Source organism: Roseateles sp. GW821-FHT09H11 (assembly GCF_059415845.1).
In genome coordinates this window covers 338,623-453,006 of sequence record NZ_JBWKOA010000004.1, presented here as the reverse complement: position 1 = coordinate 453,006, position 114,384 = coordinate 338,623, and the positions used below count along the sequence as shown (strand labels likewise).

Sequence of the window (114,384 nt, the reverse complement as noted above, 5' to 3'; positions counted from 1 at the left end):
ACGCGCGCTTCTCCCTCCTCGTAGATAGTCTCGGACTCGAACCATGAGCAAGAACTTCGCAATCGTCTTTCCCGGCCAGGGCTCGCAGTCGGTCGGCATGCTGGACGCCTGGGGCGATCATCCGGAAGTCGCCCGCACCTTGGCGGAGGCCTCGGCCGCGCTGGGCGAAGACATCGGCGCATTGATCAAGAACGGTCCGAAGGAACAGCTGGATCTGACGACCAACACCCAGCCGGTGATGCTGACCGCCGGCATCGCCTGCTACCGCGCCTGGATGGCCGAGACCGGCCTGGTCCCCGCCGCCGCCGCCGGCCACTCGCTGGGCGAGTACACGGCGCTGGTCGCCGCGGGCGCGCTGAGCTTGGCCGACGCGCTGCCGCTGGTGCGCTTCCGCGCCCAGGCGATGCAGGAGGCCGTGCCCGTGGGGACCGGCGCCATGTCGGCCATCCTGGGCCTGGACGCCGCCGTGGTCCGCGAGGTCTGCCAGAAGATCGCCGCCGAATCGGGCGAGGTCGTCGAGGCCGTCAACTTCAACGACCCGAAGCAGACGGTGATCGCCGGCTCGAAGGCCGGCGTGGAGAAGGCCAACGAGGCCCTCAAGGCCGCCGGCGCGAAGCGCGCGCTGCCGCTGCCGGTGTCGGCGCCGTTCCATTCCAGCCTGATGAAGCCGGCCGCCGAGCGCCTGCGCGAGAAGCTCGCCGCGGTGCCGTTCCAGTCCGCCGCCTTCCCCGTGATCAACAACATCGACGTCGCCGTGACCGACGACGCCCAGGCGCTGCGCGACGCGCTGTTCCGCCAGGCCTTCGGTCCGGTGCGCTGGGTCGAGGTCGTGCAGGCGCTCAAGGCGCGCGGCCTGACGACCGTCATCGAATGCGGTCCCGGCAAGGTGCTGGCCGGCATGGCCAAGCGCATCGACGCCGACCTGGTCAGCGCCACGGTGCTGGACCCGGCTTCGCTGGCCGAAGCCAAGGCGCTGCTGGCCTGAGCCGGCGTCTTCTTCTTTCCGAATCCCTTCCGAGGTTTCCCATGTCCGACAACAAGCCCGACAACAAGCACGTGGCACTGGTGACCGGCGCCAGCCGTGGCATTGGCCGCGCGATCGCGCTGACGCTGGCCCAGAAGGGCTTCGTCGTGATCGGCACCGCGACCAGCGACTCCGGCGCCCAGGCCATCACTGAAGCGCTGGCGCCGCACGGCGGCCGTGGCGCGGTCCTGAACGTCAACGACGGCGCGGCCGTCGACGCGCTGATCGATTCGATCGTCAAGCAGGACGGCGGCATCCAGGTGCTGGTCAACAACGCCGGCATCACGAAGGACATGCTGTCCATGCGCATGAAGGACGAGGACTGGGACGCCGTCCTGGACACCAACCTGAAGGCCGTGTTCCGCGCCAGCCGCGCCGTGATGCGGCCGATGATGAAGCAGCGCTACGGCCGCATCATCAACATCACCTCGGTGGTGGGTGCGTCCGGCAATGCCGGCCAGGCCAACTACGCGGCGGCCAAGGCTGGCGTCGCGGGCATGACGCGTGCCCTGGCCCGTGAGCTCGGCAGCCGCTCGGTCACCGTCAACTGCGTGGCTCCCGGCTTCATCGCCACGGACATGACCGAGGTGCTGCCCGAGGCGCAGAAGACCGCGCTGCTGGCCCAGATCCCGGCCGGCCGCCTGGGTGATCCGGCCGAGATCGCCCATGCCGTGGCGTTCCTGGCTTCCCCGGAGGCCAGCTACATCACGGGCGTGGAGCTGCACGTCAACGGCGGCATGTACATGAATTGAGGTGGACGCCGCCCCCAGTGGGCGGGCCACCCACCGGATTCACCCGGCCGGTGTAGGGCTGATAGAGTGCGAGCGCGCGCCGTATCCATCGTGGAAGACGCGCCTCGGGAGGTCCGACTAGGGGCGCCACTCTAAGGCCTTAGAATCCCGGGTTGTTCTAGCAAACCACCCCCTCCTGGAGGAGTCATGAGCGATATCGAAGCACGTGTCAAGAAAATCATCGCCGAGCAGCTCGGCGTGCCCGAAGCCGATGTGACCAATGAAAAGGCCTTCGTCGCCGATCTGGGCGCTGATTCTCTGGACACCGTGGAACTGGTGATGGCCCTCGAAGACGAGTTCGGCATCGAGATCCCGGACGAAGAGGCCGAGAAGATCACCACCGTGCAGCTGGCCATCGACTACGCGGTCAAGCACCAGAAGGCGTAAGCAAGTAGCATGAGCCGTCGTCGCGTCGTCGTCACCGGACTCGGCCTGATCTCGCCCGTGGGCAACACGGTCGAGCAGGGCTGGGCCAACATCGTGGCCGGTCGGTCCGGCATCGACACCATCACCCGTTTCGATGCCAGCGTCTTGTCTTGCCACTTCGCGGGCGAGGTCAAGGACTTCAAGGTGGATGAATACATCCCCGCGAAGGAAGCCCGGCACATGGACACGTTCATCCATTACGGGCTGGCCGCCTCGCTGCAGGCGGTCCGCGACGCGGGTCTGCCCACCGGCGACGCGCTGAGCCCGGAACTGGCGGAGCGCATCGGCGTGCTCGTCGGCTCGGGCATCGGTGGTCTGCCGATGATCGAGGAGACCCACGCGGAACTGACCAATCGCGGCCCGCGCCGCATCAGTCCGTTCTTCGTGCCGGCCTCGATCATCAACATGATCTCGGGCCACGTCTCGATCCAGTGCGGCTTCAAGGGCCCGAACCTGGCCATCGTGACGGCGTGCACGACGGGTCTGCACAGCATCGGCACGGCCGGTCGCATGATCGAGGCGGGCGACGCCGACGTCATGGTCGCGGGCGGTTCGGAATCGACGGTGTCGCCGCTGGGCGTCGGCGGTTTCGCCGCGGCCCGCGCGCTGTCCACCCGCAACGACGACCCCAAGACCGCGTCCCGCCCCTGGGACAAGGATCGCGACGGCTTCGTGCTGGGTGAAGGTGCCGGCGTGCTGGTGCTCGAAGAGTACGAACACGCCAAGAAGCGCGGCGCCAAGATCTATGCGGAGCTGGTCGGCTTCGGCATGAGCGCGGACGCGTATCACATGACCGCCCCCGACGTGGACGGCCCGACGCGCTCGATGCGCAACGCGCTGCGCAACGCCGGGCTGAACGCGGACCAGATCCAGTACATGAACGCGCATGGCACGTCCACGCCGCTGGGCGACGCGAACGAGACCAACGCGATCAAGCAGGCCTTCGGCGCGCATGCGAAGGGCGGCCTGGTGGTGTCGTCGACGAAGTCGATGACCGGCCACCTGCTGGGCGGCGCGGGCGGCATCGAGTCCGTCTTCACCGTCAAGGCGCTGCACGATCAGGTCGCCCCGCCGACGATCAACATCTTCAACCAGGATCCCGAGTGCGACCTGGACTACTGTGCCAACGAGGCGCGGAAGATGCCGATCGAGTACGCCGCGAAGAACAACTTCGGTTTCGGCGGCACGAACGGGACGCTGATCTTCAAGCGGATCTGATCGCCTGAGCTGCTGATCAGCGAAGCACAAGCACGAGAAGGACGGCGATCCATGACGCCGGACCGATCGACATCACGCCGGGCCGCTGCCCGGCGTTTTTCATTGGCGGGCGATCCGCGCTGGGTGCGCGTGCAGCGCGCGACGCTATGCGGCGGCGTGGCCGCGGCGCTTGTCGCGGTGGCGCTTCACGCGGGCGTCGCCGATGGCATCGGGCCGTGGCTCGGGCTTGTGCTCGCGAGCCTGGCGGGCGCCGCGCTGCCGGTCCGCGAACCGGCACGGGCCGTGTTGCGATGGGACGGCGCGCAATGGTGGTGGCAACGCGCGGGAGAGCCGCTTGCCATCACGCCGGACGTCGTCATCGACCTCGAACAGTGGATGCTGCTGCGGCTGAATGCCGCGATCGACGCTGAAGGCGTTCGGGGTCGCAAGCCGCCGGAGCGCTGGATCGCCCTGTCGCGCAGCGCGCACGAAGCGCAATGGGCACCGCTGCGCCTCCACCTGTTCCTCGCTGCAGGCTGACACCATGTCCTTGTTGAAATCCGGGCATGATGTGGGCCTTTCGTTTTTGCATCGCCACCTGCGAGTGTTCATGCTCAATTCCGACCGCACCTGTTCCCCTCGACGTCTTGCCCTGGCGCTCGCCGGTGCCGCCCTCCTGAGCGCCTCGCTCGGCGCGGCCGCGCAGACGGCGGCCAAGCCCGCCGCGCCCGCGACGCCGGTGGCCCCTGTCGCCGGTTCGGTGCCGGTCGCCGCGCCCGAGCTGGCGCGTGCGCTGCCGGACTTCAGCGCCCTGGTCGAACAGGCCGGTCCCGCCGTCGTCAACATCCGGACGTCGGAGAAGGTCAAGGTCGCCAACGCGCAGATCGACGAGCAGATGCGCGAACTGCTGCGCCGCTTCGGGATCCCCGTGCCGCCGCAGCGTCGCACGCCGCCGGGAGCGGCCCCCGCGCCCGCGCCGACCCCGGACGACGATGATGATGACGACGCGCCGCAACGTCGCGGGCTGGGGTCCGGTTTCGTGATCGGCGCGGACGGCTTCGTGATGACCAACGCGCACGTCGTCGACGACGCCGACGAGGTGACGGTCACGCTGACGGACAAGCGCGAGTTCAAGGCCAAGGTGATCGGCCTGGACCGCCGCACGGACGTGGCCGTGCTCAAGATCGAGGCCAGCAACCTGCCGATGCTGCGCATGGGCGACGTCGGCAAGCTCAAGGTCGGCGAGTGGGTGATGGCCATCGGTTCACCGTTCGGCTTCGACAACACGGTGACGGCCGGCATCGTCAGCGCCAAGGCGCGCGACACCGGCGACCTGCTGCCGCTGATCCAGACCGACGTTGCGATCAACCCGGGCAACTCCGGCGGTCCGCTGCTGAACCTGCGCGGCGAGGTGGTGGGCATCAACTCGCAGATCTACAGCCAGTCGGGCGGATTCATGGGCATCTCGTTCGCGATCCCGATCGACGAGGCGATGCGCGTGGCCGACCAACTGCGCGCCGGCGGCCGCGTGACGCGCGGCATGCTGGGGGTCTATCCGGACGACGTCAGCAAGGAAGTCGCCGAGGCCATCGGCCTGGGCAAGCCGCAAGGCGCGTTGATCAGCCGCATCACGCCGGCGGGCCCTGGCGAGAAGGCCGGCCTCCAGCTCGGCGATGTGATCACGAAGTTCGACGGCAAGACCGTGGAGAAGGCGGTCGATCTGCGCCGTCTCGCCGCGGCGACCAAGCCGGGCACCAAGGTGCCGCTGCAGGTGTTCCGCCGAGGCGCCTACAAGGACCTGAGCGCGACGCTCGATGCGTTGCCCGACGATCGCGCGGCGCCGACCCCGGAAGCGGAGACGCCGGCCGCGACCGGCGCGTCGGCCTGGGGTCTGACGGTCAGCGAGTTGACCGACGCGCAGCGCAAGGAGCTCAAGGTCGATGGCGGCTTGCGCATCGACACCGTCGACGGTCCCGCCGCACGGGCAGGTCTGAAGACCGGCGACGTCATCCTCTCGGCCAACAACGCCGAGGTGAAGACGGTCAAGCAGTTCCAGGCGGCGTTGGCGAAGCTCGAGAAGGGCAAGTCGCTCCAGATGCTGGTGCGCCGGGGCGAGGTCGCCACCTACGTCGTGCTGAAGCCGGGCAAGGGCTGAGGCGGTTGCCGTCAACCCACCGCCGGCATGGGGCTTTCCACAATACGGAAAATCCAGCCGACGGCCGGTGAACCGGTGCACAACTGGACGTCGGTTGGTGCTTGCTAACGGATGTGACCAAGGCGGGGTATTGGTGCCCCGCTCCGCTACAATCGAGCCGCGTTCGGCCAGCTTTGTCGCTGTTCCGACGGTGAATCGGAAGGCATCATTTTGATGGGCTCAGCGATCCACAGGATGTCCTCAAGTTTTGTGGATAACCTGTGTACAAAATCGCTGTTGGCGAAGGGCAACGCGCGAGAAGCTCGCATCCATGCGGTTTCCAGGGCGGGGCTTTTGGCTACAATGAAAGCCCAACAAGCAGTTGCCATACGTTTTGTTGGAAGGCGCGTCACCGTTTAGACGTGCCTTTTTTTTATGTCCCGTTCAGGTCCTGCGAAGGGCCCTGCATCACCGCCTCGATCGACCGTCCCCAGCATGTTCAGCATGCATCAGCGTGCGCCGCTCGAGCGTCGCTGGAAGTGGCGGACGAACCGCGCGGTCTCCGTCCGAGTCCATGAACCACATCCGCAATTTCTCCATCATTGCCCACATCGACCACGGCAAGAGCACGTTGGCCGACCGGATCATCCAACGCTGCGGCGGGCTGTCGGATCGGGAGATGGAAGCGCAGGTGCTGGACTCGATGGACATCGAGCGCGAGCGCGGCATCACGATCAAGGCGCAGACCGCCGCGCTGCAATACAAGGCGCGCGACGGTCAGGTCTACAACCTGAACCTGATCGACACCCCGGGCCACGTCGACTTCTCGTATGAAGTGAGCAGATCGCTGTCGGCGTGCGAAGGCGCGCTGCTGGTGGTCGACGCCAGCCAGGGCGTCGAGGCGCAGACGGTGGCCAACTGCTACACCGCGCTGGAGCTCGGCGTCGAAGTCGTCCCGGTGCTCAACAAGATGGACCTGCCGTCGGCCAACCCGGACGGCGCGAAGGCGGAGATCGAGGAAGTCATCGGCATCGACGCCACCGATGCGATCCCGTGCTCGGCCAAGACCGGCATGGGCATCGACGAGATCCTGGAGGCGGTCATCACCCGCATGCCGCCGCCCCAGGGCACGGTCGAGGCGCCGCTGCGCGCGATGATCATCGACTCCTGGTTCGACAACTACGTCGGCGTGGTGATGCTGGTCCGCGTGGTGGACGGCACGCTGAAGAAGAACGAACGCATCCGCATGATGGCGACGAACGCCATCTATCCGGCCGAGCACCTGGGCGTGTTCACGCCCAAGTCGGAGAACCGCGACCAGCTCAACGCGGGCGAGGTCGGCTTCATCATCGCCGGCATCAAGGAGCTGTCCGCGGCGAAGGTGGGCGACACCATCACGCTGGAAAAGAAGCTCCCCAACAACCTGGGTCCGGCCACCGAGGCGCTGCCCGGTTTCAAGGAGATCCAGCCCCAGGTCTTCGCCGGCCTGTATCCGACCGAAGCGAGCGAGTACGACCAGCTGCGCGACGCGCTGGAGAAGCTCAAGCTCAACGACGCGTCGCTGCGCTTCGAGCCGGAAGTGTCCCAGGCGCTGGGCTTCGGCTTCCGCTGCGGCTTCCTCGGCCTGCTGCACATGGAGATCGTGCAGGAGCGCCTGGAGCGCGAGTTCGACCAGGACCTGATCACGACCGCGCCCAGCGTGGTGTACGAGGTCCAGCTGGGCGACGGCACGGTGATCGAGGTGGAGAACCCCTCGAAGATGCCGGAGCAGAGCAAGATCGCCGAGATCCGCGAGCCGATCGTGACGGTCCACCTGTACATGCCGCAGGAGTACGTCGGCGCGGTGATGACGCTGGCCAACCAGAAGCGCGGCGTGCAGCTGAACATGGCCTATCACGGCCGGCAGGTGATGCTGACCTACGAGATCCCGCTGGCGGAGATCGTGCTGGACTTCTTCGACAAGCTGAAGTCGGTCTCGCGCGGTTATGCGTCGATGGACTACGAGTTCAAGGAATACCGCGCGTCCGACGTCGTGAAGGTCGACATGCTGATCAACGGCGACCGCATCGACGCGCTGTCGCTGATCGTGCACCGGGCCCAGTCCCAGTACCGTGGCCGCCAGGTGGCGGCCAAGATGCGCGAGATCATCCCGCGCCAGATGTACGACGTGGCCATCCAGGCGGCCATCGGCGCCAACATCATCTCGCGCGAGAACATCAAGGCCTTGCGCAAGAACGTGCTGGCAAAATGCTATGGCGGTGACATCAGCCGCAAGCGCAAGCTGCTGGAGAAGCAGAAGGCCGGCAAGAAGCGCATGAAGCAAATCGGTTCGGTGGAGGTGCCGCAAGAAGCCTTCCTGGCCATCCTCCAAGTCGAAGAATAAGTCTCCGCATGAAAGCCATGAGCGCACTGACCGGGTTGCTGTACGTGACCCTGATCGCCTACCTGGGCGGCTGGTACCAGGGCTACTGGAACGGCAACTTCTCCCTGCTGCTGCTGATCCTGACCACGGTGACGCTGGCGTACTGGCTGGCCGAGCGCTTCCACTTCCAGCCCTCGCGGGAACGCGCGGCGGAGCGGCTGGCCAAGAACGACGAACAGCGCCGCGCCTCGCTGGCCGCGCAGGGCATCCAGCGCGTCGACGGCGACGTCGAGGGCGCTCGCGAGGAGATCCTGCGCCAGCCCTGGTGGCTGGACTGGACCGCCGGCCTGTTCCCGGTGATCCTGATCGTCTTCCTGCTGCGTTCGTTCATGTTCGAGCCGTTCAAGATCCCGTCCGGCTCGATGGTGCCGACGCTGCTGATCGGCGACCTGATCCTGGTGAACAAGTTCCACTACGGCGTGAGACTGCCGGTGATCAACAAGAAGATCATCAGCAACAACGACGTGAAGCGCGGCGACGTGGTCGTGTTCCGCTACCCGCAGAACCCCAGCATCGACTACATCAAGCGGGCGGTCGGCCTGCCGGGCGACGAGATCGCCTACCTGAACCAGAAGCTGTACGTGAACGGCAAGCAGGTCGAGACGGTCGCGCAGGGCGAGTTCTTCGACGAGGATCCGAACTCGATGCGCTTCCGTTCGCGCTATACCGAGAAGCTGGGCGAGGTCGAGCACCAGATCCTGGTGGACGCGCAGCCGCAGGGACGCATCGGGAAGCTGTACGACTTCCCCTACAACGAGAACTGCAAGTACACGCTGGAAGGCGTGACCTGCAAGGTGCCGGCCGGCCACTACTTCATGATGGGCGACAACCGCGACAACTCGCAGGATTCGCGCTTCTGGGGGTTCGTGCCGGATGAGAACATCGTGGGCCGCGCCTTCGTGGTCTGGATGAACTTCGGCAGCCTGAAGCGCATCGGCGGCATCCAGTAAGACCCGCCGACACACCGGCTGACACATCGATTCACGGATTGCCGGCCAACGATCGACTACGCTGTTCCAACAACAACCACCGGAGTGATACGTGATGAGGGCACGGAAGATTCAACGGGGCATCAGCCTGCTGGGACTGCTGTTCTGGGCGGTCATCATCGGCGGCGGGTCGGTGATCCTGCTGCGCGTCGTACCGACGGTGATGGAGTACTACACGATCCAGCGCGCGATCGACAAGATCGCCAAGGACGGCCCGTCGACCGTGCCGGCGGCGCGCGATTCGTTCGAACGCACCAAGCAGATCGAGTATTCCATCGTCAGCATCGAGCCCAAGGACCTGATCATCACCAAGGTCGACGACAAGGTGAAGATCAGCTTCGCCTACGACAAGGAAGTGCCCTTGTTCGGCCCGGTGTTCCTGGTGATCAAGTACAAAGGCGAGTCACACTGACCGCACCGACCACCGCTTCCCTGACCACCGTCCATGACACCGCAAGCGCTTGACGCCCTCCAGCAACGCCTCGGCTACCGCTTCAAGCAGCCGGGCCTGTTGCAGCGCGCGCTGACGCATCGCAGCTTCGGCCAGCAGCACAACGAGCGGCTGGAGTTCCTGGGCGATGCGGTGCTCAACCTGACGGTGTCGTCGCTGCTGTTCGACCGCTTCGCCGGTTCCGACGAGGGCGACCTGACCCGCATCCGCGCGCACCTCGTGCGCGAGGACAGCCTGCACCGGCTCGCGCTGCTGCTGCAGATGCCGGAAGCGCTGCGGATGAGCGAGGGCGAGGCCCGAGGCGGCGGCGGCCAGCGGCCGTCCATCCTGGCGGACGCGCTGGAGGCCGTGATCGGCGCCGCGTTCCTGGACGGCGGCTACGAGGCCGCGCGCGAGATCGTGCGCGGGCTGCTGGGCGAGACGATCGCCGCGAGCGGCATCGAGCAGTGGGCGAAGGATTCGAAGACGGCGCTGCAGGAATGGCTGCAGGCGCGCAAGCTGCCGGTACCGTCCTACCGCATCGCCGAGACGCGGGGCCAGGCTCACGCGCAGACTTTCACCGTCGAATGCGAAGTGGCCGCGCTGACGCTGTCGCGCCGCGGCGAGGGCCGCTCGCGCCGGATCGCCGAGCAGGAGGCCGCCCGTCAGGTGCTGGACGAACTGCTCGCCGGCGATCGGCCCGGCACCGGCCTGCGCGACTGACGCGGAGCCCGCGATGAACGCACCGACCACTCCGAGGACGCCGAAGCCGACGTCCTCGTCTGATTCCGTTTCTGCTTCTTCCCTTTCCGATTCCCCTGTTTCCGAGGACCCTGATCTGAACGCCCCGCACGACCCCGCCACGCCGCACGACCCCGAGACCTCGCTGGACCATGACGCCATCGCCCCCGACGACGAGGGCGACGTGCACGACGAGCACGAGGACGATGAAGGCGGCGAGCTGTCCCCGGTCCAGGGCGGCATCGGCGCGATGCCGTACGAGGGCGACCTGCGCTGCGGCCTGATCGCGATCGTCGGCCGGCCCAACGTCGGCAAGTCGACGCTGCTGAACGCGCTGGTCGGGCAGAAGGTCTCGATCACCTCGAAGAAGGCGCAGACCACCCGCCACCGCATCACCGGCGTGCGCACCGTCGACGAGGCGCAGTTCGTCTTCGTCGACACGCCCGGCTTCCAGACGAAACACAGCAGCGCGCTGAACCGCAACCTGAACCGCACGGTGCAGGGCGTGCTGGCGGACGTGGACCTGGTGCTGTTCGTCGTCGAGGCTGGCCGCTTCGGCCTGGACGATGCGAAGGTGTTGTCGCTGCTGCCGCAGAACAAGCCGGTCGTGCTGGTCGCCAACAAGCTGGACGCGGTGACGCGCCGCGCCGAGATGATGCCCTGGCTCAAGAGCATGCAGGAGCGCCGCAACTTCACCGAGTTCGTGCCGCTGTCGGCGAAGAAGGACTCGGACGTGCAGCGCCTGTTCCAGATCCTCAAGCCCTACCTGCCGAACCAGGAATGGTTCTACGAGGAAGACGCGCTGACCGACCGCAGCGAGAAGTTCATGGCCGCGGAGATGATCCGCGAGAAGCTCTTCCGCCTGACCGGCGACGAACTGCCCTACGAAGCGACGGTGATCATCGATCGCTGGGAAGAGGAGGGCAACCTGCGCCGCATCGCCGCGACCATCGTGGTCGAACGCGACGCCCAGAAGGGCATGATCATCGGCCAGGGCGGCGAGCGTCTGAAGCGCATCGGCTCCGAGACCCGTCAGGAACTCGAGAAGCTGTGGGATGCGCGCGTGTTCCTCGAGCTCTGGGTGAAGGTCCGGTCCGGCTGGGCCGATTCCGAAGAACACTTGAGAAGCTACGGCTACGAGTGAGGCCCATGGCCACCCGCGCCACCAAGCCGCCCGCGACGCAGGCGGCTTTTGTTTTGCACCATTACGACTGGAGCGAGACCAGCCTCGTGCTGGACCTGTTCAGCCGCGAGCACGGCCGGCTGGCGGTGGTCGCGAAAGGCGCGAAGCGGCCGTACTCGCAGCTGAGATCGGTGCTGCTGCCCTTCCTGCGGCTGCAGGTGACGCTGTCCAAGCCGTCGAAGATGAACGAGGACGGCGCGGCCGAGGTCCAGTCGCTGCGCGGCGCGGAGTGGGTCGGCGGGCAGACGCTGCCCAGCGGTGCCGCGTTGTTCAGCGGCTATTACGTGAACGAGCTGCTGATGAAGTTCCTGCCTCGGCAGGACGCGCAGCCGGAGCTGTTCGACGCCTACGCGGCGCTGCTGCCGCAATTGCGATCGGTGGACGATGCGCACGCGGCGCTGCGGGCCTTCGAGCTGAAGATGCTGTCGATCTGCGGCCTGCTGCCCGACCTGAGCGTGCTGTCCACGACGCAGGCGCCGCTCGATCCGGAGCGGCTCTACATGCTCGCGCCGGAGTCCGGCGTGATCGTGCCGACACACGACGCGCCACAGCTGACGGGACAGGCCTTCATCCAGCTCCAGGCGGCGCTGCTGCACGGCAGCCAGGCGGCGCTGCAGCAGGCCTGCGAACTCGCGGGTCCGGCGCTGAAGCCGTTGTCGCGCGCATTGCTTCACTATCATCTCGGGCATCGTCCATTGCGGACGCGGCAAGTGCTGCTCGACGTCCAGAAGCTGCTCACATGAATCCGCTGATCGCTCCCGAATCCGGCCGCCACGACGCGCGATGCGCGCTGTCGGTCAACGTCAACAAGGTCGCGCTGCTGCGCAACACCCGCCACCTGGGCATCCCCAGCGTGACGCGCGCGGCGCAGCTGTGCCTGGAGGCCGGCGCGCAGGGCATCACCGTGCATCCGCGACCCGACGCGCGGCACATCCGCGCCGAGGACGTGCGCGAGCTCGCCGCGCTGATGAAGGCCTGGCCGCAGGCCGAGTACAACATCGAGGGCAACCCGACGCAGAACCTGATGGACTTCATCCGGGAGCTGAGGCCGCATCAGGCGACCTTCGTGCCGGACAGCGAGGACCAGTTCACCTCGGACCACGGCTGGAACCTGCCGGCCGACGCCGAACGCCTGCGTCCGATGATCGCGGAATGCAAGTCGCTGGGCGTGCGGGTGAGCCTGTTCATGGACCCGTTGCCGGAGGCGATGGCGCACGTGGCCGCGCTGGGCGCGGACCGCATCGAGCTCTATACCGAGACCTGGGCGAGCGCCTTCGGCACGCCACGCGAGGCCGAGGTGGTCGCGGCCTTCGCCGCCGCGGCGCGCGCGGCGCTGGCGCAAGGGGTGGGCATCAACGCCGGCCATGACCTGAACCGCGACAACCTGACGCGCTTCCTGCGCGAGGTGCCGGGCGTGGCGGAGGTCTCGATCGGCCACGCGCTGATCGCGGACGCGCTGGAGCTCGGCTACACCGAGGCGGTGCGCGACTACCAGCGCTGCATCCAGCGCGCGTACGTCTAATTGCACTTCCGCACGTTATGCCCACACGGCGGGCACCAAGCGCGCACGCGCTGCGCATGAAAGGGCCGCGATGATCTACGGCATCGGCACGGACGTCTGCGACATCCGGCGCATCCGGGAGACCTTCCAAAGGCGCGGCGTGCGCTTCGCCGAGAAGGTGCTGGGTCCGCACGAGATCGAGGTGTTCCGCGAGCGGTACGCCAAGGTCGAGGCGCGGGGCATCGCCTACCTGGCGACGCGGTTCTCGGCCAAGGAGGCGTTCTCGAAGGCGATCGGCATGGGCATGCGGATGCCGATGACGTGGCGCGCCTGCGAGATCGTCAAGGCGCGCAGCGGCAAGCCGGGCATCCAGCTGCACGGCGCGCTGGCCGAGTGGTTCGAGGCCAAGGGGCTGAGCGCGCACGTCAGCGTGAGCGACGAGACCGACTATGCGACGGCGTTCGTCGTCGTCGAGACACGCGATGGCACCGAGGCGCGATCCGGACGCGCAACCTGACAACGACAGCTGAAAGCGCGATGACGCGCGACCAACGAAAGAGACACAGTCAATGACCGAGCATCTTCATTCGCCCGTGATCCTGGACATCGCCGGCACGACGCTGACCGCGGACGACCGACGCCGGCTGGCCCATCCGCTGACGGGCGGGATGATCCTGTTCGCGCGCCACTTCGAGAACCGCGCGCAGCTGACCGCGCTGTGCGCGGAGGCGAAGGCGATCCGCCCCGATCTGCTGATCGCGGTGGACCAGGAGGGCGGTCGCGTCCAGCGTTTCCGCACGGACGGCTTCACGGCGCTGCCGGCGATGCGCGCGCTCGGCGAGCTGTGGATGGACGACGCGATGCGCGCGGTGCAGGCGGCGACGGCGACCGGCCTGGTGCTGGCACTGGAACTGCGGGCCTGCGGCGTCGACATGAGCTTCGCGCCGGTGCTGGACCTGGACCATCAGGACGCGGGCCGGCAGTCGATCAGCCCGGTGATCGGATCGCGCAGCTTCCACAGCGATCCGCGCGTGGTGAGCCTGCTGGCGCAGAGCCTGATGCAAGGCCTGGCACTGGCGGGCATGGCGAGCTGCGGCAAGCACTTCCCGGGACATGGGGCGGTGAGCGTCGATTCACACGTGGGCGTGCCGGTGGACACGCGGTCGCTGAAGGCGATCCTGGCGGAGGACGTGCGGCCCTTCGAATGGCTGAGCCTGAGCCTGTCGGCGGTGATGCCGGCGCACGTGATCTACCGCAAGGTGGACAGCCGGCCGGCGGGTTTCAGCCAGCGCTGGCTGCAGGACATCCTGCGCGACCGCCTGGGCTTCGCCGGCGCGGTGTTCAGCGACGACCTCGGCATGGCCGCGGCGCGCGTGATCGAAGGCCGCCCGGTGGGTTACGCGGAGGCGGCGCTCGCGGCGCTGGGCGCGGGCTGCGACCTGGTGCTGCTGTGCAACCAGAGCCTGGAGCAGGGCGGCCGCGCGATCGACGAGTTGCTCGACGGCCTGACCGACGCGCAGGCGAAGGGCACGTGGACGCCCGCGATCGACAGCGAAGCCCGCCGCGCGGCGCTGGTGCCGCAATCGGCCCCGCTGACGTGGGATGAGTTGATGCTGGCGCCGAGGTATCTGGAAGCGCTGGCGCGCTTGCCGTAAAACAGGAGAGCCCATGACGACAGTCTTCCGCTTCGACCGCGCCATCGCGCGACGCCTCGCCCTCGCGGCACTGGTGATGTCCGCCGTCTCGTCCGCGCACGCGCTCGACTGCGCCAACGCCGTGAGCACGGTGGACATGAACGACTGCGCCGCGCAGGAGCAGCAGCAGGTCGAGAAGCAGCTCAATGACGTCTATCGCCGCATGCTGGCGGAGACGCCGGCCAAGGTCGGCGGCGCCAAGCCGGCGAAGCCGAAGGAGAGCCTGGTCGCCGCGCAGCGCCTGTGGGTGAAGTTCCGCGAGGCCGACTGCAAGGCGGTGCTCGACTTGTGGTCCGAAGGTTCGATCCGCAACCTCCAGTACCTCGGCTGCATGCGCGATCACGCGCAGTTGCGAATCAAGCAGCTCGAGGCGTTCAAGACGCAGCCTTGAGCCACCGCGGCAACGCAGCAACGCGTCGCATTGTTTCGACGTCTGAACCAGTCATTCACTGCAGCTAGACTCGCCTCCAACTCACCCACAACGATTCGACCAGGGAGCGGGCCAGCATGTCGCTGACCATGGAGGGCGTGCTGGCGCTGGCGCCGGACGAGGCATCGGCGAAGGCCGCGCGGGGACTGACCTCGCCGGCCAAATGGCCGTTGCTCGGCGCCGATGACGCCGCCGTCTGGGGCGAGTGCCAGGGCAGCGGCTCCAAGCCGTATCAGACGCAGGTCGACCTCAACGGCCCCGCCTTCCGTTGCTCCTGCCCCAGCCGCAAGTTCCCCTGCAAGCACGGCCTCGCGCTGCTGATGCTGCGGGCGCAGGACGCCTCCCGCTTCACCCCTGCCGCGCCACCCGCCTGGGTCGCCGAATGGATCGCCTCCCGCGGCGAGCGCGCGCAGAAGAAGGAAGAACGCGACCAGCAGGCCGTCGAACGCGCCGCCGAACGCGCCGCGCAGATCGCCGACGGCGTCGATCCCGCGCAGGCGGCGTCGGCGCTCGCCGATCCCGACACCGCACTCCAGCGAGAGGCCCAACGCTGGCGCCGCATCGAGGACGCAGCAGCCGAACTGCAACGCTGGCTCGGCGACCAGATCGGTCGCGGCCTCGGCGCGCTCGACGATGCCGCGATCCGCGGCTGGCGCACGATGGCGGCGCGGATGGTGGATGCCCAGGCGCCGGGTCTCGGCCAGCGCGTCGTCGCTGCCGCGGAGGGCTGGCGCGTCGGCGCCGACTGGCCCGAACGCATGCTCGCCCGGCTCGGGCTGCTGCAGCTCGCCTGTGCGGGCATTGCGCGTCGCGGGGCGTTGCCCGAGCCCGTTCAGGCCGACCTGCGCACGGTCTGCGGCTGGCCGATCGAACAGGCGGAGGTTCTCGCCACCGGGGAACGCGTCACCGACCGTTGGACCGTGCTCGGCGTGATCGTGGAGGAGCGCGACGCGCGTCTGAACGAGCGCCGCGTCTGGCTGCGCGGCGACCGCTCGGGCCGGCGCGCGTGGCTGCTCGATCACACGCACGGCGGTCGCGGTTTCGACGGCATGTGGGTGGCCGGCATCGCCGCCGACCTGACGCTCGCCTTCTATCCCGGCAGTGCGCCGCTGCGAGCGCTGATCGCCGAGGCTTCACCGCCGCCCGAGCCGAAAGAAACGATCGGCACGGCCGGCACGGCCGGCACGATGGATCTCGACGGCTCGGAGGTCTGGCAGAACGAACGGCAGAACGAATGGCAGAACGAATGGCAGAACGAATGGCAGAACGAATGGCAGAACGAATGGCGACGCGTCGCCGAACGCGTGGCCGCCAATCCCTTCGCGCTGCTGCATCCCGTCGTGCTCGGGCATGCGACGCCGGTCGCGTCCGAGGCGGGCCCGCATCTCATCGCTGACGGCCGCGCCGTGCCGCTGCAGGTCGGCGATGCCGACTGGTGGTCGTTGATGGCCGTCGCCGGCGGGCACCCGATCGCGGTGATGGGCGAATGGGATGGCCGCGGGCTGCGTCCGCTGACCGCGTGGCGGTCGGGAGCGATGGGCCCTGCGTGGACGAGGAGCGCCGCATGAGCGCCTGGACGCCGCTGCTGCCCGTCGCGATGGTCGGCACCGATCGACAGCCGGGACCCTTGCCCGAATGGCCGGGTGAGATCGGCGCGCTCGTGGCGCTCGCGGCTCAGGCGGCCGATGTCGCCGGCCATCCGGCGGGCCAGGTCTTGCGCACGATGGCCGTCATCGCTCCGTGCGAGGCGGCCGGCATGCAGGATCGCGTCTGGACCGCGCCGTTGCCCGAGGCCGCCGCGGACGATCGCCTGGGCGTCGTGCCGGCGCGCGTCGACGGCGCCGCCGGCTCGCTGCACGCGCTACTGCGCTGGGTCCTGACCGAGGCGCCCGGGCGCCTTCAGCAGCAGGCGTTCATGGATCTGGCCGCGGCAGGCTTGCGCCTGCCCGAGAGCCTGCTGCCGTTGGCGCTCGACGTTGGACGCCGCGCGGTCGCCTTGCGAGCCCCGCTGCTGCCGGTGCTCGGCGAGCGCGGGCTGTGGCTGGCCCGGCAGCGCGAGGACTGGCACTACGCCGCGGGCGCCGGTGGCGACGCGCCCGGCGAGACGCACTGGACCGAAGGCACGCTGGAACAGCGCCGCGCGTTCCTGGCGCGCGAGCGCGCCGTCGATGCCGCCGCGGCCCGGAGCCGCCTGGAATCCGCGCTGACGGAACTCTCCGCGAAGGAGCGCGCCGACCTGGTGGCGCAACTGGCAGTCGGGCTCGGCATGGGGGACGAGGCGCTGCTCGATCGGCTGCGCGCCGACCGCAGCCGCGAGGTGCGCGACGTCGCGCTCGATCTGCTGCTGCGCCTGCCCGACGCCGCGCATCCGCGACGCGCGATCGAGCGGCTCGCGCCGCTCGTGCGCCGCGAGCGTGCGCTGCTGCGCCAGCACTGGGTCATCGACGCACCGCAAGCCGCGGCCGCCGACTGGCCGTCCGATCAGATCGTCGTCGCTCGTCCGTCCACCGAGAAGCTCGGCGAGCGCGCCTGGTGGCTCTATCAACTGGTGCGCCAGGTGCCGCTGGGCTGGTGGACCACGACGACCTCGATGACGCCCGCCGAATTGCTCGGCTGGGCCGCCAAGACCGATTGGAGCGAAGCGCTGATGCGCGGCTGGTTCGACGCACTGGCCGCGACGCGCGAGGTCGAGTGGTGCGAAGCCTTCCTCGATGCCTTGCAGGCGTCCGTCGGCAGTGCGGCTCAGGCGAACGTCCCGCTGCAGATGCATCAGACAGCGCAGGCGCTCAACTGGCTGCCGCAGGCCCGTCGCGAGCGCCACTGGCTGCGACATGTGCAGCAGGGCTCCTTGCCGCTGTCGGCACTGATCGCGGCGGCGAGCGGCGGAGAGACGCTCGGCACCGACCTCTCGCGCGCGCTGACCGGACAACTGCTGACGCGCGCCCGCGCCGGCACGCTGAAGGACGATTACGCCGTCCGCGCGATGCTGGTCGACTTCGGCGCGGTCGTTCATGCCGACAGCCTGTCCGCGTACGCGTCGCTGGCCGACATCCGCGCCGCCGACGAGACCGCCGCCCACGCGGAGCAGCTGCAGGCCGTCGCGCAGACGGCCGCGCTGCGCCGTGCCTTGCTCGCCCTGCCGAACGCCCTGTCTGACGCCCTGTCTGACGCCCACCAGCGCGCTCCCCAACCCGATTCGATCCCGAGGACCTCATGACGACTTCCACCGAGACCTCCGCCGCCTCGCAGCTCCTGCGCCGTCATGCGGAGCACCAGTTCGCCGAAGAGCTCGCCGAGCTGAAGCGCCAGGACACCCGCACGCGTCCGGAGAACTGGGCGATGTCGCCGTGGGCCGTCCTGCGCTACCTGATGGGCGGGAGGCTGGAGAACGGCTTCGAGGTCAGCGCCAAGTACATCGGCGACGAGCGGCTGATGGAGATCGCCATCGCCACGCTCGCGACCGATCGTGCGCTGCTGCTGTACGGCGTGCCGGGCACGGCGAAGTCGTGGGTGTCGGAGCACCTGTCGGCGGCGGTCAGCGGCGATTCGACGCTGCTGATCCAGGGCACCGCCGGCACCGGCGAGGAACAGCTGCGCTACGGCTGGAACTACGCGCAGCTGCTGGCCAACGGACCCAGCGAGGCGGCGCTGGTGCCCAGCCCGATGATGAAGGCGATGCGCGCCGGCAAGATCGCGCGCATCGAGGAACTGACGCGCATCCCCGCCGACGTGCAGGACAGCCTGATCACCGTGCTGTCCGAGAAGACGCTGCCGGTGCCGGAGCTGGGATCCGAGGTGCAGGCCACGCGCGGCTTCAGCGTGATCGCCACGGCCAACAACCGCGACAAGGGCGTCAACGAGCTGTCCGCCGCGCTGAAGCGCCGCTTCAACACCGTCGTGCTGCCGGTGCCGGCGAGCGAGGAGGCCGAGGTGTCCATCGTCGTCAAGCGCGTGGCCGAACTGGGCGTCGCGCTGCAGCTGCCCGCCGAGCCGCCGGCGCTCAAGGAAGTGCGGCGCATCGTGCAGATCTTCCGCGAGCTGCGCAACGGCCGCACCGAGGACGGCAAGACGCAGCTGAAGTCGCCCAGCGGCACGCTGTCGACGGCGGAGGCGATCTCCGTGATCAACAGCGGCATGGCGCTGGCCGGGCACTTCGGCGACGGCGTGCTGCGTCCGCGCGACGTCGCGTCGGGCCTGCTCGGCGCGGTCGTCAAGGATCCCGTGCAGGACCAGGTCGTCTGGAACGAATACCTCGAGACGGTCGTCAAGGAACGCACCGAGTGGAAGGACCTGTACCGCGCCTGCCGCGAGCAGTCCTGAGCCGGCGAGTCTCCCGAGATGTCCTGAGCGGTCATGAGCGATCCGGTCCATTACTTCGGCGTGCGGCACCACGGCCCCGGCTGCGCGCGCAGCCTGCTCGCCGCGTTCGAGGCGCTGAAGCCCGACTGCGTGCTGATCGAGGGTCCGCCCGAGGCGGACGGCCTCGTCGCTGCCGTGCTCGACCCCGCGATGGCGCCGCCGGTGGCGCTGCTGACGCACGGCGTGGAGGAATCCGGCCGCGCCGTCTATCACCCGTTCGCGAGCTTCTCGCCGGAGTGGCAGGCCTTGCGCTGGGCGGGCGTCGCCGGCGTGCCGGTGCGGTTCATCGATCTGCCGGTCGGTGTCTCGCTCGCTCTGGAGAAGGCGAGGGAAGAAGCGACGGCCGACACGCCCGATGCGGACGAGGCCCAGGCGGGCGCCGCGACGGAAGAGCCCATCGAACGCTCGACGCGCCGCGGCGATCCGCTGGACTGGCTCGCGCGCGCGGCCGGGTACGCCGACGGCGAGACCTGGTGGAACCACATGGTCGAGGAGCGCGGCGACGGCGAGGACCTGTTCGCCGCAATCTCGGAGGCGATGACGACCTTGCGCGCCGAGTCCGGCGACGACGAGACGCTCGATCCCCGGACGCCGCACGCGCATCGCGAGGAGCTGCGCGAGGCCCACATGCGGCAGTGCATCCGCGCGGCGCGCAAGGAGGGCTTCGCGCGCATCGCGGTCGTCTGCGGCGCGTGGCACCTGGGGGGCTTGCGGGCCGAGGTCACCGCGAAGGCCGACCAGGCGCTGCTCAAGGGCCAGCCCAAGCTCAAGGTCACGAGCACCTGGGTGCCGTGGACCTACCGGCACCTCGCGCGGGAAAGCGGCTACGGCGCCGGCATCCACTCGCCCGGCTGGTACGAACACCTGTGGCTCAGCGGACTCGACGGCGAGCGCCGTCCCCGTGCGATCGGCTGGCTGGCGCGCGTGGCGCGGCTGATGCGCGAGCGTGATCTCGATTGCTCCTCCGCCCATCTGATCGAGGCGGCCCGGCTCGCCGACACGCTGGCCGCGTTGCGGCAGCGGCCCGCGCCGGGCCTGGACGAATTGCACGAGGCGACGCGCACCGTCATGACGCTGGGCGACGAGGCGGTGCTCGGTTTCATCCGCGACGAGCTGGTCATCGGCGATCGCCTCGGGAGCGTGCCGTCCGACGTGCCCACCGTACCGCTGCAGCGCGATCTGGAGCAGCTGCAGAAGTCGCTGCGCATGAAGCCCGAGGCGACGCAGAAGACGCTGGACCTCGACCTGCGCCAGCCCAACGACCTCGCGCGCAGCCACCTGCTGCACCGGTTGCGGCTGATCGATCTGCCGTGGGGCGAGATCGCGCGCACGGGCAAGTCCTCGCGCGGCACCTTCCACGAGATCTGGACGCTGCAGTGGCAGCCGGAGTTCGCGCTGCGCGTGATCGAGGCGAGCCGCTGGGGACAGTCCGTCGCGTGGGCGGCCACGACCGCGGTGGCCGAGCGCTGCGGGCGTGGTGCGACGTTCGGAAATGCCAACCGGGCGAACGGCGCCAACGGCAGCGGTGGTGCCGGTGGTGCCGGCAGTGCGGTGAGCGCGCTGAGTGCCGGCAAGGGCCCCACGCTCGCCGCGTTGGCCGAGCTGGTCGATCGCGTGCTGCTGGCCGACCTGCCGGAGGCGGTGACGATCGCGTCCCGCGCGCTGCAGGACCATGCCGCCGTCACCGGCGATGCCGACCAGTTGCTGGGCGCGTTGCCGCCGCTGGCCAACGTCTTCCGCTACGGCAACGTGCGGCAGACCGATGCGGCGATGGTGGGGCAGGTCTTCGACGGCCTCGTGACGCGCGCGGCGATCAGCCTGCCGCTGATGGGCGACTCGCTGGACGAGGCCGCGGCGGAACAGGTCCGCGATCGGCTTCTTGGCGCGCAGGCGGCGGTGCGGCTGCGCGATCCGGGTCGCCAGTCCGAGCCGTCGACGCAGTGGCGGGCCGCCATCGCGCAACTGGCCGGCCGCGAGGGCGCACACGCGCTGCTGCGCGGCCTCTGCACGCGACTGCTGCTGGACGACGGCCTGATCACGGCGGACGACGCCGGCACGGCGATGTCCTTGCAGCTGTCGCGCGCGGCGGAGCCGGCCAGGGCCGCTGCGTGGCTCGATGGATTCCTCAATCGCAATGCCGTCGTGCTGCTGCATCACGACGGCGTCTGGCCGCTGGTCGACGCGTGGCTGAGCGGGCTCGACGACGAGCACTTCATCCGCGTGCTGCCGCTGGTGCGTCGCACCTTCGCGCATTTCGACGCGGGCGAGCGACGCGACCTCGGTCAGCGCGCGGCACGCAAGGGCGGCGGTGCCGGCGCCGTGATGGCAGCGGCGGAGTGGGACGAAGCGCGCGCGGCGCTGCCCCTGCCGTTGCTGCGAGTGATGCTGGGAGTGGATGCATGAGCGCGCCTGACGACTTGAAGGACCCGACGCCCGTCGTGACCGGCTCCGCGACGACGACCGATGCGGATCGCCTGCGCCGATGGCGCCTGGTGCTCGGCGGCGAAGCCGAGGACAGCTGCGGCGGCCTGAACGGCGACGCGGTGGAGATGGACCAGGCGCTGAGCGCGCTCTACGGCGACGGCGGCGGCCTGGGCGACGACCGCCGCGGCGGTCGCGGCAACTCGGCGCCGCGCGTGGCGCGCTGGCTCGGCGATATCCGCAAGTACTTCCCCAGCACGGTGGTGCAGGTGATGCAGAAGGACGCGCTGGAGCGTCTGCACCTGCGCGACATGCTGCTGCAGCCGGAGATGCTGCAAGGCGTGCAGCCGGACGTGCACCTGGTCGCGAACCTGATGGCCCTGTCGCGGGTGATCCCGGCGGGAACGAAGGAGACGGCGCGTCGTGTCGTGCGTCAGGTCGTCGACGAGCTGATGAAGCGGCTCGAGGAGCCGATGCGGGCGGCGGTGACCGGTGCGCTCGACCGCAGCCAGCGCAACCGCCGGCCGCGGCTGTCGGAGATCGACTGGCACCGCACGATCCGCGCCAACCTGCGGCACTGGCAGCCGGAGCTGCGCACCGTGATCCCGGAGACGCTGCACGGCTACGGCCGCAAGGCGCGGCGTCCGCAGCGCGAGGTGGTGTTGTGCATCGACCAGAGCGGGTCGATGGCGAACTCGGTCGTGTATTCGAGCATCTTCGGCGCGGTGCTCGCGTCGCTGCCGGCGGTGAGCACGAAGCTGGTGGTCTTCGACACGGCGGTGGTCGACATGACCGAGCAGCTCGACGATCCGGTCGATCTGCTGTTCGGCGTCCAACTGGGCGGGGGCACCGACATCAACGGTGCGGTGGCCTATTGCCAGTCCCTGATCCGGGAACCGCGCAACACGATCTTCGTGCTGATCTCCGACCTGTACGAAGGCGGCGTCGAGCCGCAGCTACTGCGCCGCGCTGCGTCCCTGGTCGAGAGCGGCGTGCAGTGCGTGGCCCTGCTGGCGCTGAGCGACGAGGGCGCGCCGGCCTACGACCGTGCGCTCGCGGCCAAGCTGGCGGCGCTGGGCGTGCCGTCGTTCGCGTGCACGCCGGATGCCTTCCCGGGCCTGATGGCCGCGGCCATCCGGCGCGACGACATCGGCGCGTGGGCGGCGGGGCAGGGGATCGTGACGGCGGCCAAGGGCGCCTGAGCCGCGCCCGTGGGCGTCGGTGCCGGACGGACGATCGGCCTGCCGGCTCGTCTCAGACTCGGACTCAGCGGCCGCCCGCGCCCTGCGCCATCTTCGCGAAGTACGCCGACTGGCCGGTCTTGTTGAGCTGGTACCAGGCCTCGAGCGTCTCGGGCTCGTAGATGTCGAGCGTGTCGAAGATCGCGCGGGCGAAGTCCAGCGCCGACATGCCGCCCGCGGTGATCAAGCCGCGGTCGATCACGACGGGCTCGTCGACGTAGCGGTCGCTGCCGGCGTACTCGTCGACACCCTTCAGGTAGGACAGCGCATTGCTCGTGTGCTGCCGATCGTCCAGCACGCCGAGCCGCGCGAGGCCCGCCGTCGCACCGCAGATCGCGGCGACGCGCTTGCCGGCGTCGAGGAACTCCTTGGCCTTCTTCGCCGCTTCCATGTGCTCGCCCTTGTCCCAGCCGGCGCCGCCGGGAAGGATCAGCAGCTCGCTGTCGTCGGGGAACAGCGTCGACAGGCGGATGTCGGGCATCACCGACAGCCCGCCCATCGACCGCGCCAGGTTGGCGCCGGCTGCGGCGACGGTCTTCACCTGCCAGTCGCCGGGCGTCTTCTGGAATTCGGGCGTGTTGATGCCCGCGACCGCGTAGGCGGCCTCCCAGTCGGCGAAGCCTTCAAAGAGGTAGAGATGGACGGTGCGGGTGGGGGCGGTGGTGCTCATGCCGACATGGCGGCAAGGTGCGTGCCCGCCGGCCAGACCCTGGAGAAACCGCGCATGACGGCGTCACAAGGCGTGGGCGACACTCGCCGGATGGATCTCACTGTTGTCTCCTTGCGCGACGGCGAAACGCTCGGCGATCGCTTCCTGAAGGTCAACCATGCGGGCGAGCACGGCGCCGTGCATATCTACGCGGGGCAGATCCTGATGGCGCGCATCCGGGCACGCTCGATGCTCCCCGCGCTGTGCGAGTTCAAGGCGCATGAGGAAGGTCATCGGGCGATCTTCTGGCGCGAGCTGCAGCGCCGAGGTCGGCCGCGGTGCCGCAGCTACTGGCCATGCGCCCTCGGCGGCTTCGGGCTGGGCCTCGTGACCGGCCTGCTCGGCCGCCGGGCCATCGCGGCGACCACGGTCGCCGTCGAGCGCGTCGTGCTGGCCCATCTCGACGCCCAGGTCGCCTGCCTGCAAGGGAAGGACGCAGCGGCGGTCGACGCCATCGCCGCGATCGTGGCCGAGGAGCGTGAGCATTGCGATGCCTTCGCTGACGAGCTCGGCGAAGGCTCGTTGTGGGTGACGCTGCTCACGCCGGTCGTGGCCGCGTCGACGAAGACGGTCATCTGGCTCGGCTTGCGCTTGTGAGGCGGACCCACGCGCCGGCGCACCCTGTGACCGCCAGCGTCAACGCAGCCGCGCCAACATCGCCTCCAGCGCCGGCTGCGACAGCTCGCCGGTGCGTTTCCCGACGAGCTTCCCCGAGGCATCGAAGAGCAGCGTGGTGGGATAACCCGCCTGCTTGAACACCGCACTGGCCTGCCGGCGCTCGTCGATGGCGACGTTGCTCAGGGTCAGGCGCTGTTGGCCCAGCCACTTCGCGACGTGGGCCGCGTCCTCGCCCTGGTTGATGAAGACGAAGCGCACATCGGGCCGCTCGCGCTGCGCCTGCGCAAGCATCGGCATCTCGCGGATGCACGGCCCGCACCAGGTGGCCCACAGGTTGATCAGCACGGGCCTCCCGCGCAACGCGGCGAGATCGATCGGCTCGCCGTTCAACTGCTCGAAGCGCAAGGCCGGCAGCGGTTCGGCGGCAGGCCGCATGGCGAGCTGGATCTGTCCCGCGATCACGATCGCGGTGCCCAGCGCCAGCGGCGCGGTCGCCGAGAGCCGCATCGCCGGCGCGTTCCTCAACTTGAAGGTCACGTACATCCACATCGCGACGATGCCGACCTCGGGCGACCAGCCGCCGTCGCGCAGGTTGAGGATGCTGAGCGGATGCTCGGCGTACAGCTCCTTGTACTGGTAGAGGAAGCCGAGCCGCGCGAACACGATGGCAACCCACAGGCCGCGCCACAGCAGCGGCCCTGCGTCCTGCCCGCGCTTGCGCATGAGGAAGGTCGCGACGGTCAGCGATGCGGCCACCGCCGCGCACAGGTGCAGAAAGGCCCATGGCAGTACCAGCGGGCCGATGGCGACGGCCTCGTTCATCGCGGGCAGTCGGGTGAGCGGGCGGACGCGCGGTCGGTCACCGGGTCGGATCAGGTGGCGAAGATCCCGTCCGTGGACGCGAAGCCCTTGACCTCGATCGGATTCCCCGATGGGTCGAGGAAGAACATCGTCGCCTGCTCGCCGGGCTGGCCGGCGAAGCGGATGCTGGGCTTGAGCACGAACTCGATGCCGCGCGTCTCCAGCCGGTCCGCGAGCGCGCGCCAGTCCGGCATCGCCAGGATCACGCCGAGGTGCGGCATGGGGACCAGGTGATCCCCGACCTTGCCCGTGTTGCCTGTCTTGAACGGCTCGCCGAGGTGCAGCGAGATCTGGTGGCCGAAGAAATCGAAATCGACCCAGGTGTCGGTGCTGCGGCCCTCCTCGCAGCCGAGCACACCGCCGTAGAAGGCGCGGGCATCGTCGAGGTCGCGCACGTGATAGGCCAGGTGGAACACGGATCGCATGGGGACTCCCGGGCAGGGGTGATCGATCGGACGATCCTAGCCCCGAAGCCGCGCCCGCTAACATCGGACTCCTCTGTGTCGTGCGCTTGGGAGATCGGTGTGGATGTGACCAGCTGGTTGGGCTTTGTCAGTGTGGCGCTGTTCGTCACGTTCACGCCGGGGCCGGCGGTGCTGATGGCGATCTCGAATTCGCTCAGCGTCGGGCCGCGGCGCGCGATGGTCGGATCGCTGGGCAATGCGATCGGGCTGCTGGCCGTGTCCGCGGCGACGACGGCGGGCCTCGGCGTCCTGCTGAGCACCTCGGCCCAGGCCTTTCTGGTCGTGAAGCTGCTCGGCGCCTGCTACCTGATCTGGCTGGGCATCAAGCAGTGGCGCCAGGGCGCGCGGATGTCGATGGCCACGGGCGACGCCGCCGCGGCGGAGGTCGCCGGCCTGTCGCGCCAGGCGCTCTTCCTGCGCGGCATCATGGTCGCGCTGACCAATCCCAAGGCCATCCTGTTCTTCACCGCGCTGTTCCCGCAGTTCATGAACCACCCGGAGACGGCGCTGCGCGACTTCGTCGTGCTGACGGTGACCTTCTCGTCCTGCGCGGTGCTGGCGCACGCGTTCTACGTGCTGCTCGCGCGGGCGCTGCGGCGGGGGCTGGCGTCGCCGACGCGGGTGAAGCTGATGAACCGGACCTTCGGCGCGTGCTTCGTCGCGCTGGGCGTCAGCCTGATCGGCTGGCGCGGCCGGACGCAGTGAGCGCGGCGCGGCCATGTTCTCGCATGTGTTCATCGGCGTCGCCGACTTCGATCGCGCCATCGGTTTCTACGCGCCGCTGATGGCCGTGCTGAACCTGCCGCAGCGCTTCCGCGATGACAGCCGACCGTGGGCGGGATGGCAGTCGGTGCCCGGGCCGCGTCCTCTGTTCCTCATCGGCCGGCCATTCGACGAACTCGCGCCCGCCGCCGGCAACGGTCACATGACCGCGTTCATGGCCGACACGCGCGCGATGGTCGACGCGGCACATGCCGCGGCCCTCGCGCACGGCGGCACTTGCGAAGGACCGCCCGGTCTGCGCCCCGACTATCACGAGCACTACTACGGCGCCTACTTCCGCGATCCGGATGGGAACAAGCTGTGCGTGGTGTGTCATGCGGCGCAGCCGGTCTGACATGCCGCTTCCCCGCACCGTCTGCTGGATCCCCCTCTGGAACGACGCGCAGCCCGGCGTCGGCATCGAGCACCTGCTGCTCTCCGACGGGCGAGCCGACGGCGTCGTGATCGCGGTCGATGAAGAGGCCGGACCGTTCCGTCTCACCTATAGGCTGGACTGGGATGAGTCTTGGCGATTGCGCGAAGCGACCTTGTCCCTCATCGACGACGAGGGCGGTGCCCTCCGTGCGATGCAGTTGAAGACCGACGGCAGTGGCCATTGGCAGGACGGTGCGGGGCGTGTCCTCGCCGAACTCGACGGATGCCTCGACATCGACATCTGGCCCACGCCGTTCACCAACAGCTTTCCGATTCGCCGCGTCCCGTTGGCCGTCGGGGAACGACGCGAGTTCCGCATGGCCTGGGTCGACGGCACCGCGCTGACCGTGCGCCCGCAGGCGCAGGCCTATACACGGCTCGACGAGCGGCTCTATCGCTTCGAGTCGCTCAACGGCTCGGGCTTCGAGGCGGAGTTGCCGGTGGATGAAGACCTGCTGGTCCTGGACTACCCGGGTCTTTTCAGGCGTCATCGTGACTGATGCGGAAGGTCGCGATACTGCGCGACCCCGCCGACCGTTGCCTCCACACCATGAGTTTCCAAGCCGCGTTCCTCGACTACCTCCACCGCTACGCCGCCAAGGACCTCGACGGCATTGCCGCGATGTTCTCGGAGGACGTCGCGCTGCGCGATTGGAATCTCTCGGTGACGGGGCGCGATGCCGCGATCGCGGAGACGCGCAAGAACTTCGAGTCCGCTGCCTCGATCCACATCGAGGTGCTTCGGGTGCTGGAGAGCGGGAGCTCGGTGGCCGGCGAATTGCGCATCCTCGTCGACGGGCACATCGAGCTGTTCGTCGTCGATGTGCTGGACTTCGATGCGGAAGGCCGGATCACGGCGATCCGGGCCTTCCTCGGGCGGGGCGACTGAGCGTGCCCGTCGCGCGCGGCGTCATTCGTCGGCGGTGAGCCGCACCAGCAAGGCACCGACGCTCGCCACCGTCGCCAGGCCCGTGACGCCAATCCATCCCCAGTGCGTGAGCAGCACGCCGCCCAGCGCCGCGCCGGTCGCCATGCCGATGAACATGCCCGTGAACAGCAATGCGTTGAGGCGGCTGCGCGCGGCCGGATCGAGCCCGTAGACGATCGTCTGGTGGGCGACCAGCGCGGCCTGCACGCCGAAGTCGAAGACGATCGCGAGCACCACCAGCACGACGATCGCCGCGCCGCGGTCCAGCCACGCCGTCACCGACATCGCGGCGAAGGAGAGCGCCACCAGCAGCGAGCCCAGCTTGGTCACCACGCCGGGGCCGCGCTTGTCGGCGATGCGTCCCGCCAGCGGCGCAGCCAGCGCACCCGCCGCGCCCGCCAGGCCGAACGCGCCCGACACCGCGCTGCCCAGCCCGAAGCGCTCGTGCAGCATCACCGCCAGCGTCGACCAGAACGCGCTGAACGCCACGGCCAGCAGCGCCTGGGCGATGGCAGCACGACGCAGCGTCGGCAGCGTCCGCCACAGGCCGCCGAGCGAGCTCAGCAGCGCGCCATACGTCGTGCGCATCACCGGTGGCGAGGACGGCAGCCAGCGCCAGCTGGCCAGGCCCGCGACCGTCAGCGCCAGCGCCGCCAGGCCGTAGACCCAGCGCCAACCCAGCGCCTGCGCGATCACGCCGCTCATCACGCGCGACAGCAGGATGCCGAGCAGCAGTCCCGTCATCACCTGACCGACAATGCGGCCGCGATGCTCCGCGGGGCTCAGCGAGGCGGCCATCGGCACGACGTCCTGTGCCAGCGTCGCTGTCAGTCCGAGCACCGCGCTCGCGACCAGGAAGGGCGCGAAGCCCGGCGCGAAACCGCACAGGAGCAGCGTGGCGATCAGCAGCACGAACTTGGTCAGGATGACCTTGCGGCGATCGAAGCGGTCGCCGAGCGGCGTCAGCAGCAGGATGCCGGCCGCGTAGCCCAGCTGCGTCAGCATCGGCACCGCGCCGATGCCGGCCGTCGAGGCGTGCAGGTCCTCGGCGAGTGGCGCCAGGATCGGCTGGCTGTAGTACAGCGACGCGGCGCCGAGGCCCGCCGACGCCGCCAGCAGCACGATCAGCGGCGTGGACGGGGTGGCGGGGTCGCGCGGCGCGGCGGCGGCGGCGTTTGAAGACATGGGAAGGCTGGACATGGCAACTCCCGAAGGATGGGTCAAGATGGCGTGAAGAGGAAGGAGGCGAGGTGGGTGAGCACCCGATGACCCGCATTCTTCGGATTCAAGGCCTTGGCGGGAACCGGTCCGGCTTGCACAGCGCCCATACGCACGGCGTATAAAGCGAGCCATGAACGACGCCAACCGGGACAGCGGCCAGGACCGCCTCGCACTGCTGCAGACCTTTCTCCGCGTGGCGGAGGCGGGCAGCTTCTCCGCCGCCGCGCTGCAGCTCGCGACCACGCAGCCGACCGTCAGCCGCCGCGTGCAGATGCTGGAGTCGCTGCTCGGCGCCCGGCTCGTCGAGCGCTCCACGCGCGGGCTCCGCTTGACGGAGGAGGGCGAGCGCTGCGCCGCGCAGGCGCAGGACCTGATCGACGGCTGGCAGTCCCTCGCGGAAGAACTCGAAGGCGGCGAGGAGCTGTCCGGCACTCTTCGGCTGCGCGTGCCGCATGCCTTCGGGCAGAGTCAGCTGATCGAGCCGCTCGCGGCTTTCCTCACCAAGCACCCGCGCGTGTCGGTGGAGTGGATGCTGCAGGACCAGTTGCCGGACTTCAGCCGCGAGAACGTCGACTGCTCGCTGCTGGTCGGCGAGATCAGTCAGCCCAACCTGGTCGCCACGCAACTGGCCGAGATTCCCCGCGTGCTGGTGGCGACGCCGCAGCTCGCGAAGAAGCTGCCGAAGGGCCTGGGCAAGCGGCCGCCGGAGGAGATCGCCGAACTGCTCGGCGAGCAGCCGTGGCTGGCGCTGCTGGCGTTCTATCGCGACGGCGTGGATCTGCGCGCCGCAGACGGCGAGGCGCGGATGCACATCGCGTTCCGTCCGCGCCTGGGGACGGACAGCCTCTTCGCGCTGATCGAATCGGCACGTCGCGGATTGGGCCTCGCGCTGGTGTCGCAGTGGGCCGTCTTCGACGACATGGCCGAAGGGCGTCTCGTGCGCGTGCTGCCCGAGTGGTGCGCGACGCCGCTGCCGATCTCGCTGGTCTATCCCTCGCGCCGGCTGCAGCCCGCCCGGCTGCGCGCGTTCCTGCAGGTGATGCGCGAGGTCATCCCAACCATGCGCGGCATGCGCGAAGTCCGCCGCCGCGCCAGGACGTGAGTGCTTCCACCTCCACAAGTTGAGGATCACGACGACTCATCCGTCGCACATCTCGACCAAGAGCCTCAGAACCAGCCAGTGCCAGGGCTTGCCGCGATGCGTAGATTGCTGGCTCTGGCTGTGCAACTTGAGATGAGAGGGCTTATGCAAATCAAAATGTTCATCGCACTGCGCCGTGCCGGCGTGTCCGAGAGCGACGCGCACGCCGCCACTGATGCCGTGGGCGACGAGATCAAGGCGAGGTTTCAGGACGTGAAGGACGAACTGGCATCCAAGAAGGATGTGGACAAGGCCAAGACGGAAATCCTGTCGGTGATGGAGCGGCGATTCGGCGCCCATTTGTGCTGGACCATCGTGACCATCGGCGGAGGTTTTGGAGTTCTGGGGATCGTGCTCAACCTGTACCGGTTGCTTCCATGACCTGCCGAAGAAAGAAGAAGACCGCCCGAGGGCGGTCTTCTTCATGGTGCCGTTGAATCTTCCGATCAACGACGAGCGAGCGATCAGCCCTTGGTCGCGGGCTTCGCCGGCGCGGCCGGCTTCTTCGCTCCCGGCGGCAGCGCCTTGCCGTTGCCGGTCATGGACATCTCCATGTCCATGCGCATCTTGTTGCCCTGCGGGCCGGCCATGTCCACGCCCATCGTCATCGCCATCGTGCTGCGCACCATCAGGCGATCCGCGAGCCGCAGGTCCATCTTGCCGCGGCCCGAGCCGGTCATCGCGCCCTCCACCGGACCCGCCGGCGCCGACGCGCCCGAGGCCGCCGGTGCCGGCGCGGCGAAGCTCATGTCCATCCGCACGTCCACGTCGAACGACGCGATGCCCTTGTTCACCGACGTCAGCGTGTACCGGCCCAGCAGCTTGCCGGCCTTCGACGACGCCATCGGCAGGTTCATGTCGATCGGCATCTCGAGGGTCTCGCCGACCTTCAGCGACTTGCCGTTGAACTTGCGCATCCAGTCGAAGCTCTGGTTGAAGATCTTCTCCTGCATCTCCTTGCTCAGCGCCTGCGCCTGCCCGGCGTTGGACAGCTGCAGATCGATCTTCTCGAACTGGTCGTCCTTCAGCTGCGCGCTGAAACGCATCGGGCCCTGCGGCGGCATCGGCCGCGCTTGACCCGTGCCGTCGCGCATCTCGCTCTGGAGCGTGGTGACCTCGGCGTTGAGCGTGTAGGCGCCGTCAGGGCCCTTCGCCGTCGTCGACAGGTCTTGACGCATGCCCATCTTCATCGTGATGGGCATCGAGGCCTTCATCTGCGCCATCTGCGCGCGCTGCTGCTCGGTCGCGTTCGGCGGCAGCTGCATGGACATGTTCATCTTCATGTCCATGGCGATGTCCACCTGCTGCCGCGTCGACGGCAGCGGCACCATGTTGAGCCTGACGCTGTCCTGCGCCATCGCGGCGGGCACCGCCACCGCGGCCTGCACCGCCAGCGCGGCGACGAGGGAAAGGATTCGAGCCATGTGCGTGTCTCCCTGGATGTGCTTGAGTCTGCGTGATTCCGCGTGAATCTTCGTGAATCTGCCGGGGCGGTGGACCGTCAGCTCCGGTAGTTGTCCTGCATCCGGTACCCGCGCGCATACAGCGCGAAGAGCAGCGCCGCGAGCAGCGCGAAGCCGGCGAAGAAGAACATCTGGAAGGCCGTGACGCTGGTGCCCGTCGACTGGATGTAGGCCGTCACTGCCGCGCCCTTGACGCTGGAGTTGGCCAGCAGCACCCACAGGTTGCCGATCGTCACCGACAGGTTCCAGAAGCTCGTGATCACGCCCTTCATCGCCAGCGGCGCCTGACTGTAGGCGAACTCCAGACCGGTCGCCGACACCAGCACCTCGCCCAGCGTGAGCAGCGCGTAGGGCAGCACCTGCCAGGTGATGTCGACCGCGTGGCCGCCGTCGATCCACAGCTGCAGGCCGCCGACCACGATCCAGGCGAGGCCCGCGAACGCGATGCCCGCGCCCATGCGGCGCAGCGCGGTGACCCTCAGGCCCAGCTTCGACAACAGCGGATACAGCACCAGGTTGTTGAACGGGATCAGGATCATGACCAGCGCTGGATTCAACGCCTGCATCATCGAGGACTTGAACCACTCGGGCTTGGCCATCTGGTCGGCCTGCAGCACCCAGGTCGAGGCCTTCTGGTCGAACAGGGACCAGAACGGCGTGACCAGCGCGAACAGCACCAGCAGGCGCAGCACCGTGCGCACGCCTTCGACGGCCTCGGCCGGGTGCACCGCGCGGGCGCGCTCCAGCTGCATCCACGCGCCGATACCGCCGAAGCCCATCACGAGCACCAGCGCCGAGCAGAACGCGATCACGAAGCCGAGGTTGGGCGTCAGCAGGAGCGCGCCGATGGCCAGCACCACGCCCAGCCCCGCGACGAACAGCCCGCCGCGGCCCTGGCCGGGCGCCTGCGACAGCAGCGCCGTGCGCACGACCTTCAGGAAGCCGTGGGGGTCGCGGTGCGACTCGCCGGCCGGGACGTGCGTGTACTTGCGGCGGCCGCTCCAGAAGATCACCGTCGCGAGGAACATCAGCGCGCCCGGGATCCCGAAGGCCACGCTCGCGCCGAACTTGTCCAGGAAGATCGGCATCAGCAGCGACGCGAAGAACGAGCCGAAATTGATGATCCAGTAGAAGGCGTCGAAGACCTTCTGCGCCAGCGTGCGGTTGCTCTTGTCGAACTGGTCGCCGATGAACGAGCTCACCAGCGGCTTGATGCCGCCCGAGCCCAGCGCGATCAGGAACAGGCCGAAGTAGAAGCCGTGCAGGTTGTTCTCGAAGATCGCCAGGCAGGCATGGCCGGCGCAGTACACCAGGCTCAGCCAGAAGATGGTGTTGTACTTGCCGAAGAAGCGGTCCGACAGCCAGCCACCCAGCAGCGGGAAGAAGTAGACGCCGATGACGAAGGTGTGGAACACCTCCTTGGCCTCGCCCTTGCGCAGCGGCTCCGGGATCGCCAGCAGCAGGCTGGTCATCAGGAACACCGTCAGGATGTTGCGCATCCCGTAGAAGCTGAAGCGCTCGCAGCCCTCGTTGGCGATGATGTACGGGATCTGCGGCGGCATCTTCGGCTTGGCCTTCGCCGCCGAGTCTGCCGCGCCTGCCGCGTCGCCCCCAGGGGCGGCGATGGTGGAGGAGGTGTTCAAGAGTCTGTCTCCGTCATGTCGCGAGGCGCTCGTGACGCCCCAAAAGGAAAGCCGCCGGGCAGGGCCTCGGCGGCTTGGCGGCGAACACCGGTGGGTGTCCGCCGCGATCTTCAGTCGATCAACCGGCCTTCATCAGGCGCGATCGTCGTTGCTTTACGCTTCGAAGGGCAGCTTGATCTGGTTGAGATCCTTGCGGGTCTCGACCAGCACCAGCGGGCCCTCGTCGACCACCACCACCGGCGCGGGCTCGCGGCCCAGCGGCGCGGCGGCCGGCTCGGCAGCCATCGCAGCCTTGGCGGCGGCGATCTTGTCGGCGTCGCTGTTGACCCAGACCAGGCCGGCGCCTTCGGCGACGGCGCTGAGCTCGGTCATCGGCAGCTCGAAACGAGGCACCGAGGCCGGGGCCGGCGCGGCTGCCGCGATGGCAGGCGCAGCGACCGGCGTCGGGGCAGGGGCCTGGACCGGAGCCGGCGTCGGCGCGACAGCGGCCACCGGCGCTTGCACCGGTGCCTGCTTCGGCTCGTCGCCCAGTTCCAGCTGACGCGGCGCGGCGCCGGCATCCAGCACGATGCCGTCCAGCGCGGCGACTGCCGGCGACGGAGCGACGTCGCCCGCGGCGTTCACGCCATCGACCGGCGCGCCTTCACCTTCGCCTTCGCGGCGGTCACGGCGATAACGGTCGCGACCACGGCCACGACGGCGGCCCTGGCCTTCCGCGCTGCCTTCCGCGCCTTCCTCGCCGGCCGGGGCGTCGCCCTCGACCACCGGGGCCGCGGCGGACTCGGCGCCATCAGCGAACGAGGTCTCGCCGGTCGGGGCCTGGCCTTCGACCAGCGCGCCTTCGACCTGCTCCGCGCCCTCGACGCCTTCACCGCGATCACGGTTGCCGCGACGACGACGACGACGGCCTTGGCGCTCGTCGCCGGCTTCGCCCAGCGGCGTCTCCAGCGGTTGCGTGTCGGCGAAGGCGATCGGCGACTCGACGTTGGCCGCTTCGGTGCCGGCCAGCGTGGCGAGTTGCTCCTGGTTCACGTCGGCGGGGCGTTCCTCGCGGCGGCGGCGGCCTTCGCCGCGCTCGCCCCGGTCACCGCGCTCGGCGCGTTCCGGACGGTCGCCACGCTCCGGACGATCACCGCGTTCGGTGCGTTCCTGACGCGGCGCGCCTTCGACGGCCTGTTCCGGCTTGTCGGCGCGTTCGTTGCGGCGCGGACGGTCACCGCCGCGCTCGCCACGGTCGCCGCCACGGTCACCACGCTCTGCACGCTCGCCGCGCTCGGCGCGATCACCACGCTCGGCGCGATCGCCGCGTTCCGGACGCTCGGCGCGACCTTCCTGCTGCGGCTTGCCTTCGCCGCGCGGCTTGCCGTCGCGGGCCTTCTGTTCACCGCGCTCGCCGCGTTCACCGCCAGCGCGTTCACCACGCTCGCCGCGTTCGCCACGGCGGTTGCGATCACCGCCACGGCCGCCGTTGCGGTCGCGATCACCACCGCGTTCGCCACGCTCACCGCGCTCGCCACGTTCCTTCTTGGCGGGCTCGGTCGACTTGGCCGCGGGGGCCGGCGCCGGTGCGGGCGCAGGCTCGCCACCGAACAGGCTCTTGATCCAGCCGAAGAAGCCACCACCGGCGGCCACGGGCGCGGCCGCGGCGGCAGGCGCCGCCACCGGGGCGGCAGCCACCGGCTCGACGGCCTTGGGCGCGGGCGCGACCGGCATCGGGGCCGGCTGCTCCGGCAGGATGCCCTTGATCAGCGGCTCCTGCTTGTTCTTCTTCTCGGCGCCGCGGCGGGTGATGCTTTCCTCTTCCTGCTGCTCCTCGATCATCGTGTAGCTCGCCTGCAGGTTCTCCAGGCGGGGATCGTCGTGGCGCAGGCGCTCGAGCTTGTAGTTCGGCGTGTCGAGGTGACGGTTGGGCACCAGCAGCACGGTCACGCGCTGCTTGAGCTCGATCTTGGTGATCTCGGTGCGCTTCTCGTTGAGCAGGAACGAGGTCACTTCCACCGGCACCTGCACGTGCACGGCGGCGGTGTTGTCCTTCATGGACTCTTCCTGGACCATGCGCAGGATCTGCAGCGCGGAGGACTCCGTGTCGCGGATGTGGCCGGTGCCGTTGCAGCGCGGGCAGGTGATGTGGCTGCCTTCGCTCAGCGCCGGGCGCAGGCGCTGGCGGCTCAGTTCCAGCAGGCCGAACTTGCTGATCGAGCTGAACTGCACGCGGGCGCGATCCTGGCGCAGCGCGTCGCGCAGGCGCTGTTCGACCTCGCGGCGGTTCTTGGACTCCTCCATGTCGATGAAGTCCACGACGATCAGGCCGCCCAGGTCCCGCAGACGCATCTGGCGCGCGATCTCGTCGGCGGCTTCCAGGTTGGTGCGGGTGGCGGTTTCCTCGATGTCGCCGCCACGGGTGGCGCGCGCCGAGTTCACGTCCACCGAGACCAGCGCCTCGGTGTGGTCGATCACGATGGCGCCGCCCGACGGCAGGTTCACCGTGCGGCTGAAGGCCGTCTCGATCTGGTGCTCGATCTGGAAGCGGCTGAACAGCGGCGCGTCGTCACGGTAGCGCTTGACCTTGTGTGCCGTCTCCGGCATCACGTGCGACATGAACTGGTGGGCCTGTTCGAAGATGTCGTCCGTGTCGATCAGGATCTCGCCGATGTCGGCGGTGAAGTAGTCGCGGATCGCGCGGATCACCAGCGACGACTCCTGATAGATCAGGAAGGCGCCCTTGCCGCCCGACGCTTCGTCGATGGCGGTCCAGAGCTTGAGCATGTAGTTCAGGTCCCACTGCAGCTCGGCGGCGGAACGGCCGATGCCGGCGGTGCGGGCGATCAGCGACATGCCCTTCGGGTACTCGAGCTGGTCGAGCGCGTCCTTCAGCTCTTCACGGTCCTCGCCCTCGATGCGGCGCGAGACGCCGCCGCCGCGCGGGTTGTTGGGCATCAGCACCAGGTAGCGGCCGGCCAGCGACACGAAGGTCGTCAGCGCCGCGCCCTTGTTGCCGCGCTCTTCCTTCTCGACCTGGACCAGCAGCTCCTGGCCTTCCTTGATCACGTCCTGGATCTTGGCGGAGCGCACGTCGGCGCCTTCGCGGAAGTAGGTGCGCGAGATTTCCTTGAACGGCAGGAAGCCGTGGCGGTCCTCGCCGTAATCGACGAAGCAGGCCTCCAGCGACGGCTCGACGCGCGTCACGACCGCCTTGTAGATGTTGCCCTTGCGCTGTTCACGGCCTTCGATCTCGGTCTCGAAGTCCAACAGCTTCTGGCCATCGACGATGGCCAGGCGACGCTCTTCCTGCTGCGTCGCGTTGATCAGCATGCGTTTCATCAGTTCTCCTCCACGCCAGGGCGTTGCCGCTGACGCGCGTACCTCAGAACCGCCGCCGGAGATTCACCGGCGGGCGATTCGACCGATGCACGAGAAACGCGAAAGAACCAATGAAAGGATCGCCCTGGACTGCAAATTGAACGGCTCGTTCGACCGTTCAGCGATGCAGCGTTGGCGCGTGCGCCGCGGGCCCCGGATCGGCTGTTTGGGTCCTCAAGCGCGCCGACTGAGGCGCGACCCGACCACGGCCGGAGCCTGGCGTGTGGACGAAGCCAACACGCGCTCGCAGGCGGCGGGGGGTGGAATGGACCGAAGAAAACATCCGGAAACGGAGCCTGGGTGCTGACGTCAGCGCCGGGGCTTGCGCCCGTCTTCTGACGTCGTGAAACCTTGTTGTGCTGCCCGCGCCGCCTGCCGACATCCTGGAATGCGACCGGCCACATGGGCATGGTTCTGACGACGTTGCTCTGCCGTCCGGCCTCGGTGCCTGCCCGCTCGCTTTGGGAAGCGGGCCCGACCTCGATGACCTGACGTTGCATCACCAAAAGTGATGAGCAGCCTACTCACAATGACTGCTCACCGCCACGTTCTCGTCGACCTCGAACGCGCACGTCCGAGTAAAATGAGAAAAATCAAATACTTACAACGGAAACGTGGCAAGCAGCATTATAGGGGCTAAAGCCCGCAAGGCCGCCCCAGGGACTGCCCGCAGTGCCGCGAGGGGGGCCGCGCCCCCCAAAACCGCTTCGGCCGCTTCGGCCGCTTCGGTCGTATCCGCGGCGCCGACCATGCCGCCGCCTGCGGCGACGGTGACGCCCGTCGCCTCGGCGCAGGTCCGTCAACTGACCGTCGACGAGGGCTCCGCCGGACAACGGCTGGACAACTTCCTGATCCGCGAACTCAAGGGCGCGCCCAAGACGCTGGTCTACCGGATCATCCGGTCCGGCGAGGTGCGCATCAACAAGGGCCGCTGCAGCGCCGACTCGCGGCTGGCCGTGGGCGACGTGGTACGCGTGCCGCCGGTGCGCCTGGCGGAGAAGCCCGCCGAGCAGGCCGCCGCCGTTCCCGCCCGCGAGTTCCCGGTCGTCTTCGAGGACGAGCACCTGATCGTCGTCGACAAGCCCGCCGGCGTGGCGGTCCACGGCGGCTCGGGCGTGAGCTTCGGCGTGATCGAGCAGCTGCGGCGCGCACGCCCGCAGGCGAAGTTCCTGGAGCTGGTGCACCGGCTGGACAAGGAAACCTCCGGCCTGCTGATGATCGCCAAGAAGCGCAGCGCGCTGACGCACCTGCAGGACCAGTTGCGCGACCGCGAGACCGGCAAGACCTACGCGGCGCTGGTCGCCGGTGCGTGGGCGAAGGGAAAGAAGGTCGTGGACGTCCCGCTGCTGAAGTTCGTCGGCAGCGACGGCGAGCGCTGGGTGAGGGCGGTGCCCGATCCCAAGGATCCGCAGGCGGACCAGGCCAAACGGTCGATCAGCCTGGTGAAGGTGGTCGAAGCGTATTCGGGCGACAGCGGCGGCAACAGTGGCAAGGCCGCCGGCAGCGGCGGCTACAGCCTGCTCGACGTCACGATCAAGACCGGGCGCACGCACCAGATCCGGGTCCACCTGGCCCACGAAGGCCACCCGATCGTCGGCGATCCCAAGTACGGCGACTTCGAGGCCAACCGCGCGCTGGCCCGCGGCGCGTTGCGCTTCGACCGGATGTTCCTGCATGCGCGCCAACTGCGCGTGGTGCACCCGGCGACCGGCGAGACCTTGACCCTGGAGGCGCCCTTGCCGCCGGAGTGCGAGAAACTGCTGGCCGCGCTGCGCCGCCCGGCGCCCTGACGACCTCTTGCGGACTGCCATGCCTCAACGCTTCGATCTGATCGTCTTCGACTGGGACGGCACCCTGTTCGACTCCACCGCGCTGATCGTGCGCTGCATGCAGGCCGCGTCGGCGGACCTCGGCCTGGAGCCGCCGTCGCGCGAGCGCGCCGCCTACGTCATCGGCATGGGCCTGATCGAGGCACTGCAGTACGCGTTGCCGGGCCTGGACCCGTCGCGGTATCCGGAGCTCGGCCAGCGCTACCGGCACCACTACTTCGCGTCGGCGCACGAGGTGACGTTGTTCGACGGCGTGCCGGAACTGCTGCGCGACCTGAAGGCGCGGCACCACTGGCTGGCCGTCGCGACGGGCAAGAGCCGCCGCGGCCTGGACGAGGCGCTGGCCGCCGTGGACATGAAGACGCTGTTCGACGGCACCCGCACCGCGGACGAAACCGCCGGCAAGCCGAATCCGCAGATGCTGCTGGAGCTGATGCGCGAGTTCGGCGCCGACCCCGAGCGCACGCTGATGATCGGCGACACGACGCACGACCTGCAGCTGGCGCGCAATGCCGGCTGCCCGGCGGTGGCGGTCACGTACGGCGCGCATGAGCACGAATCGCTGCGCGGCTTTGAGCCGCTGCTGGTCGCGCACGATGTGCCGACGCTGCGCGACTGGCTGCTGACGAACGCTTGACCCACGCCTGACTGCTTCCTGATTTCCCTCCGATCTGTCCCGCTTTCCGGACCCCTCCCGAATGAACCCCGAGCAAGACCTGCCCCCGGTGCCGCTGTGCGCCTCCTCCGAGCTGGAGGAACGCGGTCGCGCGCGCACCTTCGACGTGCTGCAGTTCCGCCAGCCCGCCTCGGCCTTCGTCCTGCGCTTCGACGGCGAGGTCGTCGGCTACCTGAACCGCTGCGCGCACGTGCCGACCGAGATGGACTGGCAGGAGGGCGAGTTCCTGGACAGCAAGAAGGAATACATCATCTGCAGCATCCACGGCGCCGTGTACCACCCGCGGGACGGACGCTGCGTGACCGGCATGTGCGGCCGTTTCGGCCTGACCAAGCTCGACGTGCGCGAGCGCGACGGCCAGGTCTTCTGGTATCCCTCCCGCGACACGCGACCCGTTTTCGAGGATTGAATGAACCCCAACGACGACTCCAGCGCCGGCAGCGACCTGCCGCGCCCGATCCCCGACGCGACGGCGCGCCCGGAGGACATCATGAAGGCCGCGGCGCCCGCCGCGCCTGCTTCCGCGGCGGCGTCCGCCTCGCAGGCCTCGGCCGGTGCTTCGCCGCTGCCAGGCCGCTACGAGCACGTGATCGAGCAGTTCGCCCATGACTACCTGCGCGACCGCCGCAGCGACCGGCGCTGGAAGACCTTCTTCCGGCTGATCTGGGTGTCGGTGCTGCTGCTGTTCATCTGGTCGATGTTCGCGACCAAGCACCATGGTGGCGCGACGACCGGGCCGCACACGGCGCTCGTGGAAGTGCGCGGCGAGATCGCGCCCGACACCGAGGCCAGCGCCGAGCTCATCAACGCCGCGCTGAAGGCCGCGTTCGAGGACCAGGGGTCGCAGGCGGTGGTGCTGCGCATCAACTCGCCGGGCGGCAGCCCGGTGCAGGCGGGCATCGTCAACGACGAGCTCAAGCGCCTGAAGGCGCTGCACAAGAAGAAGGTGTACGCGGTCGTCGAGGAGATCTGCGCCTCCGGCGCGTACTACATCGCCGCGGGCGCGGACGAGATCTACGTCGACAAGGCGTCGGTGGTGGGATCGATCGGCGTGCTGATGGACGGCTTCGGCTTCACCGAGGTGATGAAGAAGGTCGGCGTCGAGCGCCGCCTGATGACGGCAGGCGAGAACAAGGGGATGCTGGATCCGTTCTCGCCGGTGACCCCGAAGCAGCAGGCCTACGCGCAGGCGATGCTGGACCAGATCCACCAGCAGTTCATCGCGGTCGTGCGCGAGGGGCGCGGCACGCGGCTCAAGGAGACGCCGGAGATGTTCTCCGGCCTGTTCTGGAACGGCGAACAGGCGATCCAGCTCGGCCTGGCCGACGGCACGGGCAACCTCGACTACGTCGCCCGCGAGGTGGTGAAGGCCGAGGACGTCGTCGACTACACGCCGCGCGACAACGTCGCCGAACGCATCGCCAAGCGCTTCGGCGCATCGATGGGCGAGGGCGCGGTCAAGGCGATGCGCTCGATGACGACGATCCGCTGATCCGCTGATCCGCTGATCCAGCGATCCAGCGATCCGATCTCCAGCGGAAGAGGACTACGGCGCGGCATCGACGCCGTGCGCCGCAAGGCGGCGCGCGGCCGGTGCGTTCCGTACCGGCACGCCTGACGTGCCATTCTTCCGAAGGAGAACTTCTCATGACGACTTCATTGCCGTCCACGCCCCAGACCACGACGATCGTCGATGTCGAATCGTCGATGCTCGCGCTGGAATACGCGGGTTCGATCCTGAGTCAGTCGACCTGGTTCCTCCCGTTTGCCGGGGAATGGGCTGAGTTCAATGGCTCGGCCGTGAAAGCGGCCTTGCCCGACGCGCAGGAGCAGCAGCTGATCCAGGCCATCTCGGCAGGGTTCCTGGCCACGACCGACGTCGACCGCATCGCGGCCGACGCCCTGGCCGAGAACGTGTTGCGGATCGCTGTCGGCCTCAACCCCGGCGTGCTGATGAATCAGCCGCAAGGGGTCGAGCAGGCGAACGCGGTGCTCTGAACCGGCGCTGTTCCGGGAGCGGGACGGTGGCCGGCTTCGTGTGATGCCGGCCGTCGTGTCCGCGGGGCGGATGCCCGACAATGCGGGCCCGACCCAGCCATCGCTGCGAGCGCGCCTTCCGCGCACCGCGGCGACGTCGCCAGGCCTGTTCACACTCCCAGCCCCCAGGACTGCTTCCATGAACATTGCCTCTCGCGGCGCCGCGTCGGTGCTTCTTCCTCTCCTGCTCGCGGCGTGCGCGTCATCCACCACCGAGGCGCCGCGGACGACGCCGGCGTCCTCCCAGGTCGAGCCCGAATTCGTGCTGCTCGGCGAGCTGCACGACAACCCCGAACACCACCGCGCCCGCGCCGAACAACTGCGTCGGCTGATCGCGCAGGAGCCGAAGACGGTGGTCGTCTTCGAGCAGTTCTCGCGCGGCGAGGACGCGGCCGTCGCACAGGCGCGCATGGCGTCTCCGGGCGATGTGAACGCCGTCATCGATGCGGCGAAGTTCGATCGCAAGGGCTGGCGCTGGCCGCTCCACCAACCGCTGTTCGACGTCGCGCTGCAATCCGGCGCGGAAGTCCGCGGCGGCAACATCGATCGCGACCAGGTCCGCAAGATCGTCCGCGAAGGCGACGCCGCCTGGCCCGCGGATCTCATCGCGCTGCGCGATCGCACCGTCTGGAACGGCACGCAGCAGGACGCACTGCGCAAGGACATCCAGGACGGCCATTGCGGCGCGATGCCGGAGGCCATGCTGCCCGGCATGGTCCAGGCGCAACGCGCGCGTGACGCGGCGATGGCGCAGGCAATGCTCGATGCGAGGAAGTCGGGCGCGAAGCGCGTCGTGCTGATCGCCGGGAACGGGCACGTGCGCCGCGATGTCGCCGTGCCGGTCTACCTGCAGGCGGCCGGGGTGCCGGCGTCGGACATCGATGCCATCGCGTATCTCGAGCCCGGCAGCGCAGCAACAGCCGGCGGCTACGACCGCGTCGAGCGCGCACCCGCGCCCTCTCGCGAAGACCCCTGCGCGCAGTTCAGGAAATGATGTCCGGGGGAGACCGCCTACCTGCAGCAGGCGGGGCGTCGGCCGCCATTGCATGGGGCCGCAGCCGGCAAGCGGCTGAACCCCAAGCAATGCCGTCCCCCATCACTGTCGTCCGTTCACGGTTTTGCGACCGAGGACTGCGGGAGTAAGGAAAGAGCGATCGCGACGTCGGCGGCGGCGGTGGCGTTGTGGAGGTCGCGGTTATGCGAGGACCACTTCGACGCCGCGGCGTCGCAGTTCGCCGACGATGGCCTCGTCAGCCTCCTTGTCCGTGATCAGCATGTCGATCTGCTCGACCGGCGCGATCACCGAGAGGTTGCGCTTCATCAGCTTGGACGCGTCCGCGACCGCCACGATCTGGCGCGCGATCTTCATCATCTGGGCGTTCAGCTGCGCTTCCAGCAGGTGGGGCGTCATCAGGCCGATCTCAGGGTCGAGACTGTCGACACCCAGGAACAGGCGGTCCGCGTAGAGACTCTGCAGCGCCGTGACCGCCTGCGGTCCGGACAGGGAATACGAGTTCTGCCGCAGCAGGCCGCCCGGCATGATCACGTTGACGCCCGGCACCGTCGCCAGCAGCACCGCGATGTTCAGCGCGTTGGTGATGACGTTCAGCGACTGCAGCCGCAGGCCGCGGATCTGCTTGGCGATCTCCTCGGTCGTCGAACCGGAGTCCAGCAGGATGGTCTCGCCATCGCGGATCAGCTTGGCCGCCTCGACGGCAATGCGCACCTTCTGCTCGTGGTGCAGCTTCTGCTTGACGCTGATCGGCACCTCCTCGGTGTCGCGATGCGCCAGCGCGCCGCCGTGCGTGCGCAGCAGCGCGCCCGTCGACGCCAGCGCGTTCAGGTCGCTGCGGATCGTCACGACCGAGATGCCGAAGCGCTCGGCCAACTCCTCCACCGTGACCTTGCCCTGCGCCTGCACCTGCTCGCGGATCAGCCGCCGGCGCTCGTCGATCAGCAACGCGGCGTCAGGCTTCTCGGCGATGGTGGAAGTAGTGGTGGTGGTCATGGGAAACGGAAGCGATGAACTTTCGGATGATATCGATCCGGCGATGTTCGCAAGCCCCGGCCCGACCCTCAGGCTCCCTCTCCCGCTTGCGGGAGAGGGTGGGGGTGAGGGCCAGCGGCCGTCGCAGGCCGGAGCTGCACGCCCGCCAGCCGAGCGGCGTACATGGCTGCGCCCATCTCCGGACCGAAGCGCGGCACGATCAACTCGGCGCCCGGGACCTCGCGCGCGAGCGCCAGCCGCAGCGCCTCGGTGACGGTGGCGCCGGCCTCGAAGACGCCGCCGGTGTAGGAGACCGGCACCGTCGCGTCCGCCGGCAGCGCCAGTTGCCGGGCGATGGCGCCCGCGAGCGCGGCGAGCTCCTCGCCGGCGCGCCCGAGCAGCACGATCGCCTGCGCGTCGCCGTCGGCCGCCGCCGCGGACACGAGCCGCGCGAACTGCGCGAGCCGGCTGCGCGCCGCGTCGCCGTTGATCGCCGCGCAGAGGTCCAGGTCGTGTGCGAGCTGGAAGTGTTCCCGCACGAGGCCGAGCAGCGGTCCCGGCGCGGCGCGCCCGTCCGCCATGCGCGAGAAGAGCGCGAGGCCTTCGCGCGCGAGCCAGTAGGCCGAGCCCTCGTCGCCGAAGACCTCGCCCCAGCCGCCGGAGCGCGCGCCGCGCCCCTGCCACTCGCCGTAGGCGATCGAGCCGGTGCCCGCGACGAGGCTGATGCCGTCGTCGCCGCCGAGCGAGCCGGCCCAGCTGCAGACCATGTCGTTGCCGATGACCGCGCGCGGCAGCACGCCGGCCAGCAGACCGTCGAAGTCGGCCAGCAGCGCGCTGTCCTCGCCGTGGGCGGGCAGACCGGCGAAGGTCGACGTCACCCGCGACGGCGCCAGGTCGGCCTGCTTCAGCGTCTCGGCGACGCCGTCGCGCAGCAGCGCGCGCAGCGCGTCGAAGCCGATCTCGAGGTAGTAGCTGGTGCTGCCGACGTGACGCGCCAGCAGCCGGCCGTCGCCGTCCAGCAGCAGGAAGGAGGTCTTGGTGCCGCCCCCGTCGATGCCGAGGAAGATCGGGCGGTCGGTGGCGTCGTGGGTGACGGGAGTCATGAGCGGATCATCGGGCTGGTCGGAGGTCGGGGCGATGCGGGTGCAAGCCGTGGGGCGCGTCGCTGCGAGAGTCGTGGTGCGGGCGCCGGGCGACTCAAGGCGCCGCCGCGGCGAGCGGATGGATGATGACGCCGCTGACGACGCGCGTCACGGTGCCCGACGCGCTCGGATTGTCCGGCGTGATGCCGAGCTTGAGCGAGGCCAGCAGCGCCAGGCATTGCGCGAAGACCAGCGCCACCGGCGTCAGCGCGAGGTCGGGCGCGTTGACCGGCAGGTCGAGCAGCACGTCGTCCGCGGCCAGCGCGTCCTCCGCGTTCAACGCCGAGGTGCTCAGCGCGACGATCCGGCCGCGGCCCTGGCGGCGCAGCTCGCGCAGCAGGTCCAGGTCGTAGCGCCGGGTGTAGCTGTCGTTGGACAGCACGATCAGCACCAGCGTGCGGTCGTTCAGGATGGTTTTCGGGCCGTGGCGGAAACCCAGCGGCGAATCGGCCAGCGCGACGAGACGTCCGTCGCTCAGCTCCAGCACCTTCAGCGCCGCTTCCTTCGCCAGGCCCTGCAGGCCGTTGCTGCCGAGCACGACGACGCGCTCGAAGGGCTGCGCGTTCAGCGCGTCCAGGCGGGCGGCCTCGGTGGCGAGCAGCTGGCGCGCCGCGTCGCCCAGCGTCTCGGCCGACGGCAGCGCCATGCCGAAGGCCCAGGCCGCGGCCAGCAGCATGCCGGTGAAGCTCGAGGTCATCGCAAAGGCGCGGTCATGCGTCTCGTCGGGCAGCAGCAGCACGTGGGCGCGTTCGCGCTCGCCGAGCCGGCGCGCCAGCGTGCCTTCGGCCGCGCAGGTGACCGCGAGGTGATGGCACTCGCCGAGGGTCGCGTCAGCCAGGTCCACCGCCGCCAGACTCTCGGGGCTGTTGCCCGAGCGGGCGAACGAGACCAGCAGCGTCGGCACGCCGGGCTGCAGGCATTGCGCGGGGTTGGAGACGATGTCGGTGGTGGCGATCGCCTCGACGCGGAGGCCGGGCTTCGCGCCCAGTTGCTGCAGCAGCGCGGGGGTCAGGCATTGCCCGATGAAGGCGGAGCTGCCCGCGCCCGTCAGCACGATGCGCAGGTCCGACAGCGCCAGCAGCGGCTGCAGGAAGGCGTCGATCGCCGCGCGTTGCGACTGCACCAGCGCATGCACGCTGCGCCAGACTTGCGGTTGCTGGGCGATCTCGCGCGCGGTGTGCGTGGCGCCGCGGCGGTCGAGTTCGGCGGGTTCGAAGTGGAGCAGGCTCATCGTGACGGGTCTTGTTCTGTGGGAAAGGGCCGGGTGTCGGAGCGGTTCAGGCGTTCAGGCGGTCACGCGTTCTGGCATCCGGACGGTCGGGCGTTCAAGCAGTCAGGTCTTCAGGCGGCGCAAGCGGCGAGGTAGGGCCGCAGCGACTGCGCGGCGCCGTCGCGGAGCAGTTCCGCGGGACGGTTGCGCAGGCGGCCGTCGCGGATCGCGTCGTACTGGCGCGGCAGGAACTGGCTCAGCAGCGTCAGCGGCGGCGGCGAATGCTCCAGCCGGTCCAGCAGCGCCGCGCAGGCGGTCTGGACCTTCGGGTGCGCCCAGTAGTAGCGGATGCGATCGCTCAGGCTGTAGGCCAGATCGACCTGCAGGCGCGAGGGATCCTGGTAGTACGGCTGCCAATGGCCGGGCTCCGCGCGCATCACGCCGAGCACCGTGTCGATCAGGTTGCCCTGGCCGGCCTGCGGGCCGAGCCATTCGCGCTCGACGGCGGCCAGCGCCCACAGCGTCTCGCGCAGCGCGAAGGTCGCGCCCGGGCCGACCTTCAGGATCGCGAAGTGGTCGCGCGCGAGTTGCGCCAGGCGTTCGGGCGTCTGGTAGTCCGTCGAGTGCGCCTCGAAGACCAGGCCCGGCTGCGATGCGATGAACGCGCTCAGCGCGCGCGCCTTTTCGGGCTTGTAGTCGATGACCTTGTGGTGGTCGAACTCGACGCCCGGCTGCACGACCATCGCGATCACGCGTTCCCAGGCCGCTTCGAGTCCGGCCTTGCCGAAGGCATCGCGGTGCAGCGCCAGCGTCGCGCCGGCCGCTTCGGGCGAGGTCACCGCGAGGTCTTCCAGGTCCTCATGCGCGCCGCCCGGCACCGGCACCTCGGTGCCGATGACGTAGACCGGCGGTTCGCCGCGGTCGGGCGTGTCGCGCCAGGCGGCCTCGGCGGCCAGGCACAGGCGCACGGCGCGGGCGGCGATCTCGGCCTCGGACAGCGGCACCGGATCGTCCGCGCAGGACATCGAGCAATCCAGGTGGATCTTGCGGAAGCCGGCCGCGACGTACTGCGCCACCATCACCTCCGCCTTGGCCATCGCCTGCGCGGCCGGCAACTTGCGCCAGGCGTTCGGGCCGAGGTGGTCGCCGCCGAGGATCAGCAGATCGGTGGCGACGCCCTCGGCCTGGGCGATCGCCTCGACGAAGCGGCGGAAGTCGACCGGCGTCATGCCGGTGTAGCCGCCGTCCTGGTTGACCTGGTTGGAGGTCGCCTCGATCAGCGCGGGGCGGCCGAGCGCGCCGCACTCGCGCAGCGTCGCGGCGATGACGACCGGATGGGCCGAGCACATCGAGGGAATGCCGATGGCCGGAGCGGCCGTGCCGATGGCCGGACCGGCCGAAGATCCCGGCGCCGACTGCTTGTGGCGCCGCACGAGATCGAGCATGAGCTTCAAGGGGAATCCTTCCTGTCGAATGAGGGTGGGGCGGACGGCGGGACGCCGGGGTCAGGCCTTGCTGTCCTTGCTGTCGCCTTCGGGTTGCAGGGCCAGCAGCAGCGCGGCGAGCAGCGCCAGCGCGACGCCGGCCAGCTTGAAGCCGCCGGGCGTGGCGCCGCTCATCGCCATCGAGGCGAGCGCCGTCAGCAGCGGGGCGCCGGCATTGACCAGCGGCGAGACGACCAGCGCCTTGCCGTAGCGGAAGGCGTAGACCAGCGTGAGCGCGCCGATCGCGTTGAGCACCTGGATCACGGCGGCCAGGCCGGGGCCGTCCCAGCCCCACGGGATCGGCTTGGAGAAGTCCGTCATCCACAGCGCGGCCGGGATGCACAGCAGCGCGCTGACGGTCATGTAGAAGAAGACGCTCTCCGCGCTGGCGGCGTTGTTGGCGGTCTTCAGGAAGTAGGCCTGCAGGCCCCACGCCGCCATGACGACGACGGCGAGCGCGAACCACAGTCCCAGCGCCTGGCTCTGCTGGCCGGGCTGGTAGTCGAACAGCGGCAGTGCGCACAGCGCCAGCACGATGCCGGCGACGCCGAGCTTGCCGGTACGCTCGCGCAGCAGTCCGAAGGACAGCGCGATCGTCACCCCCGGCGACAGCGACACGATCGGGAAGATCAGGTAGGCCGGGCCGGACTCGACCGCGCGGAACAGCAGCATCTGCCCGCCCGCGCCCAGCAGCCCGACGGTCAGCCCCTGGATCACGGCGCGGCGGTCGCGCTGCAGCTTCCAGCCGGCGCGGGCCAGCACGAACACGGCCGGCGGGATCATCGTCAGCGCCCACACGACGTAGACCAGCGTGTCCGGGAAGCCGCGTTCGGAAGACAAGCCCGTCAGCGCCCCCCACGCGCCCCAGAACAGGGTCGTGACAAGCGCGTAGGTCAGCCAATGTCGTTGCATGGGATTGCTTTCTTTCTTGGAGGGGGCTCGACGGGCTCGGTGGATCGTCGGAAGCTTTCGAACGAAAGAATAGGGCAAGGAAACCGGAAACACAACGGAAGAAACCGTGACAGGCCCTGAAGTGGTGTATTTCGCGGGAAAACCCGGAGAAATCAGGCGCTATCGAGGTGCGAATCAGTGATTGTCTTGCTCGAATTCTTTCGTGCGTCATCAATTCGAAAGAATAAACGTCGGTAAAAACGATATGCGAAATTAATCGAAAGACTACGTAGACTTGCGGCAAGCCGGTCGAGGTCCAGGACTGGCAGCGGACAAGCCAACAAAGGAACCATGAGATGCGAGCTCCCCTGTCCTCCCTCCTGATTGCCGGTTTTGCGCCGCGGCCCGTCGCCGCCGCCGCCGCGATCGCCGCGCTGACCGCCGTGGGCGCGGCCCAGGCGCAGGTCCAGCCCGCGGCCGCCGCCGCCTCGGCGCCCGCCAACACCCAATCCGTTGAATCGAAGGCCGACGCCAAGGCCAAGGACGCCGACCAGACGCTCGAGCGCGTCGAGATCACCGGCACCCGCGCCAGCCTGCAGCGTTCGTTGAACCTCAAGCGCAGCGCGTCGGGCGTGCAGGACAGCATCAGCGCGACCGAGCTGGGCCGATTCCCCGACGACAACGTCGCCGACTCGCTGAGCCACATCACCGGCGTGTCGATCTCGCGCACCGCCGGCGGCGAAGGCCAGAAGGTCAGCGTCCGCGGCCTGGGCCCCGAATACACGCTGACGACCTTCAACAACCGCATCCTCGCCACCGACGGCGAAGGCCGCGACTTCGCGTTCGACGTGCTGCCCTCGGACATCATCAGCGGCGCCGACGTCGTCAAGTCCGCGCAGGCCTCGGTGATGGAAGGCGCCATCGGCGGCCTGGTGAACCTGCGCTCCGCCAGCCCCTTCGACCAGCCCGGCCAGCACGGCATCCTGCGCGTCGAGGGCGACCGCAACACGATGTCCAAGCTCAACGGCGGCAAGGTCTCGGCCACCTACAGCAACACCTTCGGCAAGGAGCTGGGCGTGCTGTTCGGCGTGGTCTACGCCGACCGCAAGGTCCGCACCGACACGGCCGGCAACGACGGCGGCTGGACGCGCAACCCGATCTCCGACCCGGCCGCCAACTGGACCGGCAACGCCTGGGGCGGCAACATCGATCCGAACGGCAACGGCGTGCTGGACCCCGATGAAGAGGGCCTGATCGGCCCGGGCCAGTTCCGCGTCGGCACCATCCAGGAACAGAAGAAGCGCACCGCCCTGTCGGGCAAGGTCGAATGGCGGCCGAGCGACGCGCTCAAGGTCACCGTCGACGGGATCAAGACGCGGCTGAACTCGCCGCAGGTCGGCTATCAGCAGTCGTTCTACACGCTGTTCTCGCCGGGCCGCTGGTCCAACATCAAGACCCAGAACGGCGTCGTCACCGGCTTCACGATGGACAGCACCGACCCGGACCTGATGCTGAATCCGGAGCTGCTGAACCTGACCACGCACCGCGTCGTCGACAGCGCCGTCTACGGCATCAACGCCGAGTGGAAGGCCACCGAGACGCTGAAGTTCAACGGCGACGTCTACCAGTCGACCTCCAAGCGGCACTCGGGCGGGCAGGACACCTACACGGTGCTGCGCATGAACCAGCCCAACGTGACGACGGTGAACCTGACCGGCTCGCAGGTGCCCGACATCAAGACCACCTTCGCCGACGGCCGCGACCTGATCTCCGGCCTGGCCAGCGGCGCCTTCGGCCCGAGCGACTTCAACACCCACTACCTGGGCCTGAGCGGCGACAACATCGACGACAAGATCCGCGGCCTGACGCTGAACGGCGCCTGGTCGGTGGACCGCTTCAACGTCGACCAGATCCAGTTCGGCGTGCAGGCCACGCGGCGCGACAAGAACCGCGACCTGGTCGACAACGCGATCAACGGCGGCGAGAACTACTACTCCGGCACCAACGCGATCAACGTCGGCCAGCTCGGCGGCAACGTGCTCAACGAGCACCTGACCCCGCCCAACTTCATGAACGGCGTCAGCGGCAGCTTCCCGCGCAGCTTCCTGGGCTTCGACGTGCCCAACTACCTGGCGGCGCTGCAGGCCTACAACGGCAAGCCGCGCCCCGACGGCGGCACCTACGACTTCAGCCAGGCCGGCCCGGTCTGGAACCCGCTGCAGAGCTACCGCGTGCGGGAGAAGACGACCTCGTTCTTCATCGAGGCGGACCTCTCCGGCGAGCAGTGGAACGCGGACATCGGCGTGCGCCTGGTCAAGACCAAGACCACGGCCAAGGCCTGGGACGCCAAGATCGAGAGCCTGACCGAGAACGGCCCATTCAACTACTCCGCCGTCTACGCGGACCCGACCGAGATCAGCCAGAACGCCGAGTACACCTACGGCCTGCCGTCGGCCAACTTCGTCTGGCACTTCACCGACAAGCTGCAGCTGCGCCTGGGCGCCGCGAAGACGATGGCGCGTCCGTCGGTCGAGCAGCTCGCGCCGACCAGCACGACGGCCAGCGTCGCCTGGGGCGACTTCACGCAGGTCTTCGGCGGCAACGCCGACCTGAAGCCCTACAGCGCCAAGCAGTACGACGCGTCGCTGGAGTGGTACTACGCGCGCAACTCGGCGCTGACCTTCGCGGTGTTCCAGAAGGACATCAAGAACCAGATCACCACCAGCTGGGAGACCGGCGTCGACATCGGCGTGCCGGGTCACCTGTTCAACGTGATGAAGCCGATCAACGGCGACAAGGCCAAGGTCCGCGGCATGGAGATCGGCTTCCAGCACCTGTGGGACAACGGCTTCGGCGTGCGGGCGCAGTACACGCGCAACCGCTCCGACAGCTGGGTGGGCGGCGAGAAGCGTCCGCTGGAAGGCATCGCGCCGGCGACCTCGTCGCTGGGCCTGCTGTACGAGAAGGGCCCGTGGAGCATCAGCGCCACGGCCGACCACACGGACGAGTTCGTGTCGGCGATCAACGTGATCGGCCCGGGCTTCAACGAGCGCGCCAAGGCCATCACCTGGCTGACCGCGCAGGCCGCGTACGAAGTCAACAAGTGGCTGCGGATCTCCATCGAGGGCCGCAACCTGACCGATGCCAAGCAGGAGTACACGCTGGGCAACGGCGACATCACCTTGCCGCAGGGCTACAACCGCTGGGGCAGGGCGTTCACGATCGGGGCGAGCATCAAGTTCTGAGGCCGCGCCGATCAAAAAAAGAACACGAGCTAGACAAGCAAGCAGGACAGACGGGAGACGTCGGATTGGGCCATCCAGTCGGCGTCATCCGGTCGCCGCATTCGAGTCGGGATGTTCTTGAGAGGACGTTGGGCGTTCCACAACAAGCAGGCCGCGTTGCCGGCCGCATCCCAGGAGAACTCATGAAACGATCGCTGATCCGTTCGATGGCCACCCGCCTCGCCACCGCCGCCGCGCTTGCGGTGGGTCTCACCGCCGCGACCGGCGCGCAAGCGCAGTCGTGGTGGAAGCCCGGCGTCAACACGACCTGGCAGTGGCAACTGACGGGCACGCTCAACACCGGCTACAACGTGGCCGTGTACGACATCGACCTCTTCGACACTTCCGCGCAGACGATCGCCGGGTTGAAGGCGCAGGGCCGCAAGGTCGTCTGCTACTTCTCCGCCGGCAGCTCGGAGAACTGGCGCGCCGACTTCGGCAGCTTCAACGCCGCCGACATGGGCAACGCGCTGGACGGCTGGGCCGGCGAGAAGTGGCTGGACACGCGCTCCGCCAACGTGCGCGCGGTGATGCTCAGCCGGCTGGACCTGGCCGTCTCGAAGGGCTGCGACGGCGTCGAGCCGGACAACGTCGACGGGTACACCAACTCGACCGGTTTCCCGCTGACGGCCGCGACCCAGCTCGACTACAACAAGTACCTCGCCAACGCCGCCCACGGCCGCGGCCTGGCGATCGCGCTGAAGAACGACGTCGACCAGCTGGCCCAACTGGAGCCCTACTTCGACATGGCCGTCAACGAGCAGTGCAACCAGTACGACGAGTGCGGCGGCTACTCGGTCTTCACGAGCAAGAACAAGCCCGTGTTCAACGCCGAGTACGCGTCCAAGTACAAGAAGAACACCAACGGCGCGCGCGACAAGCTCTGCGCGAAGATGACCGCCGCGAAGATCCGCACGCTGGTGCTGCCGCTGGATCTGGACGACGCCTACCGCTACAGCTGCAACTGACCGTCTCTCTCATCAGTTCCCACTGTTTCCACTGTTGTTGATCCCATGACCCACATGACGAGAACTCCCGTCCGCGCCGCGCTGCCGGTCCTGCTGAGCGCCGCACTGACGGCCGTCGCGATGGTCGCCTCCTCTGGCGTCCTGGCGGCAACGAAGTCCAAGGAAGCTGACGGAGCCCGCTACACGATGGCGGACTTCGCGAAGGTCCCGAAGATCGATTCGCACGTGCACCTGCACAACGCCGATCCGGCGTTCATCGACGCCGCGCGCCAGCTCGGCTTCAAGGTGCTGACGATCAACGTCGACTACCCGGACTTCCCGCCGCTGGACGAGCAGCAGCAGGCGGCGATCGAGCTGCGCAAGGCACGTCCGGCGGACGTGGCGTGGGCGGTGAGTTTCTCGTCGGAGACCTCGGATCAACCAGGCTGGCTCGACGCGACGAAACAGCGCGTCGATGCCGGCCTGCGCGCCGGCGCGGTCGGCGTGAAGGTGTGGAAGAACATCGGCATGAGCCTGCGCGACAAGCAGGGCCGGCTCGTCATGATCGACGACGCGCGATTCAAGCCGCTGTTCACGTATTTCGAGGACCAGGGCATCACGATGCTCGGTCACCAGGGCGAGCCGCACAACTGCTGGCTGCCGCTGGACAAGATGACGGTCATCAACGACCGCGAGTACTTCGCGCACCACCCGCAGTACCACATGGCGCTGCATCCGGAGATGCCGAGCTGGGAAGACCAGATGGCCGCGCGCGACCGCATGGTCGCGGCGCATCCGAGGCTGAAGTTCGTCGGCATGCACATGGCCTCGCTGGAGCGCAACGTCGACGAGCTGGCCGCGTTCCTGGACCGCTTCCCGCTGGCCAAGGTCGACCTGGCCGCGCGCATCGGGCAGCTGCAGTACCAGAGCCAGCTGGACCGCGCGAAGGTGCGCGCCTTCATGATCAAGTACCAGGACCGTCTGATGTACGGCACCGACGTCTCGCAACCGCCGCAACAATCGGGGGCCGAGCTGCTGAAGGAAGTCGAGCCGGTGTGGCGCATGCACTGGCGCTACTTCAACACGGAGGAGTCGTTCAAGGTGTCCGATCTCAAGAAGCCGGTGAAGGGCCTCGGCCTGCCCAAGGTCGTCGTCGACAAGCTGTACCACCTCAACGCCGAGCGGAGCTATCCCACCGCCTGGAAGGCGGCTCAATGACCGGGCGCCGCGCGTTCCTCCAATGGCTGGGGGCGGCCCCGGTCGCGACGATCACGCCGAAGCTGGCGCTGGCCGCGACGGTCGCGTCGCCCGGTGCGGCCGCGGCGGCGCGCGCGGCCGACCTCGGTCGCGGCCACGTGCGGCTGCAGGACGAGCGGCTCTCGCTGCAATTCGATGAACGCATGCGCAGCCGGATCGTTCGCCTCGGTGGTGCGCGACCTTTGGCGCTGACCGGTTTCGATGCGGGGGAGCAACTCGTCATCGCGGAACTGAAGCCCGTGGCGGCCAGCGCCGCGGCGCTCGGCGCGGAAGCGGCCGGCGCGGCGCCGCCGACGACGCCCCGCACCCTGGAACGCTTCGCGTTGACGAGCGCAGTCCCAAGCAGCGGCACCACGCCGTTCGGCGCGGGACAACGCCTGACCCTCACCGGCAAGGCCGAGGGCGCGGCCGTCGAGAAGACGATGACGGTGACGCTGCTTGACGAGCACCCCGGCGTCGCGTTGATCGAGGTCGCCTTCATCAACCGGTCGGACAAGGCGCTGATGGTCCAGGGCTGGACGGTCGCGTCGCACCGCCTGCTGGCGGCGCCGCGTCATGCGGGCGGATGGTGGACCTATTCGGGCTCGACGCACACGGACCGGCGCGACTGGATGCAGCCGGTCAAACGCGGCTTCGAGCAGCGCAACTTCCTCGGCATGGATTCGTCCGACTACGGCGGCGGCACGCCGCTGTTGGACGTGTGGCGGCGCGACCTGGGTGTCGCGGTCGGCCACCTGGACAAGCTGCCGCGCCTGGTCTCGCTGCCGGTGAAGGCCGTCGGCGAGCAGGTCGACATCGCGCTGCGCGGCGACGAGCCGCGCACGCTCGCGCCGGGCGAGACGCTGGCGCTGCCGCTGGCCTTCGTCGCGGTGCACGAGGGCGACTGCTTCGTGCCGCTGGACCGCTATCGGCGACTCATGAACGCACAGGGCCTGGCCGCGCCGGAGCCGCCACGCAGCGCGCACGACGCGGTCTGGTGCGCGTGGGGCTACGAGCGCGACTTCTCGCTGGAGCGCGTGCGCGCCACGCTGCCGAAGGCGCAGGAGCTCGGCCTGAAATGGGCCGTGCTCGACGACGGCTGGCAGCGCCAGACGGGCGACTGGTTCGACATCGACCTCAAGAAGTTCCCGCGCGGCGAGGAGGACATGAAGGCGCTGGTCACCGACATCCATGCGCGCGGCATGAAGGCGCGGCTGTGGATCGCGCCGCTGGCGGTGGCGCCGGGCAGCGACGAGCTGCATGAACACGCGGATCTGCTGCTGCTCGACCAGAACGGCGCGCCGCAGATGATCACGTGGTGGAACTGCCTCTACCTGTGCCCGGGCGCGAAGGGCACGCAGGAGCGCACGGCGGCGATGTTCCGCAAGATCATCCAGGACTGGGGCTTCGACGGCGTGAAGGTCGACGGCCAGCACCTGAACGGCGTCGCGCCGTGCTTCAACCCCAAGCACCAACATGCGAAGCCGGAGCACTCGTACGAGCACATGGCGGACTTCTACCGCGCGATGTTCGAGGCGGCGCATGCGGTGAATCCGGAGGCGGTGGTCGAGGTCTGCCCCTGCGGCACGAGCTACGCGTTCCACAACATGCCGTGGATCGACCAGGCGCCGGCGTCGGACCCGCTGTCGAGCTGGCAGGTGCGTCACAAGGGCAAGGCGTTGAAGGCGCAGATGGGGCGCTGGTCGGCGTATGCCGGCGATCACGTCGAGCTGTCGACCGGCGGCATGGACTTCGCGTCCGCGGTGGGCGTCGGCGGCGTGGTGTCGACGAAGTTCACCTGGCCCGAGGATCCGAAGCCGAAGGACTCCTTCCTGCTGACGCCGGAGCGCGAGACGCACTGGCGCAAATGGATCACCGCGCACAACGCGAAGGGCCTGTCCGACGGCGCCTATCGCGGCGAGCTCTACGACATCGCGTTCGACAAGCCTGAGACGCACGTCGTCGAGAAGAACGGGGTGATGCACTACGCGTTCTACGCGCCCAGCTTCGACGGCTCGGTGACGCTGCGCGGCCTCGGCCCGGGCGTCTGGAAGATCCGCGACTACGTGAACGGCACGGAGCTCGGTTCGGTCGACGCGGCGAGGCCGACGCTGAAGGTGAGCTTCAAGGAGAACCTGCTGATCGAAGCGGTGCTGAGCACCGCGATCGAGCGCCCGCTCGCACGCGCAGCGCGACTGCCGTCACGGCTGATCGGCCGCGATGGCTTCGCGCTGGCCTCGGCGTGGGAGGAAGCGCCGGCGCTGTTCTTCGCGCACGACTGGCGCGGCCGGCCGTTGACCGGCACGCAGTCGACGCGCGTGCAGCTGCTGCACGCGGACGGCGCGCTGCACCTGCGCTTCAGCAGCCGCTACAACGCGCTGACGACCTATGAGCGCGAGGTCTCCGCCACGGACATCTGGCCGCTGTGGGAGCGCGACGTCGTCGAAGTCTTCCTGCAGGCGCCGCAGGACGCGGGCACGGACCGCTATCGCGAGGTCGAGGTCTCGCCGAACGGCTTGACGATGGACCTCGAGGTGCGCGGGCAGGGCCGCAAGCGCTTCATCGGCGAGAGCCGGGCGCGCACCACGGTCGACGAGGTCCACCGGATGTGGACGGCGGAGCTCGTCGTGCCGATGCCGCGCAACGCGCAGTCGCTCGACGGCTGGCGGATCAACCTGTTCCGCATCGAAGGGAACAAGGCATCGCGGCAGTTCAGCGCCTGGAATCCGACGGGCAGCGAGAAGGCCAACTTCCATGTGCCTGCCGCATTCGGACAATTGCGACTCGAAGCCTAGCCCGTCTTACTCCCTCTCCCGCTTGCGGGAGAGGGCAGGGGTGAGGGCCAGCGGCGGTGGAAGTACGCCAGCGCTCTTGCTCTCCCCGTGCGCGGAGAGAGATGTGAGACAGGGAGTCACCAGCCCGCGTTGCCGCTGCCTCGAATGAAGAAGCTCCCCGGCGCGTTGTCCTGCTTCAGGCCGCCGAGCGCCGGATTGGTCACCACCACGCCGTCGAAGTTGACCGCGCCGCGACCGCCGTTGTCGACCACCTCGATGCCGTACCGGCCCGGGTTGGTGATCCGGATGTTCTTCAACCTCACGTTGCGGAACTTCGCGTTGTCGGCGTCGCGCAGCAGGTCGGGGTGGAACTTCTCGCCCGGCGGCACGAAGGCCGTGCCGAAGCCGCGGAACTCGATGCCCGAGTAGGTCGGGTCGATGATGTCGACGTTCTCCACCAGGATGTCGTTCACGTCGCCCTCGCGCAGGTAGAACTTCAGCGCGCCATGCAGCCACGGGTTGCCCGTGTTCTCGTTGAACATCGGCCCGCCCGCGCGGATCAGCGAGATGTTGCTGAAGGTCGTCGTCCCCGGTCCGAAAGGATACGGACTGAACTCGTTGTCGATCAGGATGCCCGGGTAGGTCAGCACGTCCTCGCAGACGCTGTCCTTGAACACGTTGCCCGCGCCGCCATAGGCCGCGAAGCAGTTGGCGCGCCACGGCATCTGCACCGTGTTGTTGCGGAACACGTTGTTGACGCCCTGTCCCTGGTCCGGCGCGTTCTTCCCCGCGGGCGAGATGAAGCCGTCGCCCAGCTGCCAGGTCTTGTCCTTCACCCAGTCGGTCCACTTGATGGACCACACCACCAGCGCGTCGTCGCCGGTGTTGCGCAGGTGGCAGTTTTCCACCAGCGAGTTGGACGTGCCGTTGTCGAAGTTGATCCCGTCCGCGTAGGTGTTGCGGATGCGGCAGTTGCGGATGGTCAGGTTCTGCGTCGGCTGGGTCTGGTACGGGGGATCGTTGCCGACCCAGATCGCGCCCACCACGTGCTCGATCCAGACGTTCTCGATCAGGCTGTTGGCGCCCATCGGGCCGGCGAAGGCCTTCTGCACGCCTTCGGTTTCCTCGGCGCGGGCCTTGGATTCGCCGAGGATGGAGAAGTCGCCGAAGACGCAGCGGGCGCTCGCGCCGTAGCAGAAGAACATCGACTTCGGACCGCGCAGGTTGGTGTGCCACATGCCTGCGCCGCGCACCTCGATGCCGGGGTTGTCCAGGCCGACGTTGCCGCCGTCGATCTTCTGCAGCAGGTAGTCGCCCGGCGGGAACCACAGCTTGCTGGTCGAGCGCAGGGCGCGCAGCACGTCGTTCGCATGGTCCTTGCCGTCACCCGGCTGGATGCCGAAGGCCGTCACCGAGGTGAAGCCCGCCGGCATCGTCAGCGCCGGCGGCACCGGCTCGATGTCGACCAGGTCGATCACGTAGAAGCCCGCGGTGTCCTGCGCGTCGCGGCGCAGCATGACGGTCGCGCCGGCGGGGATGTTGTCGGGCAGCAGCGTGCGCACTTCGTCGAAGAAGGTGTGCGGCTGGCCGGCCGGCTTGTCGACGATCGGATCGCCGATCAGGCCGCCCTGGTAGGACCAGCTGTAGCGCGAGGTCAGCGGCAGCGACTTCACGCGCACGCCGTTCACATAGAGGCCCAGCGTGGCATCGATGCCGCCACCGTTCGGCGCGTCGGGAATCGAGTAGCGCACCACCACGCCGTTGCCGGCCGCGGTGGTCTTGAAGGACGCGTAGTCGCCGGTGCGGTTCAGGCGCACCGCCTTGCGGCCGATGGCTTCAGCCTCGATGTGGTTCGCGTCCCACTTCTGGCGGCTCGGGCCGAGGATCTGGGCGTTGGTCTGGCCGTCTTCGGCCTGGTACTCGACCCACGGCACGTTGGCGCCGCGACCGGGGGCCGGCGCGGGAGCCGGTCCTGGCGCAGGGGCTGGAGCAGGAGCCGGTGAAGGCGCAGGCGCCGGCGATGGCGCGGGCGACGGGGCGGGTGCGGGGGACGGGGCTGGTGCAGGCGAGGGCGCCGGCGCGGGCGATGGCGCGGGGGCAGGGGAAGGCGCGGGCGCAGGGGCTGGAGCTGGAGCCGGAGCCGGAGCCGGAGCCGGAGCCGGAGCCGGAGTGCCGGCCGCCACGAACGTCCACCGTTGGTTGTCGTTGTTGCCGCAGTCCCATTGCTGGACGCGACCACCGGCGACGAGGCTGAAGTCCTTCACATCCACGCATTTGCCGGTGTGCTTCGCGACGATGTGGAACGCATCGCCCTTGGCCGCGACGGCGAAGCGCTGGTTCGCGCCGCCACCGTAGCCCCATTGCTGGAGGAGGGCGCCGTTGGCGGTCGAGATGTCGCTGACGTCCAGGTTCTTGCCGCTGCGGACATTCCGGAAGGCGTAGCTGCCGTCGGCGGCGGCGCTGATGTCGAAGCGCTGGCTGGCCGCACCGTTGCACGGCATCTGGAGTGTCTTGGCGCCGTCGGCCGTGCTCGCGCCTTCGATGTCGATGCACATCCCCGATTGAACGCCGCGCAGGCTGTACTGCCCCACGGGAAACGCGGTCTGCGACGTCGTCGACTGCGCCTGGGCGCTCGCACGATCGGAGGCCGCCGTGCCGGCGGGGCCGGCGGTCGAGTCGGGTGAGTCGGCGCCGCCGCAGGCACTCAGCAGCAGGCTGACGGCCAGCGCGATCGCGGTCGGCGCGGCCTGGAGCTTTCCGAAGTTCGGGCTGGAAGCAAGGGTCATGCTCGTCTCTCGTTGTGAGTCGACGGCGATTCTTCCCGTGCCTTGAAAGCGGTTCCAACGGGTAGACGCAAGAGCTGCAATCAGCGGTAAGCGTCGATGGACACACTACCTCTCCCGAGGAGGGGGGGGCTGCAGAACGCTCGATGGCGCCTGGGTCGTCGCCATCGAGGTCGCGCCGCCGCAGGCCGCGTGGCGGGTCAGGTCATGCGCCAGCCGCGGCCTTCTTGGCGGTGTCTCCGGCCTTCTTCATCGGCACCGGATCCGGCAGGTCCTTGGCCTGCAGCATGCGGGCCTGGACGACGAGCTGGTTGTGCGCGTCCAGGAACGCCGCGGCGATGACCTTGCCTTCATTGCTGTTGGCCCAGCCCGCGCCCGCGGCGCCGCCGAGCTTGCCCAGCACGAGCCCGCCCATGCCCAGGTCGGTGACGCGCACCGAGCCCGTCGCGGCGGCGACCTGCTCGGTCGTTTCGTTGTCGGTGAGCAGCAGCGCGACCTGCGCTTCCTTGAGCTTGATGTGCTCGGCCGCGCCGACGAACTTGTTGAGCACCGGGATCATCCCGAGGATGCCGCCGACCTGGCGGCCCGCGTCCTGCTCGCTGAAGGTCAGGCTCGGGATCAGCGTGTACTGGGCTTCGTAGCCCTTGCCTTTGTGCACGGTGCTGCCCTGCTGGCGCAGGATGCCGGCGTCCTTGAGCTCCTGCTCCTTGATCGTGGCCTTGAGGCCCGAGTTGCGATCGACGACGCGGAAGCAGCCGCTCTGCTGCGCGAGCAGGCGCACGAGGGGCAGCGGCGAATTCGGCAGGCCGTTGGGGGCGCTGATCGTGTAGCCGTTGGGGTTCTCCATCAGCGACAACGTTGCGACCGGCGCGTCGCACTTCATCAGTTCGCGGTTGGCCTTGTTGGCGCCGGCCGGGCCGGCGGAGCCGGTGATCTCCGAGCTGCCGTCGCCCAGCGTCGCGCCTTGCTTGCCGCAACCGGCGAGCATCGCCACGGCGACGCAAGCGGCGATCACGCCGCCCACGCGGGGCAGAGAAGGGCCGATGGAGGCGAAGGAACGCGCGAATGCCATGAGGATCTCCTGAACGCAAGGGCTGCGGGAACGGCCCGGACCTTATCCCAAATGCGGGCGAACCCGGCCCCCACTGATGGGTGGCTGCGTCGCGGAATGTCGCGTCGTGACGGCAGCTTTACGGGCGGTTACCAGGGGGAGGCGAGAATCCGCCCCTTCGGTTCCCCGCGACCGCACAAGATCCTCGAGGCTCTCCTCATGAACGACAAGTCCCCGAGCCGCGCCGTCGCGTGGCTGGTGTGCGCCCTGATCGCCGCGTCGCTGTACGGCAATTACTACGTGTACGACTCCATCGGCCCCGTCGCCGATGCGCTGCAGAGCCAGCGCGGCTTCAGCGACCAGCAGATCGGCCTGCTCAACGCGATCTACAGCCTGCCCAACGTCGTGCTGATCCTCGTCGGCGGCGTGCTCGTCGACCGCTTCGGCGCCGCGCGCATGACGCTGTGGACGGCCGCGATCTGCTTCCTCGGCGCGCTGCTCACCGCGCTCAGCCCGAGCTTCGCCGGCATGGCCGCGGGACGGCTGCTGTTCGGCATCGGCGCCGAGACCTTCGGCATCGCCACGCTCGCGGCGCTGGCCCAGTACTTCGTCGGCGGCAACGTCGCGTTCTCGATGGGACTGGCGCTCTCGATCGGCCGCCTGGGGTCGTTCTCTTCCGACATGTCGCCGACGTGGTTCCCCGCCGCCTACGCGCAAGGCTGGCAACCGCCGCTGATGATCGCCGCCGCGATGGCCGCGGCCTCGTTCGCCGCCGCGCTGTGCTATTGGGCGATGGACCGCCGCGTCGCCGCCTCCGCCAAGGGCGAGATCGAACAGCAGGCGCAGCCCTTCGTGTGGCGCGACCTGCTGCACTTCGGCAAGGCCTATTGGTACCTGCTGACGCTGTGCGTGCTCTGGTACTCCGTGATCCTCGCGTTCCGCAGCACCTTCTCGATCAAGTACTTCCAGCACGCGCACGGCCTGGACCTGGCCTCGGCGGGCGCGATGAACAGCTACGTGTTCCTCGCCGCCGTCTTCGCGACGCCGACCTTCGGCTGGCTGTGCGACCGCGTCGGCCGCTACGCGCCGTTCCTGGCCTTCGGCGCGATCCTGCTGCCCATCGCGATGGCGACGATGGCGTTCACCTCGGCCAGCCTGTGGATCTCGACCGCGCTGATCGGCGTGAGCTTCTCGCTCGTGCCCGCGGTGATGTGGCCGCTGGCCAGCAAGCTGGTCGCGCCCGCGCGCTTCGGCACGGCCATCGGCCTGATGTGGGTGGCGCAGAACGCCGGCATCGCCGGGGCCAACCTCGTCGCCGGCTGGCTCAACGACCGCGCCGGTGCCAGCGCGCAGAACCCCGCCGGCTACGAGTCGATGATGCTGTTCTTCGGCCTCGCCAGCGTCGGCGGCGCGGTGTTCGCGGTGATCCTGTGGCTCACCGCCGGCAGGCGCGATCAGGAGAAGGCGGCGCCGGCCGCTTGATGCGGCGCGAGGCATTCATCGGCGGTCGCGCGGCCGTCGACGCTCACGGCTCCAGCACGTACAGCGACGACATCGTCGCCAGCTGTTCCGGCGTCATCGCCGCGTAGTGCGGCTGCAGCGGCAGCGACTTCGCCAGCTGCCGTGTCGGCTCGTGGACCTTGTTCTGCTCAAGCACGACGCGGTAGCCGGCCTGAGCGAACAGCGGCGGATATTCGTGATGCCGCAGGCGGTTCTCGCCTTCGCGCGTCAGCCGGTTGATCCACGCGTGCTTGCCGTCCGGCCAGGTCAGGAAGTTGATCTTGCTGATCGACTTGTCCGAGTGTTCCAGGTGGTCCGAGTGGTCCACCAGATGCACCATGCGGCCCCGCGCGGAGAGCTTCGGGCGCAAAGCCTTGAACAGATCGAGCAGCACGTCCGGCGGGATGTGCTCGAGCACCGTGCGCGAGGTCACCAGGTCGATCGAGCCGTCCGGGATGGCATTGACGTCGAACGGTGCGAGGTAGGTCAGCGGCAGGTCAGCGCGCGACTTGATCGCACGCAGCCGTGTGTCCCCGGGATCGACTCGGCGCAGGAAGTCCAGCGTCGCGGCGAAGCTGACGTCGTCCAGATGGACGTTGAGGTCGGACATGTAGACGCGCCTGGCGCCCTGCAGACATTGCAGGATGGGAATCGTGGGGAACCAGCCGGTGCCGATCTCCAGCACCGTGGCGCCTTCAATCGAGCCGCCGGTGTGCGAGAGCGCCGCCCGCATCTGCGACCAGTTCTTCAGCGTTTGGCTGAGGTTGTCCGGATCGGGGCGGTAGCCCAGCAGCCTGCGTTTGACGCCGCGCAGCGCCTGACCGAAAGGCAGCCGTGCGAGGACGGCCTGTCGGCCCACCTTCAATCGCCAGTCCATCGTGTCCCCGCTTCCGCTGGTCCAGTGTCCGTCGATTCTGACCGATCAGCCGCCGGGAGGCTCCGAGGACTTCTGAGAGGTCGCGCCGAAACGCCGCGCCGCCGCGGCCAGATGCGAGCGCACGACCAGCACGTGGCCCGGCAGGATGAGCGCAAGGTAGAACCGCCCGAGCCGGTTGTGGCAGTTCACGACTGTTGTCGCCACTGCCTCGCGACGTGTCGATCCGTCCACCCGACGGACCAGGATCGACAGCTTGAAATCGAGGTGCTGGTCCTGCTCGCCGAAGATCGCCTCCTCGCGCGTGGCGGAGAGCACGCGGAAGATGTCCACGTGCTCGACGCCGATTTCATCGAGGTGCTGGCGCATCGCCGCCGAGGTCTTCAGCCCGAGCGGCTTCACCGCGGCGTCGCGGATCGCGAGCAGCGCGCGAAACCACCACGGCGGATCGGCCAGCGTCGCGCGAGCCAGCGTCATCGCGTCGTCGGGCGCATCGTGCGCCAGCGTGATGGCGAAGGCGTCGGCCAGGTTCGCGCCAGCGTAGGTCGACGCGAGCTGACTCTCGCGCGGCGGCGAGACGCGGCGGACGATGGACATCAGGAAGCGACCGGGCCGTGGAGGAGCGGCGATCTTAGCGAGCCGCGGACGAGGCGGCGTCGGCGGGCGAGGCATCGCGCAGCGCGCGAGTCCCCGCCCAGGATGCCTGCACCAGCAGCAGGAGGTCCTGTCTCACCTCCACGCGATTCCAGAACTCCTCGGGGGTGCAGGACGTGACGTGCTCGCCGCTGTCTCGATGTTCGAGGCGCACCTTCAGCTCACAGCCTGGGAACAACTTCCAACGCTCGTCGGTCTTGCTGACCACCGCGAAGGGTTGCGCCTCAGGCCGACCGGCGGCCTCGTTGATGAGGTGCCCTGCACCGAACGCCAGAGTGAAGAGCGCCAGCCCATAGGCCAGGGGAGGGCCCACAAGCACAAGAAACACGATCTGCCCGAATCGCAGGGGCGGACGATCCGCCTTGCGGGGCATCGTGATGACGAGCAGCAGGGCGAGCGGCGCGGCGACATAGGCCGCCTTTCCCACCATCTCGCTGGACGGAGCGAATCCGGTGCTCGCGCCGTAAATGGCGAGAAGCAGGGGCATGGCCCAGACCAGCGACAGGAGTTCAAGACGCCAGCGAGGCGAGAGCGAGGACCAACGGGACATGAGGGGGACAGAAATGAAAAGGCTCCGGAGCCGGCCGATTGGACCAGCCCCGGAGCCTCGCGTCATTCGCCCCAACAGGGGAAACGATACTCAGAGATCACGACTTCGTGATCTTCACCGACCGCAGATTCCACCCCGGCCCGTTGGCCTTCACCGCGATCTGCTGCTGGCCGGCCGGCAGCGTGACGCGGTGCGAGACCGTCGTCCAGTTCTGCCATCCGCCGGTCGCGGGCACGTTCACCGCGCCGTACACCGGCGTGCCGCCCGCCATCTCCAGCTGCAGGCTGCCGCCGCCGTTCAGGCTGGCGACGCGGTACTCGACCGTGTAGGTCCCGCCCTGCGGCAGGTTGAGGTTCCACACGGCCCAGTCGCCGGTCTCGATCCAGCCGAGGTTCTGGCCGCCTTCGCTCGAGGCCTCGAGCTGCATGCCCGACTGCAGCGCGAAGTTGGCCGCCTGCAGCGTCGTCGTGAACGCCGGCGTGCCGCCGTCCTTCTTGTAGACGCGCACGTAGTCCACATACATCTTCGCGGGCAGCCTGCTCTCGTCGATGTTCCATTGCGGCCAGTTGCCGCCGACCGCCAGGTTCAGCAGCAGGAAGAAGTCGCGATGGAATTCCTCGGTGCTGTTGACGCTGTTGGTGATGTCTGCGACGTGGTACTCGCGGCCGTCGACGAACCAGCGCAGGAACTTCTCGTCCCACTCGACCGCGTACACGTGGTAGTCCGCGACGTTGGTGGCCGTGTGGCCGCCGTAGGACGCGTGGCCGCCGTCCGGACCCTGCCAGTGGATCGTGCCGTGGATGTCGGCGTCGGCATTCACGTGTTCCATGATGTCGATCTCGCCCGAGGCGGGCCAGCCCACCGACGTGATGTTGCTGCCCAGCATCCAGAACGCGGGCCACATGCCGGAGCTCGACGGCGCCTTGATGCGCGCCTCGATGCGGCCGTACTTGAAGGTGGCCAGGCCTTGCGTCGTCATGCGCGCGGAGGTGTAGCGCATGCCGCCGAAGTCCTCGCGCTTCGCGGTGATCACGAGCTGGCCGTTCTCGATGGTGGCGTTCTCGCGCCGGTAGTACTGCAGCTCGTTGTTGCCCCAGCCGCCCGAGCCGGTGCCGGTCTCGAACCGCCATTGCGGGCCGATGCTGTTGGTGAATTCGTCCTGCCAGACGAGTTGCCAGTTTTGTGCCTGCGCCGCGACGCCCGTCAGGGCGACCGCGACCGCGGCGAGCGATCGAATCCAGCGTGTCATGGGATCTCCTCGGAACCAGTGGTGGTGATGGAGGAAACGCGCGCGAAGGACAGGAGCGGCGTCTCCAGGGGGCCCGGCCGCAAGGACCGGGTGTCGACGCCCGAGATCAAGTAAGCCCGTGGGGCTGCTGGCGCATCGCCGATCGCTCGTCGATGCGCCGCCGCCTCTCCGGCATGACTATCTGAAAGCGCTTTCAGTATGTCTCTCGGGAAAACCCTGGGAACTTCGCTTCGTTGGTGACAAGCGGTTGTGCGTTGGCAATTCGGAGGGCGCGTCGGTATCCAGGTGTTGCCCTCGTGACGATCCGCGCAGCGTGGGCGCGGCCATTGTTGAGACGCGTTGAATTCACAAGCTCGTGAGCGCCTCTCGACCGGCGGGGTCTGGATCCGAAGAATGCGCTCGAACAGCAACTGGAGAGTCCCCGCGATGACCACCGTCCCCCTTCCGGATTCACGGCGTGTGACGCCGCTACGTGGCGCGGCCGCCCGCCTGGAACCGGCGGCGTATGCGCTGCTGCGGTTCGCCTTCGGCGCCATCCTGTTCACGCATGGACTGCCGAAGGCGCTGGGGACTTCGCACGGGTCGATGGCGGATCCGATGGCCGGCTCGATCCGGCTCATCGACCAGGTGATGGGCCTGCCCTTCGCGCCGCAGCTGGCCTTCCTCGTCATGCTGCTGGAGACCGTCGGCGCGGTGTCACTGGCCATCGGCTTCTGCACGCGCTGGGTGGCGCTCGCGTTCACGATGGAGATGATCGGCATCTGCGCCGCGCTCGGTCCGACCTGGCCGTGGATCGACCGGGGCATCGAGTACCCGGCGCTGATGGCGGTGCTCGCGGCCTACGTCGTCGTGCGAGGCGGCGGGGCGTATGCGATGGATGGAAGGATGCTCAATCCGTCACGCACCCAGGCAAGGAAAGGGTAGATCGGGACCTGAGGCATTTCCTGCAGCGGGCATCATGCCGCCCTGCGCGCCGGCGCGGCAGCGAGCCACAGACTCGCGCCCCGGCCCGGCGTCTTGTTCAATGCCTTCAGGGAGGAAATCTCATGTCCCAGCAACCGGAGTCGGCCGCGGCGCTGCCGACCGACACCACGTCCGACATCGCCGCGCGTTTCGCGCCGCCCCAGGCCCGCGTCGAGGCCGTCGCGCCCGAGCAGGCCCTGGGCCAGCCGATGTGGTTCTCCGTCTCGCCGCTCAAGCTGCTGGTGATGTGCACCGTCACGCTCCAGCTCTACGGCGTCTACTGGCTCTACAAGCAATGGACGCTGGTGCGCGACCGCGAGAAGTCGTCCATCCTGCCGGCGATGCGCGCGATCTTCGCGGTGTTCTTCGTCTGGTCGCTGTTCGGCCGGGTGCGTGACTCGCAGCTGGGCGCGGGCGTGAATGCGAAAGACGCGCTCAGTGCCGGCGGCCTGGCCGCCGCCTGGATCGTCTTTTCGCTGATGTGGAAGGCGCCGGATCCGGTGTGGTGGATCGCGATGGTCGCGCCGGCCTTCCTGATGCCGGTGCAGAGCGCGATGAACGCCGTCAACGAGACCGTCACGCCGAGCCGGCCCCGCAACGATCGCTTCGGCGCGCTGAACTGGATCGCCATCGTGCTGGGAAGTCTGTTCATCGTGATGGCGCTGATCGGCACCTTCATGCCCGCCCAAGCCTGACCGGACCCGGTCCCTGCTGAGCGGCGAGACCGCCGGCCCGGGCCGGTGGTAGTCTGTCGCCATGACTCAACGCCTCGCCTCCTGCAGTTGCGGTCAGCTCACGGCCCAGGTCGTGGGCGAGCCGGTCCGCATCTCCATCTGCCACTGTCTGAACTGCCAGCGCAGGACCGGCGGACCGTTCGCCCAGCAGGCCCGGTTCCGTCGTCAAGACGTGACCCCGTCGGGCGTCTCGTCGACCTACGCGATCACCGGTGATGAAGGCACCCGCGCGATCTTCCACTTCTGTCCGACCTGTGGTGCGACGGTCTATTACGAGATGGAGGCGATGCCGGACTTCATCGCCGTCCCGGTCGGCGCGTTCGCCGATCCGGGTTTTCCGGCGCCAGGCGTGTCGGTCTACGAGAGTCGGAAGCACGGCTGGGTCGTTCCGCCGGCGGAGGCGGAGCACTACTGAGGCGCGCCTCGCGGCGCCGGGCTCAACGCACCAGCTTGCCGCCCGCGCCGAGCACGGCGAAGTCCACGTAGCGCGAGGTCGGGCCCTTGCCGAAGGTCAGGCGATGGCCACCGACGTCGGTCTCGAAGCCGCGCTCCAGGGCCTCGCTCAGGGCCGCGGGTCCGGCGGCCGGCGTGCGTTCCAGCGCCTTCACGAGCGCACGGGCGGCGATGAAGCCCTCGAGCGAGCGCGAGGACAGGTCCGCGTCCTTGGCGTTGCCGCGCAGGCGCTGGTAGTCGCGGACGACTTCGCGGTCGGCGCGGTCGTCGGTGGGCAGCACCAGCGAGAACGCGAAGCCGCGCGCGCGATCCGGGCCGAGCTTGGCCAGCAGCGCCTGCACGTCGATGATGGACATGCCGTAGAGGCCGGCGCGGCCGCCCGCGCTCTGGTACTTGTCGGTGAACTCGATGGCGGCCGCGGTGGTCGCGGCGAGGAAGATCACGTCGGGCGACTGCTTGATCATGTCAGCCACCGCCTTGCCGACCTCGGTGGTGTTGCGGGCGTAGCCCGACTGCGCGACCAGCGACAGGCCGTAGGTCTTCGCCGACGCCTGCGCACCCGCGAGCGCGTCACGCCCCAAGCCGTCGTCCTGGTAGACGATGGCGACCTTGGTGCGGCCCATCTCGCTGAGCTGCTTGAAGAGGCGGTCGACCTCCTCGCGGTAGCTGGCCTTGACCGGGTACATGCCGCGCGCGGTGATCACGCTGTTGGCGCCGGAGACCGCGCCGACCATGGCAACGTGGGACTTCTCGAGCACGCCGTCCTGCTTGAGCGCCTCCAGGTTGGAGGTGCCGACGGTGCCGATCAGGGCGGTGGGCGCGTCCGCGGCGATCAGTTCCTTGACCAGCCGGACGGTGTCCTCGGGCTTGTTGGCGTCGTCGCGGGTGACGAACTTGATCTTCTGGCCGCGGACGCCGCCGCGCGCGTTGACCTCGTCGATCCACAGCTTGGCGCCGGCGCGGATCGCCTTGCCCGTGACCGCCTGGGGGCCGGTGAACGGAGCCACCTGACCGATGACGATGTCGGCATGCGCCGTCGAGGCGGCCGCGAGGCACAGGAGGGTGATCAGGCGGCGGGCGCGGCGGGCGAAAGCGAGGGTCATGGTCAATGCGGCAACAGGCGTGCAGGACCGGCCATTGTGATCAATACGATGATGGTTGCGGTAACAGTTGGGCGACTGGGAGAACGGCGGCCGGGTGCGGCGACAAGCGGCAGCTGCCAGCCGAAAGAAGGTTCAGCCGAAAGAAGGTTCAGGGAAGCGAACCCTCGCCCGGCGTCCAGTCCGGGCTGAAGCCGCCCAGTGTCGGGTGGTACATCTCGTCGCCGGTGTGCTGGGTGAATTCGACGTTGAGCCGATCCTCGCGCAAGCCCAGGATGTCGATGCAATGGGCGCACAGCGCCTTGGCCAGCGCCATGCGCAGTTCGGGCGGCCGGCCCTGGCGGATGTCCAGCATCATCAGCGAGACGGGCACCGGCGGGCCATCCGCGTCGGGGATGCGCCAGACGCCGCCCTCGCCGAGTTCGCGGATCGCGACGCTGATGCGGCGGATGTCCACGGACATCATCTCGGCGTAGGTGCGGCTCATGCGCTCGGCCAGGCGCTGCTTGGTGGCGGCGGGATAGTGGTCGTTGACGTCCAGCTGCAGGTAGGGCACGGGGACTCCAGAGCTTGATGCAGATGATCTGCGAAAGAGGCGGCGCTTCAGACTACAGGCAGGTACGGCTCTAGCATGGGGTCATGACGCAAGCCCCTTCTCGTCGCCATCTCCTCGGCGCTGCACTGGCGGCGCCCGCCGCGGCCATTGCCGCAACGGCCAGCCCGGGCGGGACTTCCCGTTCCGCTGGCACGCCCTGGTCCGGGTTCTCGCCGCGGCGCATCGAGCGGATGCTCCGCGGCGCGGTGGCCGATGGCCGCGCCGCGGGCGTGTCGGCCGTGGTCTGGCAGGGCGGGGCGGAGCGCTACTTCGGCGCGTTCGGTCTCGCTGATGTGGAAGCGCGTCGGCCGATGGCTCGCGACACGCTGGCGCGCATCTGGTCGATGACCAAGCCGGTGGCGTCGGTGGCGCTCATGCGTCTGTGGGATGCGGGGCGCTTCCGGCTCGACGATCCGATCGCGCGCTACCTGCCGGAGTTCAAGTCCATGCGCGTGCACGCCGACGATGGTCGAGGCGAACGGCCGGCTGCGCGTCCGATCCTCGTGCGGGACGTGCTGCGGCACACGTCGGGCCTCACTTACGCGATGGAGGACGGCCCGGCCGACCGCGCCTTCCGCGCGGCGAATCCGCTCGAGACGGCGCCCGACCTGGCGGCGTTCAGTCGCGCGGTGGCCGCGCTGCCGCTGCGCCACGAGCCGGGCACGGCCTGGCACTACGGCACCTCCACCGACATCGTGGCCCGCCTGGTGGAGGTGCTCGGCGACGAGCCCTTCGACGCACACGTCCGCCGTCACATCCTGCGGCAGCTGGGGATGCAGGAGACGGACTGGACGCAGCCCGAAGCGCTGAAGAGCCGGATGGCCGCGACCTACCGCCTGCCCGACGGTGGTCCGCCTCAGCGAGAGCAGGACATGCCCTTCACCTTCGCCAGCGGCGGCGCGGGCCTGATCGGTCCCATCGACGACTACCTGCGCTTCGCGCGCATGCTGCTGGGCGAAGGCGAGCTCGACGGCGTGCGCGTGCTGCGCCCGGCGACCGTGAAGCTCATGCTCGTCGATCACCTGGATCCGGCCATCTCGCCACGTCACTTCCTGAAGAGCCCGGGTCTCGGATTCGGGCTTGGAGGCTCGGTGCGCATCGCGCCGACGACAGGCGATGAGCCGGCCAGCATGGTGGGCGAATTCTCCTGGGGCGGCGCGGCGTCGACCCTGTTCTGGGTCGACCCGGCGAACCGGCTCGCGGTGGTGTTCTTCGCCCAGAAGTTCCCGTTCGACGAGGCGCTGCATCGGGATGTGCGGCGCGCGGTGTATGGCTGAGCAGCGAATCGCCCAACGGAATCCCACAGGACGGTTCACCATCGCAAGGGTCAGTCCTTGCTAGCTCGTGCTCTCGCGATCCGCCTCGAACGCCGACATGAACTCGTCGGACGCGACGTGGTCCGCCACTGCGCGCAGGGCCGCGGCTGCTTCGACCCCTAGCACCGCCTCGAATCGCTGATTGACCTCCGCCCAGCTCGCGAGAGCGGCGTGCAGTTGGGCGGTGCCGACCGGTGTCAGCACGGCGCGTTTGGCGCGCTTGTCGCGCTCGTCCACCTGGAGCTCGATGAGGCCGTCGCGCACCAGCGGTCGCAGCGCATGCGTCAGCGCGGAGATCTGGATGGCGAGCTTCGTCGCCAGCGCCTGAAGCGTCGGTGCCTGGCCTTCGTTCTCGGCCCTGATCCGCTCGATCTCCGCCATCAGGCCCAACTGGGTCGCCTTCAGCCCGAGCGGCTCCAGGGCCGCGTCATACAGACTTCCCAGGCGTCGCGCCGCCCGGCGCAATGACGTGTTGTTGCACGCGGGCAGGACCCATGCGCCCGGTTCATCGGTGTCCTGCGGCTCGTTTCGCGGTGCCGCGCGGCTTCGGGTGTTCTTCATTCAGCGGGAAAAGTTGAGCACAAAACCATTGACAGACCCCAGAGCGCCAAGTGTACATTTGAGCCCTCAATGAAATTCATTGAGCACTCAACAGAATTGTCGAAAGTACGCCATGGTTTCCTCCAAGAAAACTGCCGTCGTGACCGGTGCCTCCTCGGGCATCGGCGCCGTCTACGCCGATCGTCTGGCCGCGCGCGGCTATGACCTCGTCATCGTCGCCCGCCGGGCGGATCGCCTCGCGGCGCTGTCGAAGGACCTCGCCAGCAAGCATGGCGTGACCGTCAGGACCGTGGTCGCCGACCTCGCGAAGTCGGACGACGTCCGCAAGGTCGAAGCAGTACTGCGCGAAGACGCCAGCATCGAGGTGCTGGTGAACAACGCCGGCCTGGCGCGCCTGGGCTCGGCGGTCGGCGCGGCCGCCGAAGGCACCGCGGAACAGATCGCGGTGAACATCGTCGCGCTGACCAGTCTGACGCAAGCCGTCCTGCCGCTGTTCAAGCAGCGCGATGCGGGCACGATCATCAACGTGGCCTCGGTGCTGGCGCTCCATGCCTTGCCGATCAGCGCCATCTACAGCGGCACCAAGGGCTACGTGCTGAACTACTCGCGCGGGATCCAAGACGAGCTGGCCGCCTCGAATTCGAAGGTCCGCGTGCAGGCCGTCCTGCCGGCGTCGACCGCCACGGAGATCTGGTCGGAGAAGGTCTCCGGCGTGCCGCTGGAGGCGCTGGCGAAGGAGACCGTCATGAGCGCCGAGGATTGCGTGGACGCAGCGCTGCGCGGGCTGGACCAGGGCGAGCTGGTCACGCTGCCCTCCGTCGAGAACGACGGCCTGCTGAAGGCGTACGACGTCGCTCGCACCCAGCTGTTCGCCGCGACGCAGACGGGCAAGCCGGCGTCGCGCTACGGCGTTGCCTGAGGACCGGATCGCTCAGAGTTCCCGCGCGGCTTGAGGCGCTGCGGTGTCCTCGGCCTCGGCACTGCTCAGCGATCCCAGCGCGCGGCGAATGCCGCTGGCGCTCGGGGACTCGATGTGGACGCACTTCTTGCCGTCGCTGACTGGATCTATGGTTGGTTCGCCAAAGATCTCAGCGCGGATACCGGTGGGTGCTCCAAGCGACTCCGTGGCGCACGGTGGGTTCGTGGGGTTGAATCCGCCAGCGTTTGCAGTCTTCCGCAGCCATTAGCCCGGCTCACGCTTCGGGACACGAAGCCGTCATCGGCCCAGCTGACGACGCGGTAGCAGCGACGACCGCTGTCAGGGGCGCAGCAGCCTCCTAAGCTGCCGGGCGGCCGGTCTGCCCGTCGACGCGGCGTGAACGTCTGCTGCTTGAAGCGTCGGACCAGCTCTTTCAACCGCCTTCAGCCGGTGGGTTACCCCAACTGACCGCCACAAAAGCGGTCGCCCAAAGTGCAGGTTGAGCATAGCGCCCAGCTCCGTCTCGAAAGGCCATTGCAAAAGGATGCCCGGCTGCTCCTTTGCCGTCAGGTGACACTAGCCATGATTTCCGCAAATGCTAGCGATGGCCTACGACTTGTTCCCGAGCCAAATGCACTCGTATCCCGCACGGCTCAGCAATGTGGGCAGATTGTCCGAGCCGACCATGTGCAACCCACCGACAATGATGACAGCCTTCTTTTTGGCCAAGATGAGCCGAACCAAATGGCGCTCCCACGCCTTATTTCGACCGGCAATCGCTACGGAAAAGCAGGATGGCATCGCGGCATGCGCACGTGCGCCTACCTGCTCAATCGCATCCAGATCATCGTTTGCCCACCCGTTGACCAGTGTGGCAACGTCCTGCAGCCCCTCTTCAGGATTTCGAACAGCTTTCGCAAGGAAGAGCTCAAGCTCAGTTGCAGGTGCAGTGGCGAATGGCGCATAGCCGTCGTTCTTGGACTCCAAAAAGTAAAGCTTCTTCTTCTCGCGTTTTGCGCGGGCAAGCATGGCGTGGTCTACGCCCAGGGACTGTTTGAAGCCCCGCTTCTCCCGGTCGACGTGGGCGATTGAGAACACGACTGACGCTGGTCTTCTGCGCTCCAGCTCTCCTTCCGGAAGATCACGTTCAATCCATGCTTTTCGAGTGTCAGCGAATAGATCTGCAGAGATGTGCTTGCTAAGCGCGTCATTCGGCTTGAGATGCGTCAGCCTCCGATCCACTTCAAACTCGAAGTTCGCTTCAAACCCGAAGACCTCCGCAGCATCCAACGCCGCCAGCGCAAGGGTCGAAAGCGTCAGCGGTCGATCGGCTACATGGACCGATCCGAGGATAAAAATGTCAGTGCCGCGAATTTTCCAAAGCATCAAGGCCTCGCAAGAAGGATGTAGAGGGTGCGTGCACGCACGTTCAGTCAGGCTACCCTAATGCCCGCATTCGTGAGCGGCCGCTCTTGGCCGGTCGCCCCAGGTCGTGCAAGAGCCGCAAAGCTGACCATGTTGGATTGCAGGGACCGGAGCCGTCCCGCACCCTGATCGACCAGTGCGGTCAAGGCGCAAGCTTGATGGCCCATCAACTCGATGGGAGACCATCATGGGATTAGCAGCGAACACCCTGTCGCGCGAGCCGTCGAACAAGGCCAAGATCGTCGGCCAGAAGACGCCGCTTAGAGTCAAGGACGTCTGGGCACTTCGAGTCCGGCTTCAGATGGAGAACCTCGTTCGCGAGCTCGCGCCGTTCAATCTCGGCATCGACAGCAAACGTCGAGGATGTAACCTCGTCTCGCTTAAGGTGCGAAGGGTCTGTCACGGCGACGCTGTAGCCAGCCGCGTGGTGGTGATGCAGCACAAAACACAGCGCCTCGTTCAATTCGAGATTGCGCCGGCGACTCGCGACGCCGTGCAACAGTGGTTCAAGCAAGCCGGATTGAGAGCTGAGGACTTTCTGTTCCCAGTCGAATGCACTGCTTACCGGATCTAGGGAATCGGCGGTGCGCCCGGATCCTGGAAGGCTGGGTGGAGAAACTGGGCTTGATCCTGCCGACCATGGGGCGCATTCGATGCGGAGGACCAAGTCGACTCTGATCTATCGGCTGACCAAGAACCTGCGAGCCGTGCAGCTGCTTGGGCACTCCTAGCTGGAGTCGACGGTCCGGTACCTTGGTATCGAAGTGGATGACGCACTCGAGATTTCGGAGCAGACGGAAATCTGAAAGGCCACCTGGCGGCCGCTTTTTGCCAACGGCCCGTCGGCCGGCCGCAGCGCGTGCTTCCGGATACCAGGGCCGGTCGAAGCTCACGGCCAGCTTCTCGGTTCCGACGCATCGCCGCGAACGGCAGCGCTGTGCCCTAAGCGGAAGGTCGGGATCGACGACGAAGGACTTTGCCGCAGCGTTTGCGGTCGGTCCCCGGCGTCGCGCCATTGAACGCCACAGGCTGCGAACGGCCCCTCGGTTCAACGACCGCCGCTCGGTTGAGATCCTCTGTCCGTTTTCGTGCCGACCGCCCCGCCGTTGGGGACGGTCGCCTACGCCTTCGGCTTTGCCGCCAGGCCGCCTGAGAGCTCGGTTAGCTTGGCCACTGAGAGGTCGGCGGTGAAGCCCCAAAAGAACAGGCCCGCGAGCTCGGAGCAGGTTCCGATGAACCGATCGCCAAAGATGGCATAGCTGGCGACCCCCAGGATGACGGCTGCTGCTGCTGTTTGGATGCCTGTCACGGCTGCGATCTCGCTCCGAGTGCGGGCCTTGAATGCGCGCAAGGCCTGGGCAGAATCCAGCCTGATGGCCTTTGTGTACCGGATACCTAGTGGCGGAGCGGGCGGCAGAGTCTGGGGCGTCAGGTCGGGAGGCTGTAGATCTGCCGGCGCCGGCGCGTTGGCGTCATCTGATGGGACGACGTTCTCCATCTTGAGCTCCAAGTTCGCCTCGTCCATTTCCGCTCGAGGATCCGGCAGGTTGCCCAACGCTTGAAAGAAGTGGTTCTCCTTTAGCTCTTTGCTATAGCCAGCGGCAGCTTCAGCGGAAAGGTCTGTGCGGCTCGCTACTACCTTGGCAAGAAACTGTTTGCGAGCTTCCAAGGGAGCGGACGGGTCTGCCCTGAATGCGCCGAATGGATCGGCCTTTGCCATATCGTCCCGAGCTTGGGCCGCCAAGGCTTTGGTGGTGGCGACGACCCTCCCAGTCACGTCTTTGAGGACATCCACAGGTCCCCATACTCTTTCTTTGCCTAAGGCAACCAACGCCTGTGCATCCTGTTCAAGGAGGTCTGCAAGCTGCGTGACGCCGGACTCACGTGTAAGTGCCGCAGCCACCCAAGCCTTCACATAAGTCGAGGCGTCCGCGAGGTTCTCGATGCTGGTCAGTGAGGTCGGCCCTGATACGGTGGTGAGGCTAACCAGTTTCTCCTTACTCGTAGGTGCGGTCCTTCGCTCATCCATAAAAGGAAGTAGCGCCTCATACGAGCGCGTCGAAAGGGTGGCGAGAGTTTGTTCCCGGCTTCCGCTTGCCTGAAGTTCTGACAAGGCCGCACGGACCGCAGTGGCGAGCACCTCCTTGGCGCTGTCACCATCTCTCGACCGAATCATGCCGACCGCCAATTCCGCTTGCGATCCGAGCGTTGACAGAACGGCGCGGATGGACGAGGGCAAGTTGCCAGGCGTGGATGCAAATTCGGCAGCCTCGGCTATAGCTTGGCGCTGTAGCTCTAGCCGCTGATGCAGCGCCAGCAGCGCTGCATCGAGCTTTCCTTCTAGCTTGGAAACCGCCGCGGTGATGTTTAGGACTTCTTTGCCTGCAACCGCTTCCTCTAACGCCACGATCTCGTCGAGCACTCCCTCTTGGAACGTCCGGTCCGGCGTGCGTTCGAACTCCACCCGGGCTTTAAGCAGCAAGTCAGCTGCCCGGTCTTGCGCTTCGCGCACCTCAAGGCGGTGTTGAAGGAAGATTCGAAGCAGGTAGCCGAATCCGATCCCGGTGAGCACGATCACCACCAGCCAGATCGCAGACAGCTTCGTGCGGACTTCCACCTCGAAGGTGTAAGGCGTCTTGAGATCAGGGCTGTCGATGGCGACCTTCCCTGTGGCGATGCCGACGGAGAACTTCTGTGGAGCGAACTTCACGTCTATCCCATCACCGGCGCGCGCCTTGTTGGAGGCAAGCCTAGGAGTTAGCTCGCCTGACGATTGCGAGCCGCCGCTTTCAACGAAGGGCGTTTGCGACACCGTTGCATCGCGCAGCGCCGAGCTTCTGCGGTCGGACAGAGCATTGAGCCGCAATGACTGCGGTGCCGCATCTGCGCCAAACGATCCTCGCGTTACTTCCACCACCTGCTTGGTCGCAGGTGCGAGTTGCGCGGCGCGACGTTCGAGGTTGAGCGTCAGCGGCTCGAGATCAACCTTTTCGCCAGCAAAGGCGACAGTAACGGCATAGACGCCAGGTGGCAGCTTCTCGATCTCAGTGATCTTCAGGATAACGGCAGGCTGCTTATCCTTGTCGGTCGAAAGCGGCTTGCCCGCAGTGAACCTGCGCATGCTTTCGATATCCGGTTTCTTGTCGAACAGGATGGACTGCACGTTGGGCGTGATCGAAGTTCCGTTCAAGCCAGCCGGGAGCTGCACTTGGATCCACACCTCGGTCTCCGAATCGGCGGCACTGAATGACATCCCCGTAGCCTCGCCGAGCAGGGTGACCTTGGCAGGCGCAGCAACTGCCAAGCTCGGCTGTACGAGAGTCAACAAGGCTACAAGCAGTCCAGCAAGTCCGATTGCTTTCACGATGATCTCCCTCATTGCGCGACCCACAGGTCTGCGTTGCCATATGCCGTAAACAACATCGGCACCTTTGCGCCGCCAGTCAGCGCGTTCCGGTAATAGGCTTGCATCATTTCGCCGAGCTTGATCTCTTTGAGTAGAAGGGCTTCAGCTGCTCGCTGCCCAAAGGAAACGGCTTCGCCGGCCCGAACAGTCCATTCCGTTCCAATTACTGCCGCAGCGCCAGACTGTAGGAAGGCATCAGTGAGCGTCACTAGCTCATGGGTGTCCTGGCGAGCCGATTCGCAAGCCATCAGCAGCACGATCGGTCTTGGAGACTTCCATGGCAGGTTCTTGACCTTTGCCGCGGTCAGTCGTCCCGCGCTAATTTCGTGTGACTCATGGTTCGTGGGCAGGCAGGCGTAGACGCGCCTCTCGAGGTTGGTGTCTTCGTCAGCCGCATGCAAATGGCTGAGGAGTACGAGCAATGCGGGCTGCACTTTGACACTCCAGAGGCCATCGTCGCCTGGAGCGTCTGCGACCGCAATACGGTGAAAGCGTCCAGCGTATGTATCGCACCAAGCTGTCTCAGCCTTGTTCTCCAGCGCCAGCCCCAGGCTGCCGCCAAACGTGAGCAAAGGGTGTGAAGAGTGCGCTTGGACGACATCGACACGCGAAAGCGTCTCACCCTGTTTTACCTCTTCGCTAAGAAGTTCGAGTTTGTGCCGGAACGCCCAAAAGCCTTCCACACAAAACACGGCTTTCCCAGGGTGATGCCGGCAGCCGAGCTTGTTGGGTTGAGGCCAGTCGGCGACGACATTGGAGTCGGCGCGGCATATAGCGGCCGTTTTGAACTCTTCACCCGTGGGAAGACGGAAGTCGTAGGTCAGGTGCCACGGCATGCTGAGCAAGCTGGAATGACGGACGAATTGCACCGTCTTTTGTTCGCTGCGTAGCATGTTCAGAGATTTCTCGCCGCCAGTGGCGCTTGCGAGCCAAATCCATAAATCACGACCAAGCTGTGCCATCTTTCGCACAGTGGCATCCGAGTCCGCCTGACTCGAGTGGGCTGCTTTTAGAACATCGCGATAACGTCTGTTGATCGTCGTGATCTTGTATTCATCAGTCCGGGCAGCTACGCCAATGCCGCTGCCTTTGACCATCAACGTGTGATCTCCCAGCGTCGCGTCATCGTTCAGCGCGACCGACAGCTCGCGAACTCCGAGCGCTTCGGCATCCTTGAGGCCATGCACTGCGGACGAGGTAAGCCGTAGCCGAACGGCATGTCGGCCATATTCGATGTAACCCTGCTCTCCCCCAGGAGAAGCGACGCGAGCGGTGAGCTGGAAGGACTGAACCAGGTTGTTGCGTGCAAACAGCACCACACGCATATCGTGATGCCCTTCATCACTTGGAGCTTTCAACTCGAAATGAACAAGGCGAGAGGGGCCGCCGTGCCGACGGATGGCAAGCTTCTGAGTGGTGCGTGACAGCAACTCGAAGCTCTTTGCGAACACGCACACCTCTAGTTCTATCAGGTCGCCTTCCAACTCTTCCCAGTTGATTGCCGTGTCGATGTCGGGCGGCGCCTCATCAAGGAGGTCGTACTCCGCGTGAGGTAGCCCGATCTGCACGCCCAATCGGTAGCGCCAGCCAGCTCTGAGGGGAGTGCGCAGCCCTTCTTTGCGAATAGGGTCGATTACGCCAAATTCGTCGTAGCGGTCCAGGAGGATTTCAACGCGTCTTCTATCCTTCAGCAGATAGGAGTCGGGGCTGTTCGTACGAGCATCAAACTCGAAGGGCGGCTGAAATCTAAAATCGGCTTCGAGCGCTCTCATCGCCCTGACTGCCATCGCCATGGCACTTAGACCGTTGCGCTCTCGCGTGAAGTCAAAGTCCAGCGTGTTGGCAAGATCTATCAGCTCCTGCTTCCCAGCTACATGACTGCTGAGGGGGCCATCCTGGGCCATAGCGGACAACACCTCTGTACGCATGGTGTTCATTACGCGTGAGAGCCGAAGGGCGTGATTTGTATCCTGCGCGCAGCTCAGCTCGAAGTTGTGCCCAGGCTGCGTCTTTCGCAGAATCCAAAGTAGCTCGTGTAGCGAGTAGTCGTGAACCAAGCCGTACACGACGTTGACGATTGGGTCGACGGCATCGGGCGGAAGGCGATGATTGCGACGAATCCGCAAAGTAGGTCCATCGGAAGCCGGCGCACCGAAGTCGAATCCTGTGTCGTAAACCTCGACGATCAGACCGAGACGACGCGTGGAAACGGGAGCTTTGCTGTTCTCGTCCGAGTCTTCTCTTCCATGGCGTATCAGCACATGGGGCTGCATTCGACTACCGCGAACCGGCAACCCCTTGCTGGCGCCGGTCAACTCGACGCCATGCTCGCGCACTGCTTCCGCCGCGTCGTCGCTCCCCCCATACCAGTTCCGAGCCAGCAGTGCCTGCATGCTGGTACCGTGCCAACGGGAGTCGTGTACTCGTAGCGGTAGCGTCAGCGGAGCCGGCTTGCGCCGCGATCTTTGCAGTCGGATTGCCACACACCTGTCGTGAAGATTCGGAGCGCTCAGCACCTCTTCCCGCAGCCATCGCTCCCAAGGCAGAGCCTCGAGTCCAGCAGGGGGGCGTACAAAGACCGGAAGAAGCCAGGGCACGGCCTCTTGTGAGTGATTCGGCAGAAGGTGATACCGCATGCGATCGAATTCTTCGAACGCAGAACTCAGCAACGATCCGAGCTCAGAGGGCGCCACCACGAACGCGCCGACATCAAACCTCGTACGGGAGGGGAATGGGAGGCCTATGAAACGGAGACCTAGGCCAGTATCAGCGCTGGCTATTCGGCCCGTCTCATCGAGATAGTGAATCTCAATGTGTTCCTCACGCTGCACAAGCGTCAACTCCACCCAACGGTCAAAGTCACGCGGCTTCTCTGCCATCGCATTCTCCCTTTGCCTGCTTGCCGACGCATCGTGCCGGTCGCAGTTTCAAGTCATCGATCTGCATGGCACCTAGGAGTCCATGCACCTACCTGATGATGGCTGACGCCGATGGGCTCCCAAGGGTCATGCGCTGCCGTTTTTCATCAGAATTGGGGGCGACCGCCGCCGCCGTGCCCCGCTAGCTGCCGCGGTAGGGAGCGCGATTGGATGCCTGGCGGCGGTGGTGGCTCCATCCAACGCGCGGCGGATCAGCTACCGGCTCTACAAGCCGGCCGACCTGTCGGTGCGCAAGCGCCGCGGCAAGCAGCGCCTGAAGCTCGAACGCGTGCCGCTGCACGAATGCCAGACCGTCAACGAAGTCTGGAGCATGGACTTCGTCAGCGACAGCCCGGCCAGTGGGCGGCGCATCAAGTGCCTGACCGTCACCGACGACTTCAGCCATGAGTGCGTTGACATCGCCGTGGACCACGGCATCGGCGGCGCGTACGTCGTGCGTGTGCTGGACCAGGTGGCGCGGTTCCGTGGCTACCCGCAGGCCGTGCGAACGGACCAGGGGCCAGAGTTCACCAGCCGGGCCTTCATGGCCTGGGCGCAGGCCAACGGCGTGCGCCACATCCTCAACCAGCCGGGCAAACCCACTCAGAACGCCTACATCGAGAGCTTCAACGGCAAGTTCCGCGACGAGTGCCTCAACGAGCACTGGTTCCAGAGCCTGAAGCAGGCGCGCACAGAGATCGCGCGCTGGCGGACCGACTCCAACGAGGTGCGGCAGCACAGCAGCTCCGGGCGGATGCCGCCGGCCAAGTTCGCAGCGCTACATCGACAGTCAACCGGCGGCGCCGTCCCGGCGCCGCTGCAAACCCAGGACTAATCTCCTTCCACCCAGCGGATTCCTCAAATCGACTGGTACGGGTTCTGGGGGCAGGTCACGATTGCCTTCGTGCCCAGCAAGACGATGCGCTGCTGGTACTGACGCGCCTCGTGGCATACGAGCGATAAAACGACCTCGCCTGACGTCCACTGAATTGATGAGTTTGCACGTTGACAGCGCGTCATGCGCGCCTGGACACTCGTTCAGACTACCCGCCCAGTAGCGCATCTTCATAACAGGGCAAGAACGATGAGGGAGGTCTATGCATCGCGTTGCCAGGCTCAACAAGTTCGCGTATTTCGCAGCGATGAACGTAATCGGGATCGCGGCGCTGCTGCTTTCCGGATGCAGTACGACGGACGGTCGTTTCCGAATCCACAGCCCTGAGCGTGACAAGCAAGGTCAGGCGCTAACGGAGTCATGGTCGAAAGTTGACCTCAAGGCTCAGCTCGAGGTCCCCCGGCAAAACCTGAAGAAGACCCTGGCTGAGCAGTTGGCGACCGAAGAGGCGATCTGGTTGAAGCGCCGTGGCATCGTCGCAAGTCAGATGGCCTATGACTGGAGCGTCACGGAGTTCCGGGACAACGCTGGTGTGAGCCTACAGCGGGTCGTCGGTGCGCCGGTGCCGGCAGGTGCCGCGTCGGCAGTTGTGGCAAAAGCGGCTGTCGCTGTGGCAACGTCATATCGGACCAAGGCCACATTGGTCAGGACGGAAACAGACAACCGCGATCGAGTTGCAGGAAGCATCGCAGTGCTGGGTGTATCTGCGCCGACTTGCACGATCCTTGTCGGGGACGCCAAGAAGCGCACTGACTACTTGGACAAGCAGGTAGGCAATTTCTCGGCGGACGAATCTGACAAAGCACGGTTGTACGCCGGGTTTGTGACGGCTATGACGGCTACCTGCAAGAGGCTCAATACGGCTATCGAAGAGCATCAAAAGATCATTCAGCCGAACGACAAGGTTGCGCCAGTTGGTGAGTTGGGCAAGGCCGTGCTGGCTTTGGCGAAAGAGGAAGCTGCGCTGGAAAAAGACAAGAGCGATGCGGAATTGCTTGCAGCCTCCTTGAAGGTAGCGCAGAAAGAGTACGAGGCCGCTGAGAAGGAGTTGACGCCTACGTCAGGTGCAGAAGCTCAGAAGAAGGTAGATGACGCCATTAAGAAGTTGAAGACCTGGGAGGGAGACGCTAAGAAGCTTGAGGAGAAGCCGATCATTGGAAAGATGCTTTCAGAGGTTCGGCTGGAATCTCTGGACAAGTTCTTGGCGACTTATGACGCTGCTGTTGGGGGTAAAGGCACACCGACGGGCTCGAATCGTTTGGCTGTCGCGTTGGCATTGATCCCTGCAATGCAGAAGAAATCCGACGAGGCCTTCGCCAAAGCTGATCGCCCCAATCTGACGCCCTTCGTGCTGCGCAAGAACATCGAGCAGGCGAGGTTAGACGCCGCGAAGCGAGACGTCGAACGGCGGGTAGCGATCATCGATCTTCAAAGAAAGATCATGGGGACGCTCGAAGATCAGGTCGATGCTTATGAGCAGGCGTATACCGAATCACTGAAGGTCGCCGAGAAGGCTAGCGTCAAGGGTGAGAAAAACATCGTCACAGAAGTGGACGTCGGCTGGGGCGAAGCGCTGCAACCCGTCGCATCCAAGCCTGGCACTACCGTCAAGAAGGAAGTTCTAGAACCAAAGATCGCTGCTTGGCGAGCCTCGTCACGTTTCCTGGAGGCCGAAGGTCGGATGCGAGCGGATATCGGTCAAAACTACTACCGCATCTATGCGCTTCAGTACGAGGGGGTTCTTCTGTACGCCGAGTCGAGCATCGCTCAGTGGAAGGGGCTGGTGGACCCGTCCGTTGACTTGCTCGGTCAGTGGGGCGCTGCTGGCGTGGTGCCTCAAGACATCATTCAATTGTTCAACAGCCTGATGCTGCTGGGCGTGGCGGTGGGGGTGAACTGATATGTCGCAACGGAGCTTTCTTCTGGTGGTCTTGGCGATCCTGTGCCTGACCGGGTGTGCGACGCAGCCCGAGGCGCTAGTCCAAGCAAACAACACCGTCGCTCTCATGTCGTCGCTTGACGTGCAGCTGGGGCAGTTTCGCAAGAGTTGGTCCGCGCTGGAGGATTCGCGTCTCGAGACCCTGAAGACGCAGCGACGGCTGATGGCTACCACCAGCGTCGCCGCTGAGAGGAGCCGGCTTGCCCGAGTGGCGGCTGGAGATAGCAACAGCGAAGCGGCGAGGCTGACGATGTTGGTCAACACGGATGCCATCGAGAACGCCAAAGCGGCGATGGCGAAAGATCAACAGAGCGCCGAGCAAAGGCTGGATGCGCTTTTGCAGCCGATTCCAAGCACCGCCAGCTCGATCACAGCGGCGCAAGCGTCGGCGGCAAAAATGGGTGCTGAACTATCGAGGGAGGCCAGGGCCAAGGAGTTGCTTGACTTCGTGCAGGAGGTCAAGGAAGGCATCGACAAGGCCAAGAATGCACAGGAGGAGGCAACGAAGGCGGCTAACTCCACGGCCGAAAAAATTGTGTCGACGGACAAGCCCTAAGTTGGGCTGCAGCAGAACATGGACAGGAGCAAATGAATGGCAACGGCAAGCAAGTTCACCTTCAATGAGCTTCTCGAGCATCCGATGGCGGTCTACGCCCGGGAATCTGACGAAGCCCTGTCCAAGTTGCGCCAAGAGATCGGTCGTCTGCAGCTGATCCAAGATAACGGGAGCGTGTCGGATAAGGAACGCAACCAGGCGCAAGCAGATATTCTTGATCTGACCAGCTCTATGGGGCGCATGAGTGATGCTGATAGGGCGTTCCTTGCCCGAATCGTGGTTGGACCTTTTCCGCCGAAGGACGAGGTTGTCGAGCGAACCATCGCCTTGAACAAGAACCTCGGCCTGGTCGTCGCCGCGACAAATCGTGTGCAAACAATGGTTCGGCTTGCGGCTCAGTGGGCCACCACGCTCACGGCGGTCGTAACCGGGCAAGCGCCGAACATGCCTCCTGAACCTAATCCACCCGTGGGCGGTTGATTGCGATCAGGCTCGGTTCAAGACGCCGGGCTGGGGGCGTAGCCGCGGCATTTCGATGTCGCGGGAGGACCGGTGCCGCTTCAAAGGGCCTGCGGAAACGCTAGGCCCTGCCGGACACTGGCTTACAGGCCATGAGTCCGAAGACTGTCTGGTCAATGCGCCGTGCTAGCGAGATGGCCAAGCCCACGGCCAGGCGAACTCCTTGATCGGCCCTGCTGGCCTAAATTGTGTTCTGCATAGCCCCGTGAATTTCGGCTTTGGGCACATTGCTGACGCCCCGACGCGCGGGCCGGCGGCCGCAACGGGGCGTGATGCGCCTGTCGCAACGGGCGAGAACAGTCGTTCGTGTCTGGACAGTGCTCGAGCCGCAGTCGAGCGACCGGTTCCGGGAGTGAATCAGCCGGTCAGAGCCAGCGGCCTTCAATGACCGGTCTGCGTAGGCGCTGTCGTTTAGGCACTGGCCCGCGAGTGACGCAGATCAGCCTCAAGCAGCCATCACCCCCGATTCAGTATTGCCGGCCGAGCAGATGACTCAGCCTTGCTGATCTTGCGGCTGGGCCGCTGTTTCCGCTCGCTCTTCGACACTCAACGAGCCCAGCGCGCGGCGCATGCCGCTCGCGCTCGGGGACTCGATGTAGACGCACTTCTTGTTGTGCCGCTTGCAGTGGTCCTTCACCCGCCAATACGCGTCGTGACTGATGCAGCCGGTCTGGCAGATCACCAGGTCCGCAGCCGCAAGGCTCGCGTCGAGCTTGGATACGGCGTCTTCCTCGCCGCCGTCGTGGTGGAGGAAACGTCCGCCGGTGCGCTCGATCAGCTGGCGGTAGATCGGCACCACCGCCGGTCGGCCGCCGACGCACAGCACCGAGCGCTCGTCCAGCGACGGCAGCGCGCCTTCCGTGCCCGGTTGTGAATCGGCTTGCAGCGATGCCTGCGTCTGCTGCTGGTCCCGTTGGCGCTCCGACAACGCCAGCGCCTGCTGCAGTTCGTCCGCGCGGCGCTGCTCGCGTTCCGCCTGCTGGCGCGAGGTCAGCAGCGCGCGCTCCAGCTGGTGGATGCGGTCCTGCTGCGTCTGCAGCTGCTTCGCCTGCTCATGGCGATGGCGCAGGCCGGGGATGCTTTCTTCGAGTTGCTGCAGCTCGTCGCGCAGTCCCGCCGCCAGCGTGTCGCGCGCCAGCAGCTCGCCGCGCAGGCGCAGGCACTCGGCCTGCGACAGCTCAAGCTCCCGGGCCCGCTCCGCGAGCAGCCGCGTGCTGCGCGACTGCGCCTGCGCCAGTTCGCGCGTCAGGATCGCGTGCTCGTCCTGCAGCTCGTCGAGCCGCTGCAGGTCCGCGCGGTTCGCCGCGCCGACCTGGTGCTGCAGCATGTGGATGTCGCGCAGCACCTGCTCCTGCAGCGCCGCGTCGCACCGCGCATGCGTCAGCGCGCCCCACAGCGCGCCGCCGACGTCGTTCCCCTGTTGCGCGGCGTTCCACCAGCGCGTCAGCGATTCCGCCGTCTTGTGCTGCGCGGACTGTCGCAGCGCGATCGAGAAGCGCTGGTCCAGCTCCTTTTGCAGCATCTCCGACACCGGCCCGCGGCGCGCGCATTCGTTGATCGCGCCGCAGTGCATCTCGTAATCGTTGGTCAGCGCCTGGCCGCCGAGCAGCTTGCCCAGCTTGCGGCGCAGCACCGGCATCGGCAGGCACACGCCGATCACCGGGCACAGCGCCTGCGCCGGCAGTTCCCATAGGCGCCGACGGCGCGAACCGCGCGGCACCGGCGTGTCGTCGGACGACGAGGACGAAGAGGCGGAGGACAAGGGCGAAGCCTCGCCGCGCGCAAGCGCCTGCGCCAGCGGCAGTCCCGCCATGGCGGACGGAACAACGTCGCCTTCCTGCATGAAGACGCCACCCCCCGTCACCGCGCCCGCGGCGGATGCCAGCACGGGGAGATCGCCCAGCGGGTCGGAAGCGCTCGCGCCGGGACGCGCCAGCAGGCTCAGGAGCGAAGTGGGGATGGGCTTGTCGCACATGGGGTGGACTCCTTACTGCAAGGGGGACGCCTGGAGCGCGAAGCGCACCGGGTACTCGACCCAGCTGACCAGTCGCTGGTTGCCGCGCCGGGCCGGGATGAAGGAACAGGATTCGGCGACGCGGCGCGCCGCCTCGTCCAGCAGCCGCCAGCCGCTGCCGCCGGCCACGACGACCTCTGCGGCATGACCGTCGGCGTCGACCTTGACGCGCAGCACGACCTGACCCTGGATGCCGCGGTCACGCAGCATCGCCGGATAGTGGCGCGCGGTCTGCTGGGCACTGCATGCGCGGTGGTCGGCGGGCATCTGGACCGGGGAATCGCCGGTGGCCGGCGCGGGCAAGGGCATCGGCGCAGGCGGAACGACCGCCGTCGTGGCCACGACCACGGCGGCCACGGCGGCCACGGCGGGCGCGACGACTGCGACGGGCCGGGCCGTGGCCGGGTTCTGGTCCGCCGTCGCGGCCGCCGGCGGATCGACGAATCGGAGCGGCGTCGCCGCGACAGCGATCGGCGGCGTTGCCTCGATTAGCACGGGCGGCGGCGGGATGTCCGGTATCGGCGGAACGCTCAGCGCCGAGCGCGGCAGTTCGACGGGGATCGACGGCGTGATCGCCGCGGTCGGCGCCGTCGTCGATGGCACCAGTCGCGCGCTGATCGTCATCGGCGCCGGTGCGGGCGAGCGCTTCGGCGCAAAGGCGCCGGCCAGCGCCAGCAGCAGGGCCGCATGGATTGCGGCGGTCATGGCCCAGCCGCTCCAGCGCGGCATCCGGCCGTGCAGTTGCAGAGCAGTGGCACTCATGCCCGCGCTCCCACCGCGCCGCCGAGCATCGGCAGGATCGCGAGTCCATGTTGGTCGCGCAGCAGTCGCAGTCTGGTGTCGTAGAGCTGTTCCAGCAGCGGCAGCGTGGCCGGCAGCGCGTCGCAGTCGGCCAGCAGCCGGCCGGACTTCATCAGCCACAGCCGGTCGACATGATTCATCGCGAGGTTGAGGTCGTGCAGCACCGCGACCAGCGCATGGCCGCGCTCCGCCGCGAAGTCCGACATCGCCGCCATCAGCGAGACGCTCAGGCCCGGATCGAGCGCCGCGACCGGTTCGTCGACCAGCAGCAGCCCGTCGCGCGCGTCCCAGGCCTGCGCGAACACGCGCGCCAGTTGCACGCGCGCCTGCTCGCCGCCGGACAGCGTGTCGAAGCGGCGACCGAGGAGGTGATCGGCCTGCGCATGCGCCAGCGCCTCGCGCACGATCGCATCCTGGCGGCCGTCGCCCTGACGCGCGACGCGGCCCAGGGCGACGACCAGCTCGACGGGCAGGCCGAATGCGACGCCATGTTGTTGCGGCAGCACCGCGCGTCGTTGCGCGAGATCGGCCGGCGACCAGGCTGTGAGTGGACGTCCGTCGAAATTCAGCGTGCCCGATGCCGGACGCAGCTCTCGCGCGATGAGTCGCAGCAGGGTCGACTTGCCGGCGCCGCTCGGGCCGAGGATCGCGATGCGCTCGCCCGGATCGACGCGCAGCGTCACCGGTCCGATCGTTGCGTGGCCCAGCGTCACGCGCACGTCCTGCAGGGTCAGCAGCGAGGCCATCACGCGCTCCCCAGGCGACGCGCCGCGCCGCGCAGCAGGACGAGGAACCAGGGCGCGCCGATCAGCGCGCTGAACACGCCGACGGGGATCTCCGCCGGCACCGCCAGCGTCCGCGCGAAGGTGTCCGCCACGACCAGCAGCAGCGCGCCCGCGAGCATCGCGTTGGGCAGCACCTGGCGCTGGTCTGCGCCCACCAGTTGCCGGGCCAGGTGGGGCGCCATCAGGCCGATGAATCCGATGTTCCCGCACCAAGCGACCGCCAGCGCCGACAGGAGGGCGACCATGGAGATGCACCACCAGCGCAGCCGTTCGACATCGATGCCGACGTGGGCGGCCGCCGCCTCGCCAAGCGCGAGCGCGTTCAGGCGCGGTGCGATGCGAAGCGCCACCGCGCCGAGCACCAGCAACGCGACGCCCATCACCGCGGCCATGATCCAGTTGGCGCCGGCCAGCGAGCCGAGCGTCCAGAAGTTGATCGCGCGCAGTTGCTCGTCGTTGGCGATGAAGCTGCACAGGCCGACGATCGCAAAGGTCATGGCCTGCAAGGCCAGCCCGCACAGCAGCAGCGCCGCGATCGAGCCCGGCGCCAGCCAGCGCGAGAGCCGGTCCAGCGAGAAGCACACCGCCAGCGCGCCGCCGAAGCCGACCAGCGGCAGCAGCCACAGTCGTGCCTCCGCGGGCAGCGCGGCGTGCAGGCCGGCGAAGACCGTCAGGGTGAGCGCCACCGCCGCGGCGGCGCCGCTGGTGACGCCGAGCAGGCTGGGCTCGGCCATCGGATTGCGGAAGAGCGCCTGGCTCAGCGCTCCGGCCAGGCCGAGCGCCGCGCCGACCGCGAGCGTCAGCCCGAGGCGCGGCAAGCGCAGTTGCCACAGCACGTGCGCGCCGCCGGTCTTGGGGGCGTCGCTCCACGGACCGTTGAGCCAGTCCGCCGCCGCGATCGGCACCGCGCCGAACTGCACCGCCACGATGAGCGCGAGCACCAGTGTGACCGCCAGCAACATCGGACGCGACCACGCGCGGCGCGACCACGCGTGCCGCGCCGACGCCGCGGCCACCGGCGAGGATCGCGAAGGCAGGGCGGATCCGATCGTGCTCATCGTGCTGTCCGTCGTGTGGTTGGCCGTGCCGTTCGTCGTGCTGTCCGACGCTGGACGCTCACGCCGTCTTGCCCGTACCCGCCGACGCATGCAGGGCCTGAGCCAAGGTCGAGAGCGCCTTCGGCGTGCGCGGCCCGAAGCCGAGCAGCTCCATCGTTTCCATCACGACCACGCGCTGGTTCTGACCGGCCGGCGTCTGCGCCAGGCCCGGCAGCTTCAGCAGACCGTCGATGCCGCTGCTCGCCTCGACGCCTTGCGTCGTCGCGAGGATCACGTCCGGCGCCGCGGCGATCGCGGCCTCCGGCGAGAGCATCTTGTAGCCATGGGCCTCGCCGAGCGCATTGGTCGCGGCGGCGTAGCCGATCATCGCGTCCGCCGCCGTGTCGGCGCCGGCAATGCGCGCCTGGTTCCCCGCGTTCGACAGCACGAAGAGCACGCGCGGCGCGCGATGGCCGGCGGCCAGCTTCGTCACCTGGGCACGGCTGGCGGTCCATTCGGCCCGCAGCTTCTGCGACAGGGCGGCGGCTTGCTGCTGGCGGCCGAGCAGATCGCCGAGCGCCTGGGTACGTTCGAGCACGCCTTCGAAGCGGTGCTCCGCGCGCAGCACGTGCAGCGGCACCTTCGCGGCTTCGAGTTGGCGCAGCACCGCGGGCGGGCCGGCTTCCTCGGTCGCGACGACCATCGTCGGCGCCAGCGACAGCAGGCCTTCGGCGGCGAGCGTGCGCGCGTAGCCGACGTTGGGCAGCTTCGTCGCGGCCGCCGGATACAGCGAGGTGCTGTCCACGCCGACCAGCTCGCCTTGCGCGCCCAGCTCAAAGATCAGCTCGGTCAACGCGCCACCGACGGCGATGATGCGCTGCGGCGCGGCCCACGCCCGGCCGCTGATCGACAGCAGCGCCGCGACCGGCGCCAGCGACAGGACGTGGCGGCGGCTCAGCACGGCACGGTCTCCGCCGGTGCGCCTTCGACGAGGCTCTCCAGCAGATTGCGCCAATCGCAGCGCTCGGCCTGACCGGGCTTGCGTTCGCCGAACAGCATCGCGATCGTGCGGCCCTGCGCGTCGAACAGCTCCAGCGAGCACACCAGCCCGTCGACCGTGGGCTTGCGCACCAGCCACGCCGAGGCGATGTGGTCCTCGCGCAGATGCAGGTTGAAGCCCGGGTCCAGCACGTTGATCCACGGCCCCATCATCGCGACCTTGTTCACCGGGCCGCTATGGATCTGGATCATCCCGGGGTTGCCGACGAAGACCATGATCGACACGTTCTCCTGCGCGGCGCGGCTCAGCAGCTCCTGCGCGCTGGACAGGGCCAGCGGCTGCGCGAAGCGCGGCTCGGCCAGCCGCAGCGCCTGCGTGCGGCTCAGGCCGTGCCGCTTGAGCAGGCCGAAGAAGTCGTGCGTGTCGCGCAGCGACGCCCACTCGCTGCGGAAGGCCGCGACATCGACGCGCTCGTCGGCGATCTCCGCCGGGTCCTGCCACGCGTCGCCGGGCTCGAAGCCGGGTTGCTGGTCCTCCGCCAGGAAGCGCTCGACGAGCGCCTCGTAGGCGGCGAGGTCGCTCTCCGGCTTCACGAAGACCTTGTGGATGGCCTGGCCGGCGGCATCGAAGAACTGCAGGCTGCGCTGCAGCGCGCCGTCGGACAGTCGCTCCGCTACGGCGAAGCCGTGGCGCCAGTGGCTGTAGAAGATGCGCAGGTCGATCGCGCCACCCAGCACCAGGCCGACCTGGCGCTGCGGGCCCTGCGCGCTGACGGCGGTGTAGAAGCCGACCTTCTCGTGGACGCAGGACTCGTTGCGAGTCAGCGCCATCACCGGCCCCAGCGGCTCGAGCGCGGCGATCAGGTCCTGCCACTCGGCACGCAGACGGCGCGCGCGCAGCGGGGACTCGTCGTCGGCGAACGGGCCGGCATGGGCGGCGAGCAGCGCGCCTTCGGAGATGCGCAGATCGTTGGCGATGTCGCGGTGGCGAGCCTTGCGCTCCGTGCGGGCGGTGGCGAAGGCCTGTCGCAGGGCGGTGAAGCTGGCTTGCATGGCGGAAGACTCCTGATCAGAAATCGGCGCGCAGCGTCACCTGGAAGGCGCGGCCGGGGGCGGTGTAGCTGTCGATCACGGCCAGGGCCGCCGGCGTGGCGGCGCTGATGCCGGTCACGTCGCCCCAGCGCCAGTACTTCTTGTCGAAGAGGTTGGTGACGTACGCGGAGATCGAGAAGGTCTTGTCGAAGCGGTACGCGCCGCCGAGGTCGACCACGTCGTACTTCTTCGGCGTGTACTGGGTCGCCGTGCTGACGTCCGACGGCTTCTTGCCGGAGCTGTGCAGCCAGTTGGCCTCGACGGCCCACGGACCGGACTCGTAGTGCGCGCCGATCTTTCCGCGCAGCGGCTGCACGCTGTCGAGCGGTGTCTCGACGCCGTTCTCGATGCTGTGGCCGCGTGACTTCGCCACCGATGCGTTCACGTTGAAGGTCGACGAGATGTCCCAGACGAAGCGCGCCTCGACGCCCTTGATCCGGGCCTGGCTCAGGTTGACGTACTGGAAGATCGCCGGGTTCGCGGGCGTGAAGGCACCGCCGACCATCTCCTGCGAGATGAAGTCGCGATAGCGGTTGTCGTAGGCGCTCAGCTGCCAGCGCAGCGTCTCCAGCAGCTTGCCGCGCAGGCCCAGTTCCCAGCTGTTGGCGTGTTCCGCCTTCAGGTCGGGGTTGCCGATGCTCTGGTAGCCCTGGATCGGGTTGGCGAAGCCGTTGTTCACCTGGTCCGGCGTCGGCGCGCGGAAGCCCTGCGCCCAGTTCACGTAGGGCTGGACGGCGGGCGTGGCGCGCCAGATCAGGCCGATGCGCGGCGTCACGGCCTGGTCCGACAGCGAGACGATCTGCCCGGTGTAGCCGTCCTGCTTCGGCGACAGCTTGTAGTGCTCGAAGCGCAGCGCGGGAATGATCGTGAAATCGCCCGCCTCGATCTCGTCCTGCACGAAGGCGCCGGCCAGCGTGTACTTGGTGTCGGGGAAGGGCTTGCTCGGGAAGGTCTCGCCAGCCGGCGGGACCGTGCCGTCACGCACGCCTTCGATCGTGTTGCGGCTCACGTCGATGCCGTAGCTCAGGCGCTGGTGGGCCAGCTGCGTCTGCGCCTGCGAGCTCAGGCCGATCACGCGTTCCTTGTACGTGCCCAGCCGCGTGCGGTCCGCGGCGGTGTTGCGGTCCTCGTAGGAGAACTGACGCGTCTCGCTGTCCTGCACGTAGACATGCGTCGTCGCCTGCTGCAGCCAGGTCGCGTTCAGGTCCTCGTAGCGGTGCTCCAGCGAGACCCGCGTGCGGTCCATCTTGTCGTGCGCATCCAGCGCCAGCACGGCCGTCGACGGCAGCGTGCCGGTCGCCGGCGGGGCTGTCACGGCCGTCAGCACGCTGGTGTCGATCTTGCGCTCGCGGTACTCGAGCGTGCCCATCAGGCGATGGTTCGCGTTGACGCGATAACCGAGCTTGGCCATCACGCTGTGGGTGTCGACGTCGGTCGGGTTGGGCTTGGTGCGGGTGGCGTTGGCCGCGCCGTTGTCGCCTTCGTTCTTCGTCTCGTGGCCGCGCTGGACCGACGCCTGCACCAGGCTGCTCCAGTCGCCGGCACCGAAGGCGACCGCGGCGCTGGCGCGTTTGGAGTCGTCGACGCTCAGCGCGCCCAGGCGCGCGAAGCCGGCGAAGGTCTTGCCGTTCACCAGCAGGTCCTCCGGCGACAGCGTGCGCAGGCTCAGCGCGCCGGCCAGGCCGTCGCTGCCGTAGGACGTGGACGTCGGGCCGCGCAGGACCTCGACGCTCGCCAGGCTGTTGAGATCGACGAAGTCGGCGCGGCCGCTCGCGAACGCGCCGAACGCGAAGCTCTGCGGCAGGCGGATGCCGTCGACCATCATCAGCACCCGGTTGCCCTCCAGGCCGCGGATGTTGATGCCTTCATTGCCGGAGCGGCCGGTGGACGCGCCCGCGGCCGTGAAGCGCGGGGTCATCGCCTTCACGTCGAGGTCGACCTCGTCGGACAGCAGGTCCTTCAGGTCGCGCGCGTCGCGGCGATCAAGCTGCTTGCGGTTCTTGACGGTGACCGTGTTGGGCACCGCGTCGACCGAGCGTTCGGTGCGGGTCGCGGAGACGGTCAGTTCGCCGAGCTGTTGGGGGTTCTCGGCGTTCGGTGGGGTCGTGGCGGCCGTCGTCTGGGCGAATGCCAGCGGGAAAGCCAAGGACAGGGCGAGCGCGACGGGCGTCGGGCGCAATTGCATGGTGACGAAATCCTTGTAGTTCTTGGGATCTCGCACGGGCTGGCACGACGCGGGCTGGTGCGGCGGGCGGTCCTCGCGGACGGCCGGCGTTCAGAAGGGAAAGCGAAACGGAAAGGGCAACCGCGACAGCGATCGCGAGCGGCGGACCGGTCCTCGGCCGGCCGCCGCCCGGCGGATCACTTGGTCAGGATGAGCTTGCCCAGCGATGTCACACGCAGCCGGTAGAGCGAGCCGGCGTGTTCGATCTCGACCTCCCGGTCGTTGCCCATCAGCGCCTGGCTGCTGATGCGGCGGCGCTGGACCAACGGAACCGCTTCGCGCGGCGAACCTGCGGCGACCCGTGCGCTGTCCAGCGCAACGGCTTGCAGGGCTTCGAGATGGGGGTGGTGGTGGGCATTCATGCGACGCATCTTAATGAGAACGATTCGCAATAGCAACCAAGAATCGCGACGATTGGACTTTTCTTGTCGGATCGCGTCCGGACGGCATCTCCTCAGAGGCGGCGCCGACGGAAACGGGCTGCGAATACTTCGCATGCAGAGCGGGGGCGCCGGGTCTTGTCCCCATTCGTCGTAGGGATGAGGACAATGCGCCCAATCCACCGAATTCCAGGAGAAGAACATGAAGGGCGACGCCAAGGTCATCGAGTACTTGAACGCGCAGCTGAAGAACGAGCTGACCGCGATCAACCAGTACTTCCTGCACTACAAGATGTACAAGAGCTGGGGCCTGGAGCGCCTGGCCAAGCACGAGTACGCCGAGTCCATCGAGGAGATGAAGCACGCCGACAAGCTGATGGATCGCATCCTGCTGCTGGAAGGCCTGCCCAACCTGCAGGACCTGGGCAAGCTCTACATCGGCGAGAACGCGGTCGAGGCCCAGCATTGCGACCTGAAGATCGAGATGGGCAGCCATCCGCTGCTGAAGGAAGCCATCGCCTACTGCGAGAGCGTGCGTGACTACATCTCCCGCGAGGTGCTCGAGGAGATCCTCGCCGACACCGAAGAGCACATCGACCATCTGGAAACCCAGATCGAGCTGATCGCGCAGATCGGCGAACAGAACTGGCTGCAGAGCCAGATGGGCGACGCCAGCTGAACGCCAGCCCGCCCATCCCGGGGCCCCAGCCGCCGCCAGGAACCCCGAAGCCCCGCTCGCCGGGGCTTTTTTTCGTCCGGCTTGGGGGTCAGGCTGCGTCTGGAGGACGGGGGGCGTCATCCGTGTCGTTGTTCACCGACAGTTGTCCGACGCGCTGAGGGGACTCTGCAACTCAATTGAGAGGGATTCGCGTTTGCGTTAGTATTCCGGCCATCCCAGGTTCATCCTGACTCGCCGCCGCCATGATCGTCTGCCTCTGCCATCGAGTTTCCGACCGCGATATCCGCCGCACCGTGGCCGACGGCGTTCACAACTTCGACGTGCTCCAGGACGAGACGCAGGTGGCCTCCGCCTGCGGCAGCTGCCACGACTGCGCGCGCGATGTCTTCAATGAAGCCCTGCGCCACTGCGCCGCCGCCCACGGCGTGACCTGCGCCAGCACGTCGCGCGTCATCCCGATCGCGCAACTGGCCGCCTGATCGACGGCGTTCTGCTCGCGAAAGCGTCCTGAAGCCCGGCGGCTGATCGAGCCGCTTCCGGCAACAGCGCCGGACGAAGAAAAACCGCAGACCGGTCCCCCGGTGCTGCGGTTTCTTTTTTGAGGCGTCGAGGCGCGCGAGGCGCCTTCGACTTCCGCGCCGATTACTTGGCGGCGGAGGCGCCTTCAGCCGGCTTCTCAGCCTTCTTGTGGCTGGTCTTGTGCGCGGCGGTCTTGTCGCCGGCGGCCTTGTGGTGCTTCGCAGCCTTGTGCTCGGTCTTGGCGTCGGACGCCGGAGCGGCGGTCGCCACCGGAGCCGCTTGCGTGGCGGGCGCTGCCGGGGTGGCGGTGCCTTGGGCCATCGCGGCGCCGGCAATCAGCAGGGCGGGGATCAGGGCCAGGGTCTTGATGGTCTTGAAGGCTTGCATCTGGTTTCTCCAGCGGGTTGAACAAGGTGAGCAGACAACGACGCCGCGACACGATGTGTTGACAGCCCCGTGCAGCTTTGCAATGGGTTACGCAATCCGCACGGGTTCTTCACGGGTCAGGTCTTGCGCGCTGTCCGACCCCGGAGCCATCGGGCAAGATGCCGCGCACGCATTCAGGAGACCCCGATGACAGCCCCCCACGCCACCTTCGACTGGACCCTCGGCTACGCGAGCCAACGCAGCCCGGTCTTCGCGCGCAATGTCGTGTCGACCTCGCATCCGCAGGCCGCGCAGGCCGGTCTGCGCATCCTGGGGCAGGGCGGCAACGCGGTGGACGCCGCGATCGCGACCGCGGCCTGCATGACGCTGCTCGAGCCCTGCAGCAACGGCCTCGGCTCGGATGCCTTCGCGATCGTGTGGGACGGGAAGACCTTGCAGGGGTTGAATGCCTCCGGCATCGCGCCGCAGGCGTGGACGCCCGAGTACTTCGACCGCAAGCACGGCGTCGGCGCATCGCTGCCGCTGCGCGGCTGGGACGCGGTGACGGTGCCCGGCGCGGTGGGCGGCTGGGTCGCGTTGAGCGAGCGCTACGGCAAGCTGCCGTTCGCCGACCTGATGGCGCCGGCGATCGAGATCGCCGAGCGCGGCTACGCCGTGCCGGTGATCGTGCAGGGCAAGTGGCGCCTCGCGTCCGAGGTCGCGGACCTCGTGTCGCAACCGGGCTTCGCCGAGGCCTTCCTGCCCAAGGGCCGCGCGCCCGAAGTGGGGGAGGTGTTCCGTTTCGCCGCGGCCGCGCGCACGCTGCGCCTGATCGCGCAGACGAAGGGCGAAGCCTTCTACCGCGGTGAGATCGCCCAGGCCACCGCGGCTTTCGCGCGCGAGACCGGCGGCGCGATCACCGCCGCCGACTTCGCCGCCTACGCGCCGCAGTGGGTGGACACGATCTCGATGGACTATGCCGGCCACACGCTGCACGAGATCCCGCCGAACGGGCAGGGCATCGCGGCGCTGATCGCGCTGGGCATCCTCAAGCAGTTCGACATCGCGTCGCTGCCCGCGGACAGCGCCGCTTCCCATCACCTGCAGATCGAGGCGATGAAGCTCGCTTTCGCCGATACCTACCGCTACGTCAGCGATGCGCGGACGATGGAAGTCCAGGTCGCCGAACTGCTGGACCCGGGCTACCTCGCCGAGCGCGCGAAGCTGATCGACCGGAACAGGGCGCAGGACTTCCATGCCGGCAATCCGGTCAAGGGCGGCACCATCTATCTGACCGCCGCCGACGAGAACGGCATGATGGTCAGCTTCATCCAGAGCAACTATCACGGCTTCGGCTCAGGCGTCGTGGTCCCGGGCTACGGCCTGTCGTTGCAGAACCGCGGTCATGGTTTCACGCGCGAAGCGGGTCATGCCAACGTCGTCGCGCCGGGCAAGCGGCCGTTCCACACGATCATCCCGGCCTTCCTGATGAAGGACGGCCAACCGCAGATGAGCTATGGCGTGATGGGCGCCAATATGCAGCCGCAAGGTCACCTGCAGACGCTGGTGCGGATGCTCGACCATCGCCAGCATCCGCAGGCCGCTTGCGACGCGCCGCGCTGGCGCTACAACGCGGGGCTGTCGATCAACGTCGAGTCGACGATGAACCCCGAAGCCGTCGCGGGACTGCGGGCGCTCGGCCACGAGATCGCCGGGATCAGCGACAGCTACCAGGACTTCGGCGCGGGGCAGTTCATCTGGCGCCTCGGCGATCCGGCGGTGGAGGGTTACGTCGCGGCCAGCGATCCGCGGCGCGACGGTGCGGCTGCGGGGTGGTGAACCCGCTGCGCGTGCGGGGCAGGGCCGCTCCCCTGCCTTTCCTCACTTGTGGACGACATGACGGCGCTGATAGCATCGACGCCTTCTTCCTCCCCGGAAGCTCTCACGCCACGATCAACGATCGGAGCCGACTGATGACCAAGCTGCTCGACCGCACCAGAAACGACGCCCTGGCGTCGGTGCGCGCGCTTGGCCAGGCCGGCTGGGCGCGACGACCGTAGGCATCTTCACGATGCCCGCCGGCCCGCTGCGGCCGGACTCCCAGGTCCCTGGCTTTCCGCGACCGCGACGCCGACGCGTCCCGCTCGCCCGGTCCGCACCCGGCGCACGACGCCCCGCGCGGCCCGCATCCGGAGTTTCATCATGTTGCCCAAGAGGACAACCACGTGGGTCGACCGTCTGCTCGACCGCCTGCTGGATCTCATCCGGCTCCCCGCCGGCGATCTGCTGCGCAACCTCGTCTACCGGCGTCTGTGGACGTCGATCCTGATCAGCTCGCTGGGCGGGCAGATCACGCTGCTGGCGCTGCCGCTGACCGCGGCGGTGCTGCTGCATGCGTCGCCGACGCAGATGGGCGTGCTGACGGCGATGGAACTCGCGCCGTTCGTGCTGTTCTCGCTGCCCGCCGGCGTGTGGCTGGACCGCGTGCGCAAGCTGCCGGTCTACATCGTCGGCGAGCTCACGCTGGCCGTGGCCGTGGCCAGCGTGCCGATCGCCCACTGGCTGGGCTGGCTGGGCATGCCCTGGCTGTACTTCGTCGGCTTCCTGCTCGGCACCGTGTACACGATCGCGGGCAGCGCCTCGCAGATCGTGCTGACGCAGGTGGTGAGCCGGGACCGGCTGGTCGAGGCGCATGCGAAGAACGCCCTGGCCTCGTCGGGCGCGGAAGTCGCCGGTCCCGGTGTGGCGGGCGCGCTGATCAAGCTGGTCGGCGCGCCGCTGGCGCTGGCGGTCGACGCGCTGCTGCTGGTGGCCTCCGCGGCGATCCTGCGCGGCGTCAAGGTCAATGAGACCCTGCATCGCCTGGACGGTGCCGATTTCTGGCGCGACCTGAAGGCCGGCGTCGCCTTCGTGCGCGGCAAGCCCATGCTGGTCGCGCTGGCCTGCGCGGTCGGCGGCTGGCAGATGTTCAACCAGGCGGCGCAGGTGGTGCAGATCCTGTTCGCGACGCGCGTGCTCGGGCTGTCGGCGCAGAGCGTCGGCCTGTCCTACATCGCGCTGGGCGCCGGCACGGTGCTGGCGAGCGCCATCGGCCACCGCGTCAGCGCGCGCCTCGGACCCGGGCCTTGCCTGGTCAGCGGCTTCGCGCTGTGCGGCGTCGGCTGGGCGGCGCTGTGCGTCGCGCCGGCCAACGCCTGGGGCGTCGCGGCCTTCGCCTTCACGCTGTTCATGTTCGGCATCGGCGCGGTGTTCATCTTCATCAACTTCCTGTCGCTGAGACAGGCGGTGACGCCCGGGCCGCTGCTGGGCCGCATGACCAGCACGATGCGCTGGCTCATCCTGATCCCCGCCGGTCCCGGCGCGCTGATCGGCGGCTGGCTCGGCGAGCACGTCAGCCTGCGCGCCGCGCTGGCCTTCGCCGGCGTGGGCGCGCTGCTGCTGGCGGCGCTGGCCTGGCAGGTCCAGGCCATCCGTTCGGTGAAGGTGCTGCCCAAGGTCGAGGATGAGGAGCCCCCGCTGGGGGCCGAGGCGATGCCTGGCGTCCCTCCTGCGAGTCAGACGGGCGGCACGAACTTGCAGCCGGCCAACGGCAACTGACAGGACCGCCTTCCATCATGCGAGTCATGCCTGCCGACGACCCCATCCTCATCGACGTTCCCGAGCGCCTGGAGACCTCGCGTCTCCTGCTCCTGGCACCGCGGGCGGGCCTCGGGCCTGTCCTCAACCGCGCCGTCCTCGACGCCCAGGAGCACCTCAAGCCCTGGATGCCCTGGGCGCACGAGACGCCCAGCGTCGAGCAGTCCGAGGCGATCGCGCGGCGCATGCAGTCGCAGTTCCTGCAGCGGCAGCACCTCGCCTACTACCTGCATGAACGCGAGCCGGACGGTCAACCGGGCCGGCTGATCGGCGGCGCGGGGCTGCACACATTGGAATGGAAGGTGCGCCGCTACGAGCTCGGCTACTGGATCAGCCCGTCGCACACCGGGCGCGGGCTGGTGTCTGAGGCAGTGATCGCGTTGGCGCGCATGGCCTTCGGCCAGTTGCGTGCGCGTCGCCTGGAGATCCGCACCGATTCGCGCAATGCAGCCAGTCGGGCGGTCGCCGAGCGCTGCGGCTTCTCGCTCGAAGGGCTGTTGCGCGACGACGCGCTGAACGTCACCGGACAGCTCAGCGATACCTGCATCTACGGAATGATCTCGATCAACGAGTTGATCGATCCCTCGCGCTGAAAGCGACCGCGCGCACGGGGCGCTGCGTTGTCCGGCCAGGTCCGCCGAGGTTCCGCGATCGGCGGCTCAGGCCGTCGGGCTGAAGCGGTCGACCGCGTCGGTGATGATGCCGTCGACGCCGTTGGCGATCAGCCATTGCGCGGCAGCGGCGTCGTTCACCGTGTAGACCAGCGCCTTCATCTCGGCCTCGTGCAGGCGAGCCACCAGCGTCTGATCCATCAGCGCGTAATGCGTGATGACGGCGCGGCAGCCCAGCGACTGCGCCAGTTGCAGCCAGCCGTCGCCCTCGAGCTTGTCGAGCAGCAGACCGCGCGGCACCTGCGGCGCGGACTCGCGCGCACCGCGCAGCGCCTCCGGCTGGAAGCTGCTGAACAGCACCGAGTCCGGCGCCGTCTCTTCCCACAGACGCAGCACCTCGCCCCCGACGACCTCGCCGGTGCGGAACTCGTCGCCCGGGGTGGGCTTGATCTCGATGTTCAGCGCGTGCTGGTTGCGGCGCACGAAGGCGGCGATGGCTTCGAGGCTGGCCGGCGGTTCGCCCGCGAATGCACGGCTGTGCCAGCGGCCCGCGTCGAGCCGGGACAGTTCGCTCCAGGTCCGGTCCGCGGCGCGGCCGCGCGAGGTCGTCGTGCGGTCGAGCGTCGCGTCGTGCAGCAGGAACGGAACGCCGTCGGCGCTCAGCTTCACGTCGCACTCGAAGGCGCGGTAGCCGTGGCGCGCGCCTTCGCGGAAGGCCGCCAGCGTGTTCTCCGGCGCCAGCTTGCCCGCGCCGCGATGCGCGACCCAGAAGGGCAGCGACCAGGGCCAGTTGGTCTCGTCGTCGAGGATCGGTGTCCGGTTCGTCATGTCGTTCTCCCTGATCGTGGATCCTCGAAGCCAGGCAAGGCGCGCGCGCTCAGTCGACGCGCTGCCCCGTCGCGGGATCGAACCAGTGCAGCCGCTCGGCCGGCGCCGTCAGCAGCACCTCGGCGCCAGGTTGCGGCGGCGTGTCGGTGCCGTCGATGCGCAGCGTGAAGGCCGCGTCGCCGAGACGGCCGTACACCAGCCGTTCCGCGCCCAGCATCTCGACCATGTCCACCTTCAGCGGCCAGGCTGTGGTGTCGCCCGCGACGATCTGCCTATCGTGCGGCAGCGCGTGTTCGGGACGCAGTCCGAGGATCAGCTCGCCCTCGCGCGGCGCCGCTTGCGGCAGCGGCAGGGCGGTGTTGCCGATGACGAAACGCCGACCATCGACGCGGCCCTTGAGCAGGTTCATCGCCGGCGAGCCGATGAAGCTCGCGACGAAGGTCGTGGCCGGGCGGCCGTAGACCTCGTCGGGCGTGCCGAACTGCTCCATGCGCCCGCCGTTCATGACGACGATGCGCTGCGCCAGTGTCATCGCCTCGACCTGGTCGTGCGTGACGAACAGCGAGGTCACGCCCAGCTCGCGGTGCAGCTTCTGGATTTCCAACCGCGTCTGCACGCGCAGCTTGGCGTCGAGGTTGGACAGCGGCTCGTCGAACAGGAAGACCTGCGGATCGCGCACGATCGCCCGCCCCATCGCGACGCGCTGGCGCTGGCCGCCGGAGAGCTCGCGCGGCTTGCGCTGCAGCAGGTGCGCGAGTTCCAGGATGCGCGCGGCCTTGTCGACACGCTCGCGGATCTGCGCTTCGGACAGCTTGCGGATCTTCAGCCCGTAGGCCATGTTCTCGAACACGCTCATGTGCGGGTAGAGCGCGTAGTTCTGGAACACCATCGCGATGTCGCGGTCCGCGGGCTCGATCTCGTTGACGACGCGCTCGCCGATGGCGATCTCGCCGCCGCTGATCTCTTCCAGCCCCGCGACCATGCGCAGCAGCGTGGACTTGCCGCAGCCCGACGGACCGACGATGACGACGAACTCGCCGTCCCGGATCTCGGCGTTGACGCCGTGGATCACGGGGTTGGCCTTGGCGCCGCTGCCGTATTGCTTGACGACGTTGCGCAGGGAAATGCTTGCCATCGGAGTCTTCTCTCGTTTTACTTGTCGGCGCTTGGTGGTCGGCGATTGCTTCCCGGCGCTTACTTCTCGGCGTCCACCAGGCCCTTCACGAACCAGCGCTGCATCAGCACCACGACCAGCGCCGGCGGGATCATCGCCAGCATCGCGGTGGCCATGATGATGTTCCAGTCGTTGGCCGCGTCGCCGCCGCTGATCATGCGCTTGATGCCGATGACGACCGGGTACATCTGCTCGTCGGTCGTGACCAGCAGCGGCCACAGGTACTGGTTCCAGCCGTAGATGAACTGGATGACGAAGAGCGCCGCGATGCTGGTCTTCGACAAGGGCAGCAGCACGTCGCGGAAGAAGCGCAGCGGACCGGCGCCGTCGATGCGCGAGGCTTCGACGAGCTCGTCCGGGATCGTCAGGAAGAACTGCCGGAACAGGAAGGTCGCGGTCGCCGAGGCGATCAGCGGTACCGTCAGCCCGGCGTAGGTGTTGAGCATCTTCAGGTCGGAGACGACCTGGTAGGTCGGGCCGATGCGCACTTCCACCGGCAGCATCAAGGTGACGAAGATGGCCCAGAAGAAGAAGTTCCGCGCCGGGAAGCGGAAGTAGACGATCGCGAAGGCCGACAACAGCGAGATCGCGATCTTGCCCACCGCGATGACCATCGCGGAGACGAAGCTGATCCACATCATCTGGCCGACCGGCGCCTTGGAGCCGCCGCCGGTGTTGCCGAACAGCGCGGCCGCATAGTTGTCCAGCAGGTGCGATCCCGGCAGCAGCGGCATCGGGGACTGGACGATCTCTGCGGCGGTCTGCGTCGACGCGACGAAGGCGATGTAAAGCGGGAAGGCGACGATCAGCACGCCGAGCACCAGGATCAGGTGCGACAGCATCGTCAGGGCGGGGCGACGCTCGACCATGTCAGTACTGCACTTTCTTTTCGACGAAGCGGAACTGCAGGACCGTCAGCGTGATCACGATGACCATCAGCACGACACTCTGCGCGGCGGAGCCGCCGAGGTCCAGCGCCTTGAAGCCGTCGTAGTAGACCTTGTAGACCAGGATCGCGGTGTCCTTGCCGGGGCCGCCGTGGGTGGCCGCGTCGATGATGCCGAAGGTGTCGAAGAAGGCGTAGACCACGTTGATCACCAGCAGGAAGAACGAGGTCGGCGACAGCAGCGGGAAGGTGATCGTCCAGAAGCGGCGCCACGGGCCGGCGCCGTCGATCGCGGCGGCCTCCAGCAGCGACTTCGGGATGGACTGCAGCCCGGCCAGGAAGAACAGGAAGTTGTAGGAGACCTGCTTCCAGATCGCGGCCATCACGACGAGGGTCATCGCGTGGTCGGCATTGAGCAGGTGATTCCAGTTGATGCCCATCTGCTGCAGGCCGTAGGCGACCACGCCGATGGACGGCGCGAACATGAACAGCCACAGCACGCCCGCGATCGCCGGCGCGACCGCGTAGGGCCAGATCAGCAGCGTCTTGTAGACCGGCGCGCCGCGCACGACGCGGTTGGCCATCGTGGCCAGCAGCAGCGACACCGCCAGCCCGATCACCGCCACCAGCAGCGAGAACACCGCCGTCGTCTTGAACGAGGCGAGGTAGCTGTCGTCGTCGATCAGGTTCTGGAAGTTGGCCAGGCCGACCCACTCCGTCGACAGGCCGAAGGCGTCCTGCTGCTGCAGGCTCTGCAGCAGCGCCTGCGCCGCGGGCCAGAAGAAGAACACGCCGATCACCAGCGCCTGCGGCGCCAGCAGCAGCCAGGGCAGCCAGCGCGATCGGAACACCACGCGTTTCTGTTGGGACATCCGGGGAGGGCGTCGAAAGAGGAATCGGAAAGGGCGGGGAGACCGGAGCGCGACGGCGCCCCGGTCGGCTCAGCCGGGGGTCAGGACTTGTTGGCCTTCTGGAAGCGTTCCAGCAGCTCGTTGCCGCGCTTGACCGCGGCGTCCAGGCCTTCCTTGGGCTGCTTCTTGCCGGCCCAGACCTGCTCCAGTTCCTCGTCGATGACGGTGCGGATCTGCGCGAAGTTGCCCAGGCGCACGCCGCGCGACTTCTCCGTCGTCTTGCGGATCATCTGCTGCACGGCGACGTCGGTGCCTGGGTTCTGCTTGTAGAAGCCGCTCTGCTCGGTCAGCTCGTAGGCCGCCTTGGTCACCGGCAGGTAACCGGTGCGTTTGTGGCTCTCGGACGCGACCTCGGCCCTGGACAGGTACTGGAAGAACGCGGCCACGCCCTTGTATTCGGCCGGCTTCTTGCCGGACATCACCCACAGGCTGGCACCGCCGATGACGGTGTTCTGCGGCGCGCCGGGCACGTCGGGGTAGTAGGGCAGCGGCGCGATGCCGGAAGCGAACTTGGCGCTCTTCTTGATGTTGGCGTAGAGGCCGGAGGAGCCGGTCTCCATCGCGCACTCGCCGGAATAGAAGGTCGCGTCGGCGCTGTTGCCGCGGCCCTTGTAGACGAACAGGCCCTGCTTGGCCATGTTGGCCAGATTCTCGATGTGGCGCACGTGCAGCGGCGAGTTGAACGCCAACCGCGCGTCGAGGCCGCCGAAGCCGTTGTTCTTCGTCGCGTACTCGACGTTGTGCCAGGCGGAGAAGCTTTCCAGCTGCGTCCAGCTGACCCAGCTCGTGGTGAACGGGCACTTGTGGCCGGCGGCCTTGAGCTTGGCGGCGGCGGCGGCGACCTCGGGCCAGGAGCTCGGCGGCTTGTTCGGGTCCAGGCCGGCGGCCTTGAACGCGTCCTTGTTGTAGTGGAAGACGGTGGTCGAGCTGTTGAACGGGAAGCTCAGCATCTGGCCGTTCGGCGCGGTGTAGTAACCGGCGACGGCGGGCACGTAGGCGCCGTTGTCGAACTTCACGCCGGCCTGCTGCATGACCTGGCCCACCGGCACGATCGCGCCCTTGCTGGCCATCATCGTGGCGGTGCCGACCTCGAAGACCTGCAGGATGTGCGGCGCGTTGCCGGCGCGGAAGGCGGCGATGGCGCCGGCCATCGACTCGTCGTAGCTGCCCTTGTAGGTGGGGACGATCTTGTAGTCCTTCTGGCTGGCGTTGAAGTCCTTGGCCAGGTCGTTGACCCAGTCGCCGAGGGCGCCGCCCATCGAGTGCCACCACTGGATCTCGGTCTGCGCCGACGCGGCGGCGGGGGCGATCAGCGCGGCCAGCGCGACGGCCGATGTGGCCAACAGGGAAGTCGGGAGGTGCTTCATGGGTCTCCGATGCTCGGGGAGGGTGGTTCTGCGGTCCGCGGCGGACGTCGTCGGGTGGACGGTCCGCCGAGGGCCGGCGAGCTTATCCAGCCATTGTGACACTGGCGAACTTCCCCGCAGCCGCTGCAGCATCGCTTCGGGCGCCCCGCGTCGTTGCAAGTCCTCGCCATAGCGTTGCTATGGCTGTGGGTTGCGCCTAGCGGTGCATCCCGAATCGATGCCGCATCGGCCGCGGGGACGCCGAGGTTTATAGAGTCCCTCGCCGGGGATGGCCCTCTGGGGGTGGGTTAGGATTCCGACCATTGCCCAGACCGGGCCGGCCGCTGATCGCGGCCATTCGCGAACGCCGCTTCCATGCCCGTGTCCAGCGGGTGCGGGGACCACAAGTCCAGGGCGCTGTCCGGTCGCGGGCCCTTGCCTTCTCCGCCTGTCTTTCCAGCCTGGCATCGGTGTCCGCTCCCCTGGACGCCGGCCTGCCGCAACCCCGGTGCGCGAGCACCTGGCCGCCATGAATGCACCGCATCTGCTGATGCCCGCCGACCCCGCGATGGCCGGCGACCCGAACCAGCCGCACGCGCCCGCCGCCCGGCTGCGCGAGATTCCGTACAACTACACGTCCTTCTCCGATCGCGAAATCGTCCTTCGCCTGCTCGGCGCCCGCGCATGGCAACTGCTCGACCAGCTGCGCACCGAGCGTCAGACCGGCCGCTCCGCGCGGATGCTGTACGAGGTGCTCGGCGACATCTGGGTCGTGCAGCGCAATCCGTACCTGCAGGACGACCTGCTGGACAACCCCAAGCGTCGCGAGGCGCTGATCGGCGCGTTGCGCCATCGCCTGGGCGAAGTGCAGCGCCGCCGTCATCCGGAAGACGACGCCAAGCGCGACGCCTGGGTCGGCGAACTGCTGACCGCGGCGGAGGCGGCGGTGGCCGCGTTCTCGCACCAGTTCGAGCAGGTGGCCGAGCTGCGCAAGCGCGCGACCAAGGTCTTCGCGAAGACCACCGCCAAGGACAACATCAAGTACGACGGGCTGTCGCGCGTCGCGCACGTGACCGACGCGACCGACTGGCGTGTCGAGTACCCCTTCGTCGTGCTGACCCCGGACACCGAGGCCGAGATGGCCGCGCTGGTGGCGGGCTGCTTCGAGCTGGGGCTGACGGTCATCCCGCGCGGCGGCGGCACCGGCTACACCGGCGGCGCGGTGCCGCTGGTCTGGAACAGCGCGGTGATCAACACCGAGAAGCTCGAGGCCATGCGTGGCGTCGAGATGCAGCGCCTGCCGGGCCTGGATCGCGAGATCCCGACGATCTGGACCGAGGCCGGCGTCGTCACGCAGCGCGTGTCGGACCTGGCGGAGCTGCACGGCTTCGTCTTCGCGGTCGATCCGACCTCGGCCGAGGCCTCGTGCGTCGGCGGCAACATCGCGATGAACGCCGGCGGCAAGAAGGCGGTGCTCTGGGGCACGGCGCTGGACAACCTCGCCTCCTGGCGCATGGTCACGCCGGATGCGAAGTGGCTCGAGGTCGTGCGCGTCAACCACAACCTCGGCAAGATCCATGACGTCGAGGTCGCGAGCTTCGACCTCCACTACTACGACGCGACCGGCAAGACGCTGGAGCGTACCGAGCGCCTGGACATCCCGGGCCGCACCTTCCGCAAGGAGGGCCTGGGCAAGGACGTCACCGACAAGTTCCTCGCGGGCCTGCCGGGCATCCAGAAGGAAGGCTGCGACGGCCTGATCACCAGCGCGCGCTGGATCGTGCACCGCATGCCGGCGCATGTGCGCACGGTCTGCCTGGAGTTCTTCGGCAATCCGAAGGACTGCGTGCCGTCGATCGTCGACATCAAGGACTTCATGTTCGGCGAGATGAAGAAGCCCAACGGGGCCATCCTCGCCGGCCTCGAGCATCTGGACGACCGCTACCTGAAGGCGGTCGGCTACGCCACCAAGAGCAAGCGCGGCGGGCTGCCGAAGATGGTGCTCATCGGCGACATCGTCGGTGACGACGCCGATGAGGTCGCGCGCGCCACCAGCGAGGTCGTGCGCCTGGCCAACGGCCGTTCGGGCGAAGGCTTCGTCGCGGTCAGCGCCGATGCGCGCAAGAAGTTCTGGCTGGACCGCAAGCGCACGGCGGCGATCTCCAAGCACACGAACGCGTTCAAGGTGAACGAGGACGTGGTGATCCCGCTGCCCCGCATGGGCGAGTACACGCTGGGCATCGAGCGCATCAACATCGAGCTGTCGCTGCGCAACAAGCTGGCGCTGATCGACGCGCTGCGCGCCTTCTTCGCCGACGGCAACCTGCCGCTGGGCAAGGGCGACGACGCCGGCGAGATCCCGAGCGCGGAGCTGCTCGAGGACCGCGTGGCGCAGGCGCTGGCGCTGCTGGACGAGACCGGCCTGCAATGGCGCACCTGGATGCAGGAGCTGGACGTCCCTCGTGAAGGCGATCGCTCCTACTTCGAGCAGCTCCAGGACTACACGCTGCGCGCGAGCTGGAAGCGCCAGATCCTCAAGCCGCTGCAGGACGTCTTCGCGGGCGGCGCCTTCGCGCCGATCCTGGAGGAGTGCAAGCGCATCCACAAGGAAGTGTTGCGCGGTCGCGTCTGGGTGGCGCTGCACATGCATGCCGGCGACGGCAACGTGCACACCAACATCCCGGTGAACTCGGACAACTACGAGATGCTGCAGACCGCGCACGAGGCGGTCGCGCGGATCATGACGCTGGCGCGCTCGCTGGACGGCGTGATCTCCGGCGAGCACGGCATCGGCATCACCAAGCTCGAGTTCCTCACCGATGAGGAACTGGCGGGTTTCGCCGGCTACAAGGCCCGGATCGATCCGGAAGGGCGCTTCAACAAGGGCAAGCTGCTGCGCCCCGGGACCGGCGGCCATGGCAGCCAGACGACCTTCGCCGACCTGACCAATGCCTACACGCCCAGCTTCGGGCTGATGGGGCATGAGTCGCTGATCATGCAGCAGAGCGACATCGGCGCGATCAGCGAGTCCATCAAGGACTGCCTGCGCTGCGGCAAGTGCAAGCCGGTGTGCGCGACCCACGTGCCGCGCGCCAACCTGCTCTACAGCCCGCGCAACAAGATCCTCGCGACCTCGCTGCTGGTCGAGGCCTTCCTGTACGAGGAGCAGACGCGCCGCGGCGTGTCGATCAAGCACTGGGAGGAGTTCGAGGACGTCGCCGACCACTGCACGGTGTGCCACAAGTGCCTGAACCCGTGCCCGGTGAAGATCGACTTCGGCGACGTCACGATGAACATGCGCAACCTGCTGCGCAAGATGGGCAAGAAGAGCTTCCGCCCCGGCAATGCGGCGGCGATGCTGATGCTCAACGCGACCAACCCGGAGACGATCAAGATCGCCCGGGCGGCGATGGTCGGCGTCGGCTTCAAGGCGCAGCGCATCGCGCACAGCCTGCTCAAGCGCGTCGCGCGCAAGCAGACCGGCGCGCCGCCGGCGACCGTGGGGACCGCGCCGATCAAGGAACAGGTCATCCACTTCATCAACAAGAAGCTGCCGGGCGGTCTGCCGAAGAAGACGGCGCGCGCGCTGCTCGACATCGAGGACAAGGACTACGTCCCCATCATCCGCAATCCGCAGAAGACCTCGGCGGAAGCGGAGGCGGTCTTCTACTTCCCGGGTTGCGGTTCGGAGCGGCTGTTCAGCCAGGTCGGCCTGGCGACGCAGGCCATGCTCTGGCACGCCGGCGTGCAGACCGTGCTGCCGCCGGGCTACCTCTGCTGCGGCTACCCGCAGCGCGGGTCGGGTCAGTTCGACAAGGCCGAGAAGATCATCACCGACAACCGCGTGCTGTTCCATCGCGTGGCCAACACGCTGAACTACCTCGACATCAAGACGGTGGTGGTCAGCTGCGGGACCTGCTACGACCAGCTCCAGGGCTACAAGTTCGAGGACATCTTCCCCGGCTGCCGCATCATCGACATCCACGAGTACCTGCTCGAGAAGGGCATCCAGCTCGACACCAAGCAGGCCTACCTCTATCACGATCCCTGCCACTCGCCGATGAAGCTGCAGGATCCGATGAAGACCGTCAAGGCGCTCGTCGGCCCCGAAGTCATGAAGAGCGAACGCTGCTGCGGCGAGAGCGGCACGCTGGGTGTCACGCGACCGGATGTGTCGACCCAGGTCCGCTTCCGCAAGGAAGAGGAACTGCGCAAGGCGGAGACGCAGCTGCGGGCGGCGGGCAAGGTCGGCGCCGAGGAGAATCTCAAGATCCTCACCAGCTGCCCGTCCTGCCTGCAAGGGCTCAGCCGCTACGGCGACGATCTGCAGAACGGCCTGCTCGAGGCGGACTACATCGTCGTCGAGATGGCCCGCAAGATCCTCGGGGAGAACTGGATGCCCGAGTACGTGGCCAAGGCCAACAACGGGGGCATCGAGCGGGTGCTGGTCTGAGGACCTGAGCCGCCGACGCGCCGACGCGACGTCGGCGCGACGCCAACGAAAAAGCCCGCCGGAAGGCGGGCTTTGCATTGGGGCGGTGCGGTGCGTGTCAGACCCGGAACTGCCCGACCTGCGCGACCAGGCGATGCGCCTGTTCCCGCAGGCTTTCCGCGGCGGCGGTGCTTTCCTCGACGAGCGCGGCGTTCTGCTGCGTGCCTTGGTCGAGCTGGGCCACCGCGCCATTGATGCGCGTCACGCCCTGGGACTGCTCCCGCGAGGCGGTGGAGATCTCGCCGATGATGTCGGTCACCCGCTTCACGCTGGTGACGATGTCCCGCATGGCTTCGCCGGTATCGCCGACGAGCTTGGCACCGGATTCCACGCGTTCGCCGCTGGTGGTGATCAGTCCCTTGATCTGCTTGGCGGCTTCCGCGCTGCGCTGGGCGAGGTGCCGGACTTCGGCGGCGACGACCGCGAAGCCGCGACCTTGTTCACCGGCACGCGCGGCCTCGACCGCGGCATTGAGCGCCAGGATGTTGGTCTGGAACGCGATGGAGTCGATGGTGCCGATGATGTCGCCGATCTGCCGGCTGGCGGCGGAGATCGCGTCCATGGTGGTCACGACCTGGGCGACGACGTTGCCGCCGCGCTGCGCCGCGCGGTCGGACTCGCCGACGAGCTGATGGGCCTGCGCGGCCGACGCGGCGGTCTGGCTCATGGAGCTGGCGAGCTCTTCCAGCGCGGAGGCGGTCTCCTGCAGATGGCTGGCCGATTGCTCGGTCCGGGCCGACAGGTCGCGGCTGCCGGCGGCGACCTCCGCCGAGGCGGTGCCGATGGAATCGCTGGCCTGGCGCACCTCGTTGATGGTGCGCGAGAGCTGCAGGCGCATGCGCTCGACGCCCGCGGACAGGGCGCCAAGGTCGTCCTGCTGACGCACGATCACCGGGCGGGTCAGATCGCCGGCCGCGACCGCGGCGACGGCCTCGTTCAGGTCCGCGAGCGGCTGCCCGACCCAGCGTCCCAGCATCCAGGTCACGCCCAACCCCAGCAGGACAACGGTCGCGAGCATCAGTCCCCACAGCACCCACAGCGTGGTGTTGTGGGCCGCCAGCGCCTGCGCCCGCGAGGCCTCGGCGATCACCCACCAGCCGGTGGCCTGAGACTTGCGCGCCACCGCGAACGCGTCCTTGTAGTTCTCGCCGTAGACGGCCTGGACCGTCTCCAGCACGCCGTCCTGATCGTCGACGAGCGCCTTGACGTACTGCTCGGCCTGGTCGGCCGGCATCACTTCGGACAGCTTCTTGCCCTGGGCGCGCGGGTGGGCGCGCAGCAGCGCGTCAGCCGGCGTCTTGCCGGGATCGAGCAGGTACAGCCCGCCGGTGTCGTAGAGCTTGACCGCGTCGGCCATCTTCACGAGCTCCTGCTGCAGTCCGCGCATGTCGAAGCCGATGAACAGGATGCCGACGACCTTGCCGTCCGCGTCCTTGATCGGCGAGTAACGCGTCATGTAGGGCAACTTGAACAGCGTCGCCGGGCCCACGTACGTGTCCCCCGCCGAGAGCTTGCCGAAGGCGGCGCCGGCGCGGTCCAGCGTCGTGCCGACGGCGCGCGAGCCGTCTTCCTTCTTCAGCGAGGTGGTGATGCGGATGAAGTCGTCCGTGCCCTTGCGCGCGAAGATCGTCGCCACGCCGCCGGTGCGGCGGGTGAAGCGGTCGACCGCGTCGAAGTTGCCGTTGAGCTTCTGGCCGTTGAAGGCCAGTTCCCCGTCGCCCGCGAGCGTGAAGGTGCCGCCTTCGAAGTCGCCGGCCAGCACGTCGTACAGCCGGTTCGCCGAATCCCGCGCCGTCCGGTCCAGGGCATCCGCGACGCGCGCCACCGACGTCGCCTCCGCCGACATGTAGTCCTGCGTGCGCTGCCGCGCCTGATTGGTGAGCACCCAGGACAGGGCACCGCAGATGACGATCAGAAGGACCGCGATCGCGGCACTTGACCAGATGGAGACGCGACGGGCCACCGTCGCGCGCACGGCGTTGTTGTTGTTCATGACCGGACGGCTCCGCGATGAGGCGGAACTGGAGTGATGGTGGAGGTCTCCTAGCGCGTCGTTGTCATTTTGTCTTTGCGCTGGGTCAAACTGTATTGCGTATGACAGCCTGTCAGGGCGTTTCGTTTATCGCCCTTCAAGGGATAACCCGTGGCTATTTCACGGTCACGTGGAGTAATGAGTCCGGTCTCCCTCAGAGGAGGACAGCGCTATCACCTCCCAGGAGGTGACCGACCGGACGGTCGGCTCTCCCGGCCGGCGCAACGGCTCACTCCGCCGAGATGCCGCGGCTGCGGATCAGCGCATGCCACTTCTGGGTTTCGGACTGGATGAAACGTGCCAACGCGGCGGCGTCGCCCGGCGCGACTTCGAGGCCGAAATCCTCCAGCTTCGCTTTCAGTTCCGGCTGTGTGAGCGCCTTCCCCAGCTCCGCGCCCAGCCTCGCCACGATCGCTTCGGGCGTGCCCTTCGGGACGAAGAGACCCTGCCAGGCGCTGACGTCGACGCCGGTGACGCCGGTCTCGTCGAAGCTGGGCACGTCGGGCAGCGCGGCAATGCGTTTGGGCGCGAGCACCGCCAGCGCCTTCAGCTTGCCGGCGCGCAGGTGCGGCAGGGCGGCGGCGGTGTCGAGGATGCCCATCGGCACCACGCCCGCGATCAGGTCCTGCGTCGAGAACGCCGTGCCGCGATAAGGCACATGGACGATGTAGCTGTTGGTGCGATCCTTCAGCAGCTCCATCGCGAGGTGATGCGGGCTGCCGACGCCGGGCGAGGCATAGCTGTACTTGCCGGGTCTGGCCTTGATGGTATCGAGCCACTGCTTCGCCGAGCTGAAGCCGGCGTTGGGGTTGACCACCAGCAGCAGCGGGAAGCGGGCCATGAAGCCGACCGGCGCGAAGTCCGCCGGCGAGTAGGGCAGCTTCTTGTAGAGCGCGCTGTTGAACACCATCGCGCCGTTGTCGCCGGTGAGGATGGTGTAGCCGTCAGGCGGCGATTTGGCGGCGTTGTCGGTGCCGATGATCCCCGCCGCGCCGGGCTTGTTGTCGATGACCAGCGTCTGCCCCAGCGCCTTGCCGAGCACCGGCGCCAGTTGGCGCGCCAGGAAGTCGGAGCCGCCGCCCGCCGGGTAGGCGACGACCCACCGGACCGGCTTGGACGGCCAGGCCTGCGCGCGCGCGGTGGCGGGCCAGCCGAGGGCGCCGGCGGTGGCGCCCAGGGCACCCGTGATCAGCAGGGAACGGCGCGCGGCGTCGGTGGAGCGGACGGGCATGGATGGGGTCTCCGGGTTGTCGTGCCGGCCATCCTAGCCAGCCGCCGGAGAAGACCCCTCCCGGAACAACCCGATCAGCGCCCGTCGACCATCGCCGCGCTGGCTGCGCCGCCCGTCGATCCTGCCGCCGGCGGTGCCATCTCGAGCAGCGCGATGCGGCCGCTCATGTCGTCGCGCGAGTCCTCGTTGCGGAACGACACCTGCATCACGTAGAGCGTGTCGCGCGCCGCGCCCTGGCATTGCAGCGCGCGCACGGCCCGGCGCAGCGGGGTGCGATAGGCGAGGGGGCCGCGGTCCTGCACCTCGCTGATGACGTTGCCGTTCAGCCGGAAGCTGACCGTGGAGAGGCCTTCCTTGCCTTCGATGAACTGGACCCGGCCCAGGCGGTCGCCCAGCGCCTTGTCCACACCGGGGCAGGTGGCGCGCACGTCGGTGCGCGGGATCTCGCCCGGGCGGCGGCCGGAGATCTCGACGCGCTGCAGGTCGTCGGGCGCCGCCTGCGCGGCGCCCGCGGTCAGGATGGCGAAGACCGCGCCGGCGGTGAGACGGGCGGCGGCGCGGAGGAAGTTCGTGGGGGCGTGGCGGACGGGGCGGGTGGTGGCGTGCATGTCGTGCTCCTGTGGGCTGAGGAACCGTCGCGGCCCGCGTCTCGGTGGCGGAACGATCGGTCTTTTTTCAGCGTAGGCAGCGCGAGGGCCTCGACCAAGCGGCGCGCGACCAAGCGTCGAAGCCGAGGGGCGGAGCGCCGGAATTCCGCGACGAAACGCACATCGTCGCGACCCGCCGTGAATCGACTTTCCCCAGTATCCATCGGGTCGAAAGTCATGCATGACGATCGGCTCCGCAGCGCATGACGACGCGATGACAAGACCTGACCCTCGGCGTGATGGGTTCGGGCCATGACTTCCGCTCGGCCGTCCCGAAAGGCATGGGTCCCGAATGGCACGGGGCCTGCCGCGCCTCACGGCGGGCAGGCCCCGGAGGCCGCGGCACGGTGTCGCCGCGGCGGGGTCGGCGCGTCACCAGACCTTGATCGGATCCGCTGCCACCATCGCGTCGCCGCCCTTGCAACTGAAGGCCTTGGCGAACTCCGGCATGTTGGACATCGGCGCCAGCACGCGGAACTTGCCCGGCGAGTGCGGGTCGGTGCGCAGCTGGTTCAGCAGCGCCGCTTCGCGCGACTTGTTGCGCCAGACCATGGCGTTGGACAGGAAGAAGCGCTGCTCCGGGGTGAAACCGTCGATCTTGTCGGTCTTGCCCGTGCGGCGCAGCGCGTTCTGCAGCGCGTCGAAGGCGATCGGCATGCCGGCCATGTCGGAGATGTTCTCGCCCAGCGTGAGCCGCCCGTTGATGTGCGTGCCCTTGACCGGCTCGTAGCTCTCGTAGAGCGCCACGACGCGGTCGGCGCGGGCCTTGTAGTTCTCGGCGTCGGCGGTGGTCCACCAGTCGTTGAGGCTGCCGATGCTGTCGAACTGCCGGCCGCGGTCGTCGAAGTGATGGACGATCTCGTGCCCGATCACCATGCCGATGCCGCCGTAGTTGACGGCGTCGTCGGCCTTCGCGTCGAAGAACGGCGGCTGCAGGATGCCGGCGGGGAAGGTGATCTCGTTGAGGCCGCCCGCCTGCGCGTTCACGATGTACGGCGACATGGTCCAGCGCGTGCGGTCGCTCGGGCGGTCCAGGTCCTTGATCTGCTCGCCGTGGAACCAGGCCGCGGCGCGCAGCTGGTTGCCGGCGAAGTCCTTCGGATCGAGCGTCATGCCCTCGTACTTCGGCCAGGACGCGGGCGCGCCGATCTTGGGCTGCATCGCCTCGAGCTTCTCCAGCGCCTTGACCTTGGTGTCGGAATTCATCCAGGCGAGGTTCTGGATGCGCGTCTTCATCGCGGCCTTGACGTCGCCGATCAGCAGCGTCGCGCGGCGCTGCGCCTCGGGCGAGAAGGCCTTGGACACGAACAGCTCGCCCAGCGCCAGGCCCAGCGGGCTGCCGCCGGTGCGGCCGCCGATCAGCTGGATGACTTCCTCGTCGCGCGGCATCGGCTGCTCGAGCCCGGAGATGGTCGCGCCGCGGTAGTCGAAGTCCGCCTCGGCGAAGGCCTTCGGCAGGCGGGCGGCGCTGTTCTCCAGCACGCGCATCCGGAGGTAGGTCTGCCAGGTGGCGAGCGGGACCTTCCCGGCCATCTGCGCGACGCGCGCCAGGAAGTCGGGTTGCGCCACGATCAGCCGTTCGACGCCGCCGGCCCGCGTGTCGCTGCGGGTGAGCGCCTTCAGATATCCGTCCCAGGCCAGCCCCGGCGCCTTGCCCGCGAGTTCGGCCGTGGTCATCGGGTTGTAGACCTTGAGCGGATCGCGCAGCTGCGCGCGCGGCGTCGTCGCGTCGGCCAGTTGGGACTCGAAGGCCATCAGCGCGTCGATCGCGGCCGGCGTGGCGTCGAACCCTGCCGACGACAACAGCCGTTGCGCATACAGCCGGTAGGCCGTGCGCAGCTTCTTGGCGATGTCGCTGTCCTTGAAGTAGTCGTCGCGGTCCGGCAGGCCCAGGCCCGACTGGCCCAGCGTCAGCACATTCACGCGGGTGTTCTTGACGTCGGCGCGCACGGAGGCGCCCACCGGCGCGGCGATGCCCACGCGGCCGAACTGCGCCAGCACGAAGGGCAGATCCTCCGCCGACTTCATCGAGGCGACGCGATCGAGCAACGGCTTGATCGGCTTCAGGCCCTGCGCCTCGATGGCGGCCCGGTCCATGCCGCTGGCGTAGTACGCGGCGACCTGCTTCAAGCCCGGCGACTTCTGCAGCTCCGGCTTGGCCAGCAGCTCCGCCAGCGCGTCGCTCAGCAGCCGGTCGTTGGCCACGCGCAGCGCGTCGAAGCTGCCGATCCGGGTGCGGTCGGCCGGCAACTCGGTGCGGGCGACCCACGGCCCGTTCACGTAGTCATAGAAGTCGGCGCAAGGCTGGACGTCGGGCGAGAAGCTTGCGACATCCAGGGCGCGCGCCGGTGCTGCGGCGAGGGCCAGGGTGGAGGCAGCCGCGGCCGCAATCAGGCGTAGTGGAAGCATGGTTATTTGTCACCAATGTGTGGCGAAAACGACAAGCCGCACAGGCTAATCGACCCCCCTGTCCCCCGCCATCCGAGGCGTCCCGCGCATGGCTTCCGACACCCCGGGCACGCCGTTCGCGCAGGTCCGCAAACTGCGCGCAAACATTACGAATCAGGGCGTTAGCTGGAAGAAAGGGGCGATTGGCAGATCAAAGTCTGCGTTTTGACACAAATAGGTTATAGGGGTATTCCTTCCTGT

95 protein-coding genes and 2 pseudogenes are annotated in these 114,384 nt (G+C 68.0%); 55 read left to right on the top strand and 42 right to left on the bottom strand.

Annotation, left to right across the window (positions count from 1 at the left end):
- Window positions 1–43 precede the first annotated feature (43 nt).
- From fabD to AC07PR_RS15885, 21 genes are all read left to right on the top strand, one after another.
- Window positions 44–985 carry an ACP S-malonyltransferase gene (gene fabD / locus AC07PR_RS15985; protein WP_495135851.1) on the top strand — a complete coding sequence of 314 codons (942 nt, stop codon included), beginning with the start codon at window positions 44–46 and terminating at the stop codon, window positions 983–985.
- Between the two features lie 41 nt (window positions 986–1,026).
- A complete protein-coding gene (gene fabG / locus AC07PR_RS15980; RefSeq protein ID WP_483108968.1) occupies window positions 1,027–1,776 on the top strand; it encodes a 3-oxoacyl-ACP reductase FabG in 750 nt (249 codons plus the stop codon).
- Between the two features lie 186 nt (window positions 1,777–1,962).
- Window positions 1,963–2,202, top strand: a complete 240-nt coding sequence (gene acpP / locus AC07PR_RS15975) for an acyl carrier protein (protein WP_058936430.1) — start codon at window positions 1,963–1,965, stop codon at window positions 2,200–2,202.
- Window positions 2,203–2,211: 9 nt separating this feature from the next.
- Window positions 2,212–3,459 carry a beta-ketoacyl-ACP synthase II gene (gene fabF, locus AC07PR_RS15970; protein WP_495135850.1) on the top strand — a complete coding sequence of 416 codons (1,248 nt, stop codon included), beginning with the start codon at window positions 2,212–2,214 and terminating at the stop codon, window positions 3,457–3,459.
- Between the two features lie 51 nt (window positions 3,460–3,510).
- Window positions 3,511–3,978, top strand: coding sequence for a hypothetical protein (locus AC07PR_RS15965; RefSeq protein WP_495135849.1), 468 nt, complete (start codon window positions 3,511–3,513; stop codon window positions 3,976–3,978).
- A gap of 70 nt (window positions 3,979–4,048) precedes the next feature.
- Window positions 4,049–5,593, top strand: a complete 1,545-nt coding sequence (locus tag AC07PR_RS15960; RefSeq protein WP_377157390.1) for a DegQ family serine endoprotease — start codon at window positions 4,049–4,051, stop codon at window positions 5,591–5,593.
- A 553-nt stretch (window positions 5,594–6,146) separates the two neighbouring features.
- Window positions 6,147–7,955 carry a translation elongation factor 4 gene (lepA, locus tag AC07PR_RS15955; protein ID WP_377157387.1) on the top strand — a complete coding sequence of 603 codons (1,809 nt, stop codon included), beginning with the start codon at window positions 6,147–6,149 and terminating at the stop codon, window positions 7,953–7,955.
- A gap of 17 nt (window positions 7,956–7,972) precedes the next feature.
- Window positions 7,973–8,944 (top strand): signal peptidase I, encoded by a 972-nt coding sequence (lepB, locus tag AC07PR_RS15950; RefSeq protein ID WP_377157385.1) that lies wholly within the window; start codon window positions 7,973–7,975, stop codon window positions 8,942–8,944.
- A 94-nt stretch (window positions 8,945–9,038) separates the two neighbouring features.
- A complete protein-coding gene (locus AC07PR_RS15945; RefSeq protein ID WP_377157383.1) occupies window positions 9,039–9,395 on the top strand; it encodes a DUF4845 domain-containing protein in 357 nt (118 codons plus the stop codon).
- A gap of 33 nt (window positions 9,396–9,428) precedes the next feature.
- Window positions 9,429–10,136 carry a ribonuclease III gene (gene rnc, locus AC07PR_RS15940; protein ID WP_377157381.1) on the top strand — a complete coding sequence of 236 codons (708 nt, stop codon included), beginning with the start codon at window positions 9,429–9,431 and terminating at the stop codon, window positions 10,134–10,136.
- 268 nt (window positions 10,137–10,404) lie between these two features.
- A complete protein-coding gene (gene era / locus AC07PR_RS15935) occupies window positions 10,405–11,298 on the top strand; it encodes a GTPase Era (RefSeq protein ID WP_377161555.1) in 894 nt (297 codons plus the stop codon).
- Between the two features lie 5 nt (window positions 11,299–11,303).
- Window positions 11,304–12,080, top strand: coding sequence for a DNA repair protein RecO (gene recO / locus AC07PR_RS15930; RefSeq protein ID WP_495135848.1), 777 nt, complete (start codon window positions 11,304–11,306; stop codon window positions 12,078–12,080).
- Entirely contained in the window at window positions 12,077–12,859 is a 783-nt protein-coding gene (locus AC07PR_RS15925; protein ID WP_495135847.1) for a pyridoxine 5'-phosphate synthase, read from the top strand. Before recO ends, AC07PR_RS15925 begins: the two co-directional genes overlap by 4 nt.
- Window positions 12,860–12,929: 70 nt before the next feature.
- Window positions 12,930–13,355, top strand: coding sequence for a holo-ACP synthase (acpS, locus tag AC07PR_RS15920; RefSeq protein ID WP_483108972.1), 426 nt, complete (start codon window positions 12,930–12,932; stop codon window positions 13,353–13,355).
- A gap of 52 nt (window positions 13,356–13,407) precedes the next feature.
- The gene (nagZ, locus tag AC07PR_RS15915) at window positions 13,408–14,493 is read left to right on the top strand and encodes a beta-N-acetylhexosaminidase (RefSeq protein WP_495135846.1); all 1,086 of its coding nucleotides are present in this window, start codon (window positions 13,408–13,410) and stop codon (window positions 14,491–14,493) included.
- Between the two features lie 13 nt (window positions 14,494–14,506).
- Window positions 14,507–14,923 carry a lysozyme inhibitor LprI family protein gene (locus AC07PR_RS15910; RefSeq protein WP_495135845.1) on the top strand — a complete coding sequence of 139 codons (417 nt, stop codon included), beginning with the start codon at window positions 14,507–14,509 and terminating at the stop codon, window positions 14,921–14,923.
- A 116-nt stretch (window positions 14,924–15,039) separates the two neighbouring features.
- Entirely contained in the window at window positions 15,040–16,530 is a 1,491-nt protein-coding gene (locus AC07PR_RS15905) for an SWIM zinc finger family protein (protein WP_495135844.1), read from the top strand.
- The gene (locus AC07PR_RS15900) at window positions 16,527–18,179 is read left to right on the top strand and encodes a DUF5691 domain-containing protein (protein ID WP_495135843.1); all 1,653 of its coding nucleotides are present in this window, start codon (window positions 16,527–16,529) and stop codon (window positions 18,177–18,179) included. Before AC07PR_RS15905 ends, AC07PR_RS15900 begins: the two co-directional genes overlap by 4 nt.
- A complete protein-coding gene (locus tag AC07PR_RS15895) occupies window positions 18,176–19,282 on the top strand; it encodes an ATP-binding protein (RefSeq protein WP_495135842.1) in 1,107 nt (368 codons plus the stop codon). The genes AC07PR_RS15900 and AC07PR_RS15895 overlap by 4 nt, the downstream gene beginning before the upstream one ends.
- A 33-nt stretch (window positions 19,283–19,315) precedes the next feature.
- Window positions 19,316–21,724, top strand: coding sequence for a DUF5682 family protein (locus tag AC07PR_RS15890; protein ID WP_495135841.1), 2,409 nt, complete (start codon window positions 19,316–19,318; stop codon window positions 21,722–21,724).
- Window positions 21,721–22,944, top strand: a complete 1,224-nt coding sequence (locus tag AC07PR_RS15885) for a VWA domain-containing protein (protein ID WP_495135840.1) — start codon at window positions 21,721–21,723, stop codon at window positions 22,942–22,944. The genes AC07PR_RS15890 and AC07PR_RS15885 overlap by 4 nt, the downstream gene beginning before the upstream one ends.
- Before the next feature lie 64 nt (window positions 22,945–23,008).
- Here AC07PR_RS15885 and AC07PR_RS15880 read toward each other — a convergent pair whose 3' ends face one another.
- Window positions 23,009–23,653, bottom strand: a complete 645-nt coding sequence (locus AC07PR_RS15880) for a DJ-1/PfpI family protein (protein WP_377157358.1) — start codon at window positions 23,651–23,653, stop codon at window positions 23,009–23,011.
- A gap of 21 nt (window positions 23,654–23,674) precedes the next feature.
- On the opposite strand from AC07PR_RS15880, the gene AC07PR_RS15875 reads away from it, so the two are divergent.
- On the top strand, window positions 23,675–24,289 hold the full coding sequence (locus AC07PR_RS15875) for a demethoxyubiquinone hydroxylase family protein (protein WP_495135839.1): 615 nt from the start codon (window positions 23,675–23,677) through the stop codon (window positions 24,287–24,289).
- A gap of 39 nt (window positions 24,290–24,328) precedes the next feature.
- Here AC07PR_RS15875 and AC07PR_RS15870 read toward each other — a convergent pair whose 3' ends face one another.
- The gene (locus AC07PR_RS15870) at window positions 24,329–25,132 is read right to left on the bottom strand and encodes a prolipoprotein diacylglyceryl transferase family protein (RefSeq protein ID WP_495135838.1); all 804 of its coding nucleotides are present in this window, start codon (window positions 25,130–25,132) and stop codon (window positions 24,329–24,331) included.
- 50 nt (window positions 25,133–25,182) lie between these two features.
- A complete protein-coding gene (locus tag AC07PR_RS15865; protein WP_431101886.1) occupies window positions 25,183–25,596 on the bottom strand; it encodes a VOC family protein in 414 nt (137 codons plus the stop codon).
- A gap of 99 nt (window positions 25,597–25,695) precedes the next feature.
- Between AC07PR_RS15865 and AC07PR_RS15860 the strand changes: the two genes are divergently transcribed.
- The 4 genes from AC07PR_RS15860 to AC07PR_RS15845 are packed head-to-tail and all read left to right on the top strand — an operon-like array spanning window position 25,696 to window position 27,721.
- Window positions 25,696–26,340 (top strand): LysE family translocator, encoded by a 645-nt coding sequence (locus AC07PR_RS15860; protein ID WP_495135837.1) that lies wholly within the window; start codon window positions 25,696–25,698, stop codon window positions 26,338–26,340.
- A gap of 13 nt (window positions 26,341–26,353) precedes the next feature.
- Window positions 26,354–26,752 (top strand): VOC family protein, encoded by a 399-nt coding sequence (locus AC07PR_RS15855; RefSeq protein ID WP_431101888.1) that lies wholly within the window; start codon window positions 26,354–26,356, stop codon window positions 26,750–26,752.
- Window position 26,753: 1 nt separating this feature from the next.
- Window positions 26,754–27,332 (top strand): putative glycolipid-binding domain-containing protein, encoded by a 579-nt coding sequence (locus tag AC07PR_RS15850; protein WP_495135836.1) that lies wholly within the window; start codon window positions 26,754–26,756, stop codon window positions 27,330–27,332.
- Between the two features lie 50 nt (window positions 27,333–27,382).
- A complete protein-coding gene (locus tag AC07PR_RS15845; protein ID WP_495135835.1) occupies window positions 27,383–27,721 on the top strand; it encodes a nuclear transport factor 2 family protein in 339 nt (112 codons plus the stop codon).
- Between the two features lie 21 nt (window positions 27,722–27,742).
- Here AC07PR_RS15845 and AC07PR_RS15840 read toward each other — a convergent pair whose 3' ends face one another.
- Window positions 27,743–28,960, bottom strand: coding sequence for an MFS transporter (locus tag AC07PR_RS15840; RefSeq protein ID WP_495135834.1), 1,218 nt, complete (start codon window positions 28,958–28,960; stop codon window positions 27,743–27,745).
- A gap of 151 nt (window positions 28,961–29,111) precedes the next feature.
- On the opposite strand from AC07PR_RS15840, the gene AC07PR_RS15835 reads away from it, so the two are divergent.
- A complete protein-coding gene (locus tag AC07PR_RS15835; RefSeq protein WP_495135833.1) occupies window positions 29,112–30,083 on the top strand; it encodes a LysR family transcriptional regulator in 972 nt (323 codons plus the stop codon).
- A 156-nt stretch (window positions 30,084–30,239) separates the two neighbouring features.
- On the top strand, window positions 30,240–30,503 hold the full coding sequence (locus tag AC07PR_RS15830; RefSeq protein ID WP_495135832.1) for a hypothetical protein: 264 nt from the start codon (window positions 30,240–30,242) through the stop codon (window positions 30,501–30,503).
- Window positions 30,504–30,586: 83 nt separating this feature from the next.
- Here AC07PR_RS15830 and AC07PR_RS15825 read toward each other — a convergent pair whose 3' ends face one another.
- The 3 genes from AC07PR_RS15825 to AC07PR_RS15815 form a co-directional block, all read right to left on the bottom strand.
- Window positions 30,587–31,546 (bottom strand): hypothetical protein, encoded by a 960-nt coding sequence (locus tag AC07PR_RS15825; RefSeq protein ID WP_495135831.1) that lies wholly within the window; start codon window positions 31,544–31,546, stop codon window positions 30,587–30,589.
- A 77-nt stretch (window positions 31,547–31,623) separates the two neighbouring features.
- Window positions 31,624–33,147, bottom strand: a complete 1,524-nt coding sequence (locus AC07PR_RS15820) for a POT-type proton-dependent oligopeptide transporter (RefSeq protein ID WP_495135967.1) — start codon at window positions 33,145–33,147, stop codon at window positions 31,624–31,626.
- Window positions 33,148–33,381: 234 nt separating this feature from the next.
- The gene (locus AC07PR_RS15815) at window positions 33,382–36,549 is read right to left on the bottom strand and encodes an Rne/Rng family ribonuclease (protein WP_495135830.1); all 3,168 of its coding nucleotides are present in this window, start codon (window positions 36,547–36,549) and stop codon (window positions 33,382–33,384) included.
- Between the two features lie 788 nt (window positions 36,550–37,337).
- Between AC07PR_RS15815 and AC07PR_RS15810 the strand changes: the two genes are divergently transcribed.
- The 6 genes from AC07PR_RS15810 to AC07PR_RS15785 all read left to right on the top strand — a co-directional run bounded on the left by AC07PR_RS15810 (window position 37,338) and on the right by AC07PR_RS15785 (window position 42,124).
- On the top strand, window positions 37,338–38,378 hold the full coding sequence (locus AC07PR_RS15810) for an RluA family pseudouridine synthase (RefSeq protein WP_377161551.1): 1,041 nt from the start codon (window positions 37,338–37,340) through the stop codon (window positions 38,376–38,378).
- Window positions 38,379–38,397: 19 nt separating this feature from the next.
- Window positions 38,398–39,054 (top strand): HAD family hydrolase, encoded by a 657-nt coding sequence (locus AC07PR_RS15805; protein ID WP_377157335.1) that lies wholly within the window; start codon window positions 38,398–38,400, stop codon window positions 39,052–39,054.
- A gap of 61 nt (window positions 39,055–39,115) precedes the next feature.
- A complete protein-coding gene (locus AC07PR_RS15800) occupies window positions 39,116–39,502 on the top strand; it encodes a Rieske (2Fe-2S) protein (RefSeq protein WP_495135829.1) in 387 nt (128 codons plus the stop codon).
- Window positions 39,503–40,585 carry a S49 family peptidase gene (locus tag AC07PR_RS15795; protein ID WP_495135828.1) on the top strand — a complete coding sequence of 361 codons (1,083 nt, stop codon included), beginning with the start codon at window positions 39,503–39,505 and terminating at the stop codon, window positions 40,583–40,585.
- 155 nt (window positions 40,586–40,740) lie between these two features.
- Complete coding sequence (locus AC07PR_RS15790; protein ID WP_495135827.1) at window positions 40,741–41,091, top strand: hypothetical protein; 351 nt, start codon at window positions 40,741–40,743, stop codon at window positions 41,089–41,091.
- A gap of 178 nt (window positions 41,092–41,269) precedes the next feature.
- Window positions 41,270–42,124 (top strand): ChaN family lipoprotein, encoded by an 855-nt coding sequence (locus tag AC07PR_RS15785; protein WP_495135826.1) that lies wholly within the window; start codon window positions 41,270–41,272, stop codon window positions 42,122–42,124.
- A gap of 201 nt (window positions 42,125–42,325) precedes the next feature.
- Here the strand turns inward: AC07PR_RS15785 and AC07PR_RS15780 are convergent, their stop codons facing one another.
- From AC07PR_RS15780 to AC07PR_RS15760, 5 genes are all read right to left on the bottom strand, one after another.
- Window positions 42,326–43,138: a DeoR/GlpR family DNA-binding transcription regulator gene (locus tag AC07PR_RS15780; RefSeq protein WP_377157326.1), complete on the bottom strand. Its 813-nt coding sequence runs from the start codon at window positions 43,136–43,138 to the stop codon at window positions 42,326–42,328.
- A 68-nt stretch (window positions 43,139–43,206) separates the two neighbouring features.
- Window positions 43,207–44,220, bottom strand: a complete 1,014-nt coding sequence (locus tag AC07PR_RS15775) for a BadF/BadG/BcrA/BcrD ATPase family protein (RefSeq protein WP_495135825.1) — start codon at window positions 44,218–44,220, stop codon at window positions 43,207–43,209.
- 94 nt (window positions 44,221–44,314) lie between these two features.
- On the bottom strand, window positions 44,315–45,490 hold the full coding sequence (locus AC07PR_RS15770; RefSeq protein WP_495135824.1) for an SIS domain-containing protein: 1,176 nt from the start codon (window positions 45,488–45,490) through the stop codon (window positions 44,315–44,317).
- A gap of 110 nt (window positions 45,491–45,600) precedes the next feature.
- Window positions 45,601–46,923, bottom strand: coding sequence for a D-tagatose-bisphosphate aldolase, class II, non-catalytic subunit (locus AC07PR_RS15765; RefSeq protein ID WP_495135823.1), 1,323 nt, complete (start codon window positions 46,921–46,923; stop codon window positions 45,601–45,603).
- 51 nt (window positions 46,924–46,974) lie between these two features.
- Window positions 46,975–47,865, bottom strand: a complete 891-nt coding sequence (locus AC07PR_RS15760; RefSeq protein ID WP_377157320.1) for an EamA family transporter — start codon at window positions 47,863–47,865, stop codon at window positions 46,975–46,977.
- A gap of 335 nt (window positions 47,866–48,200) precedes the next feature.
- Between AC07PR_RS15760 and AC07PR_RS15755 the strand changes: the two genes are divergently transcribed.
- The 4 genes from AC07PR_RS15755 (at window position 48,201) to AC07PR_RS15740 (ending at window position 56,106) form a co-directional block, all read left to right on the top strand.
- Window positions 48,201–51,089 (top strand): TonB-dependent receptor, encoded by a 2,889-nt coding sequence (locus tag AC07PR_RS15755; RefSeq protein WP_495135822.1) that lies wholly within the window; start codon window positions 48,201–48,203, stop codon window positions 51,087–51,089.
- Between the two features lie 182 nt (window positions 51,090–51,271).
- On the top strand, window positions 51,272–52,096 hold the full coding sequence (locus AC07PR_RS15750) for an endo alpha-1,4 polygalactosaminidase (protein WP_377157316.1): 825 nt from the start codon (window positions 51,272–51,274) through the stop codon (window positions 52,094–52,096).
- A 54-nt stretch (window positions 52,097–52,150) separates the two neighbouring features.
- Complete coding sequence (locus tag AC07PR_RS15745; protein WP_495135821.1) at window positions 52,151–53,293, top strand: amidohydrolase family protein; 1,143 nt, start codon at window positions 52,151–52,153, stop codon at window positions 53,291–53,293.
- Window positions 53,290–56,106, top strand: coding sequence for an alpha-galactosidase (locus tag AC07PR_RS15740; RefSeq protein WP_495135820.1), 2,817 nt, complete (start codon window positions 53,290–53,292; stop codon window positions 56,104–56,106). The genes AC07PR_RS15745 and AC07PR_RS15740 overlap by 4 nt, the downstream gene beginning before the upstream one ends.
- Window positions 56,107–56,222: 116 nt before the next feature.
- Here the strand turns inward: AC07PR_RS15740 and AC07PR_RS15735 are convergent, their stop codons facing one another.
- Entirely contained in the window at window positions 56,223–58,871 is a 2,649-nt protein-coding gene (locus tag AC07PR_RS15735) for an RICIN domain-containing protein (protein ID WP_495135819.1), read from the bottom strand.
- A gap of 202 nt (window positions 58,872–59,073) precedes the next feature.
- Window positions 59,074–59,856 carry a CsgG/HfaB family protein gene (locus AC07PR_RS15730; protein WP_483109341.1) on the bottom strand — a complete coding sequence of 261 codons (783 nt, stop codon included), beginning with the start codon at window positions 59,854–59,856 and terminating at the stop codon, window positions 59,074–59,076.
- Between the two features lie 282 nt (window positions 59,857–60,138).
- On the opposite strand from AC07PR_RS15730, the gene AC07PR_RS15725 reads away from it, so the two are divergent.
- A complete protein-coding gene (locus AC07PR_RS15725) occupies window positions 60,139–61,401 on the top strand; it encodes an MFS transporter (protein ID WP_483109004.1) in 1,263 nt (420 codons plus the stop codon).
- 43 nt (window positions 61,402–61,444) lie between these two features.
- Here the strand turns inward: AC07PR_RS15725 and AC07PR_RS15720 are convergent, their stop codons facing one another.
- The 4 genes from AC07PR_RS15720 to AC07PR_RS15705 form a co-directional block, all read right to left on the bottom strand.
- A complete protein-coding gene (locus tag AC07PR_RS15720) occupies window positions 61,445–62,296 on the bottom strand; it encodes a class I SAM-dependent methyltransferase (RefSeq protein WP_495135818.1) in 852 nt (283 codons plus the stop codon).
- 45 nt (window positions 62,297–62,341) lie between these two features.
- Window positions 62,342–62,890, bottom strand: a complete 549-nt coding sequence (locus tag AC07PR_RS15715) for a DUF2867 domain-containing protein (RefSeq protein WP_495135817.1) — start codon at window positions 62,888–62,890, stop codon at window positions 62,342–62,344.
- Between the two features lie 34 nt (window positions 62,891–62,924).
- Window positions 62,925–63,434, bottom strand: a complete 510-nt coding sequence (locus AC07PR_RS15710) for a hypothetical protein (RefSeq protein WP_495135816.1) — start codon at window positions 63,432–63,434, stop codon at window positions 62,925–62,927.
- Window positions 63,435–63,594: 160 nt separating this feature from the next.
- Window positions 63,595–64,746: a carbohydrate-binding protein gene (locus tag AC07PR_RS15705; protein ID WP_495135815.1), complete on the bottom strand. Its 1,152-nt coding sequence runs from the start codon at window positions 64,744–64,746 to the stop codon at window positions 63,595–63,597.
- 426 nt (window positions 64,747–65,172) lie between these two features.
- Here AC07PR_RS15705 and AC07PR_RS15700 point away from each other — a divergent pair, with 426 nt between their 5' ends.
- The 3 genes from AC07PR_RS15700 (at window position 65,173) to AC07PR_RS15690 (ending at window position 66,858) form a co-directional block, all read left to right on the top strand.
- On the top strand, window positions 65,173–65,670 hold the full coding sequence (locus AC07PR_RS15700) for a DoxX family protein (RefSeq protein ID WP_495135814.1): 498 nt from the start codon (window positions 65,173–65,175) through the stop codon (window positions 65,668–65,670).
- Between the two features lie 122 nt (window positions 65,671–65,792).
- Window positions 65,793–66,404: a hypothetical protein gene (locus tag AC07PR_RS15695; protein ID WP_495135813.1), complete on the top strand. Its 612-nt coding sequence runs from the start codon at window positions 65,793–65,795 to the stop codon at window positions 66,402–66,404.
- Window positions 66,405–66,465: 61 nt separating this feature from the next.
- The gene (locus AC07PR_RS15690; protein ID WP_431101919.1) at window positions 66,466–66,858 is read left to right on the top strand and encodes a GFA family protein; all 393 of its coding nucleotides are present in this window, start codon (window positions 66,466–66,468) and stop codon (window positions 66,856–66,858) included.
- Window positions 66,859–66,880: 22 nt separating this feature from the next.
- On the opposite strand, the gene AC07PR_RS15685 is transcribed toward AC07PR_RS15690, so the two are convergent.
- A complete protein-coding gene (locus tag AC07PR_RS15685; protein ID WP_377157290.1) occupies window positions 66,881–67,999 on the bottom strand; it encodes an ABC transporter substrate-binding protein in 1,119 nt (372 codons plus the stop codon).
- A gap of 148 nt (window positions 68,000–68,147) precedes the next feature.
- Window positions 68,148–68,552, bottom strand: coding sequence for a tautomerase family protein (locus AC07PR_RS15680; RefSeq protein WP_495135812.1), 405 nt, complete (start codon window positions 68,550–68,552; stop codon window positions 68,148–68,150).
- 83 nt (window positions 68,553–68,635) lie between these two features.
- On the opposite strand from AC07PR_RS15680, the gene AC07PR_RS15675 reads away from it, so the two are divergent.
- Window positions 68,636–69,868, top strand: a complete 1,233-nt coding sequence (locus AC07PR_RS15675; protein WP_495135811.1) for a serine hydrolase domain-containing protein — start codon at window positions 68,636–68,638, stop codon at window positions 69,866–69,868.
- 60 nt (window positions 69,869–69,928) lie between these two features.
- Here the strand turns inward: AC07PR_RS15675 and AC07PR_RS15670 are convergent, their stop codons facing one another.
- Window positions 69,929–70,468, bottom strand: coding sequence for a MarR family winged helix-turn-helix transcriptional regulator (locus AC07PR_RS15670; protein ID WP_495135810.1), 540 nt, complete (start codon window positions 70,466–70,468; stop codon window positions 69,929–69,931).
- A 112-nt stretch (window positions 70,469–70,580) separates the two neighbouring features.
- Here AC07PR_RS15670 and AC07PR_RS15665 point away from each other — a divergent pair, with 112 nt between their 5' ends.
- Complete coding sequence (locus AC07PR_RS15665) at window positions 70,581–71,387, top strand: SDR family NAD(P)-dependent oxidoreductase (RefSeq protein ID WP_495135809.1); 807 nt, start codon at window positions 70,581–70,583, stop codon at window positions 71,385–71,387.
- A gap of 609 nt (window positions 71,388–71,996) precedes the next feature.
- On the opposite strand, the gene AC07PR_RS15660 is transcribed toward AC07PR_RS15665, so the two are convergent.
- Window positions 71,997–72,773, bottom strand: coding sequence for a TraB/GumN family protein (locus AC07PR_RS15660; protein WP_495135808.1), 777 nt, complete (start codon window positions 72,771–72,773; stop codon window positions 71,997–71,999).
- Between the two features lie 226 nt (window positions 72,774–72,999).
- Between AC07PR_RS15660 and AC07PR_RS15655 the strand changes: the two are divergent.
- Window positions 73,000–73,618, top strand: a pseudogene (locus AC07PR_RS15655) (tyrosine-type recombinase/integrase).
- A gap of 314 nt (window positions 73,619–73,932) precedes the next feature.
- Here AC07PR_RS15655 and AC07PR_RS15650 read toward each other — a convergent pair.
- Window positions 73,933–76,176 carry a hypothetical protein gene (locus tag AC07PR_RS15650; RefSeq protein ID WP_495135807.1) on the bottom strand — a complete coding sequence of 748 codons (2,244 nt, stop codon included), beginning with the start codon at window positions 76,174–76,176 and terminating at the stop codon, window positions 73,933–73,935.
- A gap of 11 nt (window positions 76,177–76,187) precedes the next feature.
- A complete protein-coding gene (locus AC07PR_RS15645; protein WP_495135806.1) occupies window positions 76,188–78,611 on the bottom strand; it encodes a CHAT domain-containing protein in 2,424 nt (807 codons plus the stop codon).
- 742 nt (window positions 78,612–79,353) lie between these two features.
- On the opposite strand from AC07PR_RS15645, the pseudogene AC07PR_RS15640 reads away from it, so the two are divergent.
- The 4 genes and pseudogenes from AC07PR_RS15640 to AC07PR_RS15625 form a co-directional block, all read left to right on the top strand.
- A pseudogene (locus AC07PR_RS15640) lies at window positions 79,354–79,971 on the top strand (IS3 family transposase); the annotation flags it as partial.
- Between the two features lie 262 nt (window positions 79,972–80,233).
- A complete protein-coding gene (locus AC07PR_RS15635) occupies window positions 80,234–81,931 on the top strand; it encodes a hypothetical protein (protein WP_495135805.1) in 1,698 nt (565 codons plus the stop codon).
- A 1-nt stretch (window position 81,932) separates the two neighbouring features.
- Window positions 81,933–82,526, top strand: coding sequence for a hypothetical protein (locus tag AC07PR_RS15630; protein ID WP_495135804.1), 594 nt, complete (start codon window positions 81,933–81,935; stop codon window positions 82,524–82,526).
- Window positions 82,527–82,562: 36 nt separating this feature from the next.
- The gene (locus tag AC07PR_RS15625; RefSeq protein ID WP_495135803.1) at window positions 82,563–83,006 is read left to right on the top strand and encodes a hypothetical protein; all 444 of its coding nucleotides are present in this window, start codon (window positions 82,563–82,565) and stop codon (window positions 83,004–83,006) included.
- Window positions 83,007–83,538: 532 nt separating this feature from the next.
- Here the strand turns inward: AC07PR_RS15625 and AC07PR_RS15620 are convergent.
- From AC07PR_RS15620 to hemP, 8 genes are all read right to left on the bottom strand, one after another.
- A complete protein-coding gene (locus AC07PR_RS15620; RefSeq protein WP_495135802.1) occupies window positions 83,539–85,020 on the bottom strand; it encodes a DUF2325 domain-containing protein in 1,482 nt (493 codons plus the stop codon).
- A gap of 12 nt (window positions 85,021–85,032) precedes the next feature.
- Window positions 85,033–85,821 (bottom strand): energy transducer TonB, encoded by a 789-nt coding sequence (locus AC07PR_RS15615; protein ID WP_495135801.1) that lies wholly within the window; start codon window positions 85,819–85,821, stop codon window positions 85,033–85,035.
- A complete protein-coding gene (locus AC07PR_RS15610) occupies window positions 85,818–86,606 on the bottom strand; it encodes an ATP-binding cassette domain-containing protein (RefSeq protein WP_495135800.1) in 789 nt (262 codons plus the stop codon). Before AC07PR_RS15610 ends, AC07PR_RS15615 begins: the two co-directional genes overlap by 4 nt.
- Window positions 86,606–87,703, bottom strand: a complete 1,098-nt coding sequence (locus AC07PR_RS15605) for a FecCD family ABC transporter permease (protein ID WP_495135799.1) — start codon at window positions 87,701–87,703, stop codon at window positions 86,606–86,608. The genes AC07PR_RS15610 and AC07PR_RS15605 overlap by 1 nt, the downstream gene beginning before the upstream one ends.
- A gap of 58 nt (window positions 87,704–87,761) precedes the next feature.
- Window positions 87,762–88,643, bottom strand: coding sequence for a heme/hemin ABC transporter substrate-binding protein (locus AC07PR_RS15600; protein WP_495135798.1), 882 nt, complete (start codon window positions 88,641–88,643; stop codon window positions 87,762–87,764).
- Window positions 88,637–89,734 (bottom strand): hemin-degrading factor, encoded by a 1,098-nt coding sequence (locus AC07PR_RS15595; protein WP_495135797.1) that lies wholly within the window; start codon window positions 89,732–89,734, stop codon window positions 88,637–88,639. The genes AC07PR_RS15600 and AC07PR_RS15595 overlap by 7 nt, the downstream gene beginning before the upstream one ends.
- Before the next feature lie 16 nt (window positions 89,735–89,750).
- Window positions 89,751–91,958, bottom strand: coding sequence for a TonB-dependent hemoglobin/transferrin/lactoferrin family receptor (locus tag AC07PR_RS15590; RefSeq protein WP_495135796.1), 2,208 nt, complete (start codon window positions 91,956–91,958; stop codon window positions 89,751–89,753).
- A gap of 176 nt (window positions 91,959–92,134) precedes the next feature.
- Window positions 92,135–92,359, bottom strand: coding sequence for a hemin uptake protein HemP (gene hemP, locus AC07PR_RS15585; RefSeq protein WP_067277199.1), 225 nt, complete (start codon window positions 92,357–92,359; stop codon window positions 92,135–92,137).
- A 220-nt stretch (window positions 92,360–92,579) separates the two neighbouring features.
- Here hemP and bfr point away from each other — a divergent pair, with 220 nt between their 5' ends.
- Window positions 92,580–93,056 carry a bacterioferritin gene (gene bfr / locus AC07PR_RS15580; protein WP_377157270.1) on the top strand — a complete coding sequence of 159 codons (477 nt, stop codon included), beginning with the start codon at window positions 92,580–92,582 and terminating at the stop codon, window positions 93,054–93,056.
- 242 nt (window positions 93,057–93,298) lie between these two features.
- Window positions 93,299–93,535: a (2Fe-2S)-binding protein gene (locus AC07PR_RS15575; RefSeq protein WP_377157268.1), complete on the top strand. Its 237-nt coding sequence runs from the start codon at window positions 93,299–93,301 to the stop codon at window positions 93,533–93,535.
- A 163-nt stretch (window positions 93,536–93,698) separates the two neighbouring features.
- Here the strand turns inward: AC07PR_RS15575 and AC07PR_RS15570 are convergent, their stop codons facing one another.
- Window positions 93,699–93,962, bottom strand: a complete 264-nt coding sequence (locus tag AC07PR_RS15570) for a hypothetical protein (protein ID WP_377157266.1) — start codon at window positions 93,960–93,962, stop codon at window positions 93,699–93,701.
- 186 nt (window positions 93,963–94,148) lie between these two features.
- Between AC07PR_RS15570 and AC07PR_RS15565 the strand changes: the two genes are divergently transcribed.
- The 3 genes from AC07PR_RS15565 to AC07PR_RS15555 all read left to right on the top strand — a co-directional run bounded on the left by AC07PR_RS15565 (window position 94,149) and on the right by AC07PR_RS15555 (window position 98,170).
- The gene (locus tag AC07PR_RS15565; RefSeq protein WP_495135795.1) at window positions 94,149–95,780 is read left to right on the top strand and encodes a gamma-glutamyltransferase family protein; all 1,632 of its coding nucleotides are present in this window, start codon (window positions 94,149–94,151) and stop codon (window positions 95,778–95,780) included.
- Window positions 95,781–96,143: 363 nt separating this feature from the next.
- Complete coding sequence (locus AC07PR_RS15560) at window positions 96,144–97,538, top strand: MFS transporter (RefSeq protein ID WP_495135794.1); 1,395 nt, start codon at window positions 96,144–96,146, stop codon at window positions 97,536–97,538.
- A 17-nt stretch (window positions 97,539–97,555) separates the two neighbouring features.
- Window positions 97,556–98,170, top strand: coding sequence for a GNAT family N-acetyltransferase (locus AC07PR_RS15555; protein ID WP_495135793.1), 615 nt, complete (start codon window positions 97,556–97,558; stop codon window positions 98,168–98,170).
- 66 nt (window positions 98,171–98,236) lie between these two features.
- On the opposite strand, the gene ugpQ is transcribed toward AC07PR_RS15555, so the two are convergent.
- The 5 genes from ugpQ to ugpB all read right to left on the bottom strand — a co-directional run bounded on the left by ugpQ (window position 98,237) and on the right by ugpB (window position 103,354).
- Window positions 98,237–99,016 (bottom strand): glycerophosphodiester phosphodiesterase, encoded by a 780-nt coding sequence (gene ugpQ / locus AC07PR_RS15550; protein WP_483109028.1) that lies wholly within the window; start codon window positions 99,014–99,016, stop codon window positions 98,237–98,239.
- Between the two features lie 49 nt (window positions 99,017–99,065).
- Window positions 99,066–100,151 (bottom strand): sn-glycerol-3-phosphate import ATP-binding protein UgpC, encoded by a 1,086-nt coding sequence (locus tag AC07PR_RS15545; protein WP_495135792.1) that lies wholly within the window; start codon window positions 100,149–100,151, stop codon window positions 99,066–99,068.
- Between the two features lie 59 nt (window positions 100,152–100,210).
- Window positions 100,211–101,059 carry a sn-glycerol-3-phosphate ABC transporter permease UgpE gene (ugpE, locus tag AC07PR_RS15540; RefSeq protein WP_377157252.1) on the bottom strand — a complete coding sequence of 283 codons (849 nt, stop codon included), beginning with the start codon at window positions 101,057–101,059 and terminating at the stop codon, window positions 100,211–100,213.
- A 1-nt stretch (window position 101,060) separates the two neighbouring features.
- The gene (ugpA, locus tag AC07PR_RS15535; RefSeq protein ID WP_495135791.1) at window positions 101,061–101,948 is read right to left on the bottom strand and encodes a sn-glycerol-3-phosphate ABC transporter permease UgpA; all 888 of its coding nucleotides are present in this window, start codon (window positions 101,946–101,948) and stop codon (window positions 101,061–101,063) included.
- 80 nt (window positions 101,949–102,028) lie between these two features.
- Complete coding sequence (gene ugpB / locus AC07PR_RS15530) at window positions 102,029–103,354, bottom strand: sn-glycerol-3-phosphate ABC transporter substrate-binding protein UgpB (protein WP_377157250.1); 1,326 nt, start codon at window positions 103,352–103,354, stop codon at window positions 102,029–102,031.
- Between the two features lie 508 nt (window positions 103,355–103,862).
- Between ugpB and AC07PR_RS15525 the strand changes: the two genes are divergently transcribed.
- Entirely contained in the window at window positions 103,863–107,786 is a 3,924-nt protein-coding gene (locus AC07PR_RS15525; RefSeq protein ID WP_495135790.1) for a DUF3683 domain-containing protein, read from the top strand.
- Window positions 107,787–107,883: 97 nt separating this feature from the next.
- Here the strand turns inward: AC07PR_RS15525 and AC07PR_RS15520 are convergent, their stop codons facing one another.
- The 4 genes from AC07PR_RS15520 to AC07PR_RS15505 form a co-directional block, all read right to left on the bottom strand.
- Window positions 107,884–109,818: a methyl-accepting chemotaxis protein gene (locus AC07PR_RS15520; protein WP_377157246.1), complete on the bottom strand. Its 1,935-nt coding sequence runs from the start codon at window positions 109,816–109,818 to the stop codon at window positions 107,884–107,886.
- Between the two features lie 268 nt (window positions 109,819–110,086).
- Window positions 110,087–111,088: a Bug family tripartite tricarboxylate transporter substrate binding protein gene (locus AC07PR_RS15515; RefSeq protein ID WP_483109035.1), complete on the bottom strand. Its 1,002-nt coding sequence runs from the start codon at window positions 111,086–111,088 to the stop codon at window positions 110,087–110,089.
- Window positions 111,089–111,162: 74 nt separating this feature from the next.
- A complete protein-coding gene (locus AC07PR_RS15510; protein ID WP_495135789.1) occupies window positions 111,163–111,696 on the bottom strand; it encodes a hypothetical protein in 534 nt (177 codons plus the stop codon).
- Between the two features lie 411 nt (window positions 111,697–112,107).
- Window positions 112,108–114,144 carry a M13 family metallopeptidase gene (locus AC07PR_RS15505; protein WP_495135788.1) on the bottom strand — a complete coding sequence of 679 codons (2,037 nt, stop codon included), beginning with the start codon at window positions 114,142–114,144 and terminating at the stop codon, window positions 112,108–112,110.
- Window positions 114,145–114,384: the final 240 nt, after the last annotated feature.

Excerpts from the sequence above, each read along its gene's own strand:
- AC07PR_RS15820 (WP_495135967.1), bottom strand. The coding sequence starts at position 33,147 with ATGCCGCCGCAGATCCCGTACATCATCGCCAACGAGGGCTGCGAGCGC.
- AC07PR_RS15575 (WP_377157268.1), top strand. The coding sequence starts at position 93,299 with ATGATCGTCTGCCTCTGCCATCGAGTTTCCGACCGCGATATCCGCCGC.
- AC07PR_RS15795 (WP_495135828.1), top strand. The coding sequence starts at position 39,503 with ATGAACCCCAACGACGACTCCAGCGCCGGCAGCGACCTGCCGCGCCCG.
- AC07PR_RS15570 (WP_377157266.1), bottom strand. The coding sequence starts at position 93,962 with ATGCAAGCCTTCAAGACCATCAAGACCCTGGCCCTGATCCCCGCCCTG.
- AC07PR_RS15525 (WP_495135790.1), top strand. The coding sequence starts at position 103,863 with ATGAATGCACCGCATCTGCTGATGCCCGCCGACCCCGCGATGGCCGGC.
- rnc (WP_377157381.1), top strand. The coding sequence starts at position 9,429 with ATGACACCGCAAGCGCTTGACGCCCTCCAGCAACGCCTCGGCTACCGC.
- AC07PR_RS15825 (WP_495135831.1), bottom strand. The coding sequence starts at position 31,546 with ATGGCTCGAATCCTTTCCCTCGTCGCCGCGCTGGCGGTGCAGGCCGCG.
- AC07PR_RS15665 (WP_495135809.1), top strand. The coding sequence starts at position 70,581 with ATGGTTTCCTCCAAGAAAACTGCCGTCGTGACCGGTGCCTCCTCGGGC.
- fabF (WP_495135850.1), top strand. The coding sequence starts at position 2,212 with ATGAGCCGTCGTCGCGTCGTCGTCACCGGACTCGGCCTGATCTCGCCC.
- AC07PR_RS15590 (WP_495135796.1), bottom strand. The coding sequence starts at position 91,958 with ATGCAATTGCGCCCGACGCCCGTCGCGCTCGCCCTGTCCTTGGCTTTC.
- AC07PR_RS15900 (WP_495135843.1), top strand. The coding sequence starts at position 16,527 with ATGAGCGCCTGGACGCCGCTGCTGCCCGTCGCGATGGTCGGCACCGAT.
- hemP (WP_067277199.1), bottom strand. The coding sequence starts at position 92,359 with ATGAATGCCCACCACCACCCCCATCTCGAAGCCCTGCAAGCCGTTGCG.
- AC07PR_RS15605 (WP_495135799.1), bottom strand. The coding sequence starts at position 87,703 with ATGAGCACGATCGGATCCGCCCTGCCTTCGCGATCCTCGCCGGTGGCC.
- AC07PR_RS15710 (WP_495135816.1), bottom strand. The coding sequence starts at position 63,434 with ATGCCCCTGCTTCTCGCCATTTACGGCGCGAGCACCGGATTCGCTCCG.
- AC07PR_RS15735 (WP_495135819.1), bottom strand. The coding sequence starts at position 58,871 with ATGACCCTTGCTTCCAGCCCGAACTTCGGAAAGCTCCAGGCCGCGCCG.
- AC07PR_RS15780 (WP_377157326.1), bottom strand. The coding sequence starts at position 43,138 with ATGACCACCACCACTACTTCCACCATCGCCGAGAAGCCTGACGCCGCG.
- AC07PR_RS15610 (WP_495135800.1), bottom strand. The coding sequence starts at position 86,606 with ATGGCCTCGCTGCTGACCCTGCAGGACGTGCGCGTGACGCTGGGCCAC.
- AC07PR_RS15775 (WP_495135825.1), bottom strand. The coding sequence starts at position 44,220 with ATGACTCCCGTCACCCACGACGCCACCGACCGCCCGATCTTCCTCGGC.
- lepB (WP_377157385.1), top strand. The coding sequence starts at position 7,973 with ATGAGCGCACTGACCGGGTTGCTGTACGTGACCCTGATCGCCTACCTG.
- AC07PR_RS15730 (WP_483109341.1), bottom strand. The coding sequence starts at position 59,856 with ATGCTCGCCGGTTGCGGCAAGCAAGGCGCGACGCTGGGCGACGGCAGC.
- AC07PR_RS15555 (WP_495135793.1), top strand. The coding sequence starts at position 97,556 with ATGCGAGTCATGCCTGCCGACGACCCCATCCTCATCGACGTTCCCGAG.
- AC07PR_RS15790 (WP_495135827.1), top strand. The coding sequence starts at position 40,741 with ATGACGACTTCATTGCCGTCCACGCCCCAGACCACGACGATCGTCGAT.
- AC07PR_RS15740 (WP_495135820.1), top strand. The coding sequence starts at position 53,290 with ATGACCGGGCGCCGCGCGTTCCTCCAATGGCTGGGGGCGGCCCCGGTC.
- AC07PR_RS15635 (WP_495135805.1), top strand. The coding sequence starts at position 80,234 with ATGCATCGCGTTGCCAGGCTCAACAAGTTCGCGTATTTCGCAGCGATG.
- AC07PR_RS15700 (WP_495135814.1), top strand. The coding sequence starts at position 65,173 with ATGACCACCGTCCCCCTTCCGGATTCACGGCGTGTGACGCCGCTACGT.
- AC07PR_RS15750 (WP_377157316.1), top strand. The coding sequence starts at position 51,272 with ATGAAACGATCGCTGATCCGTTCGATGGCCACCCGCCTCGCCACCGCC.
- AC07PR_RS15805 (WP_377157335.1), top strand. The coding sequence starts at position 38,398 with ATGCCTCAACGCTTCGATCTGATCGTCTTCGACTGGGACGGCACCCTG.
- bfr (WP_377157270.1), top strand. The coding sequence starts at position 92,580 with ATGAAGGGCGACGCCAAGGTCATCGAGTACTTGAACGCGCAGCTGAAG.
- AC07PR_RS15870 (WP_495135838.1), bottom strand. The coding sequence starts at position 25,132 with ATGAACGAGGCCGTCGCCATCGGCCCGCTGGTACTGCCATGGGCCTTT.
- AC07PR_RS15945 (WP_377157383.1), top strand. The coding sequence starts at position 9,039 with ATGAGGGCACGGAAGATTCAACGGGGCATCAGCCTGCTGGGACTGCTG.
- AC07PR_RS15725 (WP_483109004.1), top strand. The coding sequence starts at position 60,139 with ATGAACGACAAGTCCCCGAGCCGCGCCGTCGCGTGGCTGGTGTGCGCC.
- AC07PR_RS15565 (WP_495135795.1), top strand. The coding sequence starts at position 94,149 with ATGACAGCCCCCCACGCCACCTTCGACTGGACCCTCGGCTACGCGAGC.
- fabG (WP_483108968.1), top strand. The coding sequence starts at position 1,027 with ATGTCCGACAACAAGCCCGACAACAAGCACGTGGCACTGGTGACCGGC.
- AC07PR_RS15770 (WP_495135824.1), bottom strand. The coding sequence starts at position 45,490 with ATGAGCCTGCTCCACTTCGAACCCGCCGAACTCGACCGCCGCGGCGCC.
- AC07PR_RS15785 (WP_495135826.1), top strand. The coding sequence starts at position 41,270 with ATGAACATTGCCTCTCGCGGCGCCGCGTCGGTGCTTCTTCCTCTCCTG.
- AC07PR_RS15885 (WP_495135840.1), top strand. The coding sequence starts at position 21,721 with ATGAGCGCGCCTGACGACTTGAAGGACCCGACGCCCGTCGTGACCGGC.
- AC07PR_RS15520 (WP_377157246.1), bottom strand. The coding sequence starts at position 109,818 with ATGAACAACAACAACGCCGTGCGCGCGACGGTGGCCCGTCGCGTCTCC.
- AC07PR_RS15890 (WP_495135841.1), top strand. The coding sequence starts at position 19,316 with ATGAGCGATCCGGTCCATTACTTCGGCGTGCGGCACCACGGCCCCGGC.
- AC07PR_RS15505 (WP_495135788.1), bottom strand. The coding sequence starts at position 114,144 with ATGCTTCCACTACGCCTGATTGCGGCCGCGGCTGCCTCCACCCTGGCC.
- AC07PR_RS15815 (WP_495135830.1), bottom strand. The coding sequence starts at position 36,549 with ATGAAACGCATGCTGATCAACGCGACGCAGCAGGAAGAGCGTCGCCTG.
- AC07PR_RS15615 (WP_495135801.1), bottom strand. The coding sequence starts at position 85,821 with ATGAGTGCCACTGCTCTGCAACTGCACGGCCGGATGCCGCGCTGGAGC.
- AC07PR_RS15855 (WP_431101888.1), top strand. The coding sequence starts at position 26,354 with ATGTTCTCGCATGTGTTCATCGGCGTCGCCGACTTCGATCGCGCCATC.
- AC07PR_RS15675 (WP_495135811.1), top strand. The coding sequence starts at position 68,636 with ATGACGCAAGCCCCTTCTCGTCGCCATCTCCTCGGCGCTGCACTGGCG.
- AC07PR_RS15745 (WP_495135821.1), top strand. The coding sequence starts at position 52,151 with ATGACGAGAACTCCCGTCCGCGCCGCGCTGCCGGTCCTGCTGAGCGCC.
- AC07PR_RS15705 (WP_495135815.1), bottom strand. The coding sequence starts at position 64,746 with ATGACACGCTGGATTCGATCGCTCGCCGCGGTCGCGGTCGCCCTGACG.
- AC07PR_RS15685 (WP_377157290.1), bottom strand. The coding sequence starts at position 67,999 with ATGACCCTCGCTTTCGCCCGCCGCGCCCGCCGCCTGATCACCCTCCTG.
- acpS (WP_483108972.1), top strand. The coding sequence starts at position 12,930 with ATGATCTACGGCATCGGCACGGACGTCTGCGACATCCGGCGCATCCGG.
- AC07PR_RS15845 (WP_495135835.1), top strand. The coding sequence starts at position 27,383 with ATGAGTTTCCAAGCCGCGTTCCTCGACTACCTCCACCGCTACGCCGCC.
- ugpE (WP_377157252.1), bottom strand. The coding sequence starts at position 101,059 with ATGGTCGAGCGTCGCCCCGCCCTGACGATGCTGTCGCACCTGATCCTG.
- AC07PR_RS15595 (WP_495135797.1), bottom strand. The coding sequence starts at position 89,734 with ATGCAAGCCAGCTTCACCGCCCTGCGACAGGCCTTCGCCACCGCCCGC.
- AC07PR_RS15620 (WP_495135802.1), bottom strand. The coding sequence starts at position 85,020 with ATGTGCGACAAGCCCATCCCCACTTCGCTCCTGAGCCTGCTGGCGCGT.
- AC07PR_RS15960 (WP_377157390.1), top strand. The coding sequence starts at position 4,049 with ATGCTCAATTCCGACCGCACCTGTTCCCCTCGACGTCTTGCCCTGGCG.
- AC07PR_RS15925 (WP_495135847.1), top strand. The coding sequence starts at position 12,077 with ATGAATCCGCTGATCGCTCCCGAATCCGGCCGCCACGACGCGCGATGC.
- AC07PR_RS15835 (WP_495135833.1), top strand. The coding sequence starts at position 29,112 with ATGAACGACGCCAACCGGGACAGCGGCCAGGACCGCCTCGCACTGCTG.
- nagZ (WP_495135846.1), top strand. The coding sequence starts at position 13,408 with ATGACCGAGCATCTTCATTCGCCCGTGATCCTGGACATCGCCGGCACG.
- AC07PR_RS15910 (WP_495135845.1), top strand. The coding sequence starts at position 14,507 with ATGACGACAGTCTTCCGCTTCGACCGCGCCATCGCGCGACGCCTCGCC.
- AC07PR_RS15515 (WP_483109035.1), bottom strand. The coding sequence starts at position 111,088 with ATGCCCGTCCGCTCCACCGACGCCGCGCGCCGTTCCCTGCTGATCACG.
- AC07PR_RS15840 (WP_495135834.1), bottom strand. The coding sequence starts at position 28,960 with ATGTCCAGCCTTCCCATGTCTTCAAACGCCGCCGCCGCCGCGCCGCGC.
- AC07PR_RS15810 (WP_377161551.1), top strand. The coding sequence starts at position 37,338 with ATGCCGCCGCCTGCGGCGACGGTGACGCCCGTCGCCTCGGCGCAGGTC.
- AC07PR_RS15695 (WP_495135813.1), top strand. The coding sequence starts at position 65,793 with ATGTCCCAGCAACCGGAGTCGGCCGCGGCGCTGCCGACCGACACCACG.
- AC07PR_RS15895 (WP_495135842.1), top strand. The coding sequence starts at position 18,176 with ATGACGACTTCCACCGAGACCTCCGCCGCCTCGCAGCTCCTGCGCCGT.
- lepA (WP_377157387.1), top strand. The coding sequence starts at position 6,147 with ATGAACCACATCCGCAATTTCTCCATCATTGCCCACATCGACCACGGC.
- ugpB (WP_377157250.1), bottom strand. The coding sequence starts at position 103,354 with ATGAAGCACCTCCCGACTTCCCTGTTGGCCACATCGGCCGTCGCGCTG.
- ugpQ (WP_483109028.1), bottom strand. The coding sequence starts at position 99,016 with ATGACGAACCGGACACCGATCCTCGACGACGAGACCAACTGGCCCTGG.
- ugpA (WP_495135791.1), bottom strand. The coding sequence starts at position 101,948 with ATGTCCCAACAGAAACGCGTGGTGTTCCGATCGCGCTGGCTGCCCTGG.
- AC07PR_RS15690 (WP_431101919.1), top strand. The coding sequence starts at position 66,466 with ATGACTCAACGCCTCGCCTCCTGCAGTTGCGGTCAGCTCACGGCCCAG.
- AC07PR_RS15865 (WP_431101886.1), bottom strand. The coding sequence starts at position 25,596 with ATGCGATCCGTGTTCCACCTGGCCTATCACGTGCGCGACCTCGACGAT.
- acpP (WP_058936430.1), top strand. The coding sequence starts at position 1,963 with ATGAGCGATATCGAAGCACGTGTCAAGAAAATCATCGCCGAGCAGCTC.
- AC07PR_RS15850 (WP_495135836.1), top strand. The coding sequence starts at position 26,754 with ATGCCGCTTCCCCGCACCGTCTGCTGGATCCCCCTCTGGAACGACGCG.
- AC07PR_RS15510 (WP_495135789.1), bottom strand. The coding sequence starts at position 111,696 with ATGCACGCCACCACCCGCCCCGTCCGCCACGCCCCCACGAACTTCCTC.
- AC07PR_RS15800 (WP_495135829.1), top strand. The coding sequence starts at position 39,116 with ATGAACCCCGAGCAAGACCTGCCCCCGGTGCCGCTGTGCGCCTCCTCC.
- AC07PR_RS15660 (WP_495135808.1), bottom strand. The coding sequence starts at position 72,773 with ATGCTTTGGAAAATTCGCGGCACTGACATTTTTATCCTCGGATCGGTC.
- AC07PR_RS15545 (WP_495135792.1), bottom strand. The coding sequence starts at position 100,151 with ATGGCAAGCATTTCCCTGCGCAACGTCGTCAAGCAATACGGCAGCGGC.
- AC07PR_RS15560 (WP_495135794.1), top strand. The coding sequence starts at position 96,144 with ATGTTGCCCAAGAGGACAACCACGTGGGTCGACCGTCTGCTCGACCGC.
- AC07PR_RS15905 (WP_495135844.1), top strand. The coding sequence starts at position 15,040 with ATGTCGCTGACCATGGAGGGCGTGCTGGCGCTGGCGCCGGACGAGGCA.
- recO (WP_495135848.1), top strand. The coding sequence starts at position 11,304 with ATGGCCACCCGCGCCACCAAGCCGCCCGCGACGCAGGCGGCTTTTGTT.
- era (WP_377161555.1), top strand. The coding sequence starts at position 10,405 with ATGCCGTACGAGGGCGACCTGCGCTGCGGCCTGATCGCGATCGTCGGC.
- AC07PR_RS15965 (WP_495135849.1), top strand. The coding sequence starts at position 3,511 with ATGACGCCGGACCGATCGACATCACGCCGGGCCGCTGCCCGGCGTTTT.
- AC07PR_RS15755 (WP_495135822.1), top strand. The coding sequence starts at position 48,201 with ATGCGAGCTCCCCTGTCCTCCCTCCTGATTGCCGGTTTTGCGCCGCGG.
- AC07PR_RS15720 (WP_495135818.1), bottom strand. The coding sequence starts at position 62,296 with ATGGACTGGCGATTGAAGGTGGGCCGACAGGCCGTCCTCGCACGGCTG.
- AC07PR_RS15670 (WP_495135810.1), bottom strand. The coding sequence starts at position 70,468 with ATGAAGAACACCCGAAGCCGCGCGGCACCGCGAAACGAGCCGCAGGAC.
- AC07PR_RS15630 (WP_495135804.1), top strand. The coding sequence starts at position 81,933 with ATGTCGCAACGGAGCTTTCTTCTGGTGGTCTTGGCGATCCTGTGCCTG.
- AC07PR_RS15830 (WP_495135832.1), top strand. The coding sequence starts at position 30,240 with ATGTTCATCGCACTGCGCCGTGCCGGCGTGTCCGAGAGCGACGCGCAC.
- fabD (WP_495135851.1), top strand. The coding sequence starts at position 44 with ATGAGCAAGAACTTCGCAATCGTCTTTCCCGGCCAGGGCTCGCAGTCG.
- AC07PR_RS15715 (WP_495135817.1), bottom strand. The coding sequence starts at position 62,890 with ATGTCCATCGTCCGCCGCGTCTCGCCGCCGCGCGAGAGTCAGCTCGCG.
- AC07PR_RS15760 (WP_377157320.1), bottom strand. The coding sequence starts at position 47,865 with ATGCAACGACATTGGCTGACCTACGCGCTTGTCACGACCCTGTTCTGG.
- AC07PR_RS15645 (WP_495135806.1), bottom strand. The coding sequence starts at position 78,611 with ATGCAGGCACTGCTGGCTCGGAACTGGTATGGGGGGAGCGACGACGCG.
- AC07PR_RS15880 (WP_377157358.1), bottom strand. The coding sequence starts at position 23,653 with ATGAGCACCACCGCCCCCACCCGCACCGTCCATCTCTACCTCTTTGAA.
- AC07PR_RS15625 (WP_495135803.1), top strand. The coding sequence starts at position 82,563 with ATGGCAACGGCAAGCAAGTTCACCTTCAATGAGCTTCTCGAGCATCCG.